The following is a 115343-nucleotide window of genomic DNA, read 5'->3' as shown; positions in this document are numbered from 1 at the left end:
AGCCAGGTATCGGGGTCGTAGACTTGGGTTGCCTTCTCACCGGCGTAGACTTCCATCCAGTGGATCTTGCGCTCGCCGTTGTAGGCCTTCTGCACGGCGGCATCGATGGCGATCTTCATCGCCGGCGTCACATCGACGCCGATTCCATCACCCTCGATGAACGGGATGATCGGATTGTTCGGCACGTTCAGGGTGTTGTCGGCGTTGACGGTAATCTTCTCGCCGCCTTCAGGGACGACAATTTTCTGATACCCCATTGAGAACTCCCCTGTCTGGTATGTTCAGTGGAGCGCGGAGTATAGCATCGTCCACCCCAACCGGCCCATATGACCTAAGGACCCCCATCCGCCGATGGGCGAACGGGGGTCGATAGGTAGGACCGGAAGGAGCTAGCGGGACTTCAGCCCCTAGCCACCAGCGCCAGGGCCTCGTTCAAGGTTTTGCTCGGACGCATGACCGCCCGCGCCGCCTCAGGGTCGGCATGATAGTAACCCTTGATGTCCACCGGCTGGCCCTGCACACCATTCAGCTCCTCGAGAATGGTCGCCTCGTTGGCTTGCAGGGTCTCGGCCAGGCGGCCGAACAGCGCCTTGAGATTGGCGTCCTCGTCCTGGGCGGCCAGGGCCTGGGCCCAGTACAGGGCCAGGTAGAAGTGGCTGCCCCGGTTGTCCAGCTCACCGACCTTGCGCGAGGGCGACTTGTCGTTCTCGAGGAACTGGCCGATGGCCTTGTCCAGCGCGTCTGCCAGCAGCGCGGCGCGGTCGTTGCCGAAGCGCTTGGCAAGATGCTCCAGGGAGGCGGTCAGTGCCAGGAACTCGCCGAGGCTGTCCCAGCGCAGGTGGTTCTCTTCCAGGAGCTGCTGCACGTGCTTGGGCGCTGAGCCGCCGGCACCGGTCTCGAACATGCCGCCACCGGCCATCAGCGGCACGATGGAAAGCATCTTGGCGCTGGTGCCGAGTTCCATGATCGGGAACAGGTCGGTGAGGTAGTCACGCAGAATGTTGCCGGTCACCGAGATGGTGTCCAGGCCGCGGATCACGCGCTCCAGGGTATAACGCATGGCCCGGACCTGGGACATGATCTGGATGTCGAGACCGCTGGTATCGTGATCCTGGAGGTAGGTCTTCACCTTCTTGATCAGTTCGTTCTCGTGCGGGCGATAGGGGTCGAGCCAGAACACCGCCGGCATGCCGGAATCGCGGCAGCGCTCCACGGCCAGCTTGACCCAGTCGCGGATCGGTTCGTCCTTGACCTGACACATCCGCCAGATGTCGCCCTTCTCGACGTTCTGGGTCAGCAGCACCTCGCCGGTTTCCAGGTCGGTGATGTTGGCGACGCCGTCCGCCGGCACTTCGAAGGTCTTGTCGTGGGAGCCGTACTCCTCGGCCTTCTGCGCCATCAGGCCGACGTTGGGCACGGTGCCCATGGTGGCCGGGTCGAAGGCGCCGTGCCATTTGCAGAAGTTGATCATCTCCTGGTAGATGCGGGCGAAGGTGGACTCGGGGATCACCGCCTTGACGTCCTTCATGCGACCATCGGCACCGTACATCTGGCCGCCGGCGCGGATCATGGCCGGCATCGAGGCATCGACGATCACGTCGCTGGGCGAGTGGAAGTTGGTGATGCCGCGGGCCGAATCCACCATGGCCAGCTCGGGACGCTGGTCGTGGCAGGCGTGCAGGTCGCGGATGATCTCATCACGCTGGGATTCGGGCAGGGTGGCGATCTTGTCGTAGAGATTCACCATGCCGTTGTTGACGTCGACACCCAGTTCCTCGAACAGCGCCCCGTGCTTCTCGAAAGCGTCCTTGTAGAAGATCTTGACGCAGTGGCCGAATACGATCGGATGCGAGACCTTCATCATCGTTGCCTTGACGTGCAGGGAGAACATCACGCCGGTCTTGCGCGCGTCCTCGATCTCACGCTCGTAGAATTCGCACAGCGCTTTCTTGCTCATGAACATGCTGTCGATGATCTCGCCTTCGAGCAGCGAGACCTTGGGCTTGAGCACCAACGACTCGCCGCTCTTGGTGATCAGCTCCATCTTCACGTCGCGGGCGCGATCCAGCGTCATCGACTTCTCGCCGTGGTAGAAGTCGCCGCCGTGCATGTGAGATACGTGGGTGCGCGAGGCCTGGCTCCACTCGCCCATGTGATGGGGATACTTGCGGGCATACTCCTTGACGGCCTTGGGTGCACGGCGGTCGGAGTTGCCCTCGCGCAGCACCGGGTTGACGGCACTGCCCTTCACCTTGTCGTAGCGCGCCTTGATCTCTTTCTCTTCGTCGTTCTTCGGCTCGTCCGGATAGTCCGGCAGCTTGTAGCCCTGCCCCTGCAGCTCCTTGATCGCTGCCCTGAGCTGCGGCATGGAGGCACTGATGTTGGGCAGCTTGATGATGTTGGCTTCCGGCGTCTTGGCCAGGGCGCCCAGTTCGGCGAGGTGGTCCTCGACGCGCTGCTCGGCGGTCAGGTAATCGGGGAACTGGGAGAGAATCCGAGCCGCCAGGGAGATGTCCCGGGTTTCCACCTCGATACCTGCGGCGTCGGTGTAAGCGTCGATGATCGGCAACAGCGAATGGGTCGCCAGCGCAGGCGCTTCGTCGGTGAACGTATAGATAATCTTCGGCGTTTTTGACATGGTGGCTTTGATCTCTCTGGTCGCTGCGATGGCAATAACTGGAACGGTTGCGCGCACTCACGATGCCTGAAACGGGGTCCCTGCGTGCTCCACCTACGGTTCTCATCTGGCGGGGGATGCGCTTGGCATCGACCCGGTGGCGGAGTCACGGCAGGCCCGTAACGACGAGGGCGCTCCCGGCGAGCGTGCGCATTATATCAGCCCGCCCGCCTCGGCGTATGGTCAATAAGGCTGACGCGTTTCCCTCTCCCATCCCGTCCCGCTTGCCGGTAAGCTTTGCCCCATGAGCGCCATTTATCTCCTGCACAAGCCCTACCGCATGCTCTCCCAGTTCACCGATCGCCTCGGCCAGGGGGAAGCACCGCGTGCGACACTGGCGGACATCATCAAGGTGCCGGGCATCTACGCGGCAGGACGGCTGGACTATGATTCAGAAGGACTGCTGCTATTGACCGACGACGGTGCACTGATCCAGCGCATCAGCGACCCGCGCCACAAGCAGCCCAAGACCTATCGCGTACAGGTGGAGGGCAACCCCGACGAGGCGGCACTGGCCGCCCTGCGCCAGGGTATCGAGCTCAAGGATGGCCCGACCCGACCGGCCAAGGTGCGGCGCCTGGCCGAGAGCGGCCTGCCGCCGCGCACGCCGCCAGTGGACCCGAAGCGACACCCGGTGACGTCCTGGCTGGAACTGACCATCAGCGAAGGCCGTAACCGTCAGGTCCGGCGCATGACGGCTCATGTCGGCCACCCCACCCTGCGCCTGGTGCGCGTGGCCATCGGCCCCTGGCGCCTGGACGGACTGGCCCCGGGTGAGTGGCGCAGGGAAACCCTACACGCCCGCGCAACACGCCAAGGCGCTCGCCGCGCCGCCAAGGAGGTCACCGATGAGCCGCTGGCATCCGCATGTAACCGTGGCCACCGTCGTGGAACGCGCCGGCCGCTTCCTGATGGTGGAAGAGTCACCGAGAGGCAGTCAGACTACCCTGTTCAACCAGCCCGCCGGCCACCTGGAGCCCGGTGAGCGGATTCAGGAGGCGGCCCTGCGCGAACTGCGCGAGGAGACCGCCTGGCAGGTGGGGATCACCGACTACCTGGGGCTGTACGTCTACCAGACGTCCGGCGGCGAGACCTTCCATAGCCATGGCTTCTTCGGCATGGCCCTGGCCCACCTGGGCAACCCTCTCGATCCCTCGATCGTCGCCGTGCACTGGCTGACCCTGGAAGAGGTCGAAGCGCTGGAGCGCCAGGGACGGCTGCGCAGTCCGCTGGTACTGCGCCGAATCCGCGACGCCCTGGCGGGGCGGTTTTATCCCATGGATGTCGTCCACGAGCGCTAGTCTCTTATTAACAACCGGTACAAGGCCGGAATCACCAGCAGCGTCAGCAGCGTGGAGGCGACCAGCCCGGAGATGATCGCCCAGGCCATGGGCGGCCACAGCGTCGACTGGGTCAGGGTCAGCGGCACCAGGCCGGCCACCGTGGTAGCGGTGGTGAGCAGCACCGGCCGAGTACGCCGCGCCACCGCCGATACCACCGCCTCCCTCACGTCGAGCCCCTGCTTGCGATTGGCGTTCATCAGGTCGATCAGCACGATGGCGTTGTTGACCACGATGCCGACCAGCGCCACCACGCCGAGGATGGCGGTAAAACCGAACGGCTGGCCGGTCAGCCACAAGCCCGGCACGACACCGATGATCGACAGCGGCACGGTCGTCAGCACGATGCACAGCTGACGGAAGGAGTTGAACTGCGCGAGCAGGAACACCATCAGCAGCAGGCCGCCGAACGGCAAGGTCTGGAACAGTGCGGTGTTGGCATCGCCGGCCGACTCCGCTGCCCCGCCGATGGTATAGCTCACGCCTGTGGGGAGTTCGAGCGCCTCGAGTTGCGGCAGGATCTCGCCCAGCACGCCGTCGTAGGTCCAGCCGTCGGCCACCTCGGCCAGCACGGCCGTCATGCGACGCAGGCCTCGATGTTGAATCACCGCCGGGCGCCAGGTCAGTTCCAGGGAGGCGATTTCACCAAGTGGCACCGAGGTCCCGTCGGCAGCGGCGAGGCGCAGCCCCTCGAGCCCGTCGGTGGGGAAGCGTTCACCCTCGGGCGCACGGATCAGCAGCGGCGCCGGGTCCCGGGCCGCACGCCAGGTGCCCACCTCGACCCCGCGGCTGGCACCAGCCAGGACCGTGGCCACATCGCGCCGCGATAGCCCGTACTCGGCGGCGCGAGCGTCATCGGTATCGACCCGCAGCGTGGCCAAGCCTTCACCCAGACGGTGACGCGCATCGCGAGCGCCTTCGGCAGCGCGCACCACGCTGAGGATGCGACCAGCGGCATCGGCCAGCGCGGCGCGGTCCTCGGCGAATACGCGAATCTCCACCGGCGCTTCCAGCGGCGGCCCCTGGCCCAAGCGGCGGGCCACCACTTCGGCCTCGGGCAGCCACTCCGGCGCCACCGCACGCACCCACGTCATCAGCCCCGCCAGATCGGCGGCGTCCTCGGCTTCCACGACCAGCCGGGCCAGGTGCGGCTGGCGCGGCTGTTCGACCAGGTTGTAATAGAAGCGCGGGCCACTGAAGCCGACGAAGCGATGTACCGCCCGCACCGCCGGTCGCTCGGCCAATGCCGTGGCCAACGCCTCGGCCTGATGGGAGGTGGTGTCGAGATGGGTGCCTTCAGGAAAGTTGAGATCGACGATCAACTGGTTGCGATCGGTATCGGGAAAAAAATCGTGATTGAGCAGCGGTACCATGGCCACGGCACCGACCAGCAGCAGGCCGGCACCTGACAGCACCACGGCCGGCCAGCGCACGGCGATCCGTCCCAGGCGCTCGCCTGCTGCCTGTAGCCGCTCACGCCGTGCTGCCAGCCTTGGCCGGAGGATGCCAGCGGCAAACACCGGCGTAACGAACACGGCATACACATAGCTCACCGCCAGCGTCAGCATCACCATGACAGGAATGGCACGGGTAAAGTCGGCGGTGTTGCCACTGGAGAGCAGCAGCGGCACGAAGGCGGCCAAGGTGGTGCCGGTGGCCGCCAACAACGGCGTGGCCAGCTCCCGTACCGAGCGGGTAACGGCCTGCATGGCCGAGCGCCCCTGATCGCGGTGAAACTGGATGTTCTCGACCATGACGATGGCGTTATCCACCAGCATCCCGAGCGCGATCACCATGCCGGCCACGGCGATCTGATGCAGCACCCCGCCGCCCATGGCGTAGAGCGCCAGCGAGGAGAAGGTCACCAGTGGCACGATCACCATCACCGCGAGGCCCAGCCGCAGCCCCATGGCCAGGAACAGCAGCGTGCCGAGAATGCCAATACCCAGCAGCAGCGAGAAACCGAGTTCCGCCAACCGTCGTTCGACCCAGCGCGGTTGGTAGAAGCTCTCCTCGATCGTGAGCGGCGCATAGGCGGGACGCAGTTCATCCACCAGCGCACGCAGCCGGCTGCCGAAGCGCACGGCATTGACCTGATCGTTGGAGAGCACCAGCCCCAGCGCCACCGCCGGCCGGCCATCGTGCCACATGCGCTCGGTGACGGGCTCCTCGGGCATCAGCCGCAGGTCGGCCAGCTCGCCGAGTGGCACCTGGTCGCCGCGCACGGTGCGTATCGGCGTGGCGGCGAGTTCTTCCAGCGAACCGAATTCGGTGCGCGGGTCGAGCACCAGGGAGCGTCCCCCGATCGCCAGGCTGCCGCCGGAAGCGGTCAGGTTGCGCGCGGCCAGTTGCTCGCCAAGCGCCCTAGCGTCGAGGCCTGTCAGTTCGGCCAGGGTATCGTCCCAGCCGATCGCCACCTGCTGGCCCGGATCGGCCAGCAGATCGATGCGGGCCACCTCCTTGAGCCGGAACAGGTCGCGGCGCAACCGCTTGGCCGCCTCGCGCAGTTCGAGCAGATCGTCGGAGCCGGTCAGTGCCAGCACGATCCCGTGGGCATCGGAGTCGCGGTCGCTGATCTCGGCCTCGCCCACGCCATCGGGAAACTGGCGGCTGGCCCGGTCCACGGCGATGCGCACCCGTTCCCAGGCGGCATCGGTGTCGTAGACGTGCTCGTGCATCTCGATGGTGACGTGAGCCACGCCGAGACGCGCAGTGCCGATGATGTCATTGACCTCCTCTACCTGGGCCAATTCCTCCTCCAGGGGGTTGAGCACCAGGCGCTCGACCTGCTCCGGCTCGGCCCCTGGGTAGGGCACCAGCACCTGGCCGAAGCGATAAGGGAAGAAAGGATCCTCCTGACGATCCATCTGCACCCAGGCCACCAGGCCGAGCAGGGCCAGCAGCAGCGTAACGGTCAGGATGAGTCGCTTGTAGCGCAACGAGGCGAGCAGCCAGCTCATGGCAGCACCCTCACCCGGTTGCCCTCTTCCAGGCGCCCCTGCCCAGCCGTCACTACCCTGTCGCCCGCAGCCAGCGACGACGCCGCGATTGCGACCCAGCCGCCATCCAGCCGGCCGGGAGTCACGGCAATGCGCTGGACCGTATCGTCAGCGCTCAGCATCAGCACGTGCGGGTCGTACCCGCCGGGGTCGACCACCGCCGCCAACGGCACCTGAAGCAGGGGCGGCGCATCCAGCGACAGCTGCACCCTGACCGGCTCGCCCAGCGCCGGGCCGGGGTCGGCATCGATCGCCAAGATGACCGGCGCCATGCCCTCTCCCGCCTGGCCGATGTCGGTGACCCGCCGGGGAAGCGCCGCGCCCCCAGCGTTGCCACCAGGCTCGCCTCCTGGCCCACCTCCAGCCGTGCGGCAAGGCCGCCGGCACGCGAATCTCCACCTCGCGCCCCGTAAGCCCCACCAACCCCAAGACCGGCTGGCCGGCGGCCAGAAAATCGCCGGGCTCGGCCTCGAGGTCGGTCACCACGCCCGCGAACGGGGCGCGCAGGGTGAGTTCATCGAGCTGTGCCCGGGCCTCGTCACGCTGGGCCAGGGCCTGCTCACGCGCCTGCACGGTGGCTTCGCGCTCCGAACGCAGGCGATCCAGTTCCTCCTCGGCGCTGAGGTTGCGCTCGCGCAGCACGCGCGCCCGCTCGACGTCGCGTTCCATGCGGCGCAGGCGAGCGTCGAGTTCGCTTATCCGCGCTTCGGCGGCCACGAGCGCCGGCGCCATGGCCGGATTGTGCAGCGTCGCCAGCGGCTCTCCCCGTTCGACCCGCTGCCCCCTCGCCACATGCCGCTCACGCAGCACGCCGTGATGCAGAAAAGCGAGAGTCGCCCGTTCGCTGGCCCGCACCGTGCCGGGAAAGCGGTATCTCGTCTCGGCCTGGGATAGGCGCACCGTCTCGCTGCGCACGCTGGGCAGGACCGTCTCACCGGTTTCGATCTGAGCCGGAGCGGCATCGCACCCCGACAGCAATATGATGCCCAGCATCAGCGAGACCGCCAGGCTGCCTCTCGCCACCCTCCCCATAGTCATTCTCCTTCATGGAACAGCCGCATGAACTGGTCGGCCGGTCAATTGTTGACGAAAAAAAACGCTCACTCCCGAGGGACGCCTTCCATGAAGATCTTCAGGAAATCTTCCAGGAACGCCTCGTCACTGCCCATGCCCGGCCAGTGCTCGTGATGACACTTGGCCTCGAACCACTGGGTGCAGGTCATCACGAACACGGCGATCACATGAGTAGGGTTGATATCCTTGCGCAGCAGGCCGCGCATCTGGGTCTGGCGAACCCACTCGGCACCCGCCCCAACGAGCTGGTTGTCGAGTTCGCTGCAGTGGCTGTCCCCCTCCAGATGGGTCCAGGCAAACAGTCGCACCACGCCGGGGTTGTCGCGCAGGAAATAAAAGTAGGCTTCCACCGAACGGCGCAGCAGCGCGGCATCCGGCTCGCCGGCTTCCTCCAGCATCGCCATCTGAGCGGTGAAATAGCGCTCGAAGGCGCGATTTTTGACTGCCTCCCAGAGCTGTTCCTTGCTGCCGAAATGGTGGTGGATCAAGCTCTTGGTGACCTTGGCCGAGCGTGCCAGCTCGCTGAGTTTGACCGCGGAGAAACCCTGCTCGACGAACAGCGCTTCCGCCGCCTCGAGGATACGGGCGCGGGTCAGTTCCGGATCGCGTGTCTGGGTTTTCTGGTTCATGCGGCGAAGATAGCCTTAACTGGCCGACCGGTCAATTAATTATCCATGACCGGGCCATGTCCTCATCGGATGAAGCCATGCGCCAACCTGGGGTATAATTCCCGCCCATTTGCGAACCACTCAATCCGAGAGCGCCCATGACCGCCACCTCAGGCAAGGTGATCGTCGGCATGTCCGGCGGCGTCGACTCCTCCGTATCCGCGCTGCTGCTACTCGAGCAGGGCTATCAGGTCGAAGGCCTGTTCATGAAGAACTGGGACGAGGACGACGGCACCGAGTACTGCACCGCCAAGGCCGACCTGGCGGATGCCCAGGCCGTGTGCGAGAAGCTCGGCATCAAGCTGCACAGCGCCAACTTCGCCGCCGAGTACTGGGACAACGTGTTCGAGCACTTCCTGGCCGAGTACAAGGCCGGGCGCACGCCGAACCCGGACATCCTGTGCAACCGCGAGATCAAGTTCAAGGTGTTCCTCGAGTACGCCGAGATGCTCGGTGCCGAGAAGATCGCCACCGGCCACTATGTTCGTGGCGGCGTGCGCCACGGTCGGCCGCGGCTGCTCAAGGGCATCGATGCCAACAAGGACCAGAGCTACTTCCTGCACGCCGTGCCGGAGGCTGCCATCGCCCGTACGCTGTTTCCCGTCGGTGAGCTGGAGAAGCCTGAGGTGCGCGCCATCGCCGAGCGTCATGGCCTGGCCACCGCGCGCAAGAAGGACTCCACCGGCATCTGCTTCATCGGCGAGCGCCGCTTCCGCGATTTCCTGCAGCAATACCTGCCGGCCCAGCCGGGCGTGATCGAGACGCCCGAAGGCGAAGTCATCGGCGAGCACATGGGGCTGATGTACTACACCCTGGGGCAGCGTCAGGGACTCGGTATCGGTGGGCTGGCCAACCACCCGGAGGCGCCCTGGTACGTGGCGAACAAGGATCTCGAGCGCAATGTACTGATCGCGGTGCAGGGCAAGCATCACCCGCTGCTCTACACCGATTCGCTGGCCACCGAGGCGATGGATTGGGTGGCCGGTGAGCCGCCCGCCGCCGAGGGCCGCTACACCGCCAAGACCCGTTACCGTCAGACCGACGTGCCCTGCACGGTCCGCACGCGGGAGGATGGCGGCGTCGAAGTTCTCTTCGATGAGCCCCAACGTGCCGTCACTCCCGGTCAGTCGCTGGTGCTCTACGACGGCGAGATCTGTCTGGGCGGCGGCGTGATCCGCGATATCTGGAATGCCATGGAGCCAGCCGCATGACCACTTCCCCCATCCACCGCGCGCCGGACTCCCCGACCGCACGTCAGGCCCTGGCCCTTGCCGGCGTGTTCCAGGCCGCCAGCCTGGTCGATGAACTGGCCCGCACCGGGCAGGTCGACACCCGTCCCTGGGAAACGCTGATTCGCGCCACGCTGGACACCAACCCCGAGAGCTTCGAAGCGACCTATGGCGGTCACCCAACAACCTGCGCCGCGGCCTCGAGGTACTCGAGGCCGTGGTGGGACGCCAGCAGGCCAATCCGGTCGTGCTTCGCTATGGTTTCTCGCTGCTGCTGCTGATGAACAAGCTGCGTGTCGACAACGACATGATGGCCTCTCTCGGCCAGCACCTGAACCGTATTCAGGGCCAGGCCGAACACTTCGGCACCACCCACGAGAACGTCATTGCCAGCCTGGGCGAGGCCTATCAGGAGACACTCTCGACCCTGAAGACCCGCATCGTGGTGCATGGCGACCCCTCGATGCTGCAGAGCCGCATGATGCCCGAACGCGTGCGCGCCATCCTGCTCGCCGGGATCCGCTTCGCCCTGCTCTGGCATCAGCAGGGCGGCCGGCGCTGGAAGCTGGTGTTCCAGCGCGGCGCCCTGAAAAAAGCCCTGGACCAGCTGGGCTGATACCCGTTTCCCCCACTCCATTTCCTACACGCACCGGATAACGACCATGCAAGCCGCTTCCCTGCCCCTCACTGCTCTTACCGCCCTTTCCCCCGTCGACGGCCGCTACGGCAACAAGGCCGAGAGCCTGCGCGAACACTTCAGCGAGTTCGGCCTGATCCGTGCCCGCGTGATCGTCGAGATTCGCTGGCTGCAGCGTCTCGCCGAGCAGGGCGGCATCGTCGAGGTGCCGCCGCTCTCCGCCGAGGCCACCGCCTTCCTCGAGGCCATGATTCGTGACTTCTCGCTGGCCGACGCCGAGCGCATCAAGGAGATCGAGCGCACCACCAACCACGACGTCAAGGCGGTGGAGTACTTCATCAAGGAGAAGATCGCCGAGCAGCCCGAGCTGCATGCGATCACCGAGTTCGTGCACTTCGCCTGCACCAGCGAAGACATCAACAACCTCTCCTACGGCGTGATGCTCGCTGACGGTCTGAAGACCCTGCTGCCGGTGATGCACCGGGTGGCCGACGAAATCGCCCGACTGGCCCACGAGCATGCCGCCCAGCCGATGCTCTCGCGCACCCACGGCCAGACGGCGAGCCCCACCACCCTGGGCAAGGAGATGGCCAACGTCGCCTATCGCCTGCGTCGCCAACTCGCCCAGATCGAGAGCGTCGAAATCCTGGGCAAGATCAACGGCGCGGTGGGCAACTACAACGCTCACCTGGCCACCTACCCGGACGTGGATTGGGAAGCCAACGCGCGTACCTTCGTCGAGGGCCTGGGGCTTACCTTCAACCCCTACACCACCCAGATCGAGCCGCACGACTACATCGCCGAGCTGTTCGATGCCGTATGCCGCTTCAATACCGTGCTGATCGACTTCGACCGCGACGTGTGGGGCTACATCTCGCTGGGCTATTTCAAGCAGAAAACCGTCGAGGGCGAGATCGGCTCCTCGACCATGCCGCACAAGGTCAACCCCATCGACTTCGAAAACTCCGAGGGCAACCTGGGCCTGGCCAACGCCGTGCTCGGCCATCTGGCGCAGAAGCTGCCGATCTCCCGTTGGCAGCGTGACCTCACCGACTCCACCGTACTGCGCAACCTGGGCGTCGGCCTGGCCTACGGCCTGATCGCCTATGAAGCGGCGCTGAAGGGCATCGGCAAGCTCGAGGCCAACCCGGCGCGCCTGGCCGAGGACCTCGACGCCAGTTGGGAAGTGCTCGCCGAGCCGATCCAGACGGTGATGCGCCGCTACGGCATCGAGAAGCCCTACGAGAAGCTCAAGGAACTGACCCGCGGCAAGCGCATCGACCAGGCCGGCTTTGCCGCCTTCATCGACACGCTGGAACTGCCGGCCGAGGTGAAGACCGAACTCAAGGCGCTGACGCCGGCCACCTACATCGGCAACGCCGAGGCCCAGGCCCGCCGGCTCTAAGGCCAGCGCGGGCAACGCAGGAGGCAACGATGGTCAAGCTCACCAGGATCTACACCCGCACCGGTGACAAGGGCGATACCGGTCTTGGCGACGGCAGCCGCGTGGCCAAGCACGACCTGCGCGTCGAGGCCTTCGGTACCGTGGACGAGACCAATGCCGTCATCGGCCTGGCCCAGTTGCATGCCACGGGCGAACTGCGCGATATCCTCGCCACCGTGCAGAACGACCTGTTCGACGTCGGTGCCGACCTGTGCACGCCCGAACAGGAGGCGCCGGAGTACCACCGCTGCGGATCACGGCTGGCCAGGTCGAGTATCTGGAAGCACGCATCGACGCCTGCAATGCCGAGCTCGACACCCTGCGTTCGTTCATCCTACCGGGCGGCACCGCGCTTGCCGCCCATCTGCATCTGGCCCGCACCGTGACCCGCCGCGCCGAGCGCCTGGTCACGGCGCTGATGGAGGAACAGCCGGTCAATCCCGAGGTGCTGCGCTATCTCAACCGCCTCTCCGACCTGCTGTTCGTTGCCGCGCGCCGGGCCAACGGCAACGGCCAGCGCGACGTGCTGTGGGTGCCCGGCGCCAACCGCTAAGCCTCGAGCCTCGCTCACAGCAATACGCTACCATTACGTTTTCCCCTGCAGGCCAGCCAGCCGGTTCGCCTGCAGACTTTCGTGCCAACTGCCTGACAGCGAGACACCATGTCCACCGACGCTCCTCTCACTCTGCTGGGTGGCCTTACGCCCGCTGAGTTCCTGCGCAACTACTGGCAGCGCCAGCCGCTGTTGATCCGTGGCGCCCTGCCCGACTTCGAAAGCCCGCTCGACCCCGACGAGCTGGCCGGGCTCGCCTGCGAGGAGGGCATCGAGGCCCGACTGGTCGAAGAGGAAGGGCCGGACGGGCCCTGGCAGATCAGCCACGGCCCCTTCGACGAAGCCGTGTTCAGCGAGCTGCCAGAGCGCGACTGGACCCTGCTGGTGCAGGCCGTGGACCATTATGTACCCGAGGTAGCCGAGCTGCTCGAGCACTTCGACTTCCTGCCCCGCTGGCGGCTCGACGACATCATGATCAGCTACGCCCCACCGGGCGGCAGCGTCGGTCCCCACGTCGATCAGTACGATGTGTTCCTGATCCAGGGGCTGGGCCGGCGTCGCTGGCAGCTCGGCGGCAAGGTACCTGACGATGCCCCCATACTCGACGGCATCGACCTGCGCATTCTCCAGCGCTTCACCGTCGAGCCGGGCGACGATTGGGTGCTGGAACCCGGCGACATGCTCTACCTGCCACCGGGCTGGGCCCACCACGGCGTCAGCCAGTCCGACGACTGCATGACCTATTCGGTGGGTTTCCGTGCCCCCTCGGCGGACGAGGCGATCACCTCCTTCGCCGATTACCTCGGCGAACAGCTGCCCGCTTCGAGTCGCTACAGCGACGCCGGCATGACCCCGCCAGCCGATCCGGCGGAGCTCGATGACGACTCGCTCGCGCGCATGCGTCGCTTGATTCTTGCGACCCTAGACGACCCTGCCCAGCTCGCCCAGTGGTTCGGCCGGGTGATGACGCAACCCAAGTACGTCGATCAGTTGATACCGAGCGAGACCCCTACCGACGTCGAGGAGCTTGTCGCTCTACTACATGAGGGTGAGGAACTCCTGCGCAGTCCCGGCTCGCGCTTCGCCTGGCGCGGCCTGAGCGAGCATCGCGCCACCCTGTTCGCCGACGGCGACGGAGTCGAGTGCACCCTACCCTTGGCTCGGGCCGTGGCCTCGGACACTCCTATCGATGCTGAACTACTGGCATACGAGGGAGCCGCCGAGCTGTTTGCCACATTGCTCGATGCCGGCAGCCTGACCTGGAACATGGAGGAGGAATGACGTCATGACGCACCGCATCGTCGTCAAGGAAGGCAGTTGGGAGGAGCTTGGCGACCTGGCCGGCGAGATCCGCCGTGTCGTGTTCATCGAGGAGCAGCGGGTACCGCTGGAGGAGGAGTGGGACGGACGCGACGATGAATGTCGCCACTTCCTCGCTCTACGTGGCAACAGCGCACTCGGTACCGCACGCCTGCTGCCCGACGGGCATGTCGGCCGAGTGGCCGTGCTGCGCGAAGCACGCGGCCTGGGTATCGGCGCGGCCCTGATGCAGGCCGCCATCGACACGGCACGCCGCCTGGGCCATGCGCAGGTCGAGCTCGCTGCCCAGACCCATGCCCTTGCCTTCTATGAGAACCTGGGCTTCGTCGCGTTTGGCGAAGTCTTCATGGACGCCGGTATTCCGCACCGCAACATGCGCCTTTCGTTGTAAGGCCAGACAACACCCAACCGCTCCACCGATCGAAAAACGACTACAGGAATGGCCCCCAAAAGGCCACTCTTGTAGTCGAACTACAACCCTTATTCCCCCCAAGTGTTGATTGTCCGGCCCAGAGAACATGGGGCATAGTGGTTTCATGGCAGCGTTAAAACACCTGTTCGGTAGCAAGCAAAAAATCTCCCGACCCGGTTCAATTTTAACGCCGACTCGGATTCGACCAAGGCCGTAGAGACAATCCCTGTCAGCTGGTTGAATCTGGTAATACTTCGCAGTTGCAGCATAACCCGGCCCGACCGGCACGATGCAGCAAGCAAGCGACCGACGAGGCAGCGAGCGCCGCCGCAGGCAATCGAAGCCGACGACCCCACCTCAGATCGGAAGGATGGCACCATGTCATACAAAGACGACATCAAGGCACTGGCTCAACTGCGCGAAGCCCAGCAAGGCAAGTGGGCCAGCATCAGCCCCGAGAATGCCGCCCGTATGCGCGCCCAGAACCGCTTCAAGACCGGTCTGGACATTGCCCGCTACACCGCAAAAATCATGCGTGAGGACATGGCCGCCTATGACGCCGACAGCGGTCAGTACACCCAGTCGCTGGGCTGCTGGCACGGCTTCATCGGCCAGCAGAAGCTGATTTCGATCAAGAAGCACTTCGGCACCACCAAGCGCCGCTACCTCTACCTCTCCGGCTGGATGGTCGCCGCCCTGCGCTCCGAGTTCGGCCCGCTGCCCGACCAATCCATGCACGAGAAGACCAGCGTGCCGAGCCTGATCGAGGAGCTCTACACCTTCCTGCGTCAAGCCGACGCCTGGGAACTCAACCACCTGTTCCGTGATCTGGAAGCCGCCCAGAAGGCGGGTGACAAGGCCAAGGCCGACGAGCTGATCGCCAAGATCGACAACCATGAGACCCACGTGGTGCCGATCATCGCCGATATCGATGCCGGTTTCGGCAACGCCGAGGCCACCTACCTGCTGGCCAAGAAGATGATCGAAGCGGGTGCCTGCTGCATTCAGCTCGAAAACCAGGTGTCCGACGAGAAGCAGTGCGGCCACCAGGATGGCAAGGTCACCGTGCCTCACGAGGATTTCCTGGCCAAGATCAATGCCGTGCGCTACGCCTTCCTCGAGCTGGGCGTTGAAGATGGCGTGATCGTCGCCCGCACCGACTCCCTGGGCGCCGGCCTGACCCAGAAGATCGCCGTGACCAAGGAGCCAGGCGACCTGGGCGACCAGTACAACAGCTTCCTCGACGGCGACGAGATCACCTCCGCTTCCGACATCGACAACGGCGACGTCGTGATCAAGCAGAACGGCAAGCTGGTCAAGGTCAAGCGCCTGGCCTCCGGCCTTTACCAGTTCAAGCCGGGCACCGGCGAGGACCGCGTGGTGCTGGATTGCATCACCAGCCTGCAGAACGGCGCCGACCTGCTGTGGATCGAGACCGAGAAGCCCCATGTCGGCCAGATCGCCAGCATGGTGAATCGCATCCGCGAAGTGGTGCCGGACGCCAAGCTGGTCTACAACAACTCGCCCTCGTTCAACTGGACCCTGAACTTCCGCCAGCAGGTGTTCGACGCCTGGGAGAAGGAAGGCAAGGACGTCTCCGCCTACGACCGCAGCAAGCTGATGAGCGAGGAGTACGACAGCACCGAGCTGGCCAAGCTGGCCGACGAGTGGACACGCAACTTCCAGCGCGACGCCTCGCGCGAGGCCGGCATCTTCCACCACCTGATCACGCTGCCGACTTACCACACCGCCGCGCTGTCCACCGACAATCTGGCCAAGGGCTACTTCGGCGACGAGGGCATGCTGGCCTATGTCGCTGGCGTGCAGCGCCGCGAGATCCGCGAGGGCATCGCCACCGTCAAGCATCAGGACATGGCCGGCTCCAACATCGGTGACGACCACAAGGAGTTCTTCCACGGCGAAGCCGCACTCAAGGCTGGTGGCAAGGACAACACCATGAACCAGTTCGGCTGAGCATGGCGTAGCGGTAACGACTGGAACCCTTGGGAGGCCTCGCGCCTCCCTTTTTTTCGTCTTTTTCTTGCACTATTCTGCTGGCCACACGGTCGGAACCGGGGCGGTCGTCTCATCTTCCTCTTTTTTTGCCGACTTTGGCGCATCGAGGCACGGCACCCTGTCATTCGGCACTGGTCAAATACGGTATGGCTGGTTAAGCTAGTTAGCAAACAGTGTTTCCATAACCCGGCAACGACGACACCCCACATACATATGGGCATCGCCTTGCCTCAGGAGGTGTACATGAAGCGTCTTCTTCCCGTGCTGGCCATTGGCATGCTGACCCTGGCTGGCTGTGCCAATACCTCGACCATGGGCGGTGACGTCTATCGGGGCTCTCAGGCTGGCACCGCCCAGACCGTCACCTTCGGCACCATCACTGCGCTGCGTCAGGTGCAGGTCCAGGCCGACAGCCGCGCGGGCGGCATCATCGGCACCGGCGGCGGGGCCGTGGTGGGTGGCTTGCTCGGCCGCCAGGTGGGCGGAGGCTCCGGCCGGCAGTTGGCAACCGCAGCAGGCGTCATCGGTGGCGCCGTGGCGGGTAGCGCCATCGAGGAATCGACCAATCGCGTACGCGCCTGGGAAATGGAGATCCGTCGCGACGACGGCCAGAACGTCGTGATCGTGCAGAAAGCCGACCGTCCCTTCCAGGTCGGCCAGCGCGTACGCATGATCGGCAGCGGCGCCAACGTGACCGTGGCCCCCTACTGATCCGGATCGCCCCCGCCTGGTCTGAGCCCGTCAGCCACTCGGCATAGCAGCACATTCGGCCTAGCGACAAAATTGCCACAGCAACACGATGAGGGCCCGCGGTGTTTGATGACGCCGCGGGCCCTCATCGTTTCCGTGCGCCGCCGTTGGGCGGCGCACCAAGGATCAATGGAAGTTGGCCCTGCCCATCGCCCAGCCAGTCACTTTCTTGATGACCAACGCCAAAATGGCCAGCACGATCACAGTCAGCAGCATGTCGATGGGACGAACCAGCGTCGTGGCCCCCAACACGGCGAGTGCCACGCTCCAGACCCAACGGTTGTCATCACCGCTCTTGATGACGCGCGGTACCACCTTGTTCAAACCGGCGCTGACGGTCGTTTCCCACATCTTGATGCTGAAGAACAGGATGAGGGCAAAGGCAATCAGCCAGATCACGATTTCGGTCATGGGCTCACTCCAGAGTAGAAAGACGGATTTCGATAGGACGAAAATTTGGGTCACGCTAGGGTAGCCGCGAGGCCAAGGGGGCGCAACACCGCCAAAAGGCGTGAATGCGACTCAGAAAGGGGCTTCATAACCTGAAAAAACTGCATCCCCCCTGACAGCTCCGGCCTCGCGCGTTACCATGGTTTGTACATGCACTCACCGAAAGGTTCATCAATGCAGATTGCGCAAAATTCCGTTGTCGCGTTCCACTACACCCTGACCAACGATGCAGGTGAGGTGCTGGACAGTTCGGAAGGCCGTCAGCCGCTGACTTACCTCCACGGCGCCGGCAATATCATTCCGGGCCTGGAGAAGCAGCTCGAAGGTCGCGAAGCCGGCGACAAGCTCAACGTGACCGTTGCCCCCGAAGAGGGTTACGGCGAAGTACAGCCTCAACTGGTGCAAGAAGTGCCGCGCGATGCCTTCCAGGGCGTCGAGTCCGTTGAGCCGGGCATGCAGTTCCAGGCCCAGACCCAGGGCGGGCCGCTGATGGTCACCGTGACCAAGGTGGAAGGCGACACCGTGACGGTCGACGGCAACCACCCGCTGGCCGGGCAGAAGCTCAACTTCGACGTCGAGATCGCCGAGGTGCGCGAAGCCAGCCAGGAAGAGATCGAACACGGTCACGTGCACGGCGAAGGCGGGCATCAGCACTAAGCGTCAGCACGTCCAGGACATGCCAGGGGCAGCCAGATGGCTGCCCTCTTTCTATGTGCTCGTTCCTACCCGCTCGTTCCTGTGCACTTGTTCGAGGTACTAGTTCGAGGCGCTTGCCTGAAGTGAGACAGCCTCAGGAATTCCTGGCGCCATTTGGCTCCAGCGCCTTGAGCATGCGGTATCCTCCCCATAGCCGCGTGATGGTGGTAATCAGGCACGCCACGGCAAACAGTGTGGCCAACAGGGCAAAATGGTGCGGCAGTAGACAGAAGAGCACGAAGGCAAGGATGGTCTCGGTGCCTTCGGTCAGGCCATGCAGGTAGTAGAAGGCCTTCTTCTGGAAACGCGGACGCTCGAGCCCATGGCGGGTCGCCATGATGGCAAAGGCCAGGAACGAGGTGCCGGTGCCGATAAAGGCGAACAGCAGGAAGGCGGCCGCTAGCGCATTGGCGGCTGGATTGGCCAGGGCGAAGCCCAATACCACGGCGGCATAGAAAACGAAGTCGAGGCCGATGTCGAGAAAACCGCCGGCATCGCTAGGACTGTCCACAAGCCGTGCCAGGACGCCATCCACCCCATCGCCCAGGCGGTTGAGCAGAATCGCCACCAGAGCGGCCAAATACCATTCCATGGCAAGCAGCGGCAGGCTGAGCATACCGATGACGAAGGCCGCCAGGGTTACCTGGTCGGGCTCGATGCCCCATGCCTGGAAGCGCCTCGCCACGGCACCGAGAGGTGCCTGTGTCAACGGCATGGTCCAGCGATCAAGCATCCTTCCTCCTCATCTCATCCGTTGCGGCCGATGCCGGCCCTGCCCCCCGGCGCCAGGCGAAGTAGCGCTCGAGCCAGCCCAGCAGGCGCTCGGGCTTGTGCGCGTTCTTCCATACCCCCGCCGTGGCCTTGGCCGCCTCCGACCAGGTGGGATAGGGATGGACCGTGCCCAGCAGCTTGTTCAAACCGATGCCGTGCGTCATTGCCAGGGTGAATTCGGCCAACGTCTCGCCGGCCCCCTGCCCCACGATGCATGCGCCGAGGATACGATCCCGGCCCGGCACCGTCAGTACCTTGACGAAGCCCTCGGTCTGGCCCTCGGCAATGGCCCGGTCCAGCTCGGCGAGCGGGTAACGGGTAACCTCGAACTCGATGCCGCGGGCCCGCGCCTCGCCCTCGCTGAGCCCCACCCGTGCCACTTCCGGCGCGGTGTAGGTGACCGCCGGCAGCGCCCGATAGCTGACGCGAAAGCGCTTGAACTCACCGAACAGCGCATTCACCGTGGCATGCCAGGCTTGATGGCCACTGGCATGGGTCAACTGGAACGGGCCGGCCACGTCACCACAGGCCCAGACATTGGGCAGCACGCTCTGCAGGCTCTCGTCCACCGCCAGGGTGCCGTCCTCCCGCGTTTCGACGCCCAACGACTCGAGCCCCATGCCAGTCACGTTGGCCTGGCGCCCCACCGCGACCAGCAGGCGATCGAAGGGCAGCCGGTGCACTTCGACTTCACCCGAGGCCAGGCGATGCTCCACCTCCAGCACATGGCCGCTACCGGCCTCCTCGTCCGGCACGACACATAGCGCACGAGTGTCGAGCCAGACTTCGAGCCCCTCACTGGCAAAGCGCTGGCGCAGCAGGTCGGCGGTATCGATATCCTCGCGTGGCAGCAGTTGAGGCCCCATCTCGACCAGACTCACCCGGCTTCCCAGGCGGGCGAAACTCTGCCCCAGCTCGCAGCCGATGGGGCCGCCACCCAGCACCACCAATCGACCAGGAAGGGTCTCGAGTTGCCATAGATTGTCCGAGGTCAGCACTTCGATGGCTTCGATTCCTGGCAGCGGCGGCACCTTCGGTCTTGCCCCACTGGCGATGATCACATGTCGCGTAGTGAGCACTCGCTCACCCACGTCACCCGCCACGCGAACCCGCCACGGATCCTGGAGGCAAGCTTCACCGGTGAGTACCTCGACCCCCAGCTTCTCGTAGCGCTCCCGGCTGTCGTGGGGCTCCACTTCGCGAATGGCACGCTGCACGTGCGCCATCACGGCACCGAAGTCGACCTGCGGCTCGCCAGCATGAACACCATAGCGTTTGGCCCCACGAATTTCCTCGGCCACCCGCGCCGCGCGAATCAACGCCTTCGACGGCACACAGCCGGTATTCAGGCAGTCGCCGCCCAGGCGGTCACGCTCCACCAGCGCCACCCTGGCTTTCACTGCCGCCGCGATGTAGCTCGCCACCAGCCCAGCCGAACCGCCGCCGATCACCACGATGTCATAATCGAAACGCGCCGGGCGGTGGAAACGCTGCGCCAGTCGCCGGCGCTTGGCAATGGCCACCAGGCCGCGAGCCAGCCAGGGAAACAGACCGATCAGCACGAAAGAACCAATCAGCCCCGGCGAGAGTATTCCGGACAGCGACTGCAGGTTGCCGAGTTCGCGCCCGGCATTCACGTAGACCGCCGTGCCCGGCAACATGCCCAGCTGACTGACCCAGTAGAAGGTCCACAGGCGCATGCGGGTCAGCCCCATCACCAGGTTGATGACGAAAAAGGGAAACAGCGGGATCAGTCGCAGGGTGAAGAGATAGAAGGCGCCCTCGCGCCGGATTCCGGCATTGATACGCTCGAGTTGCGGCGCGAAGCGCCTTTCCAACGGTGCCCGAGCCAGGGTGCGTGCGATCAGAGCGGCCAGGGTCGCTCCCAGCGTGCTGGCAAAGGAGATGATCAAAAGCCCCCAGCCAAGCCCGAACAGGGCGCCGCCCAACACCGTCATCAGCGCGGCACCGGGTAACGAAAGCGCCGCCATGAGCACGTAGATGACGAAGAAGCCCCCTACCACCGTGACCGGGTCATCGGCCAGCCAGGCCTGGAAGCGCGCCTGCTCGACTTGCAGATTGGCCAGTGTCAGCACCTCATTGGCGCCGCTGAGAAAGTAGGCGGCCACACTGGCGGCAAGAACCAGGAGCAGTATCAAGCGACGACGCGTCACGGGCGACTCCGAATTGGCAGGTGGTGTTAACAAAGGCTATACGGAACCTGTGTCGTGCGACAGCTTCCAACCTTACAAACCGCCACACAACGAAACGAGGTAGCCATCATGCCCAGGATGCGAAATGCCCTGCCGTGGGTGCCGTTACTGCTGATGTTGCCCTTCGGCCAGGGCCTTGCGAACGACGAAACCGCCAGCGCCGTGTTCGGGGGCGGCTGCTTCTGGTGCGTGGAAGAGGCCTTCGACAAGGTGTCGGGCGTGACCTCCACGACTTCCGGCTTCAGTGGCGGACACGTCGAGAATCCCAGCTACCAGCAGGTAGTGGATGGCAATACCGGCCATGCCGAGGTGGTGAGGGTCGAGTATGATCCCGAGGTGGTCGACTACGCCACGCTGCTGCACGTGTTCTGGCGCAACATAGATCCGTTTGCCGTCGACCGGCAGTTCTGTGACGTGGGCGAGGCGTATCGCAGCGTGATCTACTATTCCAGCGACGAGGAGCAAGCCCTGGCCGAAGCCACCCGCGACGAACTCGCCGAGCGCTTCGGGCGCGAGATCGCTACCGAGATCAGCTCCTTCGAGGCTTTCTATCCCGCCGAGGAGTACCACCAGGACTACTATCGCAAGAATCCGGTGCGCTACAACTACTACAAGGCGGCCTGCGGACGCGAACGCCGCCTCGAAGCGGTGTGGGATGATGAAGCGGGCGGACTAGCGCGCCAGTGAGACCCGTTCACTGATTCGTTCGCCGCGCCATAGCCACAGCGCAATGCCCAGTGTGACGCCGAGCAGAAGCCAGGAGCCGATGGCCACGCCGAGCCATCCGCCACGCTGCCAGAACGGCTCGAGCCAGAGGCTGCCGAGGCTCGCCCCAAGATAGTAGAAGACCAGATAGAGCGCCGAGGCACTGCCCCTCGCCCGCTCCGACTGGCGGCTGACCCAACTGGAGGCCATGGAGTGGGCCAGGAAGAACCCCACCGCATTGATGGTCAGCCCGGCGATGATCCAGGCCAGGGAATCCACCAGGGTGACGAAGGTACCGCCCATCAGGATGAGGATGCCAAGCGTCATGCAGGCTGGCTGGCTGAAGTGGCGGGTCAGGCGACCGGAGAGCGCCGAACTCAGGGTGCCACCCAGGTAGGTGAGAAAGATCATTCCCAGCCAGCGGGCACTGAGATCGAAAGGAGCTTCGGCCAGGCGGAAGGTAATATAGCTGTACTGGTTGATGAAAATGAGGAAATTGATACCACCGAGCAGGTAGGCGGCCAGCAGCAGCGGATGGCGCAAGTGCCCGCCCAGGTCCGTCACGGCGGCACGCAGCTCGAAACGACGCGGCTTGAACTGGCGAGGTGCTGGCAGCAGCTTCCAGAACAGCGCCACCCCGGCCAGGGTCACCATGCCCACCGTCAGGAAACCAGCGCCGGCGCCGCCGATCTCGCCGACGCCCCCGCCGATCAGTCGCCCACCGATCCCACCCAGGGTATTGGCGCCGATATACAGGCCCACCGCCGCCAGCAACGCCGGTCGGTCGAACTCATCGCCCATCCAGGCAATGGCAACCGCCGGCAGCCCGCCGAGCACGAAGCCCTGGACCAGGCGAAGCGCCAACAGAGTCTCGAAGCTGGGCGCCAAGGCCAGCCCCAGCGAACACAGCCCGGTCAGGAGCAGTGTCACGCGCATGATGCCGCCGCGCCCGATGGCATCCGACAGCGGGCCGAAGACCAGCAGTGCCCCCGCCAGAGCGAGCGTGGCCACCGACATGACCAGGCTGACACCCAGGGTCGACACGCCATAGAGCTGACGCAGCTCCGGCAGCAGCGGCTGCGGTGCATACAGATTGACGAAAACCAGGATAGAGCCCAGGCAGAGCGCCAGGGTAGCGCGCCACCAGGCGCGAGAACGGACGGTGATCATGCAGCAAACCTGGCAGAGATTTGCCTTCCATGATCAGGCAGGCAAAATGATAAGCCAAACAGAATAAAAAGATCGTAGCCATCTGATCAACTTATCACCAAGCACGGAGCGCTCATGGCACTACCCTTCGACCTGCGCACCCTGCGAGTCTTCGTCACGGTAGCCGATCGAGCCGGCTTCAGTGCCGCGGCCCGCGAGCTTCACGTGGCCCAGTCCGCCGTCAGCCAGACCATCGCCAACCTCGAACGCCAGCTGGAGCTGACGCTGTTTCACCGTCATGAGCGACGCATCACCTTGACACCCGAGGGCGAGACCCTCTATGCCCATGCCCGGGAGCTGCTGGAGCGGGCCGAGGCCACTCACCTGGCCATGCGAGAGCTGCATGGCCTGGTCAAGGGCGAAGTTCGTATCGGCATTCCCTCGATGCTCGGCTCATATTACTTTCCGCCGCTGCTGATGGGCTTCAAGGCGCAGCATCCCGGCATTCGCCTGACCGTGGTGGAAGCCGGCGCGCGCCGGCTGCAGCGCATGATCGCCGACGGCGAGCTGGATCTCGGCGTGGTCATAGACGATGAGCAGAGCCGCCACATGGAGCGGCGGCGACTGATTCGCGAAGAGATGGTGGTATGCGTACCACGTGCGCACGCCTTTGCGGACCGCTGCAGCGTGACCGCCGAAGAGTTCTTTCAGGAACCGCTGGTGCTGTTCCAGGATGGCTATTTTCACCGCGAATTCGTCGACGCCCTGTCTCGACAGACCGGACTGGACGCCAACATCGCCTTCCAGTCGAACCTGATACCGCTGACCAAGGCTATCGTGCGCCAGGGCTTCGGCATTACCACTTTCCTGCGGCGGGTGGTGGACGAGCCCGGCCTCGCGGCGGTCTCCTTCGCTAGCCCGGCCTGGCTGGAGCTGTCGCTGGCCTGGGCGCGGGATGCCTACCTGTCGCGGGCGGAGAGCGCCTTTGTGGAGTATGTCATTGCCCACCGCGAAGTCTTATGACAGTGAAACGCCAGCGCTCGGCCCTTCTCTTCTCACCCTTCGCCCGGTTCAGTGACGCGCTGCGCCAGGGTGGTCGGCTCCAGGGTCCGGCGTGCCTGCCAGTAGTAGCGCCGCCAGTAGTTGCTGTCGAGTTCGGAAAGCATCACGCCCTGGGACGTGGAGGCATGCAGGAAGTAACCGTCGCCGACGTAGATGCCCACGTGATCGTAGCGGCCGGGAGGGCGGAAGAATACCAGATCGCCAACCTGGAGCTCATCGCGGGACACCTGGGTGCCCTCCCGCACCTGCTCGCTGGTGGAGCGAGGCAGCTGCAGGCGGAAGGTCTCGCTGAACACGTTCTGCACCAGCGCCGAGCAGTCGATGCCGTTGCGCCCCGTGCCACCGATCCGGTAAGGCGTGCCGGCCCAGCGCTCGTGCTGCGCCAGCAGGGCTGATCGGATCAGCTCGGGGACGGATTGTGCAGGCTGTCCACCCGGAGGATGGGGTTGTCCACTGGGGACATCATGGGATTGAAGGAAGACGACATGCCAGGCAACTGTCGAGCGAAGTAGTCGTCCGGCGCTTGCAACGACGATTTCGATGATCCTGCACACCCGGCCAACAACGCCAGCGACACACCGAGCACAACGATACGACTCGATCCCGTGGCAACCATGCTTGCGAAGTCCTCATTCCCTGAGCCGCACGCGTCCACGGGTCGGGCGAATTGCCCTACCTGATGACCCCGGGAGGATCGCTGTGGTAGTGGTGCTTGGCGCCCCGCGCCCGTACCACTGCCAGAGCGGCCTTGTGGCGGCTCACGATGACATGGGTGAAAGCTCCGTCACATACGGAGCCGTTTCATAAACCAGCTGACTATAAACCACATTTCCTAACCAGAGCGAGCCCTAATGTAGCGTTTTGACATCGCCTGGCAATGTGTCGATATGCATGGGGGCCCAATGACGTGGCCTGGCCCCGGGGAAATCCAGGCTGGCCCAGGAGCCGGCCAGTGGCGGCGCCCCCGAAAGCCACGCGACCAGAGCCTGGCGGAAGCCACTCAGGAAGCCTTCGCGCTCAGGCGTCTCACCCATGAAGAACGAGAAACCCGCATAGAGGCCCCGCGCATAGGCCTCCCAACTGCCATAGTGCTCTGCCGCCAACGCATGGGCTCGCTCCAGCACACCGGCGAAAGCGGCATCTTCCAGCCAGCCCAGCTGACGCCCAGCGATCGCCAGGTCCACCGCTTGGGCCAGGTCCCAGGCGGTCATGTCCAGCTCATTGCAGCCATCGGTGTTGTCACGCACCCGCTGCAGGCGCAGCAAATGGTTGCGGTCCTCTTCGCTGCAGTCGCCGCTTTCCAACATGGCGATCTCCGAGGCCAGCCGCTGGGCATTCAGCGTATAGGGGGCGTAATTGATCTGGTACTCCTGGCGATCCCCCGCCTCGAGCAGGAAATCGAGAAACTCGTTGAGTTCGTCCCGGCCATGCAGGCCGTAATGCCCATCGATCCACTCGCGGATCGAGACTGCCTCGCGCTCGCTCTCCACCGGCGGCTCGCTCCAGATGGCATTGTTCAGCGGCCCCACCAGCGCCATGGCGGTGAAGCGCGACAGCGTGGGCCGCGGCCCCGGCTCCTGCCACTGGCTTGCCTGCCAATCGAGCCAGTGGAAAGGACTTCCGGGATCGTCCAGGTGCCAGCGGATCTCATTGACCAGCGGAGGGTGCTCCCCCTCCGGTAGGAGAGCCTCCCACTGCGCCCAGGCCTCCAACAGGCGACGGGCATCGGGGTAGAAGCGACACAACGTGCCACGCAACGCCTCGGTCAGGGCCTCCAGCGCCTGGGAGTCAAACGCAGCGCTGTCCATCGCCATCTGTAGATAGAAGGCGTACTTTTCGGCCATGTGGATGGTCGCCGCATGGCGGCTACCCTGTTTCAGCGCGATGAGACCGGCCACATCGTCGGCCGCCGGTCGCCCAAAGGGCGTGTCGGCCCGAGGCAGGGCGCCATGGGCGGCATCGGCAGCCAACTGGTTGAGATGATGCGCCTGGGCCGGCAACCAGTATCGCGACAGGGCCTCCACGCCTTCGTCGGGGTGCAGCCCCAGGGTCTCGTCGAGGTAGCGCAAGGCATCGGCGCGCCGCTCGACGGCGACCGGCGCGGCCACTCCCTGACGCATGCCGAATTCAGGCTCGCGCACCGACGCCAGCGCCAGCACCCAGTGCCGTGGAGAACGCCGCCAGGTCATGATGGCGCGGCGCGAGGCCTCCCGCTCCGCCTCGCCCAGCAGCTGCTGCAACGGCGTGCGCCATGGGCTGACGGGAGAGCTGAGCAGGAGGTTCCAGTCACGCTGCATGTCCGCCAGCCTGTCGCGCCCTTCGAACAAGCTGCAACCGCGCTGGTAAGCCCGCGCCAAGGCCGACCAGTCGCTGTAACGACGCAGGACCAGATCGGCGCCGTGGGTGGCAAAATCCTGCGCCTCGGCAACTTCCAGCCAGCCGGCGCAGGCACCGGCCCAGGCCAGATCGACCAGCCGCAGCCAATCCCAGGCGGCCCATTCGAGCGGCTCTCCCCGTTCGACGAAATCGAGCAGCACCCGGCCATATTCCCGTTCGCCGCCGGACAGCTCCTCGAGCCAGGCCTGACGCTCTTCGCTGCGCGCCGCCAGCAGACGAGCGGCATCGAGGTCCCAACCTTGGCGATGACCATAGCCGGCCAGCCACAACAGGCTCTGAATCAGGCCGTTACGATCTTCGATCTGCCAGTATTGCCACAGCCACTCCTTGGCATCGGGCCAGTCCATTGCGTCAGGCGTGGGCTCCACTACCGGGGCAAAGGCTGCACGCAGGCGCCAGGCGCGCGCGTGGGGAGCATCGGGCCAGAGCGCTTGAGCCTGACCCTTGCGCTGCACGGCAATCCAGCCCGTCAAGCTATCCCAGGTGATCCCTTCTCCGTCACGCTCCAGCGTCGCCAGCGCCTCGCAGGCCTCCCAGAAATCGTCGTCGCCACGCACCCAGCCTTCGGCGCTCTTGGCACGCCGCAAGGCCTCGAGCCACTCGTCCAGACTGGTGTAATGGCGAGTGATCTCATCAGTCAGGCGTACCACCCAGCTGCGCAAGCGTGGCTCGGCGAGCCAGCCGGCCGACCCCGCCAGAGCGACTAGCTCGAGGGCGGCCAGCAGGCGCGCCGGATCGGTCGTGCCCGTGCCGAAAGCCTCGACCAGCCGCCAGCCCAACTCGCCACGATCGGCAACGCCCAATGCCCGCAGCCGGGCCTGAGCCGCATCAGCTTCGATCGTGTTGGGTTCGGGCTCGAAGGCCCAGTCGCACAGGACCAGTTGTTGAGCCCACCAGGCGTATAGGGGGTCGACCAAGTCTCACCTCGACATTCAACCAGCAGAAAGAGGCGCGCTACTGCGACACCGGGAAATCGGCGCCTAGTGTAGCGGAAAGTGCAGCGCACGCCGATGGTTCCGGGCGGTAAAAAAGTGGCTGCACCCTTCTGGAGGGCCTTGGCGAGATGTTTTAAATAATGCACACTCAGCAAACAAGATAATCAACACCCCGGAGCCTCCATGTCCCTCCCCGCCGAGATATTCATCGACAAGGCCTATATCGACGGCCAATGGCGCGACGCCGAGCGCCGCTTCAGCGTAACCAATCCCGCCACCAGCGAGACGCTGGCCAGCGTGCCGGACCTCAGCGCGGACGATGCCCGCGCTGCCGTGGCAGCGGCCGAAGCCGCCTGGCCGGCCTGGCGCCGCCAGCCGGCCAAGCAGCGCGCCGCCCTGCTGCGTGCCTGGTTCGACGCCATCATGGCACATCAGGAGTCGCTGGCCCGGCTGATGACTCTCGAGCAGGGCAAGCCACTGGCCGAGTCTCGCGGAGAGGTCGCCTACGGCGCCTCGTTCGTGGAGTTCTACGCCGAAGAGGCCAAGCGCATGGCCGGCGAGACGCTGCCCAGCCATGGCGCCGACAAGCGTATCCTGGTCTTTCGCGAGCCGATCGGCGTGGTGGCGGCCATCACCCCATGGAACTTCCCGCTGGCGATGATCACGCGCAAGTGCGCCCCGGCGCTGGCCGCCGGTTGCCCGGTGGTGATCAAGCCCGCCGAGGCCACGCCGCTGACCGCCCTGGCGCTGGCCAGGCTGGCCGAGCAGGTCGGTTTCCCCGCCGGCGTACTCAACGTGGTCACAGCGAGCCGCCCCGCCGAGATCGGCGAAGTACTGACCACCGATCCGCGAGTACGCAAGGTCTCCTTCACCGGCTCCACGCCGGTGGGCAAGAAACTGCTCGCGCAGTGTGCAGGTACGGTGAAGAAGGCCTCCATGGAGCTTGGCGGCAATGCGCCGTTCATCGTCTTCGACGATGCCGACCTGGACGCCGCGGTCGAGGGGGCGGTGGCATCGAAGTACCGCAACTCCGGCCAGACCTGTGTGTGTACCAACCGTCTGCTGGTTCAGTCCGGCGTCTACGACGCCTTCGTCGACAAGCTTGCCGCCCGTGTAGCTCAGCTCAAGGTGGGCAACGGCCTTGACGACGGTGTGGCACAGGGGCCGCTGATCAACCCGGCCGCGGTGGACAAGGTCCAGTCCCATATTGCCGACGCTCTGGCCAAGGGCGCCCGGCTGGTCTGCGGCGGCGAGCCCCATGCGCTCGGCGGCACCTTTTTCCAGCCCACGGTGATCGCCGATGTCACCGACGCGATGCGCGTGGCCCGCGAGGAGACCTTCGGTCCACTGGCGCCGGTATTCCGCTTCGATACCGACGACCAGGCCATCGCCATGGCCAATGCCACCGAATTCGGCCTGGCGGCCTATTTCTACGCCCGCGACTACCGCCGTATCTGGCATGTCATGGAGGGGCTGGAATATGGCATGGTGGCCGTCAACGAGGGCATTCTCTCCACCGAGCTGGCGCCCTTCGGCGGCGTCAAGGAATCCGGCCTGGGCCGTGAGGGCTCGCACCACGGCCTGGATGAATTCACTGAACTAAAATACGTCTGTGTCGGCGGCCTTTGATCGCCCGCAACGTCCAAGCAGAAGGGAGGCAAGATGAACAACGCACAGCTCAACGAACTCAAGCAACGCTACGTGGCTAATGGCGCCGCCAGCCCCGCCACCCAGTTCGCCGACCGCGCCGAGAACGCGCTGATCTGGGACGCCGACGGCAACCGAATCATCGACTTTGCCGGCGGCATCGGCGTGCTCAACGTCGGCCACCGTCACCCCAAGGTGGTCGAGGCGGTGAAGGCCCAGCTCGACAAGGTGATGCACACCTGCCAGACCGTGATGCCCTACGAGGGTTACGTCAAGGTGGCCGAGCGTCTGAGCCAGGTCACGCCCGTACGTGGCCACGCCAAGGTAATGCTGGCCAACTCTGGCGCCGAGGCGCTGGAAAACGCGGTGAAGATCGCCCGCGCCGCCACCGGCAAGAACAACGTGATCTGCTTCGATGGCGGCTATCACGGCCGCACCTTCATGACCATGGCCATGAACGGCAAGGTCGCGCCCTACGCCGCCGACTTCGGCAGCATGCCGGGCAACGTCTTCCGTGCCCCCTACCCGGTGCCCTATCACGGTGTCAGCGAGGACGAGGCGATTCGCGGCCTGAAGATGGCGATCAAGACCGACGCCAACCCCCGCGATACTGCCGCCATCGTGCTCGAGCCGGTCCTCGGCGAAGGCGGCTTCTACCCGGCCCCGGCCAGCTTCCTCAAGGCGATCCGCGAAATCTGCGATGAACACGGCATGCTGATGATCGTCGACGAGGTGCAGTCGGGCTTCGGACGTACCGGCAAGCTGTTCGCCATCGAGCACAGCGGTGTCGAGCCGGACATCATCACCATGGCCAAGAGCATGGCCGACGGCATGCCGATTTCCGCCGTGGTGGGTACCGACAAGGTCATGGACGCCTCGGGCCCCAACTCGCTGGGCGGCACCTATACCGGCAACCCGCTCTCCTGCGCCGCCACCCTGGCGGTACTCGACGTGTTCGAGGAAGAGAACATCCTCGAGAAGAGCATGGCCCTGGGCGACAAGCTGGCCAAGCGCTTCAGCCAGTGGCAGAGCGACTTCGATTGCGTCGACAACGCCCGCAACATGGGCGCCATGGCGGCTATCGACCTGGTATCGGACAAGAGCAAACACACGCCCGACGCCGACCTGGCCGCCGCGCTGTGCAAGAAGGCTCGCGAGAAGGGGCTGATCCTGCTCTCCTGCGGCCTCTACGGCAACACCATCCGCTTCCTGATGCCGGTGACCATCGAGGACGAGATCCTCGAGGAAGGCCTGGACATCGTCGAAGCCGCGCTCAAGGAGCTGGTCGGCAGCAAGGCCACCGCCTGATCTGCATGCAGTAAAATACGCCCGCCGGCAGTCGATGCCGGCGGGCGTTTTTACGAGTGTTGTCGAGCGCTATAGGCTATCAGGCTGGCATATCATTCGCTTTTGCGTCGCGAGCCCACACCCGATGCTGCCCCATGGCCTCGCGCAGCGGCGTGAATACGTCATCTACCTTGGCACCGGTCAACACGCCTTCCTCACCGGTGGGCACGTCCGCCGCATCCAGCAGCATCTTGCCCTCGCCCACGGCGGCGATCGCCTTGAGGTGCTTGTAGGCCTCCTGCACGTAGTAACGCCCCTGCCCCGATTGGGCCAATGCGTTCACGCTGTCGCTGCCGCCGGGCACGACCACCGCATCCACCGCCACCGAGGGCATGCCATTGAGCATGGCATCGGGCGTCACGCTCTTGCCGCCAGCCGCCGTTACCGGTGCCATGCTCGGCGCGATTATCATTCCTTGGGCACCTTCGACCTCGAGCTTCTGCTTGAGCGCCTCGACCTGATCGCCATCGACCCCATCGGCGACCAGGATCGCCACCTTGCGATACTGGATGTTGCCCGGCAATCGCGCCATCAGGCTCAGGGCCGGGGACTCCAGCTGCGAACTCGTGCCCAGCTCCTCGACGGGCGCGGGCTTCTGGCTCGGCGCCTCGATGCCGTGATTCTCGCCGACCCGGCGGGCCAGCTCGAGATCGATATTGGGCAGGATCTCCGTGATTACTCGCTCGCGGATCCAGGGGCGCTGCACCTTGGAGAGTTCGAAGGTGTAGGCGGCGATGATGTGCTCCTTCTCGACCTCGGTCTGGCTGTTCCAGAACAGCGTGGCCTGGGAGTAGTGGTCGCCGAACGAAGGGCTGCGGGCGCGAATCTTGCGCGCATCGATACGCTCCTGATAAGACTCGAAACCGCCGTTCTCCGGCCCCGCCGGGGTCTCGCTGGGCCAACCGCCATCGATGGAGTTGGGCTCGTACGAGGCCTGCCCCTTGTTGATGGTCTGGCGGTGCATCGAATCGCGCTGGTTGTTGTGGAACGGGCACACCGGCTGGTTGATCGGGATCTCGTGGAAGTTGGGCCCTCCCAGGCGCAGCATCTGGGTATCGAGATAGGAGAACAGCCGCCCCTGCAGCAATGGATCGTTGCTGAAGTCGATGCCCGGCACGATATGCGCGGGGTTGAAGGCGACCTGCTCGGTCTCGGCGAAAAAGTTGTCCGGGTTGCGATTGAGCACCATCTTGCCGATCGGTATGACCGGCACCAGCTCTTCGGGGATGAGCTTGGTCGGGTCGAGCAGGTCGAAATCGAACTTATGCTCGTCCTCCTCCTCAACCACCTGGATGCCGAACTCGTATTCCAGAAAGTCGCCGTTCTCGATGTCTTCCCACATCATGCGGCGGTTGAAGTCCGGATCGCGGCCCCAGAGCTTCTGCGCCTCGTCCCAGATCAGCGAGCAGGTGCCGGCCAGCGGCTTCCAGTGAAACTTCACGAAGCGCGCCTTGCCCTGCCTGTCGATCAGGCGAAAGGTATGCACGCCGAAGCCCTCCATGTTGCGATAGTGGCGCGGAAAGGCACGGTCGGACATGGTCCACAGCACCATGTGAGTCGACTCCGGCATCAGCGAGACGAAGTCCCAGAAGGTGTCGTGGGCCGATTGCCCTTGGGGGATCTCGTTGTGCGGCTCGGGCTTCACCGCATGGACGAAGTCGGGGAACTTGATCGCATCCTGAATGAAGAACACCGGCATATTATTGGCCACCAGGTCCCAGTTGCCTTCGTCGGTATAGAACTTGGTGGCGAAGCCGCGTACGTCACGCACGGTGTCGTTGGAACCGCGCGCCCTTGGACGGTGGAGAAACGCACGAATACCGGCGTCTTCTTGCCGGGATCCTGGAACAGCCCCGCCTTGGAGTACTGGGCGGCGTTGTCGTAGGGCTGGAAGTAACCGTGCGCTGCCGCGCCGCGGGCGTGCACGATGCGCTCGGGGATGCGCTCGTTGTCGAAGTGGTTGAGCTTCTCGCGAAAGATGAAGTCCTCGAGCAGCGTCGGCCCCCGCTCGCCCGCCTTTAGCGAATTGTGATTGTCGGCGATGCGCGTACCGTGATTGGTGCGCAGGTCGTGCCCCTTGGCATCACTGCGGTACTTCTCCAGGTGTTCCGTCTTGCTGTGTTCGGTGGTCTTGACGTCGGTATCGTTGGGTTTGCCTCTATTGGACGTGGTGTGGGGGTTGTTCGCCATGCTCGGCTCCTTATGTGCGGTGTCGTTCCATCCTCTTCCTGCGTAGACGAACTCCGCCTCCGGCCTTGCAGCCCGACGGATGCTTTTTTGCGGTCACGCCTGACAAGGTAGTCCTGCCTCACCCGGCCGCCAATCAGCGCAGACTATCAATACAAAAGGAAACATTTATCGGCTTAAGATCGCCCCATTGCCAGTCGATACTGGGGGGCTGAACGAGGCGGCGCACCAGCGCGAACGATGGCAAACCGAGGAGTAAGTCGATGAAAAGGATGACGGCCACCGGCCTGATCGCCACCCTGTGCCTGCTCGGCACGGCCCAGGCACACGCCCAGGACACCCGAATGACGCTGGGTGCCGTTGCCGGCACCACCGGCGTGGGTGCCGACCTGGCCTGGCGATTCAATGATCGCCTTGGCGTTTCCGCGCGCTATACCGGCGGGCTGGAGTGGAACACCGATTACAGCACCGATGACGTTCACTACGATGGCGACGTCAGCCTGGCGGCAAGCAAGCTGACGTTGGACTACTACCCTTTCGCTGGTGGCTTCTTTCTCAGCGCCGGCCTCATGCTGCCCGATATCGAAGCCGACGTAGTGGGCCGGCCACGCAATTCGACCTATCAGTTCAATGGCCAAGAGTATCCAGCCGATGCGCTCGGCACCCTCAACGGTACGGTTACCCTGGCCGACGGCATCCAGCCCTACGCTGGAGTAGGCTGGCGTCAGTCGCATCGCAGCGGCTTCGGGGTCTTTGCCGAAGTCGGTGTGATCCCCACCGATCCAGACGTTTCCCTGAGAACTTCACGAGGGTTCGAGCACGAGGACAATCCGCTCTCGGCCCAGTTGCGCCAAGAGATCCGCCAGGAGGAGCAGCGGCTCGAGAACGAGGCCGAGAAATGGCCGGTCTACCCGGTGGCGGTGGTAGGCGTGAGCTACACCTTCTAGGTTGAGTTCAGAGGGTTTCACCGCTCCATACGGCACGAACGAATCGGCCCGGGCAACTGCCCGGGCCGATTCGTCTCACGCCAACGAGGCTAGGACTGTCGAATCTTGGAGATAATCCACAGTAGCACCACCGCGCCGACAGTAGCCGTGACCAGCGAGCCGATGAATCCGCCGGCCTGGAGCCCCAGCAGGCGGAACAGGAAACCGCCGATCACCGCCCCACGATGCCCACGCCGATGTTGGGCAGAATGCCGAAGCCGCCGCCGCGCATGATGTTACCGGCAATCCAGCCTGCCAGCCCGCCAATGATCAGCCAGGCGATAAGTCCCATGTCGTCTCTCCTCTCCCTTTGATCGATTCGGTCCCGATTGGGGCACCTTGATAGTGCCTGAGCGCAGCTTGCCTGCAAAGGGTAGCTCAGAACGACGAGCCGGGCTGTTGCAGGAACGCCAGTTCCTCCTCGCTCGACTCCCGGTTCAGAATGGCATTGCGGTGCGGGTAGCGGCCAAAGCGCAACAGGATGTCGCGATGCAGGTGCTCGTAGCGCAGGTTGTCCTCGAGCCCGGGCTGGTCGAATAGACGCAACGCCTCGTCGTGAATCGCGAGCGACTCGCTGTGCATGTAGGGCATGTAGAGGAAGCGGCGCCAGCCGATCTCCAACTCGCGGTCGTAGCACTGCGCCACGGTCTCTTGGGCCAGCACTAGCGCCATGGCGTCCTGGGCGAAGGCGCGCGGATCGTCGCGGTAGAGATTGCGCGAGAACTGGTCGAGCACCAGAATCTCCGCCAGCCGCCCCTGCGGAGTATCGCGCCATTGCCACAGCTCCCCCGCCGCTGCTGCATCGTGCAGCGCACCGAAGCGTGCGCGGATCACCCCATCAAGCTCGGTATCCTTGCGAAACCACTGGGCGGGCTCGAGCTCGTCGAACCAGAAGGCAATCACCTCATCTCGGTCAGGCAACTTCCCGTTCATGTCATGTCCTCGTCGTTTACGCTCCTGATATCATGGACTTGGGTTGCGAATTTTTCACCCTCGGTTGCCACGGGAGACGCCATGACGCCCATGCTCGGCATGTTCACCTTCGTCTTCAATCTCGTCGGGCTGGTCATCTGCCTGGCCGGCCTGACCCTTGCCCAACGCAGGGCGAAGCATCAGCAAAAGCGCTGGCCGGGCTATGCCCTGGCTGGATTCGGTTTCCTCGTTGCCACCACGCCGATCTGGGCCCAATGGCTGCTGGCTGGATGAAGCGACCGAAGAAATGTCCTGATCGGTGGGGTATCGGTCATTGCGGACATCTCGTGTTCGGTGGAGACTGACATGACAGCTCATTGCAGGGGGCGTCATGTCGCGCACCGTCGTCATCCTCGCCTATCCAGACTGCCAATTGCTGGATGTCAGCGGTCCATGGCAGGTCTTCGCCTCGGCCAACGATCTCAGCGGCAGTTGCCTCTATCGCTTGCACCTAGCCGCCGATGCGCCGGGCAGCGTAGCGACCAATAGCGGTCTGCCGCTGCTGGCCGACACGGCTTGGCGTGACATATCGGCGCTTGGCCCGGTGGATACGCTGCTCGTCGCTGGAGGACGTGGTGTCACGCTCCAGCGCCAGCGTGCGGAGCTTCTCACAGCCCTGCACGACCAGGCCGGCCAGGTTCGTCGCTTGGGCTCGATCTGCACCGGCGCCTTCCTGCTCGCCGCGGCCGGCCTGCTGGATGAACGCCAAGCCACCACCCACTGGCGACACTGCGCCCAGTTGGCCAGCGACTATCCCAGGGTTCGCGTGGTGCCGGATGCGCTCTACGTCGAGTCAGGCGGGCATTTCACCAGTGCCGGGGTCACGGCCGGCATCGACCTGGCCCTGTCATTGCTCGAAGCAGACCACGGCAGTGCCCTGGCCGGCCAGGTCGCCCGCGAGCTGGTGCTGTTCCTGCGTCGTCCCGGGGGCAATCCCAGTTCAGTGAAGTGCTGCGCAGCCAGAACCGCGCCCAGGGTGCGCTGCGAAAACTGCTCGACCGGATCCACGCCGACCCTGCCGCGCCGCACCGGGTGGAAACGCTGGCCGATTCGCTCGGCGTCACGCCGCGCCACCTTTCGCGGCTGTTTCGCCAGCAGCTTGCGACGACACCAGGCGCCTATCTGACCCGATTGCGCTTGGAACAGGCCCGCCAGGCACTGCTGGCCAGCGAACGGCAACCGCCGCTGGAGCGCCTGGCACAACAGTGGCAACTAGGCGGGGCGGAGCAGTTGAGGCGTCTGTTCCAACGCCATTACGGCGTTTCCCCCACACTGTACTACCAGCGCTTCGGCCCCAAGGGCCAGGCTTCCACTCCCTCTTTCTCTTGACCGTTAGGCCGATACCCCGGAGATCGCCATGCCTTTCAATGTGATGCTGCTGTCGCTGTGCCAGGCGCTGCTGGTGAGCGGTAACATCCTGCTGATCGCGGTCTCGCCGCTGATCGGCGCGCGACTCGCTCCCGACCCGGCCTGGTCCACGGCGCCGGTTGCCACCCAGTGGCTGGGGCTGATGTGCGCCACCATTCCCGCTTCACTGATCATGGCGCGCCTGGGGCGCAAGCGCGGCTTCCTGCTGGGCAACCTGCTGGGGCTAGCCGGCGTGGTCGTGGCCGCCCAGGCACTGGTCAGCGAGGCCTTCTCTCTGTTCATGTTGGGCACCTGGCTGATCGGCATCGGCATCGGGTTCGGCCAGTTGTATCGCTTCGCCGCGGTGGAAGCGGCACCGCTGGCGCTGCGCGACCGCGCCATCGGTCTGGTCATGGGCGGCGGCGTGCTGGCTGCCTTCTTCGGTCCTTGGCTGGCCCGCATCAGTCGCGAAGCGGCCGTCACGCCCTTTCTCGGCAGCTTTCTCGGCCTGGGGGCACTCTACCTGGTGGCCCTGCTGGTGCTGCTGGCCACCCGGCTGCCGCCCCCCGAGAAGACCCATGGCGAGGGCCAGCCGCGACCGCTCGGTGAGATCGTGCGCCAGCCGGTGTTCGTGGTGGCAGTACTCGCGGCGCTGATCGGCTATGGCGTGATGAACCTGGCGATGACCGCCACCCCACTGGCGATGTCCAGCGCCGGCCACCACTTCGATCACGTCGCCACCACGATCCAGTGGCACGTGCTGGCCATGTTCCTGCCCTCGTTCGCCACCGGCCACCTGACGGCGCGTTTCGGCGCACCACGCATGATCGCCGCAGGCTGCGTGCTGCTGGCGGCCAGCGGCCTGGCCGCCCAGATCGAGGCTGGCGTGGCGGGCTTTTATTTCGCCCTAATCCTGCTCGGGCTGGGCTGGAACTTCACCTTCCTGCCCGCCACTGGATTGCTCACCGAGGCCTACCGTCCGGCGGAGAAGGCCCGCACCCAGGCCGCCAACGAATTCCTGGTCTTCTCCACCGTGGCCATCACCGCCCTGCTGGCCGGCCCGCTGGTCGACCTGCTCGGGTGGACACTGCTCAACGCCCTGCTGGTGCCGCTGTCGTTGGTGCCCATTGCGCTATTGGCCTGGCAGCGCCTTGCCAGACGCCGCCAAGACCCTCACATTAGCGGCTGACACTGCTGTGAAGGGATTCCTCGCCGATGCGCCAGTCGCTCACCCGGGAGCTGACCGACCTGATCGAACGCGGCCGCGACCGCCAGCTGCGCCTGGCGGTCACCGGGCTCTCTCGTTCGGGCAAGACCGCCTTTCTCACTTCGCTGGTAAACCAGCTGCGCCATGCCGGCCTCGAGGCCCGGCTCGACCTGATGCCGGCGGCCCGGCAGGGCCGCCTGCTGGGGGCCCGCAGGGTCAGCCAGCCCGACCTGGGCGTACCGCGCTTCCCCTACGACCAGGCCATGGCGGCACTCGATAGCGAGCCGCCACGCTGGCCCGAGCCCACCCGCGGCATCAGCGAGCTGCGCCTGTCGATCCGCTACCGCCCGGCGCGGCGCGGCCTGCTGCGCAGCGAAACCGCGGAACTCAGCCTCGACCTGTTCGACTACCCTGGCGAATGGCTGCTCGACCTGCCGCTGCTGGGCCACGACTACCTGGGTTGGAGTCGCGCCATGCTGGCCGGCGCCGGCGAGCAGCGGCGCGCCCTGCTGGCCGAATGGGAAGACGTCGCCGCCAAGCTCGACCCGGCCGCCGAAGCCAACGAGGCCGAACTTGCCGATGTCGCCGCGCTCTATGCCAGAAGCCTGCAAGCCGCTCGCGAGGCGGGCTTCGCCAACCTGCAGCCGGGCCGCTTCCTGCTGCCGGGCGACCTGGAAGGCGCTCCGGTGCTGCAGTTCTTTCCGCTACCGGCGTTGGCGGATGCCGACGAAGCGGCCCTGGCCAAGCTGCCATCGGAGAGCGTCTATGCCACCCTGGCGGCCCGCTTTCGCCACTATCAGCAACATATCGTGCGGCCTTTCTACCGCGACCATTTCCGTCGTTTCGATCGCCAGATCGTGCTGGTCGACGTGCTCGGTGCACTGAATGCCGGCCCGGAGCGCTTCGAGGATCTCTCCCAGGCACTGGCCACGCTGATGCAGAGCTTCGATTACGGCAAGCGCAGCCTGCTCTCGCGGCTGTTCACACCGCGCATCGACCGCCTGGCGATCGCGGCAACCAAGGCCGACCACGTCACCCCGGAGCAGCACGCCAACCTGACCGCCCTGCTCGAGGCCCTGCTGGCCGAGCCGCTGCAGGACCTACGCTACGCCAACGTGCCGGTCAAGGCGCTGTCGCTGGCGGCGATACGTGCCACCGAAGCGCACGAGGTGAATCACAAGAGCGAGCGCAGCCCGGCACTACGCGGCACGACCCTGGAGGGGGAAGAGGTACTGGTGTTTCCTGGCGAGGTCCCGGCCAGGCTGCCCGAAGCCGAGTTCTGGGCTCGCCAAGGGTTCGACTTCCGCGCCTTCCGCCCCGCCCCACGGGAAGGCGGCGCCCTGCCCCACATCCGGCTCGATGCTGCCCTCGACTGGCTGATAGGAGACAAGCTGCAATGAGCGACCGCCGTGACGAGCCGCGGGATGACGACCCACGGCCGGCTCGCCGTTTCACCCTTGATGAACCGGCCGCGCCGGACCTGGCGTCGCCGCGGCCACGCCTGGACTTCGACAGCCAGCTACCCACACGCCCCTTGGAGGAGGCCCCGGTCAGCCGCGCCGAGCGCGACCTGGCGGCAAGCCTCGGCAAGCCGCGCAAGCGTCGCTGGGGCTGCTCGGCCTGCTCGGTGGGGGCATCGCGCTGGGCACGGCCGAAATGGCCATGCAACTGCCCGAGGCTCTGCTCGGTGGAGATTGGCTCAGCGGCGGCTGGCACCTGCTGGGGCTGGGTGCCATCGCCCTGGGTACCGGGGCACTGCTGCGCGAGGCCTGGCGCCTGCGCCGGCTGAAGCGCCACGACAGCCTGCGCACCCGGCTGGCTCGGCTACCCGAGGCCGGTGCCGGTGAGGCGCTCGACCTGGCCTGCGTGCTCAAGCGCCAACTCGGCCTCGACGACGACCATCCCCATTGGCAGGCTTTCCTCGCCGCCCGGGAGCCGCATCACGGCGGCGCGGAGGTGCAGCAACTGCTGGCGCATCACCTGCTCGCCCCGCGCGACCGCCAGGCCCGACGGCTGATCTCGCGCATGGCGGGCGAAACGGCGGTGATGGTGGCGGTAAGCCCGCTGACACTGGTCGACATGTTCCTGGTGGCGTGGCGCAACCTGGCGATGATCGACCGCATCTGCCGTCTTTACGGGCTGGAACTGGGCTACGCCAGCCGTCTGCGCCTGCTGCGCAACGTGCTCTACAACATGGCCTTTGCCGGCGCCACCGAGATGGCCAGCGAGGCCGGCGTGGAGCTACTCTCGCTCAACCTGGCCGGACGCCTCTCGGCACGCGCCGGCCAGGGCATGGGGGTAGGCCTGCTCAGTGCCCGCCTCGGCCTGCGCACCCAGCGCCTGACCCGCCCGCTGGTGTTCGACGAGGGGGAGGCGCCGCGCATGGCGGATCTGCGCAGCGAACTCTGGCAGCAGTTGAGGCGGCTGGAAAAGCAGGAATGATGCCGTTGTCGAACGCGCTCTTGACCTTGGTCATGACACCCTCGGCAGGAGGCATTACGCTCAAGGAAGACATTGGCTCAACACGCGCAGAAGGAAACCACCATGTTCAAGTCCATCCTGGTTCCCATCGACGGTTCCGAAGGGGCGAAGAAGGCGCTCGATGTCGCCTGCCAGCTGGCCAGCCAGGCCGACGCTACCCTGCACATCCTGCACGTCCCCGAGGAGCTCGCCCACGAGACGACGCTGGTGTGGGGCATCGGCGCCATCGCCATCGAGGCGTCACGCCAGGAGCGTGAGGACATCGGCAGGCAGGTCGTCGACAAGGCGGCCGAGGCGGCGCGCGCCCAGGGCATTACTCAAGTCGAGACGGTGATTGGTCAGGGCGATCCGGCCCGCACCATCGTCAGCGAGGCACGCCGTCGCGGTGTCGAGGCCATCGTCATGGGCAGCCGCGGCCTGAGCGACCTGCGCGGGCTGGTGGTGGGTAGCGTCTCGCACAAGGTCAGCCATGTCGCCGAGTGCACGGTGATCACCGTACGCTGACTTTCCTCCAGCCGACCGCCACCCAAGGGTGGCGGTCTCGCGGCACATTCAGGCCAGACGCTGCTCCGTCTCGCGGTCGAACAGCACCGCGCGGGCCATGTCGATGCGCAGCGCCAGACGCTCGCCCGCCTTCACCCGGCACTTGGGGCCGACCCGGGCCGTCGCTTCCCCCTGCCCCAGTTTCAGCTGCAGCAGAATATCGGCCCCGGTGGGCTCTACCACGGTAATGCGCGGCGTGAGCAGCACGCCTTCGGCGTACTCGCTGAGTCGCGTGTCATCCTCGGCGAAGTGCTCGGGCCGCAGCCCCAGGATCACCTCTCGTCCCACCTGACCGGCCATGGCCGGCGTCTCCCGCTCCTGCGGCCAAGGCAGTTCCAGGGTCTCCTCTCCCGGCGTTGCCACGCACAGCCGGTACGCGCCACTCTCGCCCTCCAGGGTAGCGGCGATGAAGTTCATCGACGGCGAGCCCATGAAGCCGGCCACGAACAGGTCCACCGGATCGTTGTAGACCTGGTCAGGCGTACCGAGCTGGAGAATGCGACCGTCGCGCATCACCGCAATGCAATCGGCCAGCGTCATCGCCTCGATCTGGTCGTGGGTGACGTAGACGATGGTGGTGCCCAGGCGCTGGTGCAGCTTCTTGATCTCGGTACGCATGTCCACGCGCAGCTTGGCATCGAGGTTGGAGAGCGGCTCGTCGAATAGATAGACCTTGGGTTCGCGGGCCAGCGCCCGGCCCATGGCGACGCGCTGGCGCTGCCCACCGGAGAGCTGCGAGGGCTTGCGCTCGAGCAGGTGCGAGATCTGCAGCAGGTCGGCCACCCGTTCCACCGCGGCCTCACGCTCGGCCTTGGGCACCTTGCGCATCTCCAGGCCGAAGCTGATGTTCTGGCGTACCGTCATGCTCGGGTAGAGCGCGTAGGACTGGAACACCATGGCGATGTCGCGCTCCGCCGGGGTCTGCCAGGTGACGTCCTCGCCGGCGATGCGGATCTCGCCGGAGGTGACCGGCTCGAGTCCGGCAATGGCGTTCATCAGCGTCGACTTGCCGCAGCCCGAAGGCCCCACCAGGATCAGGAACTCGCCCGAGTCGATCGCCAGGCTCACGTCCTTGAGCACCTGCTCGCTGCCGAAGTCCTTGCAGACGTTGTTGATTTCAAGCGCTGCCATATCGAAAACCTCTTGATTGTTCTGTTGCTCAGAGGGTCTCAGCCCTTGACCGAGCCGGCCGTTAATCCACGCACGAAATACTTGCCGGCCAGCACGTAGACGATCAGCGTAGGCAGTGCGGCGATCATCGCCGCCGCCATGTCGACGTTGTACTCGCGCACGCCGGTGGAGGTGTTGACCAGGTTGTTGAGTGCCACCGTCACCGGCTGGGTGTTGTGGGCCGAGAACGCCACGCCGAACAGGAAGTCGTTCCAGATCTGGGTGAACTGCCAGATCACCGAGACCACGATGATCGGCGCCGACACCGGCAGCAGGATGCGCCAGAAGATGCGGAAGAAACCGGCGCCGTCGAGCTTGGCCGCCGACACCAGCTCGGTGGGTACCGCCACGTAGAAGTTGCGGAAGAACAGCGTGGTGAAGGCGATGCCGAACACCACGTGGACCAGGATCAGCCCCGCCCGCGAGCTCGACAGCCCCAGCCAGCCCAGCGTCTGCGCCATGGGCAGCAGCACCACCTGAAACGGAATGAAGCAGCCGAACAGCATCAGCGCGAAGACCAGCTCCGAGCCCTTGAAGCGCCACTTGGTCAGGGCGTAGCCGTTGAGCGCGCCGATGGCGGTGGAGATCAAGACCGCAGGCACCACGATGGCAATCGAGTTGAAGAAGTAGACGCCCACGCCTTCGCAGCGCATGCCGGTGCAGGCCTCGCCCCAGGCCTTGGCCCAGGGCGCCAGGGTCGGCTCCTGGGGCAGCGAGAGCAGCGTGCCGGGGGTGATCTCGGCCAGCGGCTTGAGCGAGGTGATCAGCATGACCGCGAGCGGCAGCAGGTAGAACAGCGCGGCCAGCAGGAGTACCGCATAGAGCGCGGCGCGGGCCAGCCGCGCACCGACGGTGCGGCGTCGAATCACGTTATCCATGGCGGCGGTTCCTCAGCTCGGAGTAGAGATAGGGAATCAGGATCGCCAGCACGCCGCCCAGCATCAGCATGGCGCTGGCCGAGCCCAGGCCGATCTGCGCCCGGGTGAAAGCGTGGGCGTACATGAAGGTGGCCGGCAGGTCGGAAGCGTAGCCGGGACCTCCGCCGGTGAGCGCCACTACCAGGTCGAAACTCTTGATGGCGATGTGCGAGAGGATCATCACCGCGCTGAACACCACCGGGCGCAGGCAGGGAATCACCACCCGCCAGTAGATGCGCGGCAGGCTGGCGCCGTCGAGCTGGGCGGCCTTGAGAATGCTGTCGTCGATGCCGCGCAGCCCGGCGAGGAACAACGCCATGACGAAGCCAGAGGCCTGCCACACCGCGGCGATCACCAGGGTGTAGACGGCCATGTCCGGGTCGACCAGCCAGTCGAAACGGAAGTTCTCGAAGCCCCAGCCACGCACCATGGCCTGAATGCCGAGGCCAGGATTGAGCAGCCACTTCCACACTACGCCGGTGACGATGAACGACAGCGCCATGGGGTAGAGATAAATGGTGCGCAGCGCACCCTCCTGGCGAATCCGCTGGTCGAGCAGGATGGCCAGCACCAGTCCCAACGCCAGGCAGATGGCCACGAACAGGCCGCCGAACAGCACCAGGTTGGTGGACGCTACCCACCAGCGGTCATTGGCCATCAAGCGGGCATACTGGGCAAAGCCGACGAACTCGTAGCTGGGCAGCATGCGCGAGTTGGTCAATGACAGGATGAAGGTCCACAGCATGAAGCCATAGACGAAGAACAGTGAAATGGTGACCGACGGAGCCAGCACCAGCTTGGGCAGCCAGGCCTGGAGCAGGCCTGAGTGGCTGCGTCGGGCGCCGGGGCCGGCGGCCGGGCGCACCGCGGGACTTGACAGGGACATAGCGGGAAACCTCGGGCGTGAACGGCGTGCCACCGGAGCCGGACCTGAAGGATTCCAGGCCCGGCCCATCGTCAGGCTACGGTTACAAGGCGGCCTGGGCGGCATTCACCATGCGCCGGGCAGCTTCCTCGGCGGCCATGTCACGCGAGTTGAAGTAGTTGGTCACCACGTCGAAGATGGCGCCCTGGACGTCGGCACGCACGGCCATGCCGTGGGCCATGCTGGGAACCAGACCGCCCTCCTCGGCGGTGCGCTGGAAGTCCTGCATGGACTGCTGCGCGCACGAATCGAACCCGTTCATGTCGAGGTCGGGACGAGCGGGAATCGAGCCCTTGGCCAGGTTGAAGGCTTCCTGGAAAGTCGGCTCCAGCACCAGACGTGCCAGGGCCTGCTGGGCTTCACGCTCCTCGCCCTCGACGCGGAACATGGCCAGGCTATCGATGTTGAAGGTGAAGGCGTCCTGGGTGCCCGGCGCGGCGGCGCACAGGTACTCCTCGCCGGCGGTAAGACCGGCGGCGGTGAATTCGCCCTTGGCCCAGTCGCCCATCAGCTGCATGCCGGCGGTTCCCTCGATCACCATGGAGGTGGCGATGTTCCAGTCGCGGCCCGACATGTCGTCGTCCATCAGCTCGCGCAGACGCTTGAAGGTCTCCAGTTCGTCGAGGGTGGTAGGCATCTCGACGCCAGCCGCTTCGAGCACCTCGGGATTGGCCCACAGCCAGTTGACCCGATGCACGTTGACCGGCACCGCGACGTAGCTGCCATCATGACGCATCACCTCGGCAACGGTCGGGGCAGCAGTTCGTCCCAGCCCTCGGCCCCGGCGACTTCGTCGAGTTCGCCGAGCAGGCCGAGTTCGCCCCACTCCTGGATTTCCGGCCCCTTGATCTGGGCCGCCGACGGCGGGTTACCGGACATCGCACGGGACTTGAGTACGGTCATGGCAGTTTCACCGCCACCGCCGGCCACGGCAAAGTCCTCCCAGCCATAGCCTTCCGCCTCCATTAACTCCTTGAGCACGTTGGCCGCGCGGGCCTCGCCACCCGAGGTCCACCAGTGCAGCACCTCCACCTCGGCGGCATGAGCGTTTACGAACGCCAGCGAAGTCGCCGCGGCGGTGGCCACGGCGAGGGCCGTTTTCTTGAACGAATTCTTGAACGTATACATCGGCATGCTCCTGCTGTTGTTATTGATCCCGGCAACTACCGGAATACAGTAACGCTAACCGAGAGCAGCCCGCTGCAGGGTTACCTAGTTCTACAAAGTATTAGGCAAATATTACAAGGCTGTAACGTTGCCCGGCCGCGGCAGGAAAATCGTGACCTCGAGCCCACCCTCGGGATGGTTGGCGAGCGCGATCTCGCCCCCATGGCACGCGCGATATGTCGCGAGATACCGAGCCCCAACCCGCTGCCGCCGGTGTTGCGGCTGCGCGAGGGCTCGAGGCGTACGAAGGGAGCGAAAACCCGCTCATGCTGCGCTTCGGGAATGCCCGGCCCATGATCGCGAATGGCGATCGCCAGTCGCTCGGGTGTGTCGATCAGCGTTACCTCGGCACGCCGACCGTAGAACACCGCGTTCTCCACCAGATTCGCCAGGCAGCGCTTGAACGCCAGCGGCTTCACCGGCAGCGGCTCGGCACACCCCGAGACGCTCACCTGTCCCCCCTGCAGCGCCAGCTCGCCGGCCAGCTCCTCCAGCATGGCCCGGGGATCGACCGGCTCCACCGCTTCGTGCAGGTCAAGGCCCTTGACCGATGCCAGGGCGCCCTTGACCAGCAGATCGAGTTCGTCGAGCGAGGCGCAGAAGCGCTCGCGCTGAACCGGATCGTCGAGCATCTCGGCGCGCAGGCGCAGCCGGGTGATGGGCGTCTTGAGGTCGTGGGAGATGGCCGAGAACAACCGCTCGCGCTCGTCGACCTGATCGCGAATGCGCTCCTGCATGCGGTTGAAGGCCGCTGCGGTGGCGGCGACTTCCCGTGGGCCGGTCTCGCGCAGCGGCGGCGTGTCGAGATCGTCGCCAAGCTGGCGCGCCGCCCGCGACAGCCGCGCCAGCGGGCGCGTCACGCTACGAATGCCGAGCAGCGACAGGCCGATCACCGTCAGTAGCACCATCAGGCTCGCCAACAGACGCTCACCGGAGAGCCAGCGGTACTCATTGAACAGATCGGGCACCGGCAACAGCGTGGCGACGTAGAGCCAGGTTTCGGGGCCGAGCTCCATCTGCACCACCAGGATCGGCGGTGACAGCGGCTCCATCAGCAGGCTGTGCTGGCCCCAGCGCGGCGGCAGGTCGTGCAGCAGCACCTCGTTGTTGTACACGCGCAAGGTCTCGGGGCGGGAGAATTCCACCAGCACGTCGTCGATATTCAGTTCACGGGTCAGAATCTGGCGGAAATTGTTCACTACCAGCGTCTTTTCCGGCCCCGAGCCGATGTCCTGCACCGGGATACGGCGTTCGTTGACGCTGACGAAGAAGCGCGTGCCGCCCATGTTGCGTAGTTGGTCAAGCACGATATGACGGTATTCATAAGGCAGCGAGCGGAAGAAGCGCATGGTCGAGGCCACGCTGTAGGCCACGTTGCGCGACAGCTCGTCGAGCTGTTCGAGCTGGCTGGAGCGCACCTGGGAGGTCCACACGGTGTAGCTGGCCAACTGGGCGGTGAGCACGCCGACGATCATGATCAGCACGAAGCGACCACGCAGCGTGCGCGGCAGCAGGGGCACCAGGCGTCGGCGCCAGCGCTTGAGGTGCCGCTCGCTCACGTCAGCGCTTCGATCCGCGCGGTGAAGACATAGCCTGCCCCGCGCACGGTGCGAATCAGCTGATGGTAATGGGTGTCTTCACCCAGGCGCTGACGCAGCCGGCAGACATGCACGTCGATGGAACGATCCAGCGGCGGTGCCGGCCGGCCACGGGTCAACTCGTACAGTGCCTCGCGCGACAGCACCTGCTCGGGGTGCTCGAGGAAAACCTGTAGCAACTGGAAGTCGGCGCCGGAAAGCGGCGTGCGCGCCTCCCGCTCGTCGATCAGCTCGCGGGTCATGCGGTCGAGCCGCCAGGGCCCGAAAGCCACCAGGCGCGCCCGGGCCGGATCGTCAGCGACACCGCTCCGCGCCCGGCGCAGCACCGCCTTGATGCGTGCCAGCAGCTCGCGCGGATTGAACGGCTTGCCCAGGTAGTCGTCGGCGCCCAGCTCCAGCCCCAGGATACGGTCGGTCTCGTCGGCGCTGGCGGTGAGCATGATGATCGGCACGTCGCTGCCGCGACGAATGTCACGGCAGATGGTGAAGCCGTCGTCGCCGGGGAGCATGATGTCGACGATGAGCAGGTCGGGAGCTTCGCTTGCCAGCAGGCGATGGAGCGCCTCGGCATCCTCGGCGGCCAGGGCACGGTAGCCGTGGCGTCCGAGGTAATCGACCAGCAGTTCGCGGATCTCGGGGTCGTCGTCGACCACGATCAGGGTGGCGGGCGTTGTCGTCATCGTCGTCCGATGGCAGGGGCGCGGCCTTGGCAGCGCCGTGAATCGTTGTCGTTATGAGCCCGATGATGGGCAAGCCGGATCGGCGCGGCAAGGGACCCTAGACCATCGTCGCAGCGTTCTATCCGACTCAGAGGGCCGACTCAGAGAGAAAAGCGCTCCTGCAGGTGCCTGGCCACGGCCGTCTCGGCGTGGTGGCCGATGCGACGTGCCACGGGTACCCGCTGGGCCAGCTCGGGGTGCGCATTGGCCATCACGTGGGCCTCGCCGGCCAGGCTGAGCATCTCGGTATCGTTGAGGTTGTCGCCGAAGGCCAGGCAGCGTTCGCTGTCGATCCCGAGGGCAACGAGCAGCGCTTCCAGCGCCGTGCCCTTGTTGACACCACCGGCCATGATCTCCAGTGAATTGACGGTGGAGTAAGTGACATGCAGGCGTTCGCCATGGTTGGCGCGCACTTCGGCCTCGAGCCCGGCCAGCCGCTCGGGCTCGCCGATATAGAGCACCTTGCCAACTCCCTCCCCGTCGAGACTCGACGGTTCGACCACGCGATAGCCGAAGCCGGTATGGGCATGGTAGGCCAGCAACCGTGGTTCGGGAGCATCGATCAACCACTCGTGCTCGAGATAGAGGTTGAGGCGCACACTATCGTGGCGCTCGAGCGCGATCAGCTCACGCGCCAGCTCGGCCTCGAGGTGGCGCGAGGCCAACAGCTCGCCGTCGGGGCCGTGCAGGTAGGCGCCGTTGGTGCTGATCACATGGATCGGCACGTCCAGCCGTTCACGAAAAGCCAGCATGTCGCGAAAGTGACGCCCGGAGGCGAAGGCCAAGTGGTGCCCCGCTCGGCCAACTGGCGCAGGGTGTCGATGGTCTCGGGGTGCAGGTCGTGGTTGGCATCCAGCAGGGTGCCATCGAGGTCGGAGACGATCAGGTGAGGTGTCATGGCTGTCCATTGCATCGAGTCACCGCTAGAGGCTAACGCAGCCCGCAGGGCTTGCCCAGTCAAAGAGCACGGCGCGCTCATCGCGAATCGCCCCATCCAAACCTATGATTTACCGTCAGCGGCTACGCCTGCGTTTGGCGCCGGCCGCGGGAATCCGTATAGTGGCCCTCCTACCCCGCCACACGTTCGTGATCATGCTGCAGAATAACCCGCTGCTCGCCCAGCTCAAGCAACAGATTCGTGAGACCACGCCCCGTGCCGAAGGCGTGATCAAGGCCACCGACAAGGGCTTTGGTTTTCTCGAAACCGATGATGGTCAGTCCTATTTCGTTCCGCCCCCCGCCATGAAGCAGGTGCTGCACGGCGACCGCGTCCAGGCCGTCATTTACGAGAATGGCGACAAGACCTCCGTCGAGCCCGACACTCTCCTCGAAGCGGGTCTCGATCGCTTCATTGCCCGAGTACAGAAGCGCGAGGGGCGCCTGGCAGTAGTGCCCGATCACCCGTCGATCAACAATGCGCTCAAGGCGCGAATCAAGAACAGCCTGGACGAAGCGAGCATCGGCGATGGCGATTGGGTCGTGGCCAGGCTGGTGCGCCACCCGCTCAAGCCCGACGACCGCGCCTTCTTCACCCAGATCGACGAACTGGTGGCCAAGGCCAACGATCCCGCCGTGCCGTGGCGGGTCACCCTGGCCCGCCATGCCCTCGAGCAGGAGTGCCCGGACGCCGGCGACGACTGGCCGCTGCGCGACGAGGGGCTCGAGCGCGAGGATCTCACCGCCGAGCCTTTCTTCACCATCGACAGCGAGAAGACCCGCGACATGGACGATGCCCTGCGCATCGCACCTCGCGAAGGCGGCGGCTGGCGCCTGACAGTGGCCATCGCCGATCCTACCGCCTATGTCGAGGAGGGGCATGCCGCCGACCTGGAGGCACGTACCCGTGCCTTCACCGTCTACCTGCCGGGGCAGAACGTGACCATGCTGCCCGAGCGACTCGCCGACGACCTTTGCTCGCTACGCGAGGGCGAAGAACGCCCGGTACTGGCCTGCACCCTGGAGGTGGAGGCCGACGGCAGCCTGGGCGACTATCGCTTCTTCGCTGCCCGAGTACGCTCCCAGGCCAAGCTGGTCTACGACCGGGTCTCGGACTGGCTGGAGGGCCAGGGCGAATGGACGCCTGATGCAGAAATCGCCGGGCAGCTACGCGCCCTGCGCGAGATGACCGAGGCACGCGCCGCCTGGCGCGCCGAGCATGCGCTGGTGTTCAAGGATCGTCCCGATTACGTGTTCGATCTCGACCCGGCGGGCAACGTACTCGACATCCGCGTCGAGGAGCGGCGCATCGCCAACCGCATGATCGAAGAGTCGATGATCGCGGCCAACGCCTGCTGCGCCCACTATCTTGCCGAGCATGTCGGCCACGGCATCTTCAACGTGCACCGCGCCTTCGATCCCGAAAAGGCCCAGGCCGCCCACGAGTTCCTTACCGCTCAGGAGATCGAGGTCGAGCTGGAGGCGCTTTCGGAACTGCCGCGCTACAAGGAACTCAAGCGAGCCCTCGAGAGCCGCGACGATGCTTGGCTCGACGCCCGCCTGCGCCGCTTCCAGGGCTTCACCAGCATGTCGGCCCGGCCCGGCCCGCACTTCGGCCTGGGCCTGGCCGCCTACGCCACCTGGACCTCGCCGATCCGCAAGTACGGCGACATGGTCAACCATCGCCTGGTCAAGCGTGTGCTCAAGGGTGAACAGGCTCCGGCGGAGGCGACCCAGGCACTGACCGAGCAGCTCACCGAGCGGCGCCGGCTCAACCGCCTGGCCGAACGCGACGTCAAGGATTGGCTCTACGTACGCTACCTGACGCCGGCGGCCAAGGAGCAGCAGGCCTTCGAAGCGGAGATCTTCGGTATCAGCCGCGGCGGCCTGCGTGTGCGCCTCATTGCCAACGGCGCCACGGCCTTCGTGCCGGCTCCGCTGCTGCACAGCGACCGCGACAAGGTAGTCGTCGACGACAAGGAGGGACGCGTCCAGGTCGAAGGCGAGGAACGCTACAAGTTGGGCGACGTGATTCGCGTCGAGCTGATAGAGGCACGCGAGGAGACCCGCTCGCTGGTGGCGCGCCCGGCATCCTAGAGCGAATGCCAGTCGCTGCGTGACTACGATGCCCGGCCAACAGAGCCGGGCATTCTTTTATCTTTCCCGCACTCTCGCTTTGCGCCCGGGCTTGTGGCATTTTTGGTTGAAAAGAAGCATACACCGAGTATGCCCCTTCTCAGACTCGCCGCACCAGGGAATTACTACACACCATGGCCGCTCGATGGGGGCTGCGTGGCAAGTCGGTTGCGACTCTGCTGCTCGCCTGTCTTCTCGCTCTGATTCCCGCGCTCCTGCTGGGCTGGAAGGCGATCGACGACGTTCGCCGTCACTTCGCCAACGCCTATGCGGAGAACTATACCCTGCTGCATATGCAGCGCATTCTCGCTCCGGTATCTCGCGAGCTGGCCCTGGCCCAGCGCTTCGCGAATTCACTGGCAGTGCGCCAGTGGCTGAGCAATGAGGGCGATACGCAACTGCAGGCACGTTTCCTCGCAGAGGCCGAGGACTTTCGCCAGGACTTTGCCGACCGTTCCTACTTCGTGATTGCCGATGCCAGCGGCAATTACTATTACGCCACTGCCGACGACCCCGAGGCGCAGTCGCCCCGCTACCGCCTGGACGCCTCCCAGCCCAACGACGGTTGGTACTACCAGATACGCCAGATCGACGAGCCCTATAATCTCAACGTCAACTTCGACCATGAACTCGACGTGACCAAGGTCTGGCTCAACGTGCTGGTACGGGACGGCGATACCCTGCTGGGCCTGGCCGGCACCGGCTTCGAGCTGGGCGCCTTCCTCGATGCGTTCATCCGCGACGAGGCCCCCGGTCTCACACCGATGATCGTCGATCGACACGGCGCACTGCAGGCACACCCTTCCCTCGAGCAGATCGCACTCGGCTCCGGCGCGGGCGGGACCGACGGTACGCGCAATATTCACTCCCTACTGGAGAGCGACGACCAGCGTCGCGAGCTGACCCGCGCCATGCAGGCCGCCCACCAGTCGCCGGAAACGATCCAGACGCTGTGGGGCACCTTGGAGGGAAGTAAGGGCCTGATCTCAGTCGGCTACATTCCCGAACTGGATTGGTACCTGGTCACTGCACTGGACATAGGCGTAGCCAAGATCCTCGACCCGAGCTGGCTATGGCCACTGTTGATCGCCGCCGTCCTGATCCTCGCCATCCTTTTCACCGTCATCGCGCTGGCCATCGAGCGGCTTATCCTGGCACCTCTCAGCCGCTTCAAGCAATCGGCCCAGGCCATCGCCGCCGGGCACTACGACTCGCCATTGCCCACCGCCCGCCACGACGAGATCGGAGAGCTGTCCAAGGCCTTCTCGCACATGGCCGATCAGGTCCAGCGCCACACCCAGGAGCTCGAGACCAAGGTGCGCGAGCGCACCCAAGCCCTGGAACAAGCCAATGCCGAGATGGCCGCCACGCAGAAGAAGCTGGGCGATTCGATCGATTACGCCAGTTTCATCCAGCGTGCCATCCTCCCCGACCGCGAGCTCGAGCTTCACCTCGAGCATCATCATGGTGTGCTATGGAAGCCGCGCGACACGGTGGGGGGCGACTTCTACCTGTTCCGGCCGGCCGCGGGGGGCTACCTGTTCGGCGTGGTGGATTGCGCCGGCCACGGCGTTCCCGGTTCGCTCATGACCATGCTGGCCCGGGCCATTCTCGATCATGCGATTCTCAAGGTGGGCTGTCAGGATCCGGCCGCGATCCTCGCCGAGACCGATAGCCAGAGCCGCGAGCTGCTGGGCGCCGAGCAACTGCCCGCTTCGGTCGCCACACACATGGACGCCGGCCTGGCCTGGGTCGATCTCGCCGCCCGGCAAATCACCTTCGCCGGTGCCAAGATCGGCCTTTATGCCAGCGATGGCACGGCCCTGACGCATCTTGCCGGCGACAAGCGACCGTTGGGCCATAAGCGCCAAATCGCGTATCGCAACCAGGACGTCGCACTCCACCCAGGCTGGACCTACTCGCTGTGTACCGACGGTTTTCTCGATCAGGCCGGAGGCAGCGAAGGCTTCGGTTTCGGCAACTCACGCTTCGAGGTATTGCTCAAGGAGCACGCCCAGCGCTCCCTGCCGCAACAGATGGAGGCTTTCGAACAGGCCCTACGCGACTATCAGGGTGACCTACCGCAGCGCGACGACATCACCCTGTTGAGTTTCCGCTTCACCGAGCAGGACCACCCGCCCGGCAGCGACTCGACCACCCCGCTCCCTGCCATGGCAGGCGACACATCACAGGAGAAAGTGTGATGAACCTGTTGAGCATGCGCGAAAGCTATCTCGAGCAGCGCATCATGTTGTGCTTCAATGGTCCGATCTCACGTAGCCTGATCGAGGAGATCGGCAACGCCTTGCGCAACTATCTGAACTCCCAGCAGGCCACGCCGTCGGACGCCATGGACGTCTTCGCCGCTTACATCGAGATGACCCAGAATATCCGGCACTATGCCATGCGTCTTGGCTACGACGAGAAGGCCGCTTCAGCCACGGTGGCGGTAGCCAAGGATGCCCAGGGCCGCTACATGGTTTCCGCCGGCAACCTGGTGGAATACACCGACGGCGAAGCGCTGCTCCGCACCATCGAGGCACTTGCCAAGCTCGACAAGCAGGAACTGAAGCAGGCCTACAAGAAACAGCTGCGCATGCCCCGTGGCAACGCAAGCTCCGGCGCCGGCCTGGGACTCCTGGACATCGCACGCAAGTCGAGCGAGCCGATGCGGGCCTCGCTCGAGCCACTGCCCGACGGCAGAGGCTTCTTCAGCCTTACCGCCGTGATCTGATCAGCCGAGTGTTTGTAATGACCAACGACCTCAATATCCCTGGCAGCCAGTCCACGCCCACCATCATCAGCGACTGGCAGGCCGGCCTACTCTCCATGCAAGGTGACTCCTACCCGGAGAACTCATTCGAACTGTTCGATCAGGTGATCGACTGGGTCAAGCGTTTTCTCGGCGACGAGTCACGCCCGCTGACACTCGAGCTGGCGCTGGTTTACCTCAATACCAGCTCGGTCAAGGCCATGATGGATATCTTCGATCTGCTGGAGGAGGCACACCAGGAAGGACGCGTCATCCAAGTCACCTGGCACTACGACCCACGCAACGAACGCATCGCCGAACTTGCGGAGGAGTTCCGCGAGGACTGCACCTTCCCGTTCGCCATTACCCCTACCCAGGCCCCGGAATGACACGCGAGGAAACCGAGCTGATGGCGCAGGTCGAAGCGCTGCTGAGTGATCCCGCGCATGCCGATAGCCCACTGCGCCCGGCACTGGCGCGCCTGCATGCGTTTCATCGCGCCGAAAAGCAGCGCCTGGAGCGCCTGGTGACGATTGCCGATGGTTATCAGCGTTACGTGCGCGAGGACGAACGCAAGGCTCAGCGCCGCTATCAGAAATCGCTGCGCCGACAGGAGAAGCTTTCGCGCATTTCCGACGGCTACCAGCAACTCATGCACGAGCGCAACAGCGCCCTGCGAGAGGCCTCGACCCACGATCCTCTTACCGGCTTGCCCAACCGGCGCCTGATCGACGAACGGCTGCCCAAGCTCGACGAACGCAAGCAGTACACCCTGGTGATGCTCGATATCGATCACTTCAAGCAGATCAACGATCGGCACGGGCACGAAGCCGGCGACAAGGTCCTGGTGGCCATCGCCCAGACCATCCGCCAGGAGCTGCGCGATTACGACCTGTGCGCACGCTGGGGCGGCGAAGAGTTCCTGCTGCTGCTGGCCGACACCGGCCTCTCCGAGGCCCGCATCATTGTCGATCGACTGCGCCTGCGGCTGGCCGAGCTGTCGATCCTGGTGGGTGACAGCCGGCTCTCGATCACCGCCAGCGCCGGGCTGAGCGAGTACCGCGATGGCGAGGACCTGCTCAACCACACGCTGCAACGCGCCGACCAGGCTCTGCTGCAGGCCAAGCGCAGTGGGCGCGATCGCAGCTGCATCATCATGTGAGCGGCTCACTGCCGCAGCATCTCCTGCAAAGCCTCTTTGGCTACTCCTGGCGACGCCGCTTCTCCGCCGTCCAGTCGATGGCTGGCCCCGTGAGTCCGTGCCCGCCGGCATAGGGAGATGGCTGGGGCGATTGCCAGCCCGCCAGCCATTCGGGATCGACACGGAAAACCTCCACTCCGATGGGATGACAAGTCAGCAGCGGGTCACCGGCGTTCGGCCCCCACAGTTCCTGTGACAGGTCCCCCCCGGGCAGCACGACAGCGCGCACAGCAGGTCGATCTCGGCAAACAGCTCCAGGTAGTCGCCCTCCCGGGCCGGACATGCCTTCATGAAGTACTGATCGTCATCGTTGAGCCCGGTGCACTGAAACACGTTGAGCACGTCGTGCACGTCGAACTCGGTGAGGCCATGCGGCAGCACGGCGCGCACCAGGTTGGAGTGGCAGTGATGATCGAAGTCCTCACCGGTGAGCAGGCGGTTGACGTAGGGGTCGCAGCGGGTTCCCAGCAGATCGTGTATACGTCCGCCCTGCTCGTCCATGCCGCTGCCATCGACGCCATAGTTGGCCAGGGTATCGTCGATGATCGTCGCCATGGGGCGCAGGTAAGGTAGTGTCGACCATAGGCGGTCGAAGGTGGAGACATGGGCACGCTGCAGTTGGCGCGTACGCGAGGCCCAGAAACGCTCGCGCGGATTGTGCAGGTTCCACAGGTTGAGGTCGCCGACCTGGGGGCCCTCGAGGGTCGAGAGGCGCACCACGTGCCCCGCCGGCACCCGCCAGGCCCTACCCTCGCGGATCGGCACCACCAGCGAGTCGATCCGCTCCCGCGCCACCGGGTCGGTCAGCCGCGCATAGAAATCGCGGTCGATGTCGAGCATCGACCCTCGAGTCGCCTGGTAGGCGGCAGGTACCTTGGCCATCATCGTTCCTCCGAGCCCATTCGCCACCAGCGTAGCCGATGCAGGTAAGCTCAGCCGCCTGGTTGCGTCAACGCTTTCCCGGCTAGTCGCGCATGGCGCGGGCCAGCACGTCGGTGAGCGGCTTGCTCAGATAGCTGGCAAAGGTACGCTCACCGGTCTTGATCATGACTTCGGCCGGCATGCCTGCCACCAGCCGCATTTCCTCCGGCAGAGGGGTGGTGTCGTCGACGGCGATGCGAGCCCGGTAGTATTCGCTGCCGGTGGTTTCGTCCGCCAGGCTGTCGGCCGAGAGGTGCACGAGCTCTCCCTCCACGGTGTGGGTCAGGCGCTGGTTGAAGGCGCTGAAGCGGATACGGGCTGCTTGGCCGGGATAGAGGCTGTCGATCTCGTTGACCGGCACTCGTGCCTCGATCACGTAACCCTCGTCGGCCGGCACGATGTCCACCACGCGTTCGCCGGCAGCCACCACCGCCCCGCTGGAGCGCAGCTGAAGATCGACCACAGTACCCGCCACCGGGGCTCGAATCAGCGTACGTCGTACCTGGTCCTCGAGGGCCGTGATGCGTTCCTCGGCATTGGCAACCTGCGCCTGGGACTCCCGCAGCTCTTCGCCGGCCTGCTGATGAAACTCCTGGCGCAATACCTGTCGCTGCAGCCGGTTCTCGCTGATCTGCGCCTCGATACGCGAGATGTTGGCTTCCTGCTGGGCGGTTTCGCCTTCCAGTTCAAGCATGTCGCGCTCCAGCTCACGCAGGCGCTGCCGATCGCCGTGGCCACGCTCGAACAGGCTGCGCAGGTCCTCCGCCTCTTCCCGCAATGAGGCAATCCGCTGACGGTTGACCTCGACCAGCGCTTCCAGCCCCTCGCGCTGTTCACGGTACTGGCGGGCCTGCTGCTCCAAGGTGTCCAGGGTGCCATCGAGAGCCTGCCTTCTGGCGAAGAACAATCCCCGTTGAACGGCGATCACCTCCTCGACCCGCCGCGATTCGTTCTCGTGCAGCTCGGGAGGGAACTCCAGCGTCTCGGACTCGGCAAGCTCGGCCGAGAGCCTCACTTCGCTGGCACGGTTGAGCAGGTACTGGTTTCGCGCCAACTGAAGCTGGGAGCGGGCATGCGTATCGTCGAGGACGAGCAGCACCTCGCCCTGCTCGACCCGGTCGCCATCGGCCACCCGGATCTCGCTCACGATGCCGCCCTCATAGTGCTGCACCGAACGCGTGAACGATGCCACGGCCACCTTGCCCGGCGCCACGACGGCTACGGCCAGGTTGGCTGCCAGCGCCCAGCCACCGAAACCGCCGAAAGCCACTAGCAGGATCAACACCCCAAGCCGTCGACTGCCACGCCAGTCGACGGGCGGTGCCGATGGCTCGCCTGTCGACTGGCTTTCGCCATCGCGTGTCGCCATCAGGTCTGCCCTCCCCGTTGTCGTGCCTGCACGGCGCGCTGTACCGCCCCCTGTCTTGCGCTCGGAGCGCTCGCGGCTGTGCGCCGTTTTCCGGCCCCAAGACGGGATAGCACCTCGTCACGCGGCCCTCGCAGCCGTATGCATCCCTCGTCGATGAGCAGCAGCGTATCGATGCCGTCGAGTACGCTGCGTCGATGACTGATCACGAACAGCGTGGTACCCGCTTCCTTGAGCTGGCGCATGGCGGCCCCCAGCGCTCGTTCGCCGGCGTCGTCGAGGTTGGCATTGGGCTCGTCGAGCACGACCAGCGCCGGCTCCCCGTACAGCGCCCGGGCCAAGGCCACGCGCTGGCGCTGCCCCCGTGACAGGATGCCGCTGGCGCTATCGATCCAGGTGCCATAACCCTCGGGCAGACGCAGGATCATCTCGTGAACTCCCGCCTTGTGCGCCGCCTCGACTACCCGTTTGTCATCGACGTCGCCGAAGCGGGCGATGTTCTCGCTCACCGTGCCTTCGAATAGCTCGATATCCTGGGGCAGATAGCCAAGACAGGGGCCAAGCTCATCGTCGTTCCATTGGTCGAGGCTGGCGCCATCCAGACGCACCGTGCCCTGACGCGGCAACTGAGCCCCCACCAGCAGCCGCGCCAGGGTACTCTTGCCCGCGCCGCTGGGCCCAATGATCCCGACATGCTCTCCGGGAGCGACCCGCAGGTCGATATCCTGCAGCACGGGCTTCTCTATGCCGGGAGGCACCATGGTGACCGACTCCAGCGAGACCTCCCCACACGGTGCGGGCAGCGACAATCGCTGTCGCTCGACGGGCATCTCTTGCCCAAGCGCCGTCAGTCGTCGATAGGCATCTCGCGCACTCACGAAACCTCGCCAGCCGCCAATCATGCCGTCGATAGGCGCCAGCGTGCGGGCCAGGATGATCGAGGCCGCGATCATGACTCCGGGGGTGATTCGTCCCTCCAGCACCAGCAGCGCCCCTAGGCCGAGGATCAGCGATTGCGACGCCAGGCGCAGGGTCCGGGCAAACTGGGTCAGCGCGTTGGTACGGTCGCTGGCCCGTGACTGCTTGACCAGGGAGGCCTGGTGGCGGGTCAGCCAGCGTCGTTCTAGCGCGGGTATCATGCCCAGCGTCTGGGCAACCTCGGCGTTGCGCAGATTAGCCTCGATCCGCGCTCGCGCCTGTCGATGCTCATCGCTGGCCTCGGTAAGCAGCCAGCGAGTCGACTTCTCGTTGATCAGCGTCAGCGCGAGCAGCGCCAGCCCTGCCAGGCTGGCGAAAGCACCAAGCCAGGGATCGAAGAGAAACAGCAGGGCCAGGTAGAGCGGCACCCAAGGTGCATCGAAGAAGGCAAAGAGGCCGTGGCCAGAAAGGAATTGCCGGAGGCTGCGCAGGTCCTCCAGCGGCTGCACCGAGGCGGGCCGTCCACGCCGGAGGTGCAGAGCGAACAGGGTGCGGTGCAAGCGCGCCCCGAGACGGGCATCGAGACCGTTGCCAACACGCACCAGGAGACGCGAGCGTATCACGTCGAGCAGTCCCATCACGGCCATCAGGAAGAGGGCAACCAGCGTCAGCACCAGCAGTGTCTCGCGACTGCCGGTGGTGATGACCCGGTCGTAGACCTGAAGCATGTAGAACGCAGGCACCAGCATCAGAGCATTGACGAACAAGCTGAAACCGAGCACCCACAGCAGCGGCGACCAACAGGAGCGTAACGCTTGGGCAATGTCGTCGGCGGTTCCGGAGCGCATGCCTGGGATCCCATTTTGCTGGAGCGACATGGCCTGCGCACTTCGAACATACGCAGCCAAGAAAAGCAGTGGCGCAGCAGGCTAACAGAAACACAGCGGCACCTAGATTACTGAATGAACCGTTTCGTAATGATGCGTTTTATTGTGTTTCCCGATGACACCTCCCCTGCATTGTGAATTAAAGAGCCGCCTCGCTTTCCACCGCCCTTTCACCCCGGCAACTCTGTTAAATTAGGTGTTACAAAATTTCCATTTCGCCGGTTTTTTCTTCAGACGGCTCTTTCACTCACTATTTTTCCTTCCTCCCAGCGGTTAGCATTTTCGCCGCCCGTCGCATCGCGAATCTCGAAATAGAAGCGCATGAGGAGAGACGCCATGTCCGTGTTGAAGGCAGATACCTCGACTACGGCTCAAGCTCTGCAGACCCTGATCGACGAGGCGCCGAGTGGCGCCACTATCGAACTCTCGGCGGGGGAGTATCGACTCGACCAGCCACTCACCATCAACCGCTCGGACCTCAGCCTGAAAGGTGCGGGGCTGGAGGACACCCACCTGACGTTCACCCGCGAGGCTCTCGGACAGGGGCACGCCATCAAACTGGACGGTACGGCCGACAGCCTGGATCTCGGTACGCTCGGCGCTTCGGCCAGCCAGGGAGACATGAGCATCTCTATCGATGCCGAGCTGGACGTCGGCGATACTCTACGTATCTGGCAGGACAACGACAGCGCCTTCCTCGACGAGATCGGCGACAGCGCCTGGCGCAAGCAACAGCATGCCGAACTGCGCACCAGCATGGCCAAGGTTACGGCGGTGGAGGAAGGTCGAGTCAGCCTGGATCGCGGCCTTCATTTCGACTTCGAGGCAGGCAAGACTCAAGTGGAAAGAATCGACAGTGTCGATAATGTCTCGCTGTCGGATTTTACCGTCGACTTCACGCTAGGTAGTCCGAACCGAGCATCCTTCACCAATGAAAAGGCGGAGCTGAGCGGCTTTCATGCCTTGAGTCTCGACGGTACCACTGACGCCTCCCTCAGCGACATTCAGGTCGTCGACGGGCCATCTACCGCCTTTCATTTCTCCCGCTCACTGGACGCCAACGTCGCCGACATCAGTGCCGAAGGAGCCTTCAACAAAGGCAGTGGCGGCAACGGTTATGCCTACGAATTACGCGAAAGCTACGATGGCGAGTTCACGGGACTGGAAGATAGTGGCATGCGCCATGGCCTGCTGTTCGCCTCCTGGCGCTCTTCCGTCGGCAACGATATCGAAGTCGCCCGTACCGACCGCGACATCAATTTCCACGGCGGACGCGACCACGGCAATCAGGTGCGGGTCGAGCGCTCGGTTCGTGACGCACAGAGCGACGAACTCTCCCCAGTGTTGTGGACCAACGAGGGAGGCCATGGCTTCGGCGCGCCTACGGATGCCGACGCCAACGAGGTCCGCTTCGATTACGTCGTCGGTTCCCGACGCGACGACGCGATTCGCGGCAGCGACGATGGCGTCTACCTCAATGGCGGCCTGGGGCACGATACCCTTATCGGCGGAGCCGGCAACGACATCCTGCAAAGCGGGCCCGGCGACGACTGGTACGATGGCCAGGACCTGCTGATCGGCGGCGGCGGTACCGATACCGCGCTCTATACGCGCGATTTCGCCGACTATCGCATCGACTTCATGAACGACGAGGTCAGGGTTCGCGATGACAAGGGCACCGACGACACTCTGGTCGATATGCAGTACGCCGTCTTTGGCGACGGCACTACGCTGCATGTTGCTTCACGCAGCCTGTTCGAGGCCGAGCCGATGCCGACACCGGGCGAGCAGGACGTACTCGCCAGCGACGGACTGCTCCCTCCACTGATCGACGATACGGCCGATCTGGTCGTGACCGGCAACATGACCAGCGAATGGGACGACGGTTATACGGCCGAAGTCTTCGTCGAGAACGTGACGAACGAGACGCTGGCTCTGCCCGACCTCCGCTTCGAACTGGAGGACGAGCTGGATACGCTGTGGAACGGCGAGTTCAGCCGTGATGACGATGCCTACCGTATCGGCGACTCACGCGAGCTGGCACCGGGCGAAGCCTGGCGCTTCGCCTACCGAGCCTACGGTGAAGAGAAGCACCTGCCCGCAGCCATCGAGGCGGACGAGCTGGACGTCCAATTGCTCGGCCTGGAGGCCCCCTCCTTCGATGAGGCCCTGGCCTGAGTCCTAACCAACGACCCAGGACATGGAGGGCCCAGGCGAGAGTGCAAGCCAGGAGCGAGCAAACAGAGAGGGCGCCTCGTTGAGGCGCCCTCTTGTCGTTACCTGCCGGAAGCGGTGCTTACCAGCCGGTCACGTCCTTCAGTGCATCGCCGATCTCGGCCAGGGAGCGAACGGTACGCACGCCGGCATCTTCCAGCGCGGCGAACTTCTCGTCAGCGGTGCCCTTGCCACCGGAGATGATCGCACCGGCATGGCCCATGCGCTTACCCGGAGGGGCGGTGACACCGGCGATGTAGGACACCACCGGCTTGGTCACGTTGGCCTTGATGTAGGCCGCTGCCTCTTCCTCGGCGGTACCGCCGATCTCGCCGATCATGACGATCGCCTCGGTGGCCGGGTCCTTCTCGAACATCTCGAGGATGTCGATGAAGTTGGAACCCGGGATCGGGTCGCCGCCGATGCCCACGCAGGTGGACTGGCCGAAGCCGTGGTCGGTGGTCTGCTTGACCGCTTCGTAGGTCAGGGTGCCGGAGCGCGACACGATGCCGACACGGCCCGGCTTGTGGATATGACCCGGCATGATGCCGATCTTGCACTCGCCCGGAGTAATCACTCCGGGGCAGTTCGGGCCGATCAGGCGTACGCCCAGCTCGTCGCACTTGACCTTGACGTCGAGCATGTCGAGCGTGGGGATGCCCTCGGTGATGCACACGATCAGCTTGATACCGGCATTGGCGGCCTCGAGGATCGAGTCCTTGCAGAACGGGGCCGGCACGTAGATGACGCTGGCCTCGGCGCCGGTTTCACGCACGGCGTCCTTGACGGTGTTGAACACCGGCAGGCCCAGGTGCACCTGGCCGCCCTTGCCCGGGGTGACGCCGCCGACCATCTGGGTGCCGTAGGCGATCGCCTGCTCGGAGTGGAAGGTCCCCTGCCCGCCGGTGAAGCCCTGGCAGATGACCTTGGTGTTCTTGTCGATCAGGATGCTCATTACTTGCCCTCCGCTGCCTTGACGACCTGCTGAGCCGCATCGGTGAGGCTCGTGGCAGCGATGATGTTCAGACCGCTGGAAGCCAGCTTCTCGGCACCCAGCTCGGCGTTGTTACCCTCGAGACGCACCACCACCGGCACGTTGACGCCAACCTGCTCGACGGCACCGATGATGCCTTCGGCGATCATGTCGCAACGCACGATACCGCCGAAGATGTTGACCAGCACCGCCTTGACGTTGGTGTCGGAGAGGATCAGCTTGAACGCCTCGGCCACGCGCTCCTTGGTGGCGCCACCGCCGACGTCAAGGAAGTTGGCCGGCTTGCCACCGTTGAGGTTGACGATGTCCATGGTGCCCATCGCCAGACCGGCGCCATTGACCATGCAGCCGATGTTGCCATCGAGGGCAACGTAGTTGAGGTCCCATTCGGCGGCTTCGGCTTCGCGCTCGTCTTCCTGGGACGGATCGCGCATCGCCTGCAGGTCCGGGTGGCGATACAGCGCGTTGCTGTCCAGGTTGATCTTGGCGTCGAGGCAGTGCAGGTTGCCTTCGTCGGTGATCACCAGCGGGTTGATCTCGAGCAGCGCCAGGTCCTTCTCGTGGAACAGGCGCGACAGGCCCAGGAAGATCTTGGTGAACTGCTTGACCTGGTCCCCCTTGAGGCCCAGGGCAAAGGCCAGCTCACGCGCCTGGTACGGCTGAGCGCCGACCAGCGGGTCGATCTCGGCCTTGAGGATCTTCTCGGGGGTTTCCTCGGCGACCTTCTCGATCTCGACGCCACCCTCGGTGGAGGCCATGAACACCACGCGACGAGTGGTACGGTCGACCACGGCGCCCAGGTAGAGCTCGCTGGCGATGTCGGTGCAGTTCTCGACCAGGATCTTGGCGACCGGCTGACCGTTGGCATCGGTCTGATAGGTCACCAGATTCTTGCCCAGCCACTGCTCGGCGAAGGCCTTGGCCTCTTCCGGGCTCTTGATCAGCTTGACACCGCCGGCCTTGCCGCGGCCACCGGCGTGAACCTGGGCCTTGACCACCCACATGTCACCGCCGATCTTCTTGCAGGCTTCCGCCGCTTCCTCGGGGGTATCGACCGCAAAGCCCTTGGATACCGGCAGACCATAATCAGCAAACAGCTGCTTGCCTTGATACTCGTGAAGGTTCATCGATTCATGCCATTGGTTGCATGTGACTCGAATGGCAACCGCGAAACACCGCCTGCGACGGTCGATGCCGGGTTACCCCCGTTCGCCCCCGGTACATGGCCGGGCACGACGCGCCATCCCCCTGGATGGCGCTTGTTGTTGCGTTGACGCGAACTGCTTACTTGCGCTTCTTGCGGTTGGCCATGTGGATGGCATGACCGTCCACCGCCAGCGCCGCCTCGTGGATCGCCTCCGAGGTGCTCGGGTGCGCGTAGCAGGTCAGGGCCAGGTCTTCCGCACTGGAGCCGAATTCCATCGCGATCACGCCCTGGGCAATCAGCTCGCCGGCATGCTGGCTGACGATATGCATGCCCAGGATACGATCGGTCTCGGCATCGGCGATGATCTTGGCCATGCCTTCCGGCGCGTTGTTGGCCAGTGCCCGGCCGTTGGCCGAGAACGGGAAGGATCCGGTCTTGACCTCGATGCCCTTGGCCTTGGCGTCCTGCTCGGTCATGCCGACCCAAGCCACTTCCGGCGAGGTGTAGATCACGCTGGGAATGGCGTCGTAGTTCATTTCCGCCTTGTGGCCGGCGATGATGTCGGCCACCATCACGCCCTCTTCGGAGGCCTTGTGGGCCAGCATCGGGCCGCGCACGCAGTCGCCAATGGCGTAGATGCCCGGCACACTGGTACGGCACTGGTCGTCGACATGAATGAAGCCGCGCTCGTCGAGGCCCACGCCCACACCGTCGGCGATCACGCCCTGGGTGTAGGGCTTGCGACCGACGCAGACGATCAGCTTGTCGAAGGTGAGTTCCTGCTCGCCGTCGTTGTCGCTGTACTTGACCGCGACCTCATTGCCCTTGACCTCGGAGCCGGTAACGCGTGCACCGAGCTTGATGTCCAGGCCCTGCTTCTTGAGCAGTTTCTGGGTCTCCTTGGCGATGGCGGTGTCGACCATCGGCAGGAAGGTGTCCATGGCCTCGAGCACGACCACCTCCGAGCCCAGGCGGCTCCACACGCTGCCCAGCTCCAGGCCGATGACGCCGGCACCGATCACACCCAAGCGCTTGGGCACCTCGGTGAACTCCAGCGCGCCAGTGGAAGTGACGACGATGTCCTCGTGCAGCGGGGTCGGCGGAATCTCCACCGGCACCGAGCCTGCGGCGATGACGATGTTGTCGGCTTCATAGGTGGTCTTGCCACCATCGTGGCCGGTCACTTCGACCTGCTTGGTGCCAGTCACCTTGCCGGTGCCGTCGATGGCCGTCACGCCATTGGCCTTGAACAGGGCACTGATACCGCCCACGTTCTTGGCGATAACGGAGTTCTTGAACTCCAGCATCTTGGCCACGTTGGGCTTGGGCGCTTCCAGGTCGATGCCGATCTCGGCGAAGTGATCGCGCGCCTCGACGAACTTGTGGGATGTCTCGAGCAGCGCCTTCGAGGGAATGCAGCCCACGTTCAGGCAGGTGCCGCCGTGAACGGTCTTGCCTTCCTTGTTGACCCATTTCTCGACGCAGGCGGTCTTCAGCCCCAGTTGGGCGGCACGGATGGCGGCCACGTAGCCCCCGGGGCCCGCACCGATGACGATCACATCAAATTTGTCGGCCATTTGCTTCTTCCTGTTGATCGGTTCGCGTTTGAGTCCGTTGATTCGGGCGCCGTCAGATATCCAGCAGCAGGCGCGCCGGATCCTCGAGCAGCTCCTTGATGGTCACCAGGAACTGCACCGCATCCTTGCCGTCGATCATACGGTGGTCGTATGACAGGGCCAGGTACATCATCGGGCGGATCTCGACCTTGCCGTTGACGGCCATCGGGCGCTCCTGGATCTTGTGCATGCCCAGGATGGCGGTCTGCGGCGGATTGAGGATCGGCGTCGACATCAGCGAGCCGAAGATGCCGCCATTGGTGATGGTGAAGGTACCGCCCTGCATCTCCTCGATGCCGAGCTTGCCGTCACGCGCACGCTTGCCGAAGTCGACGATACCCTTCTCGACGTCGGCGATCTTCATGCTGTCGGTATCGCGCAGCACCGGTACCACCAGGCCGCGATCGGTGGATACCGCCACACCGATGTCCTGGTAGCCGTGGTAGACAATGTCGGTGCCGTCGATGGAGGCGTTGACGTCGGGGAAGCGCTTGAGCGCCTCGGAAGCCGCCTTGACGAAGAAGCCCATGAAGCCGAGCTTGACGTCGTGCGCCTTCTGGAAGGTGTCCTTGTACTGCGCACGCAGCTCCATCACCGCGCCCATGTCCACCTCGTTGTAGGTGGTGAGCATGGCAGCGGTCTGCTGAGCCTGGACCAGACGCTTGGCGATGGTCTGGCGCAGGCGGCTCATCGGCACGCGCTTCTCGGGGCGCTCGCCCTCGAAGGCCGGCGCCGCGGCAGCCTGCTTCGGCGCGGCGGCCGGAGCCGCGCTCTTCTTGGCCGTACCGGCCTGCACGGCACGCTGCACGTCCTCCTTGAGGATGCGGCCGCCCTTACCGGTGCCTTCGATCTTGTTGACGTCGAGATCGTGCTCGGCAACCAGCTTGCGCGCCGCCGGAGCCAGGATCTTGTCGCCGATCTTCTCATCGCCGGAACCATCGTCGGCGGATGCTGCCGGGGTTTCGTCTGCGGCCGTCGCGGCACCGCTCGCACCCTCGGTGAAGATCGCCAGCACCGCCTCGGATTCGACCTGGCTACCCTCTTCGGCCTTGATCTCGGCCAGGGCGCCATCGGCCGGAGCCACTACCTCGAGCACTACCTTGTCGGTTTCGATGTCGGCCAGCACCTCGTCGCGCTTGACCGCCTCGCCGACCTTCTTGTGCCAGGTGGCCACGGTGCCTTCCTGGATCGACTCGGGGAAGGTCGGCGCCTTCACCTCGTGGGATTTGCCACCACCAGCCGGCGCGGCCTTGGCTTCGCTTTTCGGCTCAGCCTTGGACTCGGCTTTCTCATTCTTCTTCTCGCCGCCCTTGGCGCCGCCTTCACCGATCTTGCCCAGCACCTGCTCGACTGAACGGTGTCGCCCTCCTCGGCCAGCACCTCGGAGAGGGTGCCGGCTTCCGGCGCCACTACCTCAAGCACCACCTTGTCCGTTTCGATCTCGACGATCAGCTCATCGCGCTCGACGCTATCCCCGGCTTCTTGTGCCAGGCGGCCACGCTGCCTTCGGCAACGGATTCCGGAAAGGTGGGCGCTTTGATCTCGGTAGCCATGTCGTTTCCCTTGTGTGTTCTCTCTCGTCCCGATGGATTCGCTTCTTAGACGTTGAAAGCGTCTTCCACCAGCTGGCGCTGCTGTTCGGTATGCACGGACATGTAGCCCGCCGCGGGTGCTGCCGATGCCGGGCGACCGGCAAACTTGAGTTCGCCGCCCAAGCCGTTCTTGAGCATGTCGGCCACGGCACGCATGTGGTGCTGGCTCGAGTACCAGGCGCCCTGGTTGAGCGGCTCTTCCTGACACCACACCACGCTCTCGAGGTTGACGTAGTCCTTGAGCGTCTCGAAGAGCTCCTCCTTGGGGAAGGGATAGAGCTGCTCGATGCGCACGATGGCCGTGTCGTCGCGCTCGTTCTCGGCGCGCCATGCCGCCAGGTCGTAGTAGACCTTGCCGGCGCACATGACGACGCGCTTGACGCGCTGGGCCTCGAGGTTGCCCTGGTCCGGCAACACCATGTGGAAGTGGCCGTTGGCCAGATCGTCGAGGCTGGAGATGGCCTCCTTGTGGCGCAGCAGGCTCTTGGGCGACATCACGACCAGCGGCTTGCGCAGCGGGCGGATCACCTGGCGACGCAACAGATGGAAGATCTGTGCCGGGGTGGTCGGCACACACACCTGCATGTTGTGCTCGGCGCACAGCTGCAGGAAGCGCTCGAGGCGCGCGGAGGAGTGCTCGGGTCCCTGACCTTCGTAGCCGTGGGGCAACAGCATGGTCAGGCCACACAACCGGCCCCACTTGGTCTCACCGGAAGAGATGAACTGGTCGACCACCACCTGGGCACCGTTGAAGAAATCGCCGAACTGCGCCTCCCAGATCACCAGGTCGTTGGGGGCCGTGGTGGCGTAGCCGTACTCGAACGCCAGCACCGCCTCCTCGGAGAGGAAGGAGTCGTGGATGGTGAAGCGCGGCTGGCCGTCGGCCAGATGCTGCAGCGGTACGTAGGTACTGCCATCCTTCTGGTTGTGCACCACGGCATGGCGGTGGGAGAAGGTGCCACGGCCTACGTCCTGCCCGGTGATGCGTACCGGATGGCCCTCGTCGAGCAGGGTGGCGTAGGCCAGGTCTCGGCGAAGCCCCAGTTGAGGCCCAGTCCGCCAGCCTGCATCTTGCGACGGTCCTCGTAGATCTTGGCCACTTGGCGCTGCATCTCGACGCCATCGGGAACCTCGCACATACGGGCGGCGAGCCGCTGCAGGCGCTTCATCTCGACGCTGGTATCGGCATAGCCGCTCCACTCGTGGCCGAGATAGGGCTTCCAGTCGACGAACAGCGAGGTGTTGGGCTCCTGCACCAGGGCGTTGGCCACGTGATTGCCGGCCATCAGGTCCTCGCGATAGGTCTCGGTCATCGCCTGGGCCTCCTCCTCGGTCACTACCCCCTGCTCGACCAGACGCTGGGCATAGAGGGTACGTGAGGAGGGATGATCCTTGATCTTGCGATACATCAGCGGCTGGGTGCCGGACGGCTCGTCGGCCTCATTGTGACCGCGGCGACGGTAGCAGACCAGATCGATGACCACGTCCTTGCGGAACTGCTGGCGGTAGTCCAGCGCCACCTGGGTGGCATGCAGCACGGCATCCGGGTCGTCGCCGTTGACGTGGAAGATCGGCGCCTGGACCATCTTGGCGATATCGGTGCAGTACTCGGTGGAGCGTGTGTCCTGCGGGTGCGAGGTGGTGAAGCCGACCTGGTTGTTGATGACGATGTGCAGCGTGCCGCCAGTCTTGTAGGCACGGGTCTGGGACATCTGGAAGGTCTCCATGACCACACCCTGGCCGGCGAAAGCGGCGTCGCCATGCACGTTGATCGGCAACACCTTGACGCCGTCGTAGTCATCGCGGCGGTCCTGGCGGGCACGCACCGACCCCTCGACCACCGGCGAAACGATCTCCAGGTGGGAGGGGTTGAAGGCCAGCGCCAGATGAACCTCGCCGCCCGGCGTCATCACGTTGGAGCTGAAACCCTGGTGATACTTGACGTCACCCGAGCCGCGCTCGATCAGCTTCTTGCCGTCGAACTCGTCGATCAGCTCGGAAGGGTTCTTGCCGAGGATGTTGACCAGCAGGTTGAGACGGCCGCGGTGGGCCATGCCGATGACGACTTCCTTGACCCCGTAGCCGCCGGCACGCTGGATCAGTTCGTCCATCATGGGGATGAACGACTCGCCACCCTCGAGGCCGAAACGCTTGGTGCCCGGATACTTGGAGGCCAGGTAATTCTCCAGGCCCTCCGCAGCGGTCAGGCGCTCCAGCAGGTGCTTGCGCACGTCGTCGCTGTACTTCGGTGCCGAGCGAACCGACTCGAAGCGCTGCTGCAGCCAGCGCTTCTCCTCGGTATCGACGATGTGCATGATCTCGCAGCCGATGGAGCGACAGTAGGTCTGCTCCAGAGCGTCGACGATCTCGCGCAGCGGTGCCTTGTCCATCCCCAGAAAGAAAGAGCCGGTCTGGAATTCGGTATCCAGATCGGCCGAGGTAAGCTGGTGGAAGGAGAGGTCGAGGTCGGGAACGGGAGTCTGGCTGCGCAGCTTGAGCGGATCGATGTCGGCCTTCTGGTGGCCCCTGAAGCGGTAGGCGTTGATCAGCTGCAACACCTTGACCTGCTTCTTGCTCTCACCGCTGTCGGCTGCGACGGCGGTGGCCCGGCGCGCACGTGCCAGTTGCTGGAACTGATCACGGACGGGACTGAGGGGAACATCGTGGGAGGCACTGCCATCGACGCTGGGCAGCTGGTCGAAGTAGGTCCGCCACTCGTCGGGCACGGAACCTGGGTCGGCGAGGTATTGCTCGTAGAGCGCTTCCACATAGTGAACGTTGCTGCCGCTCACGTGGGAGCTGTTCCACATCAACTCCATTATGCCTTGTTGCATCTCTCGGTCACCCTACACTGATGGGGTGTTGTCGGCGCCGTCGCGGGCCAGCCGCGACGGCTTGGCTGGTGCCCTGCCGGTAGGGCGTCTTTACTTCCCGGCGGCTCCAGCCGCGAGGCTGGAATCCTTGCAATCCATGCTCAAGAGCCGGTACCTCGGGCACCGGCTCTCTTGCTGCTGTCTGCGAGCCGACCGCGACATGTCGTCGCGGCCGAACTGCGGCCAGTATGATAACAAGCTACGCGCCACGATTTAAGTGGCATTCGCAAGCAGCATGTCGCGGATCTTGCCGATCGCCCGCGTGGGTTGAGCCCCTTCGGACATACCGCGACGCAGTTCATGATGCCGCGGCAGCGGAACACGCTGAACGGATCCTCCAGCTCGGCCAAGCGCTCACGGGTGGCCGTGTCGCGCGAATCCGCCAGGAAGCGGTAAGACTGCAATAGGCCGGCCGGGCCGACGAACTTGTCCGGGTTCCACCAGAACGACGGGCAGGAAGTCGAGCAGCAGGCGCACAGGATGCACTCGTAGAGGCCATCGAGCTTGTCGCGGTCCTCCGGCGACTGCAGACGCTCGATGGCCGGCGCCGGCTCGTCGTTCTGCAGGTACGGCTGGATGCGCTCGTACTGCTTGTAGAACAGCCCCATGTCGACCACCAGGTCGCGCACCACCGGCAGGCCCGGCAGCGGACGCAGCACCAGCTTGTTGTCCTTGACCACGTCGGACAGCGAGGTGATGCAGGCCAGACCGTTCTTGCCGTTCATGTTCATGCCGTCGGAGCCGCACACGCCCTCGCGGCAGCTGCGGCGGAAGGCCAGGGTGGTATCCTCGGCCTTGAGCATCTCCAGCACGTTCAGGACCATCAGGTCACGGCCCTGGGTGTCGAGCTGGTACTCCTGCATGTAGGGTGCGGAGTCGGTTTCCGGGTTGTAGCGGTAAATGGATACCTGAAGCATCTCGTGACTCCCCCTTAATAAGTACGGATTTTCGGCTCGAAGGTGTCGACGGTCTTCGGCTTGAAGTTGACGTCGCGCTTGCCGACCCGCTTCTCGGCCGGGAAGTACATGGAGTGCTTCAGCCAGTTGGTGTCGTCACGGTCCGGATAGTCGTAGCGGGAGTGCGCGCCGCGGCTCTCCTTGCGCTCCAGCGCCGCGATAGCGGTGGCCTCGGCCACTTCCATCAGGTTGTCGAGCTCGAGCGCCTCGACGCGGGCAGTGTTGAACGCTCCGGACTTGTCGGCCAGGTGCGCCTCGCCGATGCGGCCGCGCAGGTCGGCTAGCTTCTTGACCCCTTCCTGCATGTGCTCCTCCTGGCGGAACACGCCGAAGGCGTTCTGCATGATGCTCTGCAACTCGGTCTTGAGCTCGGCCACGGATTCACCGCCGGTGGACTCGTTCCAGCGGGTCATGCGCTTCATCGCCGCTTCGATGTCGGAGTCGGAAGCGTCGAGGTACTCGATGCCTTCGTTGAGTGCACCCTCGATGAACATGCCGGCCGCACGGCCGAACACCACTAGGTCGAGCAGCGAGTTACCGCCCAGGCGGTTGGCGCCGTGAACGGAGACGCAGGCCGCCTCGCCGCAGGCGAACAGACCGTTGACGATGCGGTCGTTGCCATCGGCGTCCTGCATGATCGCCTGACCGTGCACGTTGGTCGGAATACCACCCATCATGTAATGGCAGGTCGGCACCACAGGAATCGGTGCATTGACCGGATCGACGTGAGCGAAGATCTTGGACAGCTCGCTGATACCCGGCAGGCGCTTGTTGAGCACCTCCTCGCCCAGGTGGTCGAGCTTGAGGAAGACGTGATCGCCCTTCTCGCCGCAGCCGCGGCCCTCGAGAATCTCCATGACCATGGAGCGTGCCACCACGTCACGGCCAGCGAGGTCCTTGGCATTGGGCGCGTAGCGCTCCATGAAGCGCTCACCGTCCTTGTTGACCAGGTAACCGCCTTCGCCGCGACAGCCTTCGGTGACCAGCACGCCCGCACCGTAGATACCGGTGGGGTGGAACTGCCACATTTCCATGTCCTGCATCGGGAAGCCGGCGCGCAGCGCCATACCGATACCGTCGCCGGTATTGATCAGGGCGTTGGTGGTGGAGGCGTAGATGCGGCCCGCGCCACCGGTGGCCATGACGGTGGCCTTGGACTTGACGTGCACCACTTCGCCGGTCTCGATGCACATGGCGATGCAGCCCACCACGTCACCGTTGGCGTTCTTGACCAGATCGACCGCGAACCACTCGTTGAGGAAGGTGGTATTGTTCTTCAGGTTGTTCTGGTAAAGGGTGTGCAACAGCGCATGGCCGGTACGGTCGGCCGCGGCACAGGTACGTGCCGCCTGGCCGCCCTCGCCGAAGTTCTTGGACTGGCCGCCGAACGGACGCTGGTAGATGCGGCCGTTGTCGAAACGCGAGAACGGCAGGCCCATGTGCTCCAGCTCGAAGACCGCCTTGGGGCCTTCGGAGCACATGTATTCAGCCGCATCCTGGTCGGTGATATAGTCGCCGCCCTTGACGGTGTCGTACATGTGCCAGCGCCAGTCGTCATTGGGGTCGGCCGAGGCGATGGCGCAGGTAATCCCGCCCTGGGCGGAAACGGTGTGCGAACGGGTCGGGAAGACCTTGGACAGCACGGCAGTCTTCTTGCCGGACTTGGCCAGCTCGAGCGCGGCACGCAGGCCGGAACCGCCACCGCCGATGATGATGGCGTCGTAGGACAAGGTACGCATGTTAGACATGAATCAGGCTCCCCACAGAACTTGGATGCCCCAGACCAGGAACACGAACACGGCCAGGATGATGACGACCTGGGCGCCGAGGCGCACGGGCGTGGACTTGAGATAGTCGGTGGTAACGGTCCACAGGCCGATCCAGGCGTGCGCGGCGAGAGAGATAAAGGCCAGCAGCGAGAAGATACGCATCCAGGTCTGGGCGAAGAGCTGGCTCCAGGTGGCGTAGTCGAGCCCGGGATTGAACAGCAGGTACGCGACGATGAATACGGTATAGAGTGCCAGTATGATGGCCGAGACACGCTGGATCAGCCAGTCGGAAAGGCCGCTACGACCCAGATTGGTGATGTTGGTTACCATACCCAGACTCCCGCCAGAATGATCAGGACGGCACTGATGACCACGGTGGCCTGTGCCTTTTTGACGCCACCTTCCAGGGTCACGCCGTAACCGACGTCCATCAGCAGATGCTTGATGCCGGCCACGAAATGGAACGCCAGTGCCGACAACAGCCCCCAGGCGATCAACTTCGCCAGGATGTTGTTGGCCAGAGCATCCCTGACGGCCGCAAAGCCTTCGGGAGATGACAGCGACTTGTCGAGCGCCCAGAAGGCGAAGATGAGACCGACGAACAGAATCACGCCGGTGATGCGGTGGGCGATCGACGTCAGGGCGGGTAGCGGAAACTGTATCGTGGTGAGGTCGAGGTTGACGGGTCGTTTGCTATTCACGGCTCTATACACACTCTCTTGGCTCGCTCTTCAACCAATCGATGGGACCAGGCTCGAGCGGGCGGTGGTTTGAGGTAGGGGGCTCGCCGCTGCCGGGACGGGCATGACAACGAGTACCTGCCAGTCGCGCGGTGTGGATTATAGGGACATGAACTCCCAGTGACAAATGCGCGCTGGCCCGACTCGACCATGGTTCAAGCCCGCCCCACCCCAGGTGAGGCACAACGCTTTTGGGCAAAATTCCGAAGCCGGCCTGATTCGCGGCCTTGCGTGGTGCAAAGCACCATTTTCTATACAAATGCTGTAACCAAACCATATCAGCGTACAATTAGCCGGTCGCTTTGGCCTAATTGACAATCCCGGGAACGCTTCTATAGTGGGCGGACCTTTTTCGCGGGCCAGCGCTTCAACAGGGTTTGCGAAAGAATGAGTTAACGATCACTTCGACTTCGAGAGGAGGCCAGAATGGCTGACAGGAAAGCGACACTGACGGTAGACGGCCTGGACAAGACCATTGAGCTGCCCGTCTACTCAGGCACCCTGGGCCCTGACGTGGTCGATGTCCGCGGTCTCGGCGCCGACGGCCTGTTCACCTACGACCCCGGCTTCATGGCAACCTCCTCTTGCCAGTCGGCCATCACCTACATCGATGGCGCCAAGGGCGTACTGCTGCACCGCGGCTACCCGATCGACCAGTTGGCCAAGGAGTCCAACTTCGTCGAGGTGTGCTATACCCTGCTGTTCGGCGAGCTACCCACCGACGAGCAATACGCCGACTTCGAGTCGCGGGTCCGCAACCACACCATGGTGCATGACCAGATCAACAACTTCTTCAAGGGCTTCCGTCGCGACGCCCACCCGATGTCGATCCTGTGTGGCGTGGTTGGCGGCCTGGCGGCCTTCTACCACGACCACATGGATATCACCCAGGAAGAGGACCGCGTGATCAGCGCCATCCGCCTGATCGCCAAGATGCCGACCCTTGCGGCCATGTCCTACAAGTACAACGTCGGCCAGCCGTTCAACTACCCGCGCAACGACCTGAGCTATGCAGAGAACTTCCTCTACATGATGTTCAGCAATCCGTGCGAGGAGTACAAGGTCAACCCGGTCTACGCCAAGGCCATGGATCGCATCTTCATGCTCCACGCCGACCACGAGCAGAACGCCTCCACCTCCACGGTGCGCCTGGCCGGCTCCACCGGCGCCAACCCCTTCGCCTGCATCAGCGCCGGCATCGCCGCACTGTGGGGCCCGGCTCACGGCGGTGCCAACGAAGCGGTACTGAAGATGCTCGACGAGATCGGCGACGATTCCGAAGAGAACATCCAGCGCTTCATCGACAAGGCCAAGGACAAGGACGACCCGTTCAAGCTGATGGGCTTCGGCCACCGCGTGTATCGCAATTTCGATCCGCGCGCCAAGGTAATGAAGGAGACCTGCGACGAGGTGCTGGCCGAGCTCGGCATCGACGACCCACAGCTCAAGATCGCCAAGCGCCTGGAACAGATCGCCCTGGAGGACGAGTACTTCGTGGAGCGCAAGCTCTACCCCAACGTCGACTTCTATTCCGGCATCATTCTCAAGGCCATGGGCATCCCGACCAACATGTTCACGGTGATCTTCGCCGTGTCGCGCACCATCGGCTGGATCTCCCACTGGCACGAGATGCTCTCCAGCGATTACAAGATCGGCCGTCCGCGCCAGCTCTACACTGGCCATCCGCAACGCGACTATCCTGCCAAGTAAGTCGGCAGGAAGCGGCCTGGCCGCACGTACTCAACGTACTGGAAAGCCGCCTTCGGGCGGCTTTCTGCATCTCGAACTTCGCATGCAGGCCAAGCGAGCCATGACGGACTCCCGGCGCTGCCATCAACGAGAGGGAACCCCCTATGCAACAGCAGATTTCCACTGTCGCCTTCATCGGCCTGGGCGTGATGGGCTACCCCATGGCCGGCCACCTGGCCCGAGCCGGGCTCACCGTGCGCGTTTACAACCGCAGCGAAGCCAAGGCCAGGGCCTGGGTCGAGGAATATGGCGGCAGCCACCACGCCACCCCCAGGGAAGCCGCCCAGGGGCCGACCTGGTGCTGGTCTGTGTAGGCAATGACGACGACGTTCGCCAGGTCACCGTGGGCGAGCAAGGCGCACTCTCAGGCATGGCGGCGGGCAGCCTGCTGGTCGATCACACCACCGCCTCGGCCGATCTCGCCGAGGAGCTCGATGGCGCCTGCCGTGCGAAAGGCATCGGCTTCATCGACGCGCCGGTATCGGGCGGCCAGCAAGGCGCAGAGAACGGCGCGCTGACGATCATGTGCGGCGGCACGGAAGCGGATTTCGCCCGCGCCGAGACGACCCTCGGCCACTATGCCAAGGCAGTGTCCCTGATGGGGCCAGCCGGTAGCGGACAGCTGACCAAGATGGTCAACCAGATTTGCATTGCCGGCTTGGTGCAGGGCTTGGCCGAAGGCCTGCATTTCGCCGAACAGGCCGGACTCGACCAGCAGCGCGTCATTGAAGTGATCTCCAAGGGAGCCGCCGGCTCCTGGCAGATGGAGAATCGCCACAAGACCATGATCGCCGACGAGTACGAACACGGCTTCGCCGTCAACTGGATGCGCAAGGACCTGGGGATTTGTCTCGAGCAGGCGCGCCGCCTTCAGGCTCGCCTGCCGGTTACCGCCCTCGTCGACCAGTTCTACGGCGACGTGCAGGTCATGGGCGGCGGCCGCTGGGATACCTCCTCGCTGCTGCGCCGACTGCGGGCGCTCGGACGAGACTGACCCACTCCACGCGAAACATACTGAGGGGCGTCGCCTATCCGCGACGCCCCTCAGGAGAAAGTACCAGAAAAGTGGCCAACCGATCTTGACAGGGCCCACTTTACACGGAGCGAATCACGGCTTTTCGACGGCCTGAACGTTTTCCACACATTCTGTGGATAACCCTGTTCACAACCTCAAGAAAACATCATCGGATCGGCATGAGAAGGGGCTTCCACTTAGATTGGCTATTTTTTGACCAATTTTAAGCTGCTGATATATATGGATTTTTGCAGCTGCACACTCATTTGGCGCCACTTCGGGCAATTACACACAGAAGGAAAGCCAAGACACTGAGCAAGTGGACAAGTCAAGCCTAAAAGGCTGAAAAAACGGCCTCTTCAATGGGCTTTTCACGCAAGGAAACATGCCGTAACGCACTCATACACCGAGTGCTAAAAGCACTAGCGAGACGATGAGCCAGCAAGGGGAGCAATCGGAAGAAGTGGCGTCCCATAGGGGGTTCGAACCCCTGTTCCCGCCGTGAAAGGGCGGTGTCCTAGACCACTAGACGAATGGGACGCAGCGTCGTCACGTTTCGGCACGGAAGATTGGTGGAGCCTAGCGGGATCGAACCGCTGACCTCGACACTGCCAGTGTCGCGCTCTCCCAGCTGAGCTAAGGCCCCACATGTGCCGTGAAGACGGGGCGTATGCTACTGATTCACCCCATCTTCGTCAACAGTTTCCTTCCCTCATCTTCAAGGGGCGAAGCGCCGCTCTTCCTTACTTCAAGCGGCGCAGCCGCATCTTACAGCTCCTTGTACTCCTTCTCGAAGCGCTTGGCCTGCTTCTTGGAAACCCGCCGAGCACTTCGATGGCGTGACGCAGCCTCGCCCGGGTCATGTCGGAACCGAGGATTGCCATGGCATCCATGACCGAGGTGCTGGCCGTGGAACCGGTGATGGCAATGAAGACAGGCGCCAGGAACTCCTTCATCTTGAGTTCGAAATGCCCGGCCAGCGTCTTGACCTCGGCGAGCAGCGTCTCCTTGTGCCAGGCCGGCACCGCCTCGAAGCGCCACACCAGGAACTGCAACAGCTTGAGAAGTTCCTCACGCTCCAGCTTGACGGTTTCGAAGTCGTTCTCACGCAGCGTAGGCACACCACCGAAGAAGTGACCGGCCAATGGCGCTACTTGAGAGAGAGTCTCTACCCGGGGGCGCACCTGCGGCAGGATCTGGCCGATGTATTCCTCGTTGAAGGCCCATTCCATCAGCGCCTTGAGAAACGCCCTATCGTCCAGGTCCTCACGTATATAAACCCCGTTGAGCCAGGTCAGCTTCTCCAGGTCGAAGACAGGCCCGCCCAGCGACACCCGCTGAATGTCGAAGTGCGCCATCATCTCGTCGAGGCTGAACTTCTCACGCTCGTCGGGCATCGACCAGCCCATCCGCCCCAGGTAGTTGATCACCGCCTGAGGCAGGAAGCCCATGCGCCGGTAGTAGTTGATGGAGGTCGGGTTCTTGCGCTTGGAGAGCTTCGACTTGTCGGGATTGCGCAGCAGCGGCATGTGGCACAACACCGGCATGTCCCAGCCGAAATACTCGTAGAGCAATTGGTGCTTGGGCGCCGAGTTGATCCACTCCTCGCCGCGCAGTACGTGAGTAATGCCCATCAAATGGTCATCCACCACGTTGGCCAAGTGATAGGTGGGCATGCCGTCGGACTTGAGCAGAATCTGCGCGTCGACCTGCGCCCAGTCGACTTCGATGGTGCCGCGCAGCATGTCGTCGATCACGCAGATACCACTGGCCGGCACCTTCATCCGTACCACATAGGGCCAGCCCTCGCGCTCACGTCGAGCGGCCTCCTCCTCGGGCAGTGCCAGGTCGGCAGGCTTGAGTGCGAGATGCATACCGCTCGCCTTGCGCGCCTCCCTCAGCTCGTCCAGCTCTTCACTGGTGCGGTAACACTTGAAGGCATGTCCCGCCTCGATCAGTTGGCGGGCGTATTCGGCATAGATATCGCCACGCTCACTCTGGCGGTAGGGGCCATGAGGACCACCTACGTCGGGTCCTTCGTCCCACTCCAGCCCAAGCCAGCGCAGCGAGTCGAGGATCATCTGCTCGGACTCCAGGGTCGAGCGCACCCGATCCGTATCCTCGATGCGCAGAATGAACTGGCCACCGTGCTGCCTCGCAAAGCAGAGATTGAACAGCGCGATATAAGCCGTGCCTACATGGGGGTCGCCGGTGGGAGACGGAGCAATGCGAGTACGTACAGTCATGAGTCCTTATCCAAACGGGATTGGGTATGGCGGCATTATACGCACCTGCCTCGGCACAGACAGCCGCACAGCCGGCCACTTACAGCCAGACATTCCGGAAGAATTGAGGTATTCTTAATAATGCTTCTTATTCTTTTCCGTGAGTGATAGCCTGCGCTCAGAGTCGATTTATCGTTGACATGTTAAATTTGCACAGTTAACACAGATCATTGACTATCGACTTCCTTTTGTAGCAACAGTCGTCAGGTTGATGAAATGGATTCATTGGGCCAGAGAATCAAACACTTACGGTTGCAGGCAAACCTTAACAAGGCTGCACTGGCAAGGAAGGTAGGCGTTTCCGATGTCACTATCTCGTACTGGGAGTCGGGAGCGATCAAGCAGATCGGTCATGAAAGGCTGGTAGCACTGGCGGATGCCCTAGGCTGTACGCTGGGTCAACTACTCGAAGGTGACACACAAACAACGTCGGCTCCGCTGTATCTGCGTGGCAACTCCCCGGCACCCTGGCAGACCCCCAATTCCAACCGACTCAGCCTCTCAGGCGAGATACTGGCAGGCCTCGATTGGCAGGGTGAGTGCTATCTCGTCACGCCCGCGCCGGGAGAGGAATTCGCTTTTCTGGAAAGTGGGGATCTGGCTGCGTTCGGTCCGACGGAAACCTGCGATCAGCCTGGGCACTACCTGATCGAGGGTTCAGGGGGGCTCTATATCGGCCAACTCCGGCACGGTAGCCGCGGCGAGCTATTGTACTGCAATGGAAGCGATTCCGAGGCCTCGCTGGTTCCGCTGGAAGCAACCGAGAAGGTCGTAGGCAGGCTGCTGGCTCGTTGGCGCAAGGACGGCGTCTGAACGACGCCATCACTCATGTTTCATTCAACCTCCAATACCTCTACCTGGTCGGTAGCCCGGCGCGGCTCACTGCCGATCAGGTAGCGCCGCGAATAGCTTGCCACTTGACCCAGACCATGCCGCGAGCTACGCACCAACTCCCCCTCGAGATATTCCCCCTGAGCACCGATTCGCTCGCGCACGGATACGGGTTGCACACTCGCTTCCACCAGATTTACCGTGATGATGTAACCGCCATCGGGCAGACCGCTGCCCGGCCCGAAGGGACCGGCGGCAAATTGGCCGTCCGTTACTGAAGTGCGCGATTGCCAGCGCACACCGCTCAACTCACGCTCCACCACCAGCAGGAGCCGGGTTTCCTCCGGCAAATTGGTTTCACCCTGCACCATGAGCCGACGGTCGCTGCGCAAAGAGGCCGATGCATTGATCTCGACCTGCAGCGGGTCCACCTCGACCGGTTCCGGGACAGGCTCACTTGCGACATCGGTCGCCGGCTCAGGCTGCGCCTCTTCCTCCGCTGTCGTGTCATTGCCATCGCCACCGCAGCCCGACAGCCACAGCACTGCCATCAGCCCCACGCAGGATCGACGCCACGCCTTCATGCCCTTCTCCTGACCAAACAGTACTCTCCTAGCCTAACATTCAGGCTGGCGGCAAGTCCTGTCCGGACAGCTAGGGCTCGCCCTCCGATTCGGCGCAGTCGAGACAAAGCGTGGCGTAGGGAATTACCTCGAGGCGACGGGCATCGATCGGCTCGCCACAGCGCTCACACAGCTCGCCTTCACCCTCCTCGATACGCTCGAGCGCATGCATGACCTGACGCAGCTCCTCTTCCGCCTCGTCCTCCAGGGCATCGATCACATCTTCATTCTCGAGTTCGATGGCTTGCTCTTCCATGTCCCGATCGAGAGGGTTTTCGAGGCGCATCTTGTGCACCTTGTAGCGGTCCACGCGCTCGATCAGCTCATCGCGCAGAGTTTCGAGCAGCTCCTGACGCTGTTCCATTACCCACCTCCAGAGAATGCGCTTGTTCTTTCTACATAGCACATGGAGCGTGTGGGCACTCACCGGGGGAAGCTTGATTGGCACAGGCCTCTCATATCCGAGACAGAGGAGTGACTCCCGGCCGTGCCAATAGCGAACAAGCAAGAGGCTACGACCGCTCACGGGATGCTGCCCGACTGCTTCGATCGCCTGCGGGTGCTTGGCTAGCCATGTTTCCCTGGCCACCAGCCGTCCCGGTATTCACTCCACAGTGCCACCGAGAGAGGACAAGCAAATCAATCTGAGTTAAATTTTTGTATAGGAACCATTCCCAAAGTTACTCAGGCATTCAAGATGCCACCACTCCGAAACAACTTGCTTACGAGATCATACCGAGCGAAGGGAGTTTGCAACAAAAACACAGACAAAAAGAAAGCCCGGCACACGGCCGGGCCTCAAACCTTGGTTCCTTTCCAGCTCACCATGACATCCTGTCATGCATCCTTGGCGTCATCGAGCCTCCTCTGCTCGGCGTTCCATCTTCCCCGCATCCTTGCGAGATGTTGATCACCTTAGTGCCAGGTAAGCAGCATGGCAAATGTTCAAAATTCATGGACTGCTATAGGGCAAAAGCTTTTATCAATACCCCTAGGCCTTTCCACCGCAGCATTGCCGAATAGAGTAGCCTCGACGTTCAACCAACCTGCTCCTGCAATGATTTTTCCCATCGCTTCAGTAGGTTACACGAAGAAAGAGGCAAGCCCGGCTATATAGCCGGGCTCTTTCCGACTCCCTCCACACCGCTCGGCATCCCTTCCACAACTCCCTGAATACCAAGCCTTCCTGGCGCCTTCTTCCTTAGGAGCCTCCCTGGCTCGACCAGGCAAATCTTGACAGATCGGGAGAGAAAAAAAAGCTACCTTTGACGCTTTGGTTTGTAAGAAATCGCCGATAGGAGCTGTAATACGAATGCGACATGAGAGTGAATAGCAGTATCGTCAGGCGCTACCGGTTACGGTCAGCCTTCCGCCAATCCGATGTCTCCTCTCGTATAGGTCTGATGGTCATGAGTCGGAAAAAGACAGCCCCCTTGCCTGGGCAAGGGGGCTTTCGTATCACACCCACGAGGGTCGAAGACTAAAATGACTTCTGGAACTCCCTGGCCAAAGTGACATCCTGTCTCGCGCGGCCTTCCCTGTTCCTTCCGTCGGGCTTCCCGCCCAGCAAGGCGTCCTGCCTTGAAGCTTCCATGCCTTGTGTACGTCTTCAGGATAGTTCGGCCTCACCCCATATCAAGGAAACTTAGGAAAAGGAGTGTTCCAAAGCGTAACGGAACGCCGGAGCTGAACGATCGATCGTTTTGAAGTCCAGAGCATCCCTGCCCAGGGCCTTCCATCGACGCTTCCCTTGATCCTGACGATCACGGCCGAAGGGCGCCACTTCGCATAATGGGCTGTACCGCAGAAGCAGAAAGCGGCCTACAGAAAAAAGCCCGGCCACTGAGGCCGGGCTTCCAATCAACGCATCCTTATCAACCAACCTCGGGCTTCCTGCCCAAGCATCCTTGGTTCTGAGCGCTCCGTCGCTCGTCTTCCCTGTCGGACTCTCCCTCGTCCGTCAACACCAAGATAGTCGCTTCTGCAGAAAAGCGGTTTAACCCAGGATATCAAACGCGGTAAGAGATCCGCCTCGCGTTTGTACGAGATAGCTTACGTGAGCACCTTGCCGGCTGGGCCAGCCCTTCCGACCATACTCTGCAGCGTATCTGTCGCAAGGCTGCTCATCAGCAAGGCGGCGTAAGGCAGCCCGATCTGATCGACGCCGAGCGGCAGCGTGGCCTATCGCACCTATGAGGGATGCCCTGCCGCGGCCTGGCGATATGCACTACGCTCGAAGGGAATGGCTTCAATGGAGGACAACATGGACAAGGCCGTCATCGACGTCATCCGCGAGAAGGAGCAGCTACCCGACAGCATGAGCGACAGCGAAATCGCCCGGGAGTACAAAGGAACCTATACCGCCGCGCGAGCCGCCATCAGCCTGGAGCACAAACCGCTCGACCAGGTGCTCGCGGATGCCATGGCCAAAGTGCTCCCGTTCATGAGGAAGCGGAAGTAGCGCTGCCGGCAGAGTTGATCATACCCTCTGTGCATCATTACCGGGCCGGCTCAGCCAAGGCTCGCTCAGGCTAGTTGACACTTATGAACGAAAAGCCCTCACCAGCGTGGGGGCTTTTATGTCTCTGGGCGCGCCGCTCCTTCTTGCGTACAATAGCCGGCCATCTCATTTCTGCTCCCTGCTCGTCACGCTGCGCATTATGCGGCGTCCGGCGAGCCGGTTACGTATCGATACCTTAACGGTTGTTGTCTCGGCGGTCGTTGTCTCGATAGTACCGAAATAGTACCGAACGCAGGCACAAGGCGAAATGAGCAGGATCAAACGGTAACGACGGCAGGACCTCTGGAGGCCATCGATGAGCAACACGACTGGAAACGACCCGCTGGCACGGGCGCGCCGGTTTTCGGTGGCCCCCATGATGGACTGGACGACGAGGGACCAAAGAGCCTTCGCCCGCACCCTCACCCGCCAGGCACTGCTCTACACCGAGATGGTGACGACGGGCGCCATCCTGCATGGCAGCCCTCGCGAGCGCTTCCTCGGTTATGACGAGGTGGAGCATCCCATTGCACTGCAGCTGGGCGGTAGCGATCCAGGCGAGCTGGCGGAGTGCGCGGCGATTGCCGAGGAATGGGGCTATGACGAGGTGAACCTCAACGTCGGCTGTCCCAGCGACCGGGTGCAGAACAACATGATCGGCGCCTGTCTGATGGGCCACCCGGATAAGGTGGCAGCAGCGGTACGCGCCATGCGCGAGGCGGTAAAGATCCCGGTCACGGTGAAGTGCCGCATCGGTATCGACGATCAGGACGAAGATGCCGATTTGGAGCGCTTCATCGCCCAGGTGGCGGATGCCGGCTGCGAGGTGTTCATCGTGCATGCGCGCAAGGCGTGGCTGCAAGGGCTCTCGCCGAAGGAGAATCGCGACATCCCGCCGCTCAACTATCCCCGCGTGCACCGGCTGAAGGCCAGCCGCCCGGAGCTGCACATCGGCATCAACGGCGGCATCAAGACGCTCGACGAATGCCGCAAGCAGCTGAGTCACGTGGACAGCGTGATGGTCGGTCGCGAGGCCTACCAGAACCCCTGGCTGCTCGCCGGGGTGGACCAGGCGCTCTACGGCGAGCCCGGGCCCGCCGTGAGCCGCCACGCCGCCGCCCGCGCCTTCCGCCCCTACATCGCCCGCCGGCTCGAAGAAGGCGCCAAGCTCAACCACGTGACCCGCCACCTGCTGGGCCTGTTCCAGGGCCAGCCGGGCGGGCGTCGCTTCCGCCGCCACCTCTCCGAGAACGGCCATCTCGACGGCGCCTGCCTGCGGGTATACGACGATGCCCTGAGCCTGGTGCCGGAGAGCTGCGCGCGCCAGGTCGAAACCGCCTGAGGCGGCCTGCTTCAGTAAAGTGGATCCGGGGTGGCTCGAGACTGGAATGAAAGGTCTCGATGGCGCTTTCGGCCTCCTCGATCGCCTCGAAGCGGGCGATATGGAACAGCGCCTCGCCTTCATTGGCCAGCGGTAGGCGGCTCATGCCGATCACGATGCCGTCGGCCATGGCCTTGATCGAGGCTTCGGCGTTGCCGAAGGGGTCGGCCACCTTGCCCAGCACGTCGCCCCTGGCCACCCGCGCACCGAGACGCACCTTGGGGCGCAGGATGCCGTCGATGGGAGCCCGTGCCCAGCTCGAGCCGTTGGCCACCTCGGCCGCCGGCGGCGGGCGGCGGCGGTGTTCGCCCCCCAGCATGCCCAGCCGACGCATGACCCGCAGCACACCGCGTACGCCCGGGGCAATCGCCCACTCGTCGAAGCGCAGCGCCTCGCCCGCCTCGTAGGTCAGCACCGGAATACCCCGCCCCTGGGCGTAGTGGCGCAAGCTACCCTCCCGCAATTCGGCATTAAGAATCACCGGCGCACCGAAGGCGTTGGCCATGCGCTCGGTCTCGCTGCCGGGGCTGAGCTGGGCGCGGATCTGAGGCAGGTTGGTGCGGTGAATGGCACCGGTATGCAGGTCGATGATGTGGGTGGCATAGTCGACGATCTGCTCGCGGAACAGCGCCGCTACCCTGGCTCCCAGCGAGCCGGTCTCGCTGCCGGGGAAGCAGCGGTTGAGATCGCGCCGGTCCGGCAGGTAGCGGCTGTGCTGCATGAAACCGAATACGTTGACGATAGGTACGGCGATCAGGGTGCCGTGCAGCCCCTGGATCTGCTTCGAGCGCATCAAGCGGCGCACGATCTCCACGCTGTTGATCTCATCGCCGTGGATGCCTCCGCAGACCAGCAGAACCGGCCCCTGGCGGCGTCCGTGCACGACTTCCACAGGAATGTGCAGCGGGGCATGGGTGTAGAGCTTGGCGACCGGCACGTCGACCTGTAGGCGGCTACCAGGCTTGATCCTGGCGCCGGCGAGTTCGAAAGCGGCTCGGGCATCGGCTCTCCCTAAAAAAGGAACAGTGTTCGACTCGTTATACCCTGCCACTTCGTGGAATACGAGGGAAAGCAAGCCCACTCCAGCGAGCGAGGTTAAGAATAATTCCATACACCCGTGTATGTAAGTTCGATTACACTGCGGTAGAATAACGGGAAACGGCAGGTTCGAGGAGAGACGATCCCCACATGGCCCGACGTACCAAGGCGGAAGCCGCTGCCACGCGCGAAGCCCTGCTCGATGCCGCCGAAGCGGTCTTTCTCGAGCGCGGTGTCGCCCGCACCTCGCTGGAGCAGATAGCCCGCCATGCCGGCATGACCCGCGGTGCCGTTTACTGGCACTTCAAGAACAAGGCCGATCTGTTTCGGGCCATGCTGCAACGCGTACGCATGCCTTTCCAGGAACTCGTCGAGGAGATCGGCGACCCGGGGCTCGCCCAGCAGCCGCTGGAAGCCATCCGGCTGGCCTGCCTGAGCGGTTTCGAACGGCTGGAGCAGCCCCGCTACCGGCGAGTGCACGCCATCCTGATTCACCACTGCGAGACGTTCGCCGAGATCGATCCGCTGGCCATGCAGAACGAGATAGCCGAGGAAGCGTGCGGCGCCCTGCTCGATTACTTCGAGTGTGCTGCCCGGCTCGGCCATTTGCGCGACGATGTGCCTCCGGAAATCGCCGCGCGTCTGTTCCAGGCCATGCTCGGCGGCCTGTTCCACGACTGGCTGCGCAACTATGAGACCTTCAGCCTGCACGAGCGAGGCGCGCAGCTCATCGAAACGCAGCTGCAGTTGCTGCGCTCTTCCTCCTAGGCAAGAGGTTACAGGGGCGCCTCGGCGCCTTTATGGCTCGCGCCGGCTCTACCGCTTTGCGCCAAGCGCAGCCGCCGCAGGTACACGCGCGCCTCGCAGTAGCGGCTCTCCGCCACGCTGCGGTAGGCGTCCTCCCCGGCCACGTACTTGACCAGTACCCGTCGTTCGCCTGGGCGTGGCAGGTCGCCGGGCTTGGCATGCAAGCGCACTTCGCATTCAGGGTCCTCGATCAGGGTAGCCGTGGCCCAGCCTTCGGCATCGGCTGCGTTATCTACCTGCACGGTTTCTCCCAACAGGCAACGCGGCTGGGCATGCTTCGCCCGATGGAAGCGCCGCTGCACCCCGTGGCACACCATCGCCGCCACAGGAGAGGCAAGCACGAATGCCGCCCATAGCACCGCCACCCCGACCGGGATGCGAAACAGCCCCAGTGGCAGCCAGCGCAGCACCAGCAGCTCTACCGTCAGGGTCACCGCCCCAGCCAGCCCCAGCAGCACGCTGAGGGCAAAGGAGACCGGCACCCCGGCGAAGCCAAGAGCCACCATGGTACTCGCCAGGTGGTCGCCCTTCAGGCTGTCACGAGCGAATAGCTCCAGCGGCGCCAGGCGCAGCAACACCAGCAGCCAATAGAGCAACACCAATGGCAGCAGCGCGCTGAAGACGACGACGGGAAAACTCAGGGCGATCTGACGCAGCGCTTCCATGACGGCCTCCTTATGTTTTCGCTCCACTCAGCTTCAGCCTAGGCTGTGTCTGAAAAGTCGGCGAGCGAAGGTCAGGGCTAGGCCCGTTCCCTACGGGCCAACGCACTTCCCACATCCATGTGGGTCGCAAGGCAAAAATAAGCGAAAAGACGGAGTTTACGTGGTGTAAATGAGTACTTTGAGCTGATTTTTAACGCCGTATGGCCAAGCGCAGACAGTTTTCAGACATAGCCTAGTCCATGGTGCGCTGGCCCGGGCATGCGCCAGGTCATGAAAAAGGGCGCCACCTTTCGGTGACGCCCCGCCTCGTATCATGCTCTTGCCGCTCAGGAGCGCTCAGCCGCGGTCTCTTGGTATCCGCGTCCGCGCAGCTGGTAGCGCAGCCAGTCGGAGACATGGGCGATCACAGCATAGAAGCTTGGCACGAACAAGCTGCCGAGTACCGCCACCGAGGCCATGCCCACCGCCACGGTGGTACCGATGTGGTGGCTGCTGACATCGCTTGCCCCACTGGCCAGCGCCAGCGGCAGGGTGCCGAAGATGAACGCCAGAGAAGTCATCACGATCGGCCGGAAGCGCAGCTCCGCCGCGGTGATGGCCGCCTCGCGGATCGACTTGCCCTGCTCCTTGCGCTGCAGCTCGGCGAACTCGACGATCAGGATGGCGTTCTTGGCCGCCAGCCCTACCACCACCAGCATGCCGATCTCCACGTAGACGCTGGTATCGAGCCCGCGCAGCACGATGCCGCCGATGCCGCCAAGGAAAGCGAAGGGCGTCGCCGTGAGCACCGCCAACGGCAGCGACCAGCTCTCGTACTGCGCCGCCAGGATCAGGAACACCATCAGGATGCCGAACACGATGGCCAGCGTGGCGGTATTGCCGAGCTGACTCTCCTGGTAGGCGGTACCGGTCCAGCCCATTCCCCAGCCGCCGCCCAAGGTCTCTTCGACGATCTCCTCCATGGCGGCGATCGCCTGGCCGGAGCTATAGCCCGGCGCGGGGCCGCCCTGGAACTGTGCCCCCAGGTAGACGCCGAAGCGCGACACCACCGCCGGCTTGGCCTGACGCTCCAAGGTGACGAACTCCGAAAGCGGTATCCGCTCGCCGTCGCCACCGCGCACGTAGACATTGCTGACGTCGTCCGGCGTCTTGCGGAAGGCATCCTCGTTTTGCAGGTAGACCTGGAAGTTGCGGTTCTGGTAGCTGAAGAAGTTGACGAAGCCGTTGCCGAAGGTATTCGACAGGGTCGCGTTCAGGTCCTCCAGCGCCACGCCGTAGCTCAATGCCTTCTGCTGGTCGATCGCTGCTCGATATCCCGGCACGTTGACGTTGAAGGTGGTGAACACCTGCTGCAGGGCGGGATGCTGGTTGGCGGCCTGCATCACCTGCACCGAGGCCTGGAACAGCTCCTGGGGCGAGGCGCCACCGAAGGACTGCAGATAGCCGGTGAAGCCGCCGGTGGTCGAGAGCCCCATGATCGGCGGCACGTTGAACGCCATCGCCGAGCCGCCGGGTATCTCCGCGCCCAGTTGCATGATCCGTCCCACCAGCTCGGTGGCGGTCAGTTCGCGCTCCTCCCAGGGCTCCATGTTGATGAACATGATCCCGCGTGCGGTATTGACCGCGCTGGAGAGGATGTCGTAGCCAGCCACCGCGGTGGAGTACTGCACCCCGGGGATCTCCTCGATGCGCGAACTCAGCTCGTCCATGTAGCGTTGGGTGCGCGCCAGGGAGGCGGAATCGGGCAACTGGACGCTGGCCAGCACGATGCCCTGGTCGGTCTCGGGCACCAGCGTCGAGGGCGTGATCTGGTAGAGCCACCAGGAGCCGCCGATGACCAGCCCGGTGAGCAGCAGCGCCAGCCCCCAGAAGCGCACCAGCGCCTTGACCAGCCGCATGTACACGGCGGTGATGCCGGCAAACAGCCGGTCGAACAGCCGTAGCGGCGTGTTGAGCGCCCGCTTCAGCTTGGATTGCCCCACTCCCTTCGGCTTGTGCTTGATGAAGATCGCCGACAGCGCCGGGGTGAAGGTCAGCGCCATCAACGCCGAGAAGGCCACCGAGATCGCCACCGTGAGGGCGAACTGCTGGTAGATCTGCCCGGTGAAGCCGCCCAGGAAAGCCACCGGCACGAACACCGCCGCCATGATCAGCGAGGTGGCGATGACCGGGCCGCCCACCTCCCGCATGGCGCGGATGGTGGCCTGGGTCACAGTGATCTCGTCGTCCTCGCTGAGCACGCGTTCGACGTTCTCCACCACCAGGATGGCGTCGTCGACCACGATGCCGATGGAGAGCACCAGAGCGAATAGCGTCAGCAGGTTGATCGAGAAGCCGAACAGGAAGAACCCGGCAAAGGTGGCCAGTACCGACACCGGCACCACCGACATCGCGATTACCGTGAAGCGCCAGTTCTGCAGGAAGATGAACAGGATCACGCCGACGATGAGGAAGGCCTCAATAAAAACATGGGTCACGGTATCCACCGAGGCGCCGATGAACAGCGTGGTGTCGTAGGGCACCACGTACTCGAGCCCCGGCGGGAAGCGCGACTCCAGCTCGGCCATGGTGTCGTGAACCGCCTGGGCCGTCTCCAGCGCATTGGCGCCGGGCTGCTGGTTGATGATGATCGGCGTCATGGTGGCACCGTTCAGCCGCGCCTCCACGCCGTAGAAGGAGGCGCCCAGCTCGATGCGCGCCACGTCGTCGAGGCGCAGCGCCGAACCGTCCGGGTTGGTGCGCAGGAAGATGTTGCGGAAGTCTTCGACGTCATTGAGGCGCCCGCCGGCGGTGATGGTATAAGTGAACGCCCGCGGATCGCGCTGGGGCGTGGCGGCCAGGCTGCCTGCCGGCACCTCGGTGTTCTGGGCACGAATGGCCCGCGCCACCTCGGTAGGAGTCAGGTCGTACTGGGCCAGCTTGTCGGGGTCCATCCATACGCGCATGGCAAACTCGCCGCCGCCGAGCACTTCCGCCTCGCCCACGCCGGGTACCTGGCGTAGCTCATCGAGAATGTTCAGCGTGGCGTAGTTCTGCATGAAGACGTTGTTGTAGTCGCCTTGCGGCGAAATCAGCGCCACCAGCATCAGGATCGAGCTGGAGCGCAGTTCCACGGTCACGCCCTGGGCCTGGACCGCCTCGGGCAGGCGCGACAACGCCCCCTGCACCCGGTTGTTGACGTTGATGGTATTGATGTCGCCGTCAGTGCCGATGTTGAACGCCACGTCGAGGCTCATCACGCCGTTGTCAGCGCTGGTCGAGGTCATGTAGAGCATGTCCTCGACGCCGTTGATCGCTTCGGCCAGCGGCGCGGCCACCGTTTGCGCCACGGTTTCGGCATCGGCGCCGGGGAACTGGGCCCGCACCGACACCGTGGGCGGCACCACGCTGGGATACTGCTCGATGGGCAGCACCCGCATGCTCACCACCCCCATCACGGTGAGGATGATCGCCAGTACCGTGGCGAAGATCGGGCGCTTGATGAAGAAGTTGGAGAAATTCATGCGTCGTCCTCGCCGCCCTCAGCGGCTTCCTCCCCCGGCATGGCCTCGGCGGCCTGCTGCTCCTGCATGGCCTCGGCAGCTTCCTGCTCGGCCTCGGCTTCGGCCTGCTCCACCGCTTCCACCAGCTCTTCCGCGTCGCCGTCAAAGGGCTGCGGGTCGATCGGCGTGCCAGGCTCGATGCCGGCCGGGTCGCCGACTACCACCTGCTCGCCAGGTTCCAGGCCATCGCGAATGATCTGCCACGGTCCTGCCACTTCGCCCAGCTCCACGGTTCGGGCCCGGGCCACATTCTCCTCGTCGAGGACGAACACCTGCGGCCCCATCAGGCCCTGGGTAATGGCGATCTCGGGCACCGCCAGCACGTCGAAGCGCTTGAGCCCATCGAGGCTGACCCGGGCAAACTGGCCAGGCAGTACCTGCGCGTCGGGGTTGGCGAAGGTGGCGCTGGCCTGGATCGTGCTGGTGCGCTCGTCGACCCGCGAACCGAGGAAATCGAGCCGCCCTTCCAGGGTTCTGGCAGCCGCGCCGCTGCCACCCGGCACGTTGAGGATGGCGCGAATCGACTCGTCACCTTGCTCGCTGAGCTGCTGACGCAGCTCGAGGGCGTCGCGCTGGGGCAGTTGGAAGCGAACTTCCAGCGGATCGAGCGGCGTGATGGTAGCCAGGACGGTACCGGGGCTCACCAGGTTGCCGACGTTGATCTGCGATAGCCCGATCACGCCCGACACCGGCGCGGTGACCTCGGCATACTCCAGGTCGATACGGGAACTGGCCAGCGCGGCCTCAGCCTGGGCCACCGCGGCACGCGCCACCCCCAGCTCGGCACGGGCCTGGTCGACCTGCTGCTGGCTCACCGAGTTCTGACTCAGCAGGCGCTCGAAGCGCTCGGCATCGCGCTGGGCGCGGGAAAGCTCGGCCTGGGCGCTCTGCAGGTTGGCCTCGTGCTGATTCACCGCCGCCTGATAGACATCCGGCTCGATGGAGAAAAGCCGCTGCCCTCTTTCGATCTGCTCGCCGGGTTCGAAATGGCGCTCCTCGAGCGTGCCGGTGATACGGGCCACGAGGGTGACTTCATCGTCGCTACGCAACAGCGAGGGATAGGACTTCTCCAGCGCGATGTCCTGGCGCTGGATGGCCACGACTTCGACGGGATGCGGTTGACGCTGCGGGGCCGCCTGCTGCTGTTGCGCCTGCGCATTCTCCTCCTGGCCACAAGCGGCCAGCAACAGGCCGGCGGCCAGACCCATCAGGGCGGCCCGGCCAAGTCGAGATATTCTTTTCATGATATGCGTCGTTTCCGTTGATTCGTCGAAGGTCGGCGAATTTTACATTCATGCGTGTATGGATGTAAATCCAAGGAAGCGGCTCACTCGTTGCGTGGCCGGCTGCGCAGAATGCGTCCTTCGGGATGAACTTCGATGCGCCCACCGCTGCCGGAGCCCACCACATCGTCACGCCACATGTCGCCACGCTCGCGCTGGTGCACGGCGTCAGGGCGTAGTGGCTCACCCGGCCGCGGAGCATGGCCCCAGGAAAAATAGGGATCGAAGAGCGCCCAGGGCAGCTCAAGGGTGAAGGCAGGATCCTGGCTACGTCGGCGCCAGTGTTCACGATGCCAGACCAGCGGAGAGAGCACCGGCTGGAAGCCGGGAGCATGGGCTCGCTCGCCGGAGCCCGGCGCAGCGGCGGCACTCACGGCGAGCCATGCCGCCAGTATCGGCGCCAGCCAGATCACTCGCCGTAATGGACTTTGCTCGTTCATGGTGCTCCCCAGCGCTGATTGCACGCCCGCCCACGGCCGGTCAGGCTTCCAGTATAGGCCGGCTCGTGACCGAGGCGAGGCGGTGTCAACACCGACAGCGCAAAGGTCAGAACCGATAGCTCAGTGAGAGTGCGCCGTGAGCGGTGCTGTTCTGCTGCTCCTCGAACTCCTTGCTGCGCCACACGTGCGCCAGGCTCACCTCCCATTGCTCCCAGCTCAGCGCCACGCCCAGCACGGCGTCGCCGACCAGTTCGCGACGCTCGACCGAGTGGCTGTCACGTACGGTATTGCCGTCGAGCAGCAGATTATGCGCCACATAGCGCCCGTGCAGGGAAGCGAAGAGATGCCAGCCGATGCCCGACGACACCGGCACCTGCCGATAGCCGCCCCGCTCCACACCGAGCGAGGGCCACCCCATGGCGTTGTCCAGCCCCTGGCCAAGACGCAGGCCGTAGCCCGTTCCGGCCTGCACCAGCAAATTGCCGAGTGAAGCCGACAGCTCCGGGCCATGTTGCAGCTCCAGCCTGCCCAACGACTGGCGATGCCACCAGTGGCGCCGGTAGGAAGCATTGAGAATGGGTTCGTTGCCCAACTGGTGCGACCAGCCGCGGGGACGCTGACTCCTGGTAAAACGATGCACTTCACGCTGAACGCGGTCGGCGGAGGTGGCGGGGCCGACCACACCGATATCGAACTGCAGCGCCTCCTCGCGCTGCCAGGCATCGCTCAATGGCTGCCGGCCATACAGGCTCAAGCCACCCAACACCAGGCCGGCGTAGGGCCGATCGTCTTCGATGAGATCGCGCCGCTCCACCTCCACCGGTGTATACATGCGATAGCTCAGGTGATAGCTCAACGCATCGATGCGGTCGAGCCAGCCCCGCGGGAGCCCGCCAGCAACGCGCTGCGTCCAGTTCTGTTCGCGCGTCGCCCGCGTCCACATGAGCGCCACGCCGGAGGTGTAGTTGTCGTCGTCGCTGCTGACCATGCCATCGTTGTCTATCTGCAGAGTCAGCACCCCTGGCCCCGCCATGGCCGGTGTCGTCACCAGCCATCCCAGCGCCAGCGTCAGCGCGCAGAGAAAACCGCCAATGCCTCGGTACATGTGTCTCTTCCTTGAGCAAGCTAACAAACATGCTTGAGTGTATGTAGCCAAAGGCAAGCCGGGCAAGCATCATCAAACGGTCTTTCGAATTTACTCCTGCTCGACTCGTCCCACGGCCCGTTCGACTGCATCCCGATAGCCGCCACCGAACAACAGCAGGTGGTTGAGCAGAGGATAGAGCTGGAACAGCGCCTCTCGTCGTGGCCAGTCGAGCGGTGCGTCGCCATCCCAGTAGGCCTCGAAAAAAGCCTCGCCGGGCGCGCCGAACAGCGTCAACATGGCGAGATCCACCTCGGGGAAATGGCGATACACCGCAGGGTCGATGACCGCCGGCCCCTGAGGCGTATGCAGCACATTGCCCGACCACAGGTCGCCGTGCAGCAGGCTCGCCGGCGCATCGGGCAGCCAGCTCTCCAGGGCGCCCGCCACGGCTTCGATACGCCCACGCAGCCGGTAGTCCAGCAGGCCGCGCTCATGACAGGCTCGAGCCAGCGGCAGCAGGCGACGCTCACGCTGGAAGACGCGGCCATCGGCGAACGGCGCATTGGGCTGCGGGGTACGGCCACAAGCGTTGTCCCGCGGCCATCCGTGCTCGCTCGCGGTGTGCAAATGCAACTGACGCAACCCCTGGCCCAGCGCCACGGCGGAGCCCGTCGAGCGCGAGCTGGATTGCAGCGCCTCCATGACCAACCAGCCGTCGCCCAGTGCCAGTACCTCGGGCACGATCAGGACAGTGATGGCCTTGCGCAGCGCCCGCAGGCCATCCGCCTCGCCGCTGAGCCGCTCGGCGTTGTCGCGCTTGACCACCACCGGTCCGCCGGAGGTTTCCAACCAGTAGACGGCGGCAATGTCGCCGCCTCCGAGCGCACGCAGCGTTCCCCGGGGCGAAAGCCCGCGCGTCTTCAGTAGTGTTTCAAGCGCCTGTTCCATGATTCTCTCCTTGATCACCAGGCCTCGATGACGACCGCGATGGAGAAACCATGCCATGTCGGAGTCAATTGCCCAAGAGGCACCCATTGGAGGTGACATATGGCGAATCGCCACGGTTCACGCGATGCGCAAGAACGCTTGCTGGCTCTGCTCGAGACACTGGTTCGAGAAACGCGACCCGACCGTAGCAATGCCGCTCCTATCGACCTGGACTCGCGCCTGGACCGCGACTTGGGACTGGACAGCCTCGCCCGATCGGAGTTGTTGCTGCGAGTGGAACAGGCCTTCGGCATTCGCCTGCCGGAATCGGCGCTGCTGGCCGAAACGCCGAAGGCACTGCTCGAACTGCTGCAGGCCCAGCCGCAGACGACCCACGTCTCGTCTGAATCGCGGGGAAAGCCTGCTCCGACTCCCCCACTCCCGCCGCCAGCGATTCCGCAGAAGACCAGCCTCATGCCGCTACTACGCTGAACGAGGCGATGGACTGGCACCTTCAGCAACACCCGCAGCGTCCTCATCTCTATCTCTATGGCGACGACGATCAGCCACAGGTGATGAGCTATGCCGACCTGGACCGGGAAGCCCAGGGCGTTGCCGCGGCCTTGGCATCACGGGGCGTCAGTCAAGGCGACCGCGTCGCGCTGATGCTGCCGACGTCTCGCGATTATTTCATCGCCTTCTTCGGTGTACTCAGGGCCGGCGCCGTGCCGGTGCCCATCTATCCCCCTGCCCGACCCGCCCAGCTCGAGGAGCATCTACGGCGCCACGGGCGCATTCTGAACAATGCCGGGGCCGGCCTGCTGATCACCGTTGCCGAAGCGCGCTCGGTGGCTCACCTGCTGCATGCCGAAGCCCCCACCTTCGCCATATCGTGACGCTCGCCGACCTTGGCGAACGGCAAGCCGACCGCGAGCCACGGCGCCCCGACCCCGACGACTTGGCCTTGCTGCAGTACACCTCCGGCAGCACCGGCGACCCCAAGGGCGTGCGGCTCACCCATGCCCAGTTGCTGGCCAACATTCGCGCCATGGGGAAACGCCTCGAAGCCACCCCGGACGATGTCTTCGTCAGTTGGTTGCCGCTCTACCACGACATGGGACTGATCGCCGCCTGGCTCGCCAGCCTCTACTACGCCATTCCGCTGGTGGTGATGTCGCCACTGACCTTCCTCTCGCATCCGCTGCGCTGGCTGGAGTTGATCGACCGCCACCGTGGCACCATCTCCGGGGCGCCCAATTTCGGTTACGAGCTGTGCCTGCGCGCCATGACGCCGGAGCGGACCCAGCATCTCGACCTGAGTAGTTGGCGGGTCGCCTTCAACGGCGCGGAGCCGGTCAGCGCTCAGACCATGGAGCAGTTCACCGAGTGCCTGGCACCCTGCGGCCTACGACACAACGCGCTGATGCCGGTCTACGGACTGGCCGAGACGGCGGTCGGGCTGTGCGTGGCCCGGCCCGGACGCGGCGTGATCGTCGACCGCGTCAATCGCGAGCGTTTCTCCCAACGCGGCGAGGCCTCGCCCGAACAGGACGCCGCGGCCGCACAGTGCTTCGTCAACTGCGGCCCTCCACTACCCGGCTATGCGCTGCGCATCGTCGATGACCAGGGTCGCGAACTCGGCGAGCGCCGAGAGGGCGACATCGAATTCAGGGGCCCCTCGGCCACCGACGGCTACTTCGACAATCCCGAGGAGAGCGAGAAGCTGCGCCACGGCGACTGGCTGCGCACCGGCGACCGCGGTTATCTCGCCGACGGCGACCTGCACATCAGTGGGCGTCGCAAGGACGTACTGGTACGCGGCGGCCGCAACATCTACCCCTACGACATCGAATCCGCCGTCGGCCGCCTGGAAGGTATCCGCAAGGGGTGCGTGGCAGTATTCGGCGATCCCGACCCCGAGACTGGCGTCGAGTCGCTGGTCGTGGTGGCCGAAACCCAGGAGCAAGACCCAGCGCGGCGTCGCGAGCTGCAACGCGCCATCGCCGATACCGTGGTCGATATCGTCAACGTGCCGGCCGACGAGATCTGCCTGGTGCCACCTCACTCCGTGCTCAAGACCTCCAGCGGCAAGATCCGCCGTGCCGCGACTCGTGAGCATTACCGCCAGGGCTGCCTCGGTGAGCGCGCTCCCCCACTCTGGCGGCAATTGACCCGCTTGACACTGCGTGCCGGCTTCAAGCGGCTGCTGCAGGCTCTCGGCAGGGTTGGCGATTGGGCTTATTACATCTATGCATGGTCGATCTTCGGCCTGGGCCTCAGCCTGTTCGCGTTGGTCGGCCTACTCCTGCCGCGGCTGACCTGGCGCTGGCGGCTGGCCCATTACCTCACTCGCGGCATGGCCGCCCTGGGCGGCATACGCTTGGCGGCGCATGGCCTGGAGCAACTGCCCCGCGAGCGCCCTTTCGTGCTGGTCGCCAACCACGCCAGCTACCTGGACGTGCTGGTGCTCACCGCCGCCCTGCCATGCAGTCTGCGTTACCTGGCCAAGGAGGAGCTTGAGCGCCGTCTCCTGACTCGCCTGCCGCTGAGCCATATGGGCGCACTGTTCGTCGAGCGCTTCGACCCACGCCAGGCGGAACGGGACATGCAGGAGGTGGAACAGGCCGTGATAGCCGGCGACACGCTCGCCATCTTTCCCGAAGGTACCTTCCATGCCGAACCCGGCCTCGACGATTTCCACATGGGCGCCTTTCTCACCGCCGCTCATGCCGGCGTGCCAGTAGTTCCGGTGGCCATTCGGGGAACGCGCCAGCTGCTGCGGGGCAAGGAGTGGCGCCCGCATCCCGGCAAGGTCTCGCTGCATGTGGGCGCACCGCTGATGCCCGACGGCAGCGACTGGAACGCGGCGCTGCGGCTCAAACGCGACGCCCGTGACTTCATCCTTCGCCATTGCGGCGAGGCTAGCCGGGCTCGATGAAAGGCCAGGCAAAAAAGCCACCCCGAAGGGTGGCAAGCCAATGCGCCCCGCACTCGTGCGTATCACTCGGGTAGCAGCACGCCATCGATGACATGGATCACGCCATTGCTGGCCTCGATGTCGGCCTGGATCACGGTGGCGTCGTTGACCATCACACTTCCGTCCATGGTGGTAATGGTGATGTCCTGGCCTTGTACAGTAGTTGCACTATCGAGATTGATGGCATCCGCGGCCATGACCTTACCCGGCACCACGTGATAGGTCAGCACGGACTGGAGCTGCTCGCGATTCTCGGGAAGCAGCAACGCCTCCACGGTGCCTTCGGGCAGGGCGGCAAAGGCCTCGTCGGTGGGAGCAAAAACGGTGAAGGGACCCTCGCCCTTGAGGGTCTCCACCAGCCCCGCCGCGTCCAGCGCGGCCGCCAAGGTTTCGAACTGCCCCGCCGCGACGGCGGTATCGACGATGTCTTTCTCCGCGTCATGGCTGCCGGCCTGTACGGCACCTGCCAGCACCACACCCAACACACCCGCGGCAGCTACCCATTTGACTGTTTGCATCGTTGCACTCCTCAAGCGAACGTTGGAGGGTTTGGATCTTGAACACCAAACCCTATACGAGAAAATAGTACACGTATAAGTTATGAACAACTTTTTTATTCCGACGCACGAAACCAGTCCTGGCGTCTGCTGACGTCGGAGCGGCTGTATGGCACAAAGGAGTGGGGAGTGCCCGACGAGGCGAGCCCTAGGGCACGAAGTACAGCATGGATTCGCGACACAGGAGAGAAAGATGTACAAGCTTGCCTTCTTCGTTCCGCTGGCAGATGCCGAAGCGGTCAAGGAAGCGGTGTTCGTCACCGGCGCCGGACGCATCGGCGACTACGAAGCCTGCTGCTTCGAGACCCGAGGCACCGGCCAGTTTCGCCCGCTGGATGGCGCGAGCCCCCACATCGGCCAGGTTGGTGACTTGGAGAAAGTGGAGGAACTGAAGGTGGAACTGGTCTGCGAGGATCACCTCATCCGTGATGCAGTCGAGGCCCTGCGGGCCGCGCATCCCTATGAGGAGCCGGCCTTCGACGTATGGAAGCTGGAGCGTTTTTGATACCGCAGCGCCTGCCCGGCCAGTTCCCGCGGCAGGCGCAGCATCCGGCTGGCCACCCGACCTGGCAATCACAACAGGGCCGTTGTTCGCATAACGAATTCCATTGCATGTTGCCTGTCAGTGCGGCATCTTGAATTTTACGTTTCCTGCGCACGCCAGTGAGACGGGCTTATAACAAGATCAAGAGGTAGGAAGCTTGCCAGAGTGCGCGCGAAGGGGGTTCGGCCGGCTCCGCTTCAAGATGGTAGCAGCGGCGTTGTGTTCGGTCATCGTCGTCAGTGTCATTGGTTGGATCGGACTGTCCTATACCAATCAGGTCGCCACGGTCGTTACCCGAACCACCGACACTCAATACCCCTTACTGACCAATGCGATGAGCGCCTCCAACGCCATGCGCACGCTGACGAGGACGGCCCGGGACATCAGAACGTCGTGCGATCGAGCAGACGGTTCGCACCGAGCCAAATTGGAGGGCGGGCTCTCGACCGAGTTCGCCGCCATTGACGCGCTCGCTGACTTCCTGCGGCACACCGATGCACTCGACACTGAACGAACGGTCCGCGCCGCAAAAGACGAACTGGAACTGACGATCAGCAATCTCTCCTCACTGTGCGATACCCGCGAAACACTGCAGATCAGTTTCGAAGAACAGCGACAGCAGGCACTTGCGACCGTAGCGGAGCTGGACGAGCTGGTCCAGTCGATGCACTCCTACGCAGGAACGGTGTTCCAGCCGGCACGGACTGAATCGAACGAGCAGGATGCCCCCTCGCTGGAAGCCGCCCTGCACCTGGCCCACATCAGCATTCATCTGGCCCGATTGAGCAAGGATCTGGCTCGGGCCCACACCAGCCAGGCTCTGGGATACACCAGAGATCAGGAGGCGCACCTGGATATTCTGGCGGCGCTTGAAGGCGAACGCGATTTCCTGGGGGCTGCGTTCCCGGCTCAGGACATCGAAGCGCTGATTGCCCGCCTCTCCAACATCCTGACCGCTCCGGGCGGCCTTCACGATGCCTGGCGTCGGACACGACTGTTCGATTCCGGCATGGCTGCCCAGATACTGATGGTGAGCCGGGCCGATAACGCTTTGGCCGCCGTGTTGCGAAACCTGGAAAACGATGCCCGGATTCAATACCGCGAAGCGACCAAGGCGATCGACGACAAGATAGTGGAATCCCGCTTCGTGGTCGCTCTGGTGGCGGCCTCCAGCTCACTGATGCTGCTCGTCGCCGGCTTGGTGTTCGCTTCGCGCCTGACCCGGCCGGTGGAACGCTTGACCACCCACGTCGAACACCTGCGCCGGACCGATGACCTCAACCAGCAGACCCCGCTGAGGCTGGTGACCCGTTCCGATGAAATCGGCACCCTGGCGCAATCGTTCGAACAACTGATCCTGGAACTCTCCAATGCGCGCCGTCGGCTGGAAGAGGAGTCCCGACAGAACATTCGCATCCAGTACGATCGCCTGACAGCGGCGATCGAGAGCATTCCTCAGGGTTTGTGCCTGACGGATGCCGACGGACGCCTGTTGATGATCAACACCCGCTTCCTGCAGCTGTACGACCTGACACCAGGACAGGTGCATACGGGCATGTCGTTGCGGGAGCTGAGCAAGCTGTGCCGTGAGCAGGGCGCCCGATGGCTGCAACAACCGGAGAGCGAGCAAGAACCGGCGCTTCGCGACACCTACTTGGTGCCCCAAATGTTGGACTTCCGCAATGAACGGACTGTCGTCGTACAGGTGGCGGATACGCCGGAAGGTGGGCTCGTTTCCGTGCATGAGGACATCACCGAGCGGCGCAAGCAGGAAGAGCAGATCACTCGCCTGGCACATCACGACACCTTGACCGGGCTCGCCAACCGCACCCTGTTCCGCAAAAAACTGGCGGCCGCCCAGGCAGAACAGGAAGGAGAACGAGACGTGGCCTTGCTGTGCCTCGACCTCGACGATTTCAAGTCGGTGAACGATTCGTTGGGGCATCCCGTCGGCGATCGGCTGTTGGTTCAAATCGGCGAGCGATTGAGGCACTGCCTCAGCGATACCGACCGTGTTGCGCGGTTGGGCGGTGACGAGTTCGCCGTGCTGTTGACCGAGAACGTGACGCCGGACCGGGTAACGCAGATGGCAAACAAGGTGATTGAACGGCTCGGCCGGCCTTACTGGGTGGAGGGGCACACCATCGTTACCGGCGTATCGATCGGCATCGCCATCGCACCCCGGAACGATTTCGATCCGGACGTGCTGCTGAAACGAGCTGACATCGCCTTGTTTCGCGCCAAGCAGGATGGGCGCAGTACCTACCGCTATTTCGAACCGGAAATGGATGACCACATCCAGGCACGGCGCTTACTGGAAATGGACCTGCGCAACGCCATCGAACACGAGAAAATGGAGCTGCACTATCAACCGCAAGTCAGCCTTGACGATGAGTCCCTTCGAGGCTTCGAAGCGTTGCTGCGTTGGCGGCACCCAGAACGAGGATTCGTATCGCCCGCGGAGTTCGTCGTCATGGCTGAGGAGATCGGTCTGATCGATCGACTTGGAAACTGGGTCTTGAGACGTGCCTGCCAGGATGCGTTGCATTGGCCGGAGGACATCTCTATCGCCGTCAACCTGTCCCCGGTGCAGTTCCGCAACGAGGCCTTTCTGGATGAGGTGCGTAATGCCCTTGCGGCATCTGGTCTGAACCCGACACGGTTGGTACTGGAAATCACCGAAGGAGTGCTGCTGGAAGATACCGATCACAACCTCAGTCTACTGGAAGCGCTGAGAAATATTGGCGTGCAAATTGCCATGGACGACTTCGGCACAGGCTATTCCAGCCTGGGCTACCTGTGCAAGTTCCGGTTCGACAAGGTCAAGATCGACCGGTCCTTCGTGAACGGCATGCTCATTTCACGCGACAGTCATGCCGTGGTTCACGCCATTTGCGGTCTGTGCACATCGCTGGGCATCGAAACCATTGCCGAAGGAGTCGAGTCCAGCCAGCAAGTCGATGCATTGCGACAGCTGGGTTGCAAGCAGAGCCAGGGTTATTACTACGCGAAAGCCGTGCCACTGGCCGAGACGCTGGACTTCGTGGAATGAAGGGGCCTGTAATGAACGCGAACACCATTCCCCGACGTGAATTCATCAAGCGCACGGTCGGCGCCTTCGCGCTCACGCTGGTCAGCCCAATATGCTTTGGCGAGGCAAAACCCCTGCGTTTCAGCGGCTGGGGCTCGGCCGATCGGGCCCGGATAACGAATGAAGCCTTCGCTCTGTTCGAGGCCGCCCACCCCGATATCCGGGCGGAGGCGGTGTTTACCGATTGGTTGGACTACTGGTTGCGACTGTCGACACTCGTAGCGCTCGGCGATACCCCCGACCTGATCCAGATGGATTACCGCTATCTCGAAGAATATGCCCGCAGCAGGGTCATCGAACCACTGGACCCGTTCCTGGGCAACCTGCTCGATATCGATTCCTTCGGCGAACACAACATCGGTTCCTGTCGGGTCGATGGGCGCCTGTATGGCGTCAACCTGGGCATCAATGCCAGCGCTGCCCTCGTCGATCAGGGGCGGTGGCAGGAAGCCGGGATCGAACCGCCTTCCCTAGGGGAAAGCTGGCAGACATTCCACGACAAATGCGTTCGGTTTGCCGCCGGCACGCCCAGACAACACTACTACCCGACCATGGATGCCAGCGGCCAGGAATCGGCATTCGAAGCCTGGCTCCTGCAGCAGGGCAAGAGTTTGTACGGATCCCATGGCCAGCTCGGCTTCGAGGCGGCGGATGCAACCGACTGGTTCGACTATTGGGCGGAATTGCGTGCCAAGCGGGCATGCGTTCCGGTCGACGTCCAGATCCTCTACCGAAACTCCATCGAAACGTCACCGCTGATCCTGGGCTATTCCGCGCTGGATTTCGCGCATTCGAACATGATGCTGAGCTACCAGCAGCAGATCGGCCGACCGTTGGGCATCACCGCCTGCCCGGTGACGCCCGAAGGTCAACCCGGCCACTACTACAAACCATCGCAGATGCTATCCATTGCGGCCGGACTGGATGCGGACAGGAAACACCGGGCCGTCGAGCTGGCGAATTTTCTGGTCATGGATCCCACTGCGGTGAAGGTGTTGGGCGTGGATCGGGGTATACCGGCCTCCTCGGACATGCGTCTGCAGTTGGCACCGACATTGGACGACGTCGGTCGAGCAACTTTGACCTACATCGATGACCTGGAACCCTACGTCGGCCCCCTGCCACCCGTTCCCCCTTCCGGCGCAGGCGAAATCGCTATCGTGCTGCAACGGATCAGCCACGAAATCGGCTACGGGGTTTCGTCTACGCTACAAGGCGGTCGGCAGTTGGTTGAAGAGGCCCGCGCCATCCTGGCTCGATAGAGGTAAGCCGCCGGGAAGCCGTGATCAGCCCAGCCGCTCCGCGATGCGCCGCTCGAGCTGCTCCTGATCCTCGGCGAAGCGACGGATGCCTTCGGCCAGTTTATCGTTGGCCATGGCGTCCTGATTGTGCTGCCAGCGGAACACGGGCTCGGTAAGCGCCGCTGGACGCTCGACGCGGGATGGGAACATCACTCGCTTGTCGACGTCGCCCTCCTGCGAGGCCAGCTCTTCCAGCAACGCCGGGGAGATCGTCAGGCGATGGCAGCCGGCCAGCGCCAGTACCTGGCCGCTGGTGCGAAAGCTCGCCCCCATCACTACGGTGTCATAGCCTCCACGACCGGCGCGTTCACACACGCTGCGCACGAACTGCACACCGGGATCCTCATCCGGCGCGTACTCCTTGCCGGTCTCCTTCTTGTACCAGTCGGTGACCCGGCCGACGAACGGCGAGATTAGGAACACACCGGCATCAAAGCAGGCCTGGGCCTGGGCCTCGCTGAACAGCAGCGTGAGGTTGCAGTTGATGCCTTCCCGCTCGAGTCGTTCGGCGGCTCGAATGCCCTCCCAGGTGGAAGCCAGCTTGATCAGCACCCGCTCGCGGCCGACGCCTCGGCGCTCGTACAGCTCGATCAGCTCATGGGCCTTGCGCACGCAGGCCTCGGTATCGAAGGAGAGCTTGGCGGCCACTTCGGTGGAGACCCGTCCCGGTACCAGCCGGGTGATTTCCGTCCCCTTGGCCACTGCCAGGCGATCCACGGCGCGCTCGACCCGGGCCTGCAGGCCACCGGCTTCGGCCTTGACCGCGGCGAGCTCTTCGTCGATCAGCGCCTGGTAGCCCGGCAGATCAAAGGCCTTGAGCAGCAGCGAGGGATTGGTGGTGGCATCCTGAGGCCGGTAGCGGCGGATGGCGTCGAGATCGCCGGTGTCGGCGACGACCAGCGAATGACGCCGAAGGTTGTCGAGTCGAGTCGTCATGGGGCTTCTCCGTGGGCTGCAGTTGAAGTTGGAGTGGGTCAGGCCGGAATGCCGTGCTGGGCAGACAGCGCCTCGCGATAGCGGGCGTAGACGGTCTCGTAGGCGCGCACGCTGGTTGCCTTCGGTTCGGCCAGCGAGGCCCCGTCGAGATGTACCAGGCGCTCGCACAGCGCTGCCAGCGATGCGTCCTGGCGCTCGCACCAGGCCGCCTGGAGCGCCGCCCCCAGTGCGGCGGCATCGGTCACTTGCGGGCAGATCACCTGGGTCGCCGTCACGTCGGCCACCATCTGGCGCCACAGCGGGCTCTTGGCGCCGCCGCCGATCAAGCGGATCTGGCTGGCGCCGGCAGCCAGCGGGCCGAGCAGCTCGAGGCCGTAGCGCAGGCCGAAGGTGGCGCTCTCCACCACCGCCCGGCACAGGTTGGCCTGGGTCAGGTTGCGACTGTCGAGCCCCAGGAAGCTGGCCGTGGCGTGCGGCAGCGACGGCACCCGCTCGCCGTTGAAGAACGGTAGTACCGTCACCCCCTCGGCGCCGATGGGAGCTGCGGCCAGGCGCTCGCCGAAGGCGGCCAGGTCGAGGTCGAACAGCTCGCGCACCAGGGTGCTGGCGGAGGTCACGTTCATGGTGCAGATCAGCGGCAGCCAGCCGCCGTGGCTGGCGCAGAAGTTGGCCACCATGTCGCTCTCGGCGCGCACCGACTCGGGCGAATAGGCGCACACCGTGCCCGAGGTGCCGAGGCTCAGGGTAACGATGCCGGGTGCAATGTTGCCGGTGCCGATGGCGCCGAGCATATTGTCGCCTCCCCCGCTCGCGACCAGCACACCCTCACCCAGCCCCAGCTCGCGGGCCACCTCCGGGCGCAGCGTACCGGCCGGCTCGCGCGAGTCGATCAGCCGCGGCAGTACGTGCGAGGGATCGAGTTCCGGGGCGATCGCAGCGAAGACGTCACGGCGCCAGCGCCGCGAGCGGGTATCGAAGTAGCCGGTACCGGAAGCATCGCCCGCCTCCGCCACCTTCTCGCCGGTGAGCCAGTAGTTGAGGTAGTCGTGGGGCAGCAGGATGGTGTCGATACGTCGATAGGCAGCAGGGTTCGTATCGCGCAGCCAGGCGAGCTTGGAAGCGGTGTAGCCGGTCTGCAGCACCAGGCCGAGCTTTTCGAGACAGCCCGCCGCCCCGCCCAGGCGTTGGACCAGTGCCGCATTGTGCGCTGCCGTCTCGGTGTCGCACCACAGCTTGGCGGGATACACCGGTAGGCCCTCGGCATCCAGCGCTACCATGCCGTGCTGCTGGCCGGAGACGCCAATGGCACGGATCGCCCCGCGAGCAATGCCGGCCCGGTTCATGGCCTCCTCGAAGGCGCCGCGGAAGGCCTCGATCCACTCCTCCGGTGCCTGCTCGCGACGCCCGTTCGCTCCCTCCACCAAGCGATGGGGACGACTCGCCTCGGCGAGGATCGCCTCGCCCTCGACGTCGACCACCACCACCTTGGTGCTCTGGGTACCGCAATCCACCCCGATGTACATGCCGCCGCTCCTCACTCCCCGATCAGGGTTTCAAGGGTAGCGCGCGCACCGCGTTCTTGCAGGCTCTCGAGCGTCGTCAGGTAAGCGTCGCGGAAGCGCTCGTGCTCGATCAGGTCGCCGAACAGCTCGCGGTTGTCGATGAAAGCGGTGGGCCGCGTGCGATTCTCGGCGGCCAGGGCCATCAGTTGGTCCTTGAGGCGGTCGACCACCGCAATCGGTTCGCCCTGCTCATCGACACCCTCGGCGTAGCGCGCCCAGCTCGCCACCACTGCGGCGCTGCGTCGGATCTCGCCGCCTGCCTCGAGCTGCTCGCGAATCACCGGCACCAGCCACTTGGGAATCCGATCGGAGCTTTCGGCGCACAGCCGTGCCAGGGTGTCCTTGATCTCGGGGTTGGCGAAGCGCTCGATCAGGGTCTGGCGGTACTGTTCGAGATCCACCCCCGGCACCGGCGCCAGCGTCGGGCTGCCCTCGTGGCGCATGTAGCCGAGCAGGAAGTCGACGAACAGTGGATCGCGGCACACCTCGTGAGCATAGCGATAGCCCGCCAGGGTGCCGAAATAGCACAGCGCCTGGTGACTGGCATTGAGCAGGCGCAGCTTCATCAGCTCATAGGGCACCACGTCCTCGACCAGTTGCACACCGACCTGCTCGAGGGCGGGCCGGCCGCAGGCGAAATGATCCTCCAGTACCCATTGGGTAAAGGGCTCGCACACCACCGGCCAGGCATCCTCGACGCCGAACTCGCTGGCCAGCTCGGCGATGTCGTCCGCCTGGGTGACCGGCGTAATGCGATCGACCATGGCATTGGGGAAAGCCACCTCTGTTTCCATCCACTCGCCCAGCGCCGGGTCGCGGGCTCGGGCGAAGGCGGCGAACATGCGCCTGGCCACCTCACCGTTGCCCTGGATGTTGTCGCAGGACATGATCGTGAACGGCGCCAGGCCGCGCTCGCGCCGCCGCACCAGGGCCTCGACCACCAGGCCAAATACGGTACGCGAGGCCTCAGGGTTGTCCAGGTCGTGCTGGACGTCGCGGTTGTCGATGTCGAACTCGCCGCTGACGGGATGGAAGTTGTAGCCCCCTTCGGTGACGGTCAGCGAGACGATGCGAATGGCGGGATCGACCATGCGCTCGATGGCCGCCTCGGGGTCGTCCGGGGCGAACAGGTAGTCGAGCATGGCGCCGATCACCCGCGGCTCACGTTCACCGCTGGGGTGTTTCACCACCAACGTATAAAGGTGGTCCTGGGCGGAAAGTGCCTGCTGCATGCGCCGGTCGCCCGACAGCAAGCCAACGCCGACGATACCCCAGTCAAGCGCCTCGCCGCGGTTCATCAGTTCGTCGAAGTACATGGCCTGGTGAGCGCGATGGAAACCGCCGACGCCGATATGGACGATACCCGGCGTCACCTCACGGCGGTCATAACGCGGCACGGCGATGCGCGGGTCGAGTCGTTGAAGCGTGGCGTTGCTGAGAGCAGGCATAGGGGCACTCCTTGCCGCAAGCGGCAATGAACGAAAAATGGGTGGCGGCCCGAGCGAGTCGCGGGTCAGCGCCAGTAGAGGTCCGGTGCGATGGACTCGCGCTTGATCAGTCGGGCATTGAGCATGTCCTTGTTTCGCGCCTTGTCGACGGCGCCCTGCTGGTCCTGGCCCATCCCCAGCCAGCGCTGGATCAGGCGCGCCTCGAGCACTTCGTCGGCCACCTCGAGCAGCAGGGTCATGTCGAACAGCGGGTGGAGTTCGCGCCATGGGTCGCGGTCGAGCAGCAGGTAGTTGCCCTCGACGATGACGATGCGATGCTCGAGGGTGATCAGGCGTCCGCCGGCCCGGGCCAGGTCCAGCGGGCGGTCGAACACCGGCACCGCCACGCTCCTGTCGGCGCGACGAATGCGCTCCAGGTCATGCTTGAGGCCATCGGGGTCGAAGGTCTCCGGGGCGCCCTTGATCGGCAGCTGCCCCAGCGGCTCGAGAATGGCGTTGTCGAGGTGATAGCCGTCCATCGGCACTACCGCGGCAATGCCGGGCACCCGCTCGTTGAGCTCACGGCACAGCCACTCGGAGAGGAACGACTTGCCCGCCCCCGGCGGCCCGGCCAGGGCGACGATGAAGCGCTGCCGGTTCTCCGCAGCCTCCAATAAACGCACCGCCATATCGTGAATGTTTGGATTCATTGTTGTTTCCTATTCAACGCGCAGGCATTAGGCGTGTTCGAAAAGGCAGCGAGCGAGCGCAGCCAGTTTTCGAATGCGCCTAGCTCATCCAGTTGCCTCCATCGACGTTCAAGGTTTGTGCTACGACATATTCGCTGTCGTCCGACGCGAGGAATACTGCCGCGCCGGCGTGATCCTCCGGTTTGCCCATGCGCCCATAGGGCACCGCCTCGCCGACCAGGCGCTTCTTCTCGCCCAATGGGCGATTCTCAAAGCGGGCGAACAGCGCATCGACTTCGTCCCACATCGGCGTGTCGACCACCCCCGGGGCGATGCCGTTGACCCGGATGCCGTAGCGAATCAGGTCGAGTGCACACGACTGGGTCAGGCTGATCACCGCGGCCTTGGTGGCACAGTAAGTGCTCACCAACGCCTCGCCGCGGCGCCCCGCCTGGGAGGCCATGTTGATGATCGCCCCGCCCTCGCCGCGAGCCACCATGTGCCGGGCCACCGCCTGAAGGGTGAAGAACAGGCCCTTGGTGTTGACGGCGAACTGGCGGTCGAAGCTGGCTTCACTGACCTCGAGTACCGGGGCCATGTCGAATACCGCGGCGTTGTTGACCAAGATATCGATGGCACCGAGATGCTGGGTGACCGCCTGGACCATCGCCTGGATGGAGTCGACGTCGCAGACATCCAGGCGCACGCCCATCACGCGCTCGGCGCCCAGCGGACGCAGGCCGGCCACAGCTTCCTCCACCGCCGCCACGTCGATATCGGCCACGGCGACCCGTGCGCCCTCGGCGAGATAGCGCTCGGCGATGGCCAGGCCGATGCCGCGCGCGCCGCCGGTGATTACCGCCACCTTGTCCTGCAGTTTCATCTCGGGTTTTCCTCGTTGGTTTCGTTGGTGGCCACCTTCGCGCCGGTGCGCCGTTGCTCGCGCCACTGCTGGATCAATGCCTCCAGACCGTGCATGGCCGGCAGGACCCGCCACGCCCCGGCCTGATGCAACCGCTCGGCGTGCCCCGCCTCGATATGGCTGGCGCCGGTGAAGCCGATCACCGTCATGCCGGCGGCATGGGCCGCCGTCACGCCGGAAACGCTGTCCTCGACCACCAGGCAGTCGCCCGGCGCCCGGCCCAACCGTCGCGCCGCCAGCAGGTAGAGGTCGGGGGCTGGCTTGGGTCGTTCGACTTCATCGGCGGTGAACAGCGGCACCTCGCCCAGCCGGGCGTCGAGTCCGGTGACGGCCAGCGAGGCCAGCACCCGCCGGCGACGGCTGTTGGAGACGATGGCCAGCGGCAGCTCGATCCGCGCCAGCGTTTCCGCCACCCCCTCGACGGCACTCAGCTCCTCGGCCAGTCGCGCCTCGATGGCACCATCGATGCGCTCCAGCGCATCCGCCGGCAGCCGATGCATGCTCTGCCGCTCCAGCTGCGCGAGGATCGCCGCGGTGGTCATGCCCAGCGCCTGGCGTAAGGCGACGTCCTCGGGGATGTCCGGCAGCAGCTGGCCAAGCTGCTGTACCAGCGTGGCCTCGGCGACGATCTCGCTGTCCACCAGCACGCCGTCGCAGTCGAAGATCAGTGTCTCCATGCCCGCCCCGCTCATTGGCCGCCCGCCACTGACGGGGCGCGATTGTCCTGGCGGTTGAGCCCGGCCAGGGGATGGCGCGCCAGGCTGGGCAGGGCCAGGTCCTCGACATCGAAGAGATGGGCGCAGGCGCGGTCGAAGCCGAAGTGCAGGGTATCACCGACCCGGTTCTCGACGTTGCCGTCGGCGCTCACGGTGATCAGGGTGTCCTGCATGCGCACGTAGAGCGAGGTCACTCCGCCGAGACGCTCGATCACCTCGATGCGCCCCGAGAGCGGCCCCTGCGGGTCGAGTTCGAGGTGTTCGGGACGAATGCCCAGGGTCAGGGCGTCGTCACGAAGGCTGCTGCCGTCGACCGGCACCGTGCAGGTCTCCCCGCCGGGCAGGCGCACCTCGACGCCCGTGGGGCTGGCGCTCACCCGCTCCACCGCCAGGAAGTTCATCTTTGGCGAACCGATGAAACCGGCCACGAAGCGGTTGCGCGGATGGTGGTAAAGCTCCATCGGCGAGCCCACCTGCTCGACCACGCCGCCTTGCAGCACGACGATCTTGTCGGCCATGGTCATGGCCTCGATCTGGTCGTGAGTGACGTAGATCATGGTGGCATCAAGCTCCTCGTGCAGGCGCGCCAGCTCGATGCGCATCTGCACCCGCAGCGCCGCGTCGAGGTTGGAGAGCGGCTCGTCGAACAGGAAGATGCTGGGGTTGCGCACGATGGCGCGACCGATGGCCACGCGCTGGCGCTGCCCGCCGGAGAGCGCCTTGGGCTTGCGTTCGAGCAGCGGCTCGAGCTGCAGGATCGAGGCCGCCTCGCGCACCTTGCGCCGACGCTCCTCCTTGGGCACCCCGGCGAGCTTCAGGCTGAAGCCCATGTTGTCTTCGACGGTCATGTGCGGGTAGAGCGCGTAGCTCTGGAACACCATCGCCAGGCCGCGCTCGGCGGGGCCGACCTCGTTGATGCGCCTGCCGTCGATCAGGATATCGCCGCTGGTGGCGTTCTCGAGGCCGGCGATCATGCGCAGCAGGGTCGACTTGCCGCAGCCGGAGGGGCCGACGAAGACCACGAACTCGCGGTCGTTGACCTCCAGGTCGACGCCCTTGATCACCTCGGTGCCTTCGAAGCGCTTGACGATGTTGTGAAGTTGTAGCGTTGCCATGGAAATACCTCGTTACTTGACGGCGCCGAAGGTGAGGCCGCGTACCATCTGTTTCTGGGTGAGCCAGCCGAATACCAGGATCGGGCGATGGCCATGGTGGAGGCGGCGGAAAGCTTGGCCCAGAACAGCCCCTCGGGGCTCGAGAACGACGCGATGTAGGCGGTGAGCGGCGCGGCGTTGGAGGAGGTCAGGTTGAGACTCCAGAACGCCTCGTTCCAGCTCAGGATGACCGACAGCAACCCGGTGGAGGCGATGCCCGGCAGGGTCAGCGGCAGCAGCAGGTAGAGCACTTCCTGCAGCGTACTGGCGCCGTCCATGCGCCCCGCCTCGAGGATGTCCCGCGGCAGGTCCTTGAAGAAGGTGTAGAGCATCCACACCACGATCGGCAGGTTCATCAGGGTGTAGACGATGATCAGCCCGGTGCGCGTATCGAGCAGTCCGAAGTCGCGAAAGATCAGGTAGATCGGTACCAGTACGCCCACCGGCGGCAGCATCTTGGTGGAGAGCATCCACAGCAGCGTGCCCTTGGTGCGCTTGGTGGGCAGGAAGGCCATGGCGTAGGCCGAGGGGATGGCGATGGCCAGCGCCAGCAGGGTCGAGCCGAAGGCCACCACCACGCTGTTGAGGGCGAACTTGAAGTAGTCGGCCCGGGCCTGCACGGCGACGTAGCTCTCCAGCGTCGGCGTGAAGATCAGGCTGGGATCGGCGATCGCCTCGGCTTCGCTCTTGAAGCCGGTCAGCACCATCCACAGGATGGGGAAGAAGATGAGCAGTGCGATCCCCCAGCCCAGCAGCGTGAGCCAGACCCGCCGTGCTCCGGCGCTGGGCACCAACGGCGTGTGCCGGGCCCGCGCTTCGCTGGCTGGCGCAGTGGCCAGGTGTCCCTCGGCCGGCAGGGCCTGCTTGGTCTTGAGTGTCGTCATGAGCGGCTCCTCGCCTCAGCTTTCCAGGTTCCTGGCCACCAGCCGGACCAGGAAGATGGCGACGATGTTGGCCAGGATGATGGCGACCACCCCGCCGGCGGAGGCCAGGCCGACGTCGAAGTCGAGCAGTGCCTGGATGTAGATCAGGAAGGCCAGGTTGGTGGTGGCGAGCCCCGGTCCACCGGAGGTGGTGACGTAGATTTCGGCGAAGATCGTCAGCAGGAAGATCATCTCGATCATGATCACCACGCTGATGGCACGCTTGAGGTGCGGCAGGGTGATGTAGAAGAAGATGGCTAGCGGCCCCGCCCCATCCATGCGCGCCGCCTCGACCTGGTCCTCGTCGAGCGACTGCATGGCAGTGAGCAGGATCAGCAGCGCGAACGGCAGCCACTGCCAGGCCACGATGATGATGATCGAGGTCAGCGGCAGCGACGAAAACCAGTCCACCGCCGGCAGGCCGAACACCCCGGCGAGCCATGCCAGCACCCCATTGGAGGGGTGCATCATCATGTTCTTCCACACCAGCGCACTGACCGTGGGCATGACGAAGAACGGCGAGATGGCCAGCACCCGGGCGATGCCGCGGCCGGGAAACTCCTGCTGGAACAGCACGGCCAGCAGCACACCGCCGCCCACAGTGATCACCAGCACCGAGCCCACCAGCAGCAGGGTGTTGCCCATGGCCCGCCACAGCGCCGGGTCGGTGAACAGGAACTCATAGTTCTCCAGGCCGGCGAAGCTTTCCATGCCAGGCATCAGCAGGTTGTAGCGCTGCAGCGAGAACCAGACGGTCATGCCCAGCGGGACCAGCATCCACAGTAGTAGCAGCGTGACCGCAGGGGCCTGCAGCGACAGCGAGCGCAGGCCACCGACGGTTCGCCCGGAGGCGCGTGTCTTGCTCATAGCATCACCATGAAACGTCAGGGGTGGCCGCCGGGGCAGTGCCCCGGCGTGGTGGAGTGCAGTGGATCAGTAGCCGGCGCGCTGCATGGTACGCGCGGTGGCGCGTTGGGCGTTCTGCAGCGCCTGCTCGACGCTGGTATCGCCGGTCAGCGCCGAGGCGATGGTCTGGCCCACCTGGGTGCCGATCGACTGGAACTCAGGTATGCCGACGAACTGCACGCCGACGTAGGGACTCGGCTCCAGCGTCGAGTCGGTCGGATCGGCACTATTGATCGCATCGAGCACGAAGCTGGCGAAGGGCGCCTCCTGCTGGTAGTTCTCGTTGGCATAGGTCGACTCACGGGTGCCAGGCGGCACACTGGTCCAGCCCTGTGTCTCGCCGACCAGTTCGATGTACTCCTGCGAGGTGGCCCAGGTCAGGAAGGTCTGGGCGGCTTCCTGCTTCTCCGAGGAAGCGGGGATGGCCAGTGCCCACGACCACAGCCAGTGCGCCCCCTTGGGCGTCTCGGCTACCGGCGCCGGAGCGAAGCCGAGGCGATCGGCTACCTGCGACTCGGCCGGGTTGTAGAGCTTGCCCGCCGCCGAGGTGGCGTCGACCCACATGGCACAGTTGCCGCGCGAGAACAGCGCCAGGTTCTCGTTGAAGCCGTTGGAGCTGGCACCCGGCGGACCGTAGTTGCCGAGCAGGTCGACGTAGAAACCGATCGCCTCCTGCCAGGCCGGCGAATCGAGCTCGGGGTTCCACTCCTCGTCGAACCAGCGCCCGCCGAAGGTATTCACCAGGGTGGAAACGAAGGCCATGTTCTCACCCCACCCCGGCTTGCCGCGCAGGCAGATACCGGCCAGCTGGTTGCTGGGATCGTGCAGCTCGGCGGCCCATTCGCGCACCTGCTCCCAGCTCGGCTGGTCGGGCATCTCGATGCCGGCCTCCTCGAACAGGTCGGTGCGGTAGTAGAGCATCGAACTCTCGGCGTAGAACGGCAGCGCGTAGAGCGAGCCTTCATGACTCAGGCCGTCGCGCACCGGCTTGAGCAGATCGTCCTCCCGATACGCCTCGGGCAGATCGTCGAGGGCGACCAGCCAGCCGCGCTCGGCCAGATCGGCGCCTCGTAGGTGCCGATGGTCAGCACGTCGAACTGACCGCCGTCGGTGGCGATGTCGGTGGTCAGGCGCTGACGCAGCACGTTCTCCTCCAGCACCACCCAGTTGACCTCGATATCCGGGTTGGCTTCCTCGAAGGCCTCGGTCAGGCTCTGCATGATGACCATGTCGTTGTTGTTGACCGTGGCCACGGTGATGGTCTCGGCCTGGGCCGTGCTGGCGACGGCAACGGCAGCGGCCAGGCTGGCCAGGGGAAAGGCGTGAGCGAGCTTCATGTCGTGCTCCTGTGTGCTGGGCTTGCCCCGCAGGGGCGTTGTTGTTGGAAGCCGGGTTATTGTTTTGAACAATTACTCAGTCATCGATCAAATGATCGGACACGAAGCGCAAAAAGGCAAAGACGACGCCTTTAGACTTTAGGCTATATAGAGTAAATGCCTGGCTAACTTGCGTTTCGAGGAACTAGCATTCGTTCTCGAGAATGTAGCGGGCAGCGCTCTCGTCGGTGATGAGCCCCTTGAGCCAACCGCCACGCAGCGCGGCAAGAATGGCCGGGCCCTTGTCGCGTCCGCCGGCCAATGCCACCAGGGTCTGATCGCGGAACATCGCAAGCGGCAGGCTGGTCACACGCCGGGTGATGGAACACTCGATGACGGTGCCGTTGCGGTCGAGCGGCCAACCGAGCAGCTCACCCACGGCCTGACGCGAGAGCAGCTCATCGAGTTCGGCCTCACTGATGAAGTGGTCCTGGAACAGGGTCGCCTGGCGGTCGATGCGACCCACGCCGATATAGGCCGCCTCGGCATCCTTGGCAACCTCGACGATGGCCTGGAACAGGCGCTGGCCGAGCATCGCCTCCTTCTCCTCCACCGAGCCGGCCACCACCGGCGCCGGCAGCAGGAAACGCTCCCCGCCGGTCTTGTCGGCCAGTACCATCACCCCGTCGTAGCGGTTGGCGGAACCGTCGCGGGCAACGTTGCCCACCAGCGAGACGAAGCGGTGCTGGGGACGCTCGATACGGCTGAGCGCCTCCACCGTGGCGCGTATCGAGCGCCCAGTGCCCAATGACAGGGTCAAGGGTTCGGAGCGTTCGATCAGCCGGGCCAGACGCTCCGCTCCCGCCACGGCCAGGTAGTGGGCGCTGCTTTCGGGGGCTTCCGGGTCGGCCGGCACCACGTCGCAGAATTCGAGTCCGAAGCGCTGGAGGATGGCATCCGACATCACCATGCAGTTGGTCAGCGGATGGTCGATATGGACCTTGACCAACCCCTCCTGACGGGCCAGGGCCAGCAGCCGCTGCACGCCGGGGCGCGACACCCCGAGCTGGTTGGCAATCTCGTCCTGGGTCCGCCCCCCTACGTAGGAGAGCCAGGCCGCACGCGCCGCCTGGTCCAGCTTCAGCTCGAACTTGTCCACGTTACCCGCTCCTTCTCGCTTGCTCATCAGGCCGACCCCTTCTATCACGCAGAGCCGAAGTAACGCTCGCGATCCTCGGCGGTGATGTCGCTGATGTGCAGCGGGTAGTGATCGTTGTCACGATCAGCGTAAAAATGACGCAAGGTGCGCTCGATGGTGGGAAAGGCCAGCTCGTCCCAAGGGATCTCATGCTCCTCGAACAGCGCCACCTCCAGGCTTTCCGGTCCGGCCGAAAAACTGCCCGTGAGCTTGGCCCGGAAGATCATGTAGACCTGGTTGATATGTGGCAGGTTGATCAGGGTATAGAGGCCGTGAATGTCCACCTCGGCACAGGCTTCCTCGCGGGTTTCGCGGGCGGCAGCCTCGACGGTGGTCTCGGCGTTCTCCATGAATCCCGCCGGCAGGGTCCAAAAGCCCTTGCGCGGGGAGATCGCCCGGCGGCAGAGCAGGATACGCGACCCGCTCACCGGCAGCGTGCCCGCCACGATGCGTGGGTTCTGGTAATGGATCGAGCCGCAGGCATCGCACAGGTACCTGGGCCGGTCGTCCCCTGCCGGGATCGCGAAGCGCACGGGTTGGCCACAGTGGCTGCAGAAGTTCATGGGTCTCCCTGGCAGGCTTGACGTCGGCGAAGGCCCCCGGGTAGAAGGAACCAAAGCCGATGGAAACTCCATGTTAGAGAAACTTCGCCAGCGCCTGCAAGCGCACGCTCCGCGCCGCATGCGCCTCGACATGCCCCAGGCCGCGGTCTTGATGCCGATCGTCGACCGCCCCGAACCGACGCTGCTATTCACCCGGCGGGCGGGCCACCTCAATACCCACAGCGGCCAAGTGGCGTTCCCCGGCGGCAAGCGCGAAGAGACCGACCGCGACCTGCTGTTCACCGCCCTGCGCGAATCCCACGAAGAAATCGCCCTGCCGCCGGATCGGGTCGAGCTGCTCGGCCGACTGTCGGACGTGATCTCGCTGCACGGCATTCTGGTCACGCCCTACGTGGGCCTGATCCCTCCCGATCTGCCGCTCGTGCCCGACCCCGATGAACTCGACGCCATCTTCGAGGTGCCGCTCGAACTGTTCCTCGAGGACCGGCGCCACCACACCGACGTGATCCCGGTGAACGGTCGCCCTCACTACGTGCCCAGCTACCATACCCAGGGCCAGGTGATCTGGGGCCTCTCGGCGATGATGCTGGTGGAACTGCTGGCGGAGGGGTTCGAGCGCCCCATCAGTCTGTTCGATGAGCCACCCAGCGGTCGGCTATGCTATTTTCCCGAACGCCTGCTGCGCAGCTCGAAAACCGAGACGCGCCTTTCCTGAATGCCTGCCCCGGAGGTCCTGCCTCGTCCATGTCGCTGCTCACCCGACCGGCCTTCGCGGCCAGTGCCCTGCCTCAGTTGGTCGACGCCCTGGTGGAACAGGGCTGGTTCATCGGCGAAGGCTTTCTCGACGCAGAGCTGTGCCATGACCTGCACCGGGAGCTGATGGAGATGGCCGAGCGCGAGGCGCTGGCCGTGGCCGGCATCGGCCGCGGCGACGAACACCAGCTGCGCCGCGACATTCGCGGTGATGCCATCCGCTGGCTCGACCGCGAGAGCCTGGCCCAGCGCCGCTATCTCGAGGCCATGGGCGAGCTGCAGCGCGAACTGAACCAGGCACTGTACCTGGGGCTGTTCGAATACGAGGCCCACTTCGCCCACTACCCGCCCGGCGCTTTCTACAAGAAACACCTGGACAGCTTCCGCGGCCGCGCCAACCGGGTGGTTTCCACGGTGGGCTATCTCAACCCCGACTGGCCGGCGGACGGCGGCGGCGAGATGGCGATCTTCGCCGCCGACGACCCCGAGCGGGAAGTGGCCCGGGTACGTCCCGAGGCCGGCAACTTCGCCTGCTTTCTCTCCGAAAACGTGCCCCATGAGGTGCTGCCGACCCGCCTACCGCGGGCCAGCATCGCCGGTTGGTTCCGGCGCAATGCCTCGCTGGGTGGCCTGGTGGACCCGGCACGCTGATGGCAAGCGATAGAGAGACGCTGCGCGCACGGCTGGCCGAGCTCGAAGCCCGCAATGCCGAGCTCGAAGCCAAGGTCCTCGAACTCGACGAGGAGAAACGCCACTACCAATGGCTGGCGGAGAGCACCACCGATCTGATCTCACGCCACGCCCGAGACGGCACCTTCCTCTACGCCTCTCAGGCCGCCCGCGACCTGCTCGGCTACGAGCCCGAGGAGCTGATCGGCGTCTCGGCCTACGACCTCTTCCACCCTTCCGACCTCGCCGACCTGCTCAACAAGTCGCCCCGGGTCTATTACCACGACGGTTTCTACCAACAGACCTATCGTTTTCGCGCCAAGGACGGGCACTACGTGTGGTTCGAGACCACCAGCCGCACCCGTCGCGACCCGGCCAGCGGCGAGCTGATCGACGTGCTCTGCGTCTCCCGCGATGTGGGGCGGCGCATTCGCGCCGAGGCCAACCGCGAGCGCCTGGCACGAGTGGTGGAATCGACCACCGACTACGTGCTGTTCTGCGACGGCGACGAGCGGCTGTTCTACTCCAACGAGGCGGCGCGACGCTTGCTGGGCCTGCCGCGCGAAGGGCTCGGCGCCCGGCTCGAGCAGGCCTATACGCCGGGCTCGCTTACCATCCTGCGTGAGATCGTGCTGCCCGCCGTGGCCCGCTACGGCTCCTGGAGCGGAGAGCTGGAGATGCCTGGGCCCCAGGGAGCGGTACCGGTACTCAGCGTGGTGCTGGCCCACCGCGGCCCGGGCGCCGAACCCGACCACCTCTCCCTGCTCAACCGCGACATCGGGCTGCGCAAGGCCGCCGAGGCCCAGGCGCGGCGTCACCAGGAGCAGATCGCCCACGCCAACCGCCTGGCTACCACCGGCGAGCTGGCCTCCAACATCGCCCACGAACTGAACCAGCCGCTGGGTGCCATCGCCAACTACGCCAGCGGTGCGCTGATGCAGCTACGTACCGACCCGGGACGCCCAGCCAGCGACCTGACCCTGCCGCTCACGCGCATTGACGAGCAGGTGCAACGTCTGGCGCAGCGCCTGCGCCATATTCGCGCTTTCGTGCGCAAGGGCCAGACCCGGCCACGCCCGGTCGTGCTGCTCGACGTGGTCGACGCCGCCTGTCGCCTGTGCGAATGGCAGTACCAGCAGGCTGGCATTGCCCTCGAGCATGAGCTGGCGGAAGCACTACCGCGCGTCCAGGCCGACCCCATCGCCCTGGAGCAGGTGCTGGTCAATTTGCTGCTCAAC

At 64.5% G+C, this 115343-nt stretch carries 90 protein-coding genes, 2 tRNA genes and 14 pseudogenes (2 of these 106 cut by a window edge); 45 read left to right on the top strand and 61 right to left on the bottom strand.

Annotation, left to right across the window (positions count from 1 at the left end):
- Both icd and EKK97_RS07910 read right to left on the bottom strand, forming a co-directional pair.
- Positions 1-257 carry the 5' portion of an NADP-dependent isocitrate dehydrogenase gene (gene icd, locus EKK97_RS07915; protein ID WP_159550925.1) on the bottom strand. It extends 1000 nt beyond the left edge of the window, so 257 of the gene's 1257 nt are visible here — the first part of the coding sequence; the start codon lies at positions 255-257; its stop codon lies beyond the left edge, outside the window.
- A gap of 143 nt (positions 258-400) precedes the next feature.
- A complete protein-coding gene (locus tag EKK97_RS07910; protein WP_159550923.1) occupies positions 401-2638 on the bottom strand; it encodes an NADP-dependent isocitrate dehydrogenase in 2238 nt (745 codons plus the stop codon).
- A gap of 283 nt (positions 2639-2921) precedes the next feature.
- Between EKK97_RS07910 and EKK97_RS07905 the strand changes: the two genes are divergently transcribed.
- Both EKK97_RS07905 and EKK97_RS07900 read left to right on the top strand, forming a co-directional pair.
- Positions 2922-3662: a pseudouridine synthase gene (locus EKK97_RS07905; protein ID WP_159550921.1), complete on the top strand. Its 741-nt coding sequence runs from the start codon at positions 2922-2924 to the stop codon at positions 3660-3662.
- Positions 3589-3978: an NUDIX domain-containing protein gene (locus EKK97_RS07900; protein ID WP_159550919.1), complete on the top strand. Its 390-nt coding sequence runs from the start codon at positions 3589-3591 to the stop codon at positions 3976-3978. Before EKK97_RS07905 ends, EKK97_RS07900 begins: the two co-directional genes overlap by 74 nt.
- Here EKK97_RS07900 and EKK97_RS07895 read toward each other — a convergent pair.
- From EKK97_RS07895 to EKK97_RS07880, 4 genes are all read right to left on the bottom strand, one after another.
- Positions 3975-6977, bottom strand: coding sequence for an efflux RND transporter permease subunit (locus EKK97_RS07895; protein WP_159550917.1), 3003 nt, complete (start codon positions 6975-6977; stop codon positions 3975-3977). The two genes, EKK97_RS07900 and EKK97_RS07895, sit on opposite strands and share 4 nt — an antisense overlap.
- Positions 6974-7138, bottom strand: coding sequence for a hypothetical protein (locus tag EKK97_RS07890; RefSeq protein ID WP_479688638.1), 165 nt, complete (start codon positions 7136-7138; stop codon positions 6974-6976). Before EKK97_RS07890 ends, EKK97_RS07895 begins: the two co-directional genes overlap by 4 nt.
- Positions 7125-8048, bottom strand: coding sequence for an efflux RND transporter periplasmic adaptor subunit (locus tag EKK97_RS07885; RefSeq protein ID WP_159550913.1), 924 nt, complete (start codon positions 8046-8048; stop codon positions 7125-7127). Before EKK97_RS07885 ends, EKK97_RS07890 begins: the two co-directional genes overlap by 14 nt.
- A gap of 68 nt (positions 8049-8116) precedes the next feature.
- Complete coding sequence (locus tag EKK97_RS07880) at positions 8117-8719, bottom strand: TetR/AcrR family transcriptional regulator (RefSeq protein ID WP_159550911.1); 603 nt, start codon at positions 8717-8719, stop codon at positions 8117-8119.
- A gap of 137 nt (positions 8720-8856) precedes the next feature.
- Here EKK97_RS07880 and mnmA point away from each other — a divergent pair, with 137 nt between their 5' ends.
- From mnmA to EKK97_RS07840, 8 genes and pseudogenes are all read left to right on the top strand, one after another.
- A complete protein-coding gene (mnmA, locus tag EKK97_RS07875) occupies positions 8857-9969 on the top strand; it encodes a tRNA 2-thiouridine(34) synthase MnmA (protein WP_159550909.1) in 1113 nt (370 codons plus the stop codon).
- Positions 9966-10603 (top strand): annotated as a pseudogene (hflD, locus tag EKK97_RS07870) (high frequency lysogenization protein HflD). The gene mnmA and the pseudogene hflD overlap by 4 nt, the downstream one beginning before the upstream one ends.
- Positions 10604-10664: 61 nt before the next feature.
- Entirely contained in the window at positions 10665-12029 is a 1365-nt protein-coding gene (purB, locus tag EKK97_RS07865) for an adenylosuccinate lyase (protein ID WP_159555722.1), read from the top strand.
- A gap of 29 nt (positions 12030-12058) precedes the next feature.
- Positions 12059-12621 (top strand): annotated as a pseudogene (locus tag EKK97_RS07860) (cob(I)yrinic acid a,c-diamide adenosyltransferase).
- 108 nt (positions 12622-12729) lie between these two features.
- Positions 12730-13902 carry a cupin domain-containing protein gene (locus EKK97_RS07855; RefSeq protein WP_159550907.1) on the top strand — a complete coding sequence of 391 codons (1173 nt, stop codon included), beginning with the start codon at positions 12730-12732 and terminating at the stop codon, positions 13900-13902.
- A gap of 4 nt (positions 13903-13906) precedes the next feature.
- Positions 13907-14332 (top strand): GNAT family N-acetyltransferase, encoded by a 426-nt coding sequence (locus EKK97_RS07850; RefSeq protein WP_159550905.1) that lies wholly within the window; start codon positions 13907-13909, stop codon positions 14330-14332.
- 399 nt (positions 14333-14731) lie between these two features.
- Entirely contained in the window at positions 14732-16327 is a 1596-nt protein-coding gene (locus EKK97_RS07845; RefSeq protein ID WP_159550903.1) for an isocitrate lyase, read from the top strand.
- Positions 16328-16612: 285 nt separating this feature from the next.
- Positions 16613-17080, top strand: a complete 468-nt coding sequence (locus EKK97_RS07840) for an outer membrane lipoprotein (protein ID WP_159550901.1) — start codon at positions 16613-16615, stop codon at positions 17078-17080.
- A gap of 165 nt (positions 17081-17245) precedes the next feature.
- Here the strand turns inward: EKK97_RS07840 and EKK97_RS07835 are convergent, their stop codons facing one another.
- Positions 17246-17530 (bottom strand): hypothetical protein, encoded by a 285-nt coding sequence (locus EKK97_RS07835; protein ID WP_159550899.1) that lies wholly within the window; start codon positions 17528-17530, stop codon positions 17246-17248.
- A 213-nt stretch (positions 17531-17743) separates the two neighbouring features.
- Here EKK97_RS07835 and slyD point away from each other — a divergent pair, with 213 nt between their 5' ends.
- Positions 17744-18226, top strand: coding sequence for a peptidylprolyl isomerase (gene slyD / locus EKK97_RS07830; RefSeq protein WP_159550897.1), 483 nt, complete (start codon positions 17744-17746; stop codon positions 18224-18226).
- 133 nt (positions 18227-18359) lie between these two features.
- On the opposite strand, the gene EKK97_RS07825 is transcribed toward slyD, so the two are convergent.
- The gene (locus EKK97_RS07825; protein ID WP_159550895.1) at positions 18360-18998 is read right to left on the bottom strand and encodes a CDP-alcohol phosphatidyltransferase family protein; all 639 of its coding nucleotides are present in this window, start codon (positions 18996-18998) and stop codon (positions 18360-18362) included.
- Positions 18991-21210, bottom strand: coding sequence for an FAD-dependent oxidoreductase (locus EKK97_RS07820; protein ID WP_159550893.1), 2220 nt, complete (start codon positions 21208-21210; stop codon positions 18991-18993). The genes EKK97_RS07825 and EKK97_RS07820 overlap by 8 nt, the downstream gene beginning before the upstream one ends.
- A 108-nt stretch (positions 21211-21318) precedes the next feature.
- On the opposite strand from EKK97_RS07820, the gene msrA reads away from it, so the two are divergent.
- Positions 21319-21936, top strand: coding sequence for a peptide-methionine (S)-S-oxide reductase MsrA (gene msrA, locus EKK97_RS07815; RefSeq protein ID WP_159550891.1), 618 nt, complete (start codon positions 21319-21321; stop codon positions 21934-21936).
- Here the strand turns inward: msrA and EKK97_RS07810 are convergent.
- Positions 21922-23124: an MFS transporter gene (locus tag EKK97_RS07810; protein WP_159550889.1), complete on the bottom strand. Its 1203-nt coding sequence runs from the start codon at positions 23122-23124 to the stop codon at positions 21922-21924. The genes msrA and EKK97_RS07810 overlap by 15 nt on opposite strands.
- A 114-nt stretch (positions 23125-23238) precedes the next feature.
- Here EKK97_RS07810 and EKK97_RS07805 point away from each other — a divergent pair, with 114 nt between their 5' ends.
- Complete coding sequence (locus EKK97_RS07805) at positions 23239-24126, top strand: LysR family transcriptional regulator (RefSeq protein ID WP_159550887.1); 888 nt, start codon at positions 23239-23241, stop codon at positions 24124-24126.
- A 32-nt stretch (positions 24127-24158) separates the two neighbouring features.
- On the opposite strand, the gene EKK97_RS07800 is transcribed toward EKK97_RS07805, so the two are convergent.
- Positions 24159-24719 (bottom strand): C40 family peptidase, encoded by a 561-nt coding sequence (locus EKK97_RS07800; protein ID WP_340162942.1) that lies wholly within the window; start codon positions 24717-24719, stop codon positions 24159-24161.
- 294 nt (positions 24720-25013) lie between these two features.
- The gene (locus EKK97_RS07795; RefSeq protein WP_159550885.1) at positions 25014-27479 is read right to left on the bottom strand and encodes a DUF1266 domain-containing protein; all 2466 of its coding nucleotides are present in this window, start codon (positions 27477-27479) and stop codon (positions 25014-25016) included.
- Positions 27480-27680: 201 nt separating this feature from the next.
- On the opposite strand from EKK97_RS07795, the gene EKK97_RS07790 reads away from it, so the two are divergent.
- Together EKK97_RS07790 and gabT are read left to right on the top strand one after the other, a co-directional pair.
- Positions 27681-29126, top strand: a complete 1446-nt coding sequence (locus EKK97_RS07790) for an NAD-dependent succinate-semialdehyde dehydrogenase (protein ID WP_159550883.1) — start codon at positions 27681-27683, stop codon at positions 29124-29126.
- Between the two features lie 33 nt (positions 29127-29159).
- Positions 29160-30452, top strand: coding sequence for a 4-aminobutyrate--2-oxoglutarate transaminase (gene gabT / locus EKK97_RS07785; RefSeq protein WP_159550881.1), 1293 nt, complete (start codon positions 29160-29162; stop codon positions 30450-30452).
- A gap of 79 nt (positions 30453-30531) precedes the next feature.
- Here gabT and EKK97_RS25730 read toward each other — a convergent pair whose 3' ends face one another.
- Both EKK97_RS25730 and EKK97_RS07780 read right to left on the bottom strand, forming a co-directional pair.
- Positions 30532-31455: a catalase-related domain-containing protein gene (locus EKK97_RS25730; RefSeq protein WP_340162972.1), complete on the bottom strand. Its 924-nt coding sequence runs from the start codon at positions 31453-31455 to the stop codon at positions 30532-30534.
- Between the two features lie 3 nt (positions 31456-31458).
- Positions 31459-32681: pseudogene (locus EKK97_RS07780) on the bottom strand (catalase); the annotation flags it as partial.
- A 260-nt stretch (positions 32682-32941) separates the two neighbouring features.
- Between EKK97_RS07780 and EKK97_RS07775 the strand changes: the two are divergent.
- Positions 32942-33625, top strand: a complete 684-nt coding sequence (locus tag EKK97_RS07775) for a hypothetical protein (RefSeq protein ID WP_234286435.1) — start codon at positions 32942-32944, stop codon at positions 33623-33625.
- An 89-nt stretch (positions 33626-33714) separates the two neighbouring features.
- Here the strand turns inward: EKK97_RS07775 and EKK97_RS07770 are convergent.
- Positions 33715-33956, bottom strand: a pseudogene (locus EKK97_RS07770) (GlsB/YeaQ/YmgE family stress response membrane protein).
- 86 nt (positions 33957-34042) lie between these two features.
- On the bottom strand, positions 34043-34597 hold the full coding sequence (locus EKK97_RS07765; protein WP_159550879.1) for a DUF924 family protein: 555 nt from the start codon (positions 34595-34597) through the stop codon (positions 34043-34045).
- 81 nt (positions 34598-34678) lie between these two features.
- Between EKK97_RS07765 and EKK97_RS07760 the strand changes: the two genes are divergently transcribed.
- From EKK97_RS07760 to EKK97_RS07735, 8 genes are all read left to right on the top strand, one after another.
- Positions 34679-34870, top strand: a complete 192-nt coding sequence (locus tag EKK97_RS07760) for a hypothetical protein (protein WP_159550877.1) — start codon at positions 34679-34681, stop codon at positions 34868-34870.
- Between the two features lie 97 nt (positions 34871-34967).
- Entirely contained in the window at positions 34968-35762 is a 795-nt protein-coding gene (locus EKK97_RS07755) for an AraC family transcriptional regulator (RefSeq protein ID WP_340162941.1), read from the top strand.
- Positions 35669-35965: a helix-turn-helix domain-containing protein gene (locus EKK97_RS25725; protein ID WP_340162940.1), complete on the top strand. Its 297-nt coding sequence runs from the start codon at positions 35669-35671 to the stop codon at positions 35963-35965. The genes EKK97_RS07755 and EKK97_RS25725 overlap by 94 nt, the downstream gene beginning before the upstream one ends.
- Positions 35966-35993: 28 nt before the next feature.
- Positions 35994-37172: an MFS transporter gene (locus tag EKK97_RS07750; protein WP_159550875.1), complete on the top strand. Its 1179-nt coding sequence runs from the start codon at positions 35994-35996 to the stop codon at positions 37170-37172.
- A gap of 26 nt (positions 37173-37198) precedes the next feature.
- Positions 37199-38590, top strand: coding sequence for a YcjX family GTP-binding protein (locus tag EKK97_RS07745; protein WP_159550873.1), 1392 nt, complete (start codon positions 37199-37201; stop codon positions 38588-38590).
- The gene (locus tag EKK97_RS25720) at positions 38587-38979 is read left to right on the top strand and encodes a hypothetical protein (protein ID WP_340162939.1); all 393 of its coding nucleotides are present in this window, start codon (positions 38587-38589) and stop codon (positions 38977-38979) included. The genes EKK97_RS07745 and EKK97_RS25720 overlap by 4 nt, the downstream gene beginning before the upstream one ends.
- A complete protein-coding gene (locus tag EKK97_RS07740; protein ID WP_340162971.1) occupies positions 38871-39632 on the top strand; it encodes a YcjF family protein in 762 nt (253 codons plus the stop codon). The genes EKK97_RS25720 and EKK97_RS07740 overlap by 109 nt, the downstream gene beginning before the upstream one ends.
- Positions 39633-39734: 102 nt before the next feature.
- Positions 39735-40175 carry a universal stress protein gene (locus EKK97_RS07735; protein ID WP_159550871.1) on the top strand — a complete coding sequence of 147 codons (441 nt, stop codon included), beginning with the start codon at positions 39735-39737 and terminating at the stop codon, positions 40173-40175.
- Between the two features lie 48 nt (positions 40176-40223).
- Here the strand turns inward: EKK97_RS07735 and EKK97_RS07730 are convergent, their stop codons facing one another.
- From EKK97_RS07730 to EKK97_RS07700, 7 genes and pseudogenes are all read right to left on the bottom strand, one after another.
- Positions 40224-41345 carry an ABC transporter ATP-binding protein gene (locus EKK97_RS07730; RefSeq protein WP_159550869.1) on the bottom strand — a complete coding sequence of 374 codons (1122 nt, stop codon included), beginning with the start codon at positions 41343-41345 and terminating at the stop codon, positions 40224-40226.
- A 38-nt stretch (positions 41346-41383) separates the two neighbouring features.
- A complete protein-coding gene (locus EKK97_RS07725) occupies positions 41384-42262 on the bottom strand; it encodes a carbohydrate ABC transporter permease (protein ID WP_159550867.1) in 879 nt (292 codons plus the stop codon).
- Positions 42255-43187 carry a carbohydrate ABC transporter permease gene (locus EKK97_RS07720; protein ID WP_159550865.1) on the bottom strand — a complete coding sequence of 311 codons (933 nt, stop codon included), beginning with the start codon at positions 43185-43187 and terminating at the stop codon, positions 42255-42257. The genes EKK97_RS07725 and EKK97_RS07720 overlap by 8 nt, the downstream gene beginning before the upstream one ends.
- 82 nt (positions 43188-43269) lie before the next feature.
- Positions 43270-44354, bottom strand: a pseudogene (locus EKK97_RS07715) (ABC transporter substrate-binding protein).
- A gap of 111 nt (positions 44355-44465) precedes the next feature.
- Positions 44466-45952 (bottom strand): annotated as a pseudogene (locus EKK97_RS07710) (ATP-binding protein).
- Positions 45949-46671 (bottom strand): response regulator, encoded by a 723-nt coding sequence (locus EKK97_RS07705; protein WP_159550863.1) that lies wholly within the window; start codon positions 46669-46671, stop codon positions 45949-45951. Before EKK97_RS07705 ends, EKK97_RS07710 begins: the two are co-directional and overlap by 4 nt.
- Before the next feature lie 140 nt (positions 46672-46811).
- A pseudogene (locus EKK97_RS07700) lies at positions 46812-47608 on the bottom strand (Cof-type HAD-IIB family hydrolase).
- A gap of 194 nt (positions 47609-47802) precedes the next feature.
- On the opposite strand from EKK97_RS07700, the gene EKK97_RS07695 reads away from it, so the two are divergent.
- The 5 genes from EKK97_RS07695 (at position 47803) to siaD (ending at position 53696) form a co-directional block, all read left to right on the top strand.
- Entirely contained in the window at positions 47803-49743 is a 1941-nt protein-coding gene (locus EKK97_RS07695) for an exoribonuclease II (protein ID WP_159550861.1), read from the top strand.
- Between the two features lie 173 nt (positions 49744-49916).
- Entirely contained in the window at positions 49917-51986 is a 2070-nt protein-coding gene (gene siaA, locus EKK97_RS07690; RefSeq protein ID WP_159550859.1) for a biofilm regulation protein phosphatase SiaA, read from the top strand.
- On the top strand, positions 51986-52516 hold the full coding sequence (gene siaB / locus EKK97_RS07685) for a biofilm regulation protein kinase SiaB (protein ID WP_159550857.1): 531 nt from the start codon (positions 51986-51988) through the stop codon (positions 52514-52516). Before siaA ends, siaB begins: the two co-directional genes overlap by 1 nt.
- 17 nt (positions 52517-52533) lie before the next feature.
- Positions 52534-52923: a biofilm regulation phosphoprotein SiaC gene (gene siaC / locus EKK97_RS07680; protein ID WP_159550855.1), complete on the top strand. Its 390-nt coding sequence runs from the start codon at positions 52534-52536 to the stop codon at positions 52921-52923.
- Complete coding sequence (gene siaD / locus EKK97_RS07675; protein WP_159550853.1) at positions 52920-53696, top strand: biofilm regulation diguanylate cyclase SiaD; 777 nt, start codon at positions 52920-52922, stop codon at positions 53694-53696. The genes siaC and siaD overlap by 4 nt, the downstream gene beginning before the upstream one ends.
- A 192-nt stretch (positions 53697-53888) precedes the next feature.
- On the opposite strand, the gene EKK97_RS07670 is transcribed toward siaD, so the two are convergent.
- The 3 genes from EKK97_RS07670 to EKK97_RS07660 form a co-directional block, all read right to left on the bottom strand.
- Positions 53889-54617, bottom strand: a complete 729-nt coding sequence (locus EKK97_RS07670) for an urea carboxylase-associated family protein (RefSeq protein ID WP_236551402.1) — start codon at positions 54615-54617, stop codon at positions 53889-53891.
- 82 nt (positions 54618-54699) lie between these two features.
- Positions 54700-56025, bottom strand: coding sequence for an HlyD family type I secretion periplasmic adaptor subunit (locus tag EKK97_RS07665; RefSeq protein ID WP_159550851.1), 1326 nt, complete (start codon positions 56023-56025; stop codon positions 54700-54702).
- A complete protein-coding gene (locus tag EKK97_RS07660) occupies positions 56025-57788 on the bottom strand; it encodes a type I secretion system permease/ATPase (RefSeq protein WP_159550849.1) in 1764 nt (587 codons plus the stop codon). Before EKK97_RS07660 ends, EKK97_RS07665 begins: the two co-directional genes overlap by 1 nt.
- A 375-nt stretch (positions 57789-58163) precedes the next feature.
- Between EKK97_RS07660 and EKK97_RS07655 the strand changes: the two genes are divergently transcribed.
- Positions 58164-60005, top strand: a complete 1842-nt coding sequence (locus EKK97_RS07655; RefSeq protein ID WP_159550847.1) for a calcium-binding protein — start codon at positions 58164-58166, stop codon at positions 60003-60005.
- Positions 60006-60123: 118 nt separating this feature from the next.
- On the opposite strand, the gene sucD is transcribed toward EKK97_RS07655, so the two are convergent.
- From sucD to sdhC, 10 genes and pseudogenes are all read right to left on the bottom strand, one after another.
- On the bottom strand, positions 60124-60996 hold the full coding sequence (gene sucD / locus EKK97_RS07650; protein WP_159550845.1) for a succinate--CoA ligase subunit alpha: 873 nt from the start codon (positions 60994-60996) through the stop codon (positions 60124-60126).
- Positions 60996-62162 (bottom strand): ADP-forming succinate--CoA ligase subunit beta, encoded by a 1167-nt coding sequence (sucC, locus tag EKK97_RS07645; protein ID WP_159550843.1) that lies wholly within the window; start codon positions 62160-62162, stop codon positions 60996-60998. Before sucC ends, sucD begins: the two co-directional genes overlap by 1 nt.
- Positions 62163-62319: 157 nt before the next feature.
- Entirely contained in the window at positions 62320-63759 is a 1440-nt protein-coding gene (gene lpdA, locus EKK97_RS07640; RefSeq protein ID WP_159550841.1) for a dihydrolipoyl dehydrogenase, read from the bottom strand.
- A gap of 52 nt (positions 63760-63811) precedes the next feature.
- Positions 63812-65014 (bottom strand): 2-oxoglutarate dehydrogenase complex dihydrolipoyllysine-residue succinyltransferase, encoded by a 1203-nt coding sequence (odhB, locus tag EKK97_RS07635; protein ID WP_236551401.1) that lies wholly within the window; start codon positions 65012-65014, stop codon positions 63812-63814.
- Positions 65011-65220, bottom strand: coding sequence for a hypothetical protein (locus EKK97_RS26075; RefSeq protein ID WP_236551447.1), 210 nt, complete (start codon positions 65218-65220; stop codon positions 65011-65013). The genes odhB and EKK97_RS26075 overlap by 4 nt, the downstream gene beginning before the upstream one ends.
- Before the next feature lie 176 nt (positions 65221-65396).
- Positions 65397-68224: pseudogene (locus tag EKK97_RS07630) on the bottom strand (2-oxoglutarate dehydrogenase E1 component).
- Positions 68225-68476: 252 nt separating this feature from the next.
- A pseudogene (locus tag EKK97_RS07625) lies at positions 68477-69180 on the bottom strand (succinate dehydrogenase iron-sulfur subunit).
- A 14-nt stretch (positions 69181-69194) separates the two neighbouring features.
- The gene (gene sdhA, locus EKK97_RS07620) at positions 69195-70967 is read right to left on the bottom strand and encodes a succinate dehydrogenase flavoprotein subunit (RefSeq protein ID WP_159550839.1); all 1773 of its coding nucleotides are present in this window, start codon (positions 70965-70967) and stop codon (positions 69195-69197) included.
- 3 nt (positions 70968-70970) lie between these two features.
- Complete coding sequence (gene sdhD, locus EKK97_RS07615) at positions 70971-71318, bottom strand: succinate dehydrogenase, hydrophobic membrane anchor protein (RefSeq protein WP_159550837.1); 348 nt, start codon at positions 71316-71318, stop codon at positions 70971-70973.
- Positions 71312-71689: a succinate dehydrogenase, cytochrome b556 subunit gene (gene sdhC / locus EKK97_RS07610; protein WP_201297033.1), complete on the bottom strand. Its 378-nt coding sequence runs from the start codon at positions 71687-71689 to the stop codon at positions 71312-71314. Before sdhC ends, sdhD begins: the two co-directional genes overlap by 7 nt.
- A gap of 465 nt (positions 71690-72154) precedes the next feature.
- On the opposite strand from sdhC, the gene gltA reads away from it, so the two are divergent.
- Together gltA and EKK97_RS07600 are read left to right on the top strand one after the other, a co-directional pair.
- Complete coding sequence (gene gltA, locus EKK97_RS07605) at positions 72155-73438, top strand: citrate synthase (RefSeq protein ID WP_159550833.1); 1284 nt, start codon at positions 72155-72157, stop codon at positions 73436-73438.
- Positions 73439-73581: 143 nt separating this feature from the next.
- Positions 73582-74471, top strand: a pseudogene (locus EKK97_RS07600) (NAD(P)-dependent oxidoreductase).
- Between the two features lie 485 nt (positions 74472-74956).
- Here the strand turns inward: EKK97_RS07600 and EKK97_RS07595 are convergent.
- The 3 genes and pseudogenes from EKK97_RS07595 to gltX form a co-directional block, all read right to left on the bottom strand.
- Positions 74957-75032: transfer RNA gene (locus EKK97_RS07595), tRNA-Glu, on the bottom strand.
- 30 nt (positions 75033-75062) lie between these two features.
- Positions 75063-75138 (bottom strand) — tRNA-Ala (locus EKK97_RS07590).
- Between the two features lie 122 nt (positions 75139-75260).
- Positions 75261-76738: pseudogene (gltX, locus tag EKK97_RS07585) on the bottom strand (glutamate--tRNA ligase).
- Between the two features lie 255 nt (positions 76739-76993).
- Here gltX and EKK97_RS07580 point away from each other — a divergent pair.
- The gene (locus EKK97_RS07580; RefSeq protein WP_159550831.1) at positions 76994-77590 is read left to right on the top strand and encodes a helix-turn-helix domain-containing protein; all 597 of its coding nucleotides are present in this window, start codon (positions 76994-76996) and stop codon (positions 77588-77590) included.
- Between the two features lie 20 nt (positions 77591-77610).
- On the opposite strand, the gene EKK97_RS07575 is transcribed toward EKK97_RS07580, so the two are convergent.
- Entirely contained in the window at positions 77611-78192 is a 582-nt protein-coding gene (locus tag EKK97_RS07575) for a hypothetical protein (protein WP_159550829.1), read from the bottom strand.
- A gap of 70 nt (positions 78193-78262) precedes the next feature.
- A complete protein-coding gene (locus tag EKK97_RS07570) occupies positions 78263-78595 on the bottom strand; it encodes a TraR/DksA family transcriptional regulator (RefSeq protein ID WP_159550827.1) in 333 nt (110 codons plus the stop codon).
- Positions 78596-80494: 1899 nt separating this feature from the next.
- On the opposite strand from EKK97_RS07570, the gene EKK97_RS07565 reads away from it, so the two are divergent.
- Complete coding sequence (locus EKK97_RS07565; protein WP_159550825.1) at positions 80495-80692, top strand: hypothetical protein; 198 nt, start codon at positions 80495-80497, stop codon at positions 80690-80692.
- A gap of 355 nt (positions 80693-81047) precedes the next feature.
- Positions 81048-82073, top strand: a complete 1026-nt coding sequence (gene dusA, locus EKK97_RS07560; RefSeq protein WP_159550823.1) for a tRNA dihydrouridine(20/20a) synthase DusA — start codon at positions 81048-81050, stop codon at positions 82071-82073.
- 28 nt (positions 82074-82101) lie between these two features.
- Here the strand turns inward: dusA and EKK97_RS07555 are convergent.
- Positions 82102-83163, bottom strand: a pseudogene (locus EKK97_RS07555) (succinylglutamate desuccinylase/aspartoacylase family protein); the annotation flags it as partial.
- 137 nt (positions 83164-83300) lie between these two features.
- Here EKK97_RS07555 and EKK97_RS07550 point away from each other — a divergent pair.
- Positions 83301-83918 (top strand): TetR family transcriptional regulator, encoded by a 618-nt coding sequence (locus EKK97_RS07550; protein WP_159550821.1) that lies wholly within the window; start codon positions 83301-83303, stop codon positions 83916-83918.
- 8 nt (positions 83919-83926) lie between these two features.
- Here EKK97_RS07550 and EKK97_RS07545 read toward each other — a convergent pair whose 3' ends face one another.
- From EKK97_RS07545 to EKK97_RS07520, 6 genes are all read right to left on the bottom strand, one after another.
- Positions 83927-84622: a hypothetical protein gene (locus EKK97_RS07545; RefSeq protein ID WP_159550819.1), complete on the bottom strand. Its 696-nt coding sequence runs from the start codon at positions 84620-84622 to the stop codon at positions 83927-83929.
- Between the two features lie 326 nt (positions 84623-84948).
- The gene (locus tag EKK97_RS07540) at positions 84949-88125 is read right to left on the bottom strand and encodes an efflux RND transporter permease subunit (protein WP_159550817.1); all 3177 of its coding nucleotides are present in this window, start codon (positions 88123-88125) and stop codon (positions 84949-84951) included.
- Positions 88122-89408: an efflux RND transporter periplasmic adaptor subunit gene (locus tag EKK97_RS07535; RefSeq protein ID WP_159550815.1), complete on the bottom strand. Its 1287-nt coding sequence runs from the start codon at positions 89406-89408 to the stop codon at positions 88122-88124. Before EKK97_RS07535 ends, EKK97_RS07540 begins: the two co-directional genes overlap by 4 nt.
- 83 nt (positions 89409-89491) lie before the next feature.
- On the bottom strand, positions 89492-89887 hold the full coding sequence (locus EKK97_RS07530; protein ID WP_159550813.1) for a hypothetical protein: 396 nt from the start codon (positions 89885-89887) through the stop codon (positions 89492-89494).
- 106 nt (positions 89888-89993) lie between these two features.
- Positions 89994-90992: a lipid A deacylase LpxR family protein gene (locus EKK97_RS07525; protein ID WP_159550811.1), complete on the bottom strand. Its 999-nt coding sequence runs from the start codon at positions 90990-90992 to the stop codon at positions 89994-89996.
- 90 nt (positions 90993-91082) lie between these two features.
- Positions 91083-91922, bottom strand: coding sequence for a fructosamine kinase family protein (locus EKK97_RS07520; protein WP_159550809.1), 840 nt, complete (start codon positions 91920-91922; stop codon positions 91083-91085).
- Positions 91923-92021: 99 nt separating this feature from the next.
- Between EKK97_RS07520 and EKK97_RS23665 the strand changes: the two genes are divergently transcribed.
- The 3 genes from EKK97_RS23665 to EKK97_RS25350 are packed head-to-tail and all read left to right on the top strand — an operon-like array spanning position 92022 to position 94839.
- Positions 92022-92393, top strand: coding sequence for an acyl carrier protein (locus EKK97_RS23665; RefSeq protein WP_201297032.1), 372 nt, complete (start codon positions 92022-92024; stop codon positions 92391-92393).
- Between the two features lie 8 nt (positions 92394-92401).
- Positions 92402-92797 (top strand): AMP-binding protein, encoded by a 396-nt coding sequence (locus EKK97_RS25355; protein WP_201297031.1) that lies wholly within the window; start codon positions 92402-92404, stop codon positions 92795-92797.
- On the top strand, positions 92794-94839 hold the full coding sequence (locus tag EKK97_RS25350; RefSeq protein ID WP_201297030.1) for an AMP-binding protein: 2046 nt from the start codon (positions 92794-92796) through the stop codon (positions 94837-94839). The genes EKK97_RS25355 and EKK97_RS25350 overlap by 4 nt, the downstream gene beginning before the upstream one ends.
- 62 nt (positions 94840-94901) lie before the next feature.
- On the opposite strand, the gene EKK97_RS07510 is transcribed toward EKK97_RS25350, so the two are convergent.
- Positions 94902-95396 (bottom strand): fasciclin domain-containing protein, encoded by a 495-nt coding sequence (locus tag EKK97_RS07510; protein WP_159550807.1) that lies wholly within the window; start codon positions 95394-95396, stop codon positions 94902-94904.
- Positions 95397-95628: 232 nt separating this feature from the next.
- Here EKK97_RS07510 and EKK97_RS07505 point away from each other — a divergent pair, with 232 nt between their 5' ends.
- The 3 genes from EKK97_RS07505 to EKK97_RS07495 all read left to right on the top strand — a co-directional run bounded on the left by EKK97_RS07505 (position 95629) and on the right by EKK97_RS07495 (position 100332).
- Complete coding sequence (locus EKK97_RS07505) at positions 95629-95940, top strand: YqfO family protein (RefSeq protein WP_159550805.1); 312 nt, start codon at positions 95629-95631, stop codon at positions 95938-95940.
- 256 nt (positions 95941-96196) lie between these two features.
- Positions 96197-99031 carry an EAL domain-containing protein gene (locus EKK97_RS07500; protein WP_159550803.1) on the top strand — a complete coding sequence of 945 codons (2835 nt, stop codon included), beginning with the start codon at positions 96197-96199 and terminating at the stop codon, positions 99029-99031.
- A gap of 11 nt (positions 99032-99042) precedes the next feature.
- Positions 99043-100332 carry an ABC transporter substrate-binding protein gene (locus EKK97_RS07495; RefSeq protein WP_159550801.1) on the top strand — a complete coding sequence of 430 codons (1290 nt, stop codon included), beginning with the start codon at positions 99043-99045 and terminating at the stop codon, positions 100330-100332.
- Between the two features lie 24 nt (positions 100333-100356).
- Here the strand turns inward: EKK97_RS07495 and tal are convergent, their stop codons facing one another.
- The 12 genes and pseudogenes from tal to EKK97_RS07435 form a co-directional block, all read right to left on the bottom strand.
- Positions 100357-101307: a transaldolase gene (gene tal / locus EKK97_RS07490; protein WP_159550799.1), complete on the bottom strand. Its 951-nt coding sequence runs from the start codon at positions 101305-101307 to the stop codon at positions 100357-100359.
- A gap of 38 nt (positions 101308-101345) precedes the next feature.
- The gene (xylB, locus tag EKK97_RS07485) at positions 101346-102830 is read right to left on the bottom strand and encodes a xylulokinase (protein ID WP_159550797.1); all 1485 of its coding nucleotides are present in this window, start codon (positions 102828-102830) and stop codon (positions 101346-101348) included.
- An 11-nt stretch (positions 102831-102841) separates the two neighbouring features.
- Positions 102842-104317, bottom strand: coding sequence for a mannitol dehydrogenase family protein (locus tag EKK97_RS07480; RefSeq protein WP_159550795.1), 1476 nt, complete (start codon positions 104315-104317; stop codon positions 102842-102844).
- Between the two features lie 65 nt (positions 104318-104382).
- A complete protein-coding gene (locus EKK97_RS07475) occupies positions 104383-105006 on the bottom strand; it encodes a nucleoside triphosphate hydrolase (protein ID WP_159550793.1) in 624 nt (207 codons plus the stop codon).
- 79 nt (positions 105007-105085) lie between these two features.
- On the bottom strand, positions 105086-105868 hold the full coding sequence (locus EKK97_RS07470; RefSeq protein WP_159550791.1) for an L-iditol 2-dehydrogenase: 783 nt from the start codon (positions 105866-105868) through the stop codon (positions 105086-105088).
- Positions 105865-106584 carry an HAD family hydrolase gene (locus EKK97_RS07465; RefSeq protein WP_159550789.1) on the bottom strand — a complete coding sequence of 240 codons (720 nt, stop codon included), beginning with the start codon at positions 106582-106584 and terminating at the stop codon, positions 105865-105867. The genes EKK97_RS07470 and EKK97_RS07465 overlap by 4 nt, the downstream gene beginning before the upstream one ends.
- A gap of 11 nt (positions 106585-106595) precedes the next feature.
- Positions 106596-107738 (bottom strand): ABC transporter ATP-binding protein, encoded by a 1143-nt coding sequence (locus EKK97_RS07460; protein WP_159550787.1) that lies wholly within the window; start codon positions 107736-107738, stop codon positions 106596-106598.
- A 12-nt stretch (positions 107739-107750) separates the two neighbouring features.
- Positions 107751-108661: pseudogene (locus EKK97_RS07455) on the bottom strand (carbohydrate ABC transporter permease).
- Between the two features lie 15 nt (positions 108662-108676).
- Complete coding sequence (locus tag EKK97_RS07450) at positions 108677-109567, bottom strand: carbohydrate ABC transporter permease (RefSeq protein WP_159550785.1); 891 nt, start codon at positions 109565-109567, stop codon at positions 108677-108679.
- Positions 109568-109633: 66 nt separating this feature from the next.
- Positions 109634-110943: pseudogene (locus EKK97_RS07445) on the bottom strand (ABC transporter substrate-binding protein).
- Positions 110944-111127: 184 nt separating this feature from the next.
- Complete coding sequence (locus EKK97_RS07440; protein ID WP_159555720.1) at positions 111128-112081, bottom strand: sugar-binding transcriptional regulator; 954 nt, start codon at positions 112079-112081, stop codon at positions 111128-111130.
- Between the two features lie 44 nt (positions 112082-112125).
- On the bottom strand, positions 112126-112683 hold the full coding sequence (locus tag EKK97_RS07435) for an NUDIX hydrolase (RefSeq protein WP_159550783.1): 558 nt from the start codon (positions 112681-112683) through the stop codon (positions 112126-112128).
- A gap of 70 nt (positions 112684-112753) precedes the next feature.
- Between EKK97_RS07435 and EKK97_RS07430 the strand changes: the two genes are divergently transcribed.
- The 3 genes in view from EKK97_RS07430 to EKK97_RS07420 are tightly spaced (at most 29 nt apart) and all read left to right on the top strand, a layout consistent with a single transcriptional unit that may run on beyond the window.
- Positions 112754-113398 (top strand): CoA pyrophosphatase, encoded by a 645-nt coding sequence (locus EKK97_RS07430; RefSeq protein WP_159550781.1) that lies wholly within the window; start codon positions 112754-112756, stop codon positions 113396-113398.
- 29 nt (positions 113399-113427) lie between these two features.
- Entirely contained in the window at positions 113428-114087 is a 660-nt protein-coding gene (locus EKK97_RS07425; protein ID WP_159550779.1) for a 2OG-Fe(II) oxygenase, read from the top strand.
- Positions 114087-115343: the 5' portion of a PAS domain S-box protein gene (locus EKK97_RS07420; protein WP_159550777.1), read on the top strand. 324 nt of this gene lie beyond the right edge of the window; only the first 1257 of its 1581 coding nucleotides appear in the window; the start codon lies at positions 114087-114089; its stop codon lies off the right edge, out of view. Before EKK97_RS07425 ends, EKK97_RS07420 begins: the two co-directional genes overlap by 1 nt.

The organism is Billgrantia tianxiuensis, from assembly GCF_009834345.1.
Lineage (GTDB): Bacteria > Pseudomonadota > Gammaproteobacteria > Pseudomonadales > Halomonadaceae > Halomonas > Halomonas tianxiuensis.
Note: the sequence above shows the minus strand (reverse complement) of the source record. Positions and strands in the feature narration are given on the sequence as shown.

What these genes read in the sequence shown, in the direction of transcription:
- EKK97_RS07890 (WP_479688638.1), bottom strand. Translation starts at nt 7,138, where the DNA reads ATGCTGAGCGCTGACGATACGGTCCAGCGCATTGCCGTGACTCCCGGC.
- siaC (WP_159550855.1), top strand. Translation starts at nt 52,534, where the DNA reads ATGACCAACGACCTCAATATCCCTGGCAGCCAGTCCACGCCCACCATC.
- EKK97_RS07535 (WP_159550815.1), bottom strand. Translation starts at nt 89,408, where the DNA reads ATGAAAAGAATATCTCGACTTGGCCGGGCCGCCCTGATGGGTCTGGCC.
- xylB (WP_159550797.1), bottom strand. Translation starts at nt 102,830, where the DNA reads ATGTACATCGGGGTGGATTGCGGTACCCAGAGCACCAAGGTGGTGGTG.
- EKK97_RS07470 (WP_159550791.1), bottom strand. Translation starts at nt 105,868, where the DNA reads ATGAAACTGCAGGACAAGGTGGCGGTAATCACCGGCGGCGCGCGCGGC.
- EKK97_RS07435 (WP_159550783.1), bottom strand. Translation starts at nt 112,683, where the DNA reads ATGAACTTCTGCAGCCACTGTGGCCAACCCGTGCGCTTCGCGATCCCG.
- slyD (WP_159550897.1), top strand. Translation starts at nt 17,744, where the DNA reads ATGCAGATTGCGCAAAATTCCGTTGTCGCGTTCCACTACACCCTGACC.
- EKK97_RS07540 (WP_159550817.1), bottom strand. Translation starts at nt 88,125, where the DNA reads ATGAATTTCTCCAACTTCTTCATCAAGCGCCCGATCTTCGCCACGGTA.
- siaD (WP_159550853.1), top strand. Translation starts at nt 52,920, where the DNA reads ATGACACGCGAGGAAACCGAGCTGATGGCGCAGGTCGAAGCGCTGCTG.
- lpdA (WP_159550841.1), bottom strand. Translation starts at nt 63,759, where the DNA reads ATGGCCGACAAATTTGATGTGATCGTCATCGGTGCGGGCCCCGGGGGC.
- EKK97_RS07855 (WP_159550907.1), top strand. Translation starts at nt 12,730, where the DNA reads ATGTCCACCGACGCTCCTCTCACTCTGCTGGGTGGCCTTACGCCCGCT.
- EKK97_RS07810 (WP_159550889.1), bottom strand. Translation starts at nt 23,124, where the DNA reads ATGATCACCGTCCGTTCTCGCGCCTGGTGGCGCGCTACCCTGGCGCTC.
- EKK97_RS07835 (WP_159550899.1), bottom strand. Translation starts at nt 17,530, where the DNA reads ATGACCGAAATCGTGATCTGGCTGATTGCCTTTGCCCTCATCCTGTTC.
- EKK97_RS07730 (WP_159550869.1), bottom strand. Translation starts at nt 41,345, where the DNA reads ATGGCAGCGCTTGAAATCAACAACGTCTGCAAGGACTTCGGCAGCGAG.
- dusA (WP_159550823.1), top strand. Translation starts at nt 81,048, where the DNA reads ATGAGCAACACGACTGGAAACGACCCGCTGGCACGGGCGCGCCGGTTT.
- EKK97_RS07550 (WP_159550821.1), top strand. Translation starts at nt 83,301, where the DNA reads ATGGCCCGACGTACCAAGGCGGAAGCCGCTGCCACGCGCGAAGCCCTG.
- mnmA (WP_159550909.1), top strand. Translation starts at nt 8,857, where the DNA reads ATGACCGCCACCTCAGGCAAGGTGATCGTCGGCATGTCCGGCGGCGTC.
- EKK97_RS07495 (WP_159550801.1), top strand. Translation starts at nt 99,043, where the DNA reads ATGAACGCGAACACCATTCCCCGACGTGAATTCATCAAGCGCACGGTC.
- EKK97_RS07665 (WP_159550851.1), bottom strand. Translation starts at nt 56,025, where the DNA reads ATGGCGACACGCGATGGCGAAAGCCAGTCGACAGGCGAGCCATCGGCA.
- EKK97_RS07430 (WP_159550781.1), top strand. Translation starts at nt 112,754, where the DNA reads ATGTTAGAGAAACTTCGCCAGCGCCTGCAAGCGCACGCTCCGCGCCGC.
- EKK97_RS07725 (WP_159550867.1), bottom strand. Translation starts at nt 42,262, where the DNA reads ATGGATAACGTGATTCGACGCCGCACCGTCGGTGCGCGGCTGGCCCGC.
- EKK97_RS07895 (WP_159550917.1), bottom strand. Translation starts at nt 6,977, where the DNA reads ATGAGCTGGCTGCTCGCCTCGTTGCGCTACAAGCGACTCATCCTGACC.
- sucD (WP_159550845.1), bottom strand. Translation starts at nt 60,996, where the DNA reads ATGAGCATCCTGATCGACAAGAACACCAAGGTCATCTGCCAGGGCTTC.
- EKK97_RS07480 (WP_159550795.1), bottom strand. Translation starts at nt 104,317, where the DNA reads ATGCCTGCTCTCAGCAACGCCACGCTTCAACGACTCGACCCGCGCATC.
- EKK97_RS25355 (WP_201297031.1), top strand. Translation starts at nt 92,402, where the DNA reads ATGGACTGGCACCTTCAGCAACACCCGCAGCGTCCTCATCTCTATCTC.
- sucC (WP_159550843.1), bottom strand. Translation starts at nt 62,162, where the DNA reads ATGAACCTTCACGAGTATCAAGGCAAGCAGCTGTTTGCTGATTATGGT.
- EKK97_RS07575 (WP_159550829.1), bottom strand. Translation starts at nt 78,192, where the DNA reads ATGAAGGCGTGGCGTCGATCCTGCGTGGGGCTGATGGCAGTGCTGTGG.
- EKK97_RS07900 (WP_159550919.1), top strand. Translation starts at nt 3,589, where the DNA reads ATGGTGGAAGAGTCACCGAGAGGCAGTCAGACTACCCTGTTCAACCAG.
- EKK97_RS07840 (WP_159550901.1), top strand. Translation starts at nt 16,613, where the DNA reads ATGAAGCGTCTTCTTCCCGTGCTGGCCATTGGCATGCTGACCCTGGCT.
- sdhA (WP_159550839.1), bottom strand. Translation starts at nt 70,967, where the DNA reads ATGTCTAACATGCGTACCTTGTCCTACGACGCCATCATCATCGGCGGT.
- EKK97_RS07905 (WP_159550921.1), top strand. Translation starts at nt 2,922, where the DNA reads ATGAGCGCCATTTATCTCCTGCACAAGCCCTACCGCATGCTCTCCCAG.
- msrA (WP_159550891.1), top strand. Translation starts at nt 21,319, where the DNA reads ATGCCCAGGATGCGAAATGCCCTGCCGTGGGTGCCGTTACTGCTGATG.
- EKK97_RS07425 (WP_159550779.1), top strand. Translation starts at nt 113,428, where the DNA reads ATGTCGCTGCTCACCCGACCGGCCTTCGCGGCCAGTGCCCTGCCTCAG.
- EKK97_RS07825 (WP_159550895.1), bottom strand. Translation starts at nt 18,998, where the DNA reads ATGCTTGATCGCTGGACCATGCCGTTGACACAGGCACCTCTCGGTGCC.
- EKK97_RS07765 (WP_159550879.1), bottom strand. Translation starts at nt 34,597, where the DNA reads ATGAACGGGAAGTTGCCTGACCGAGATGAGGTGATTGCCTTCTGGTTC.
- EKK97_RS07475 (WP_159550793.1), bottom strand. Translation starts at nt 105,006, where the DNA reads ATGAATCCAAACATTCACGATATGGCGGTGCGTTTATTGGAGGCTGCG.
- siaA (WP_159550859.1), top strand. Translation starts at nt 49,917, where the DNA reads ATGGCCGCTCGATGGGGGCTGCGTGGCAAGTCGGTTGCGACTCTGCTG.
- EKK97_RS07670 (WP_236551402.1), bottom strand. Translation starts at nt 54,617, where the DNA reads ATGGCCAAGGTACCTGCCGCCTACCAGGCGACTCGAGGGTCGATGCTC.
- EKK97_RS07845 (WP_159550903.1), top strand. Translation starts at nt 14,732, where the DNA reads ATGTCATACAAAGACGACATCAAGGCACTGGCTCAACTGCGCGAAGCC.
- siaB (WP_159550857.1), top strand. Translation starts at nt 51,986, where the DNA reads ATGAACCTGTTGAGCATGCGCGAAAGCTATCTCGAGCAGCGCATCATG.
- EKK97_RS07790 (WP_159550883.1), top strand. Translation starts at nt 27,681, where the DNA reads ATGTCCCTCCCCGCCGAGATATTCATCGACAAGGCCTATATCGACGGC.
- EKK97_RS07655 (WP_159550847.1), top strand. Translation starts at nt 58,164, where the DNA reads ATGTCCGTGTTGAAGGCAGATACCTCGACTACGGCTCAAGCTCTGCAG.
- EKK97_RS07850 (WP_159550905.1), top strand. Translation starts at nt 13,907, where the DNA reads ATGACGCACCGCATCGTCGTCAAGGAAGGCAGTTGGGAGGAGCTTGGC.
- EKK97_RS07775 (WP_234286435.1), top strand. Translation starts at nt 32,942, where the DNA reads ATGAAAAGGATGACGGCCACCGGCCTGATCGCCACCCTGTGCCTGCTC.
- EKK97_RS07910 (WP_159550923.1), bottom strand. Translation starts at nt 2,638, where the DNA reads ATGTCAAAAACGCCGAAGATTATCTATACGTTCACCGACGAAGCGCCT.
- sdhD (WP_159550837.1), bottom strand. Translation starts at nt 71,318, where the DNA reads ATGGTAACCAACATCACCAATCTGGGTCGTAGCGGCCTTTCCGACTGG.
- EKK97_RS07465 (WP_159550789.1), bottom strand. Translation starts at nt 106,584, where the DNA reads ATGGAGACACTGATCTTCGACTGCGACGGCGTGCTGGTGGACAGCGAG.
- EKK97_RS07885 (WP_159550913.1), bottom strand. Translation starts at nt 8,048, where the DNA reads ATGGGGAGGGTGGCGAGAGGCAGCCTGGCGGTCTCGCTGATGCTGGGC.
- EKK97_RS07580 (WP_159550831.1), top strand. Translation starts at nt 76,994, where the DNA reads ATGGATTCATTGGGCCAGAGAATCAAACACTTACGGTTGCAGGCAAAC.
- EKK97_RS07530 (WP_159550813.1), bottom strand. Translation starts at nt 89,887, where the DNA reads ATGAACGAGCAAAGTCCATTACGGCGAGTGATCTGGCTGGCGCCGATA.
- tal (WP_159550799.1), bottom strand. Translation starts at nt 101,307, where the DNA reads ATGACGACTCGACTCGACAACCTTCGGCGTCATTCGCTGGTCGTCGCC.
- EKK97_RS07755 (WP_340162941.1), top strand. Translation starts at nt 34,968, where the DNA reads ATGTCGCGCACCGTCGTCATCCTCGCCTATCCAGACTGCCAATTGCTG.
- EKK97_RS07695 (WP_159550861.1), top strand. Translation starts at nt 47,803, where the DNA reads ATGCTGCAGAATAACCCGCTGCTCGCCCAGCTCAAGCAACAGATTCGT.
- EKK97_RS07510 (WP_159550807.1), bottom strand. Translation starts at nt 95,396, where the DNA reads ATGCAAACAGTCAAATGGGTAGCTGCCGCGGGTGTGTTGGGTGTGGTG.
- EKK97_RS07520 (WP_159550809.1), bottom strand. Translation starts at nt 91,922, where the DNA reads ATGGAACAGGCGCTTGAAACACTACTGAAGACGCGCGGGCTTTCGCCC.
- EKK97_RS07450 (WP_159550785.1), bottom strand. Translation starts at nt 109,567, where the DNA reads ATGAGCAAGACACGCGCCTCCGGGCGAACCGTCGGTGGCCTGCGCTCG.
- EKK97_RS07805 (WP_159550887.1), top strand. Translation starts at nt 23,239, where the DNA reads ATGGCACTACCCTTCGACCTGCGCACCCTGCGAGTCTTCGTCACGGTA.
- gabT (WP_159550881.1), top strand. Translation starts at nt 29,160, where the DNA reads ATGAACAACGCACAGCTCAACGAACTCAAGCAACGCTACGTGGCTAAT.
- EKK97_RS07705 (WP_159550863.1), bottom strand. Translation starts at nt 46,671, where the DNA reads ATGACGACAACGCCCGCCACCCTGATCGTGGTCGACGACGACCCCGAG.
- EKK97_RS25720 (WP_340162939.1), top strand. Translation starts at nt 38,587, where the DNA reads ATGAGCGACCGCCGTGACGAGCCGCGGGATGACGACCCACGGCCGGCT.
- gltA (WP_159550833.1), top strand. Translation starts at nt 72,155, where the DNA reads ATGGCTGACAGGAAAGCGACACTGACGGTAGACGGCCTGGACAAGACC.
- EKK97_RS07505 (WP_159550805.1), top strand. Translation starts at nt 95,629, where the DNA reads ATGTACAAGCTTGCCTTCTTCGTTCCGCTGGCAGATGCCGAAGCGGTC.
- EKK97_RS07545 (WP_159550819.1), bottom strand. Translation starts at nt 84,622, where the DNA reads ATGGAAGCGCTGCGTCAGATCGCCCTGAGTTTTCCCGTCGTCGTCTTC.
- EKK97_RS07460 (WP_159550787.1), bottom strand. Translation starts at nt 107,738, where the DNA reads ATGGCAACGCTACAACTTCACAACATCGTCAAGCGCTTCGAAGGCACC.
- EKK97_RS07750 (WP_159550875.1), top strand. Translation starts at nt 35,994, where the DNA reads ATGCCTTTCAATGTGATGCTGCTGTCGCTGTGCCAGGCGCTGCTGGTG.
- EKK97_RS07735 (WP_159550871.1), top strand. Translation starts at nt 39,735, where the DNA reads ATGTTCAAGTCCATCCTGGTTCCCATCGACGGTTCCGAAGGGGCGAAG.
- EKK97_RS07565 (WP_159550825.1), top strand. Translation starts at nt 80,495, where the DNA reads ATGGACAAGGCCGTCATCGACGTCATCCGCGAGAAGGAGCAGCTACCC.
- EKK97_RS23665 (WP_201297032.1), top strand. Translation starts at nt 92,022, where the DNA reads ATGGCGAATCGCCACGGTTCACGCGATGCGCAAGAACGCTTGCTGGCT.
- EKK97_RS25730 (WP_340162972.1), bottom strand. Translation starts at nt 31,455, where the DNA reads ATGCACCGCCAGACCATCAACAAGGGGCAGGCCTCGTACGAGCCCAAC.
- EKK97_RS07880 (WP_159550911.1), bottom strand. Translation starts at nt 8,719, where the DNA reads ATGAACCAGAAAACCCAGACACGCGATCCGGAACTGACCCGCGCCCGT.
- EKK97_RS07720 (WP_159550865.1), bottom strand. Translation starts at nt 43,187, where the DNA reads ATGTCCCTGTCAAGTCCCGCGGTGCGCCCGGCCGCCGGCCCCGGCGCC.
- EKK97_RS07570 (WP_159550827.1), bottom strand. Translation starts at nt 78,595, where the DNA reads ATGGAACAGCGTCAGGAGCTGCTCGAAACTCTGCGCGATGAGCTGATC.
- EKK97_RS07660 (WP_159550849.1), bottom strand. Translation starts at nt 57,788, where the DNA reads ATGCGCTCCGGAACCGCCGACGACATTGCCCAAGCGTTACGCTCCTGT.
- EKK97_RS07525 (WP_159550811.1), bottom strand. Translation starts at nt 90,992, where the DNA reads ATGTACCGAGGCATTGGCGGTTTTCTCTGCGCGCTGACGCTGGCGCTG.
- EKK97_RS07760 (WP_159550877.1), top strand. Translation starts at nt 34,679, where the DNA reads ATGACGCCCATGCTCGGCATGTTCACCTTCGTCTTCAATCTCGTCGGG.
- EKK97_RS07745 (WP_159550873.1), top strand. Translation starts at nt 37,199, where the DNA reads ATGCGCCAGTCGCTCACCCGGGAGCTGACCGACCTGATCGAACGCGGC.